Here is a 115,343-nt window from a genome sequence, read left to right on the forward strand (position 1 = left end):
ATCGTCTGGAGGTCCGCCGGTCCTTCGGCACCATCAGTGCTCGCCCTACTGCGCGACCTCGAAACCGTCGGTTTCGCAGATGCTCCGCGAGTGGTCGGCGATGGCTACGCCCCTGACGGGCAGATGGGGCTCGCCGGTGTCGGGTGGGAAGAATTCGGAGACCTGTTGGCCGCGGGGTCGCGCGAGGACATGAAGGCGCTGGTTGATAAGACCAAGCCCGGCGCCAAGCAGGTGCAGTGCGCGCAGTGCACGTCAAGGTTTGGGCGTTACGAAACGTCGCGATTCGCCCTGACCTGCGAAAACGGGTTCTCACGAAGGGTGGGGCCCTACGGGCAGTGGGCCTGCACCCGTCGGTGCACCCGTCGAGGACCTGCATGAACACACGTTCGCAAGTACCCCGCCGATTCGCCCACTACCTAGCCTACGGGCCCCAACTGACCTCGGTGGGCGCTCAAATTGCCACATCTTGCATTTTGCTGGCACCGTTTGCAGATTGTCTGCGCCGCGGCATCACCCTCGTGGTGGCGGGCGGTTCTGCACATCTGGGGACAGTCCTGTGGACGAACTACACGCGTGTAGTTATCCCCAGAACTCTCCACACCTGTGCACTCGCGCCGGGCGACCGAGGCGCGGGCTCGACGAGGTGGGTGAGGTTCAGCGGGGCGCCGCTGAAGGTCACGCCGCGCCGCTGCACCTGCACCTGCACCTGCACCTGCACCTGCACCGGGGGACCGTGAGGTTCAGCGGGGCGCCGCTGAACCTTCCGGCGGTCCGACGGCCCGGGCGGACCTCAGGCGACGGCGAGCCGCAGCAGTATCGTCACGACCAGGACGAGCCCGACGAGCACGAGCCCACCGACCTGGTACGCCGTGCGGCGCTTGCCCCGGGGGGCGTAGACCAGCAGCGCGGCGACCACGAGGCCGCCGGCGAAGCCGCCGAGGTGGCCCTGCCAGGAGATGTTGGGGAAGGCGAAGGTGATGAAGAGGTTCACCGCGAGCAGCGCGCCGATCTGGCGCAGGTCGCCACCGACCTTGCGCACGCAGACGGCGAAGGCCGCGAAGAGCCCGTAGATCGCACCCGAGGCACCGAGCGTGAGCTGGTAGTCGGGGCTGAGCCACAGCACCGCGACCGACCCGGCCAGCAGCGAGAGCAGGTAGAGCGCGAGGAAGCGCGCGCGGCCGAAGAGGTGCTCCAGCTGGGGGCCCAGCAGGTAGAGGGCCAGCATGTTGAAGCCGATGTGGAGCAGGTCGATGTGGGCGAAGCCCGAGGTGAGGACCTGCCAGTAGGCCCCGTCGACGAAGCCGGGCAGCCAGGTGCCGCCGCGCTGGCAGAGGTCTTCCGACAGCCGCAGGTCGTAGAGGCCGCCGATCGCGCAGAGCCCGTCGGGGCGCAGCCCGAGCAGCTCCACGAGCCGGCTGGCACCGCCGCCGGTGAGCGCGATGGCGAGCCACACGCCGACGTTGACCGCGATCAGCCCGATGGAGGTCGCGCTGGCGTCGGTGGGCCGCATGCCGCCGTACGTCGTGCGGCCCGAGCGGGTCTGCTTGGCACCCTGGGCCACGCAGTCCGGGCACTGGAATCCCACCGCGGCGTCGCGCATGCAGTCGGGGCAGATGGGCCGCTCGCAGCGCTGGCAGCGGATGTGGGACTCCCGACCGGGGTGCCGGTAGCAGACAGGCACCCCGGTCTCGGGAGTCGGAGGCTGGGTCACGCCTCCTTGATCTCCACGGACTCGATGACCACGGGGTCGACCGGACGGTCGCCGGGGCCGGTCTTGGTCGCGGCGATCGCGTCGACGACGTCGCGCGAGGCCTGGTCGGCGACCTCGCCGAAGATGGTGTGCTTGAAGTTCAGCCAGGTGGTCGCGCCGACGGTGATGAAGAACTGCGAGCCGTTGGTGCCCGGGCCGGCGTTGGCCATCGCGAGCAGGTAGGGCTTGTCGAAGGTGAGCTCGGGGTGCGGCTCGTCCTTGAAGGTGTAGCCCGGGCCGCCGGTGCCGGTGCCCAGCGGGCAGCCGCCCTGGATCATGAAGCCCGCGATGACGCGGTGGAAGCCCAGGCCGTCGTAGAACGGGCCGCTGCGGCCGTTGCCGGCGTCGTAGGACTTCTCGCCGGTCGCGAGCCCGGTGAAGTTGGCGACCGTCTCGGGCGCGTGGTTGGGGAAGAGGTTGAGGGTGATGTCGCCTCGGTTGGTCTTGAGGACTGCCTGCGGGTCAGCCATGACTGCCTTTCGCGCGTTCGGGGTACACCGGGGTGTACGACGGGGACCCGTCGTACGCGACGATCCTCGCACGCGCGACAACCATCCCTCCGGGGACCCGGGTGGGGACCGCGTGGTCAGATGGACCGGAACGGCACGAACCGAGGAGAGGAAGTGACGCGGATGCGTCTGCGCAGGAAGAAGTCCTTCATCGAGCAGGCCGGGGACTACGTGGAGTCGGTGGTCGACACCGTCCGTCCCCAGGTGGAGGCTGCCCTGTCCGAGGCTCGGGAGAAGGCCGGTCCCGCGATCGCCGACGCCCGCACCAAGGCGACCCCCTACCTCCTCGAGGCCCGTGACAAGGCCGTCGAGCTCGGCACCGAGGCCCGCGAGAAGGCCGGCCCCGCGCTGGCCGACGCCCGCCGCAAGGCCGCGCCGTACGTCGCCTCCGGCACCGCCTTCGCCGCCGCGAAGGGCCACGAGCTCGGCGACCGCGCGAGCGTCACCCTCGACGACGCGCGCTCCGCGGTCTCGGAGAAGGTGTCCGGCAAGGTCGCCGACCTCAAGGGCGAGCAGCCCAAGAAGGGCTCGAAGCTGAAGAAGCTGGTCCTCATCGGCGGCATCGCCGGTGTCGTGGCCGTCGTGGCCCGCAAGCTCCAGGGCGGCCAGGACTCCTCCGCGTGGCAGTCGTCCTATGTGCCCTCCCCGCCGCCGAAGGCGCCGGCGCCGGTGAAGCCCGACGTCGACGCCGCCGTCGTCGCCGGCGACGACCCCGGCGGCTCCTCGCCCGACGAGGCGCTGGCCGACAGCGCCGAGGGCGCGCACGAGGTCACCACCCCCGACGACCCCGCGACCACCGTCGACCTCGACGGTGGCGCGCACAAGAAGTAGCGCCTCCGCACCACCAGCCTCACCGAGCCGGCAGGTCCCCCACCCGGGGGCCTGCCGGTTCGTCGTTCCCGGGGCCGGGCCGTGGGGACGGCCGAACGGGCAGGACCTGCCGAGAAGTTCTGCCCGCTCGACCTCCCTGCGTGGACGGGTCAGGTACGACGGCGCCGGGACGGCTCGAGGTCCTCGGGCCGGTGCTGCTCGACCCAGTCGTCGATGCGGGCCCACCAGTCGTAGAGCCACTCGATCCGGGCCTCGCGGTCGGTGGGGATCTCCGCGCGCGGCACCTGCCACCACTTCATCGTGATCCGCTTGTCCATGGGCAGCTCGCGCCACATGTCGCCGACGGTCATCACGTGGTCGAGCCCGGTGTGGGCGACCAGCACGACATCGGCCTCGGGTGCCGCGTCGAGGGCGGCCAGCAGCCCCCCGGGCCGGGGCGCCAGCACGTGCACCATCTCCTCGGCGCGGCGCGCCATCGCGTGCAGCCCGAGCCTGTCCAGCCGCTCGATCGCCCGGCTGCGGCGGGCGTCGGTGAAGTTGCCGCCCTCGGGGAAGATCACGAACGCGTCGTCCTCGTCCAGGCCGGTGGCCAGCGCGGCGATCTCGGCCTCGAGGTCCGTGCCGCGGCCCGGGGTGATGAACCGCGCGGGGATCCTGTGCAGCAGCGTGTCGATCACCGGGTCCCAGGCCAGCGTCGCCTTGAGCACCACGCGGGGCTCGCGGCTGTACCACGCCATGAGCGTGTGGATCAGGGTGAAGGAGTCACCGGGGCCCGCGTGCCGGCAGCAGACCAGGATCGGCACGCCGGGGTGCGCGTCCGGGGCCGAGCCCTGGCTCACGACCTCCAGGTGCAGCACCCGCCGCGCCTCGGAGAAGAGCAGGGCCATCACGCCCTGCACCAGGTCGTAGTGGATGCCCTCGAAGTACGGCGTGCGGATCCGCCGCCCGAAGCCCGAGGCCAGCCACAGGCCCAGGAGGACGAGCAGCAGCACCGCCTCCATGGTCAGGTACAGCACGACCATCCACAGCAACCGCGGCGCACGCCAGCGACCGGGCAGGAAGGGCGAGGCCGCCGCGGCCCCCAGCACCCACAGGGGCAGCGTGGTCCACACGAGCACGGTGAGGGCCAGCACCAGCGGCACGCTCACCGCCCGCCGCAGCACCCTCACCTGGACCTCACAGCCCCATCACACCACCTGCGGCGCCCCGCGACCCGCACCCGCGACCACCGCGGGGTGCCAGCCCGGTCGACCCGGCGCGTCCTTCCGGAGACGTGCGCCGGCTCGCCGAGGCACGGTCGGACCCGGCGTACGGCGCGGCGTCACAGCCCGTGGGCGTCGAGGTACGCAGCCCCCGCCTCCCGGCTGAGCCGGATCTTGTCGGCCACGGCACGGAAGTCGCGCCCGGCGAAGACCGAGTCGTCGCGCTCGGAGGTGCCGCCCGCGGGCAGGACGTGGGCCTCGACGTCCTCGGGCAGCTCGTCGAGCTCACGGTGCAGCCGGTGCCTGCGCGCGACCTCGAAGGAGACCCGCGCGACGTCCCACGGTCGGCGCGGCGGGCGCAGCGGCCGGTCGATCCGCCCGACCTGCAGCACGAAGATCCGGGTGGCGCCGAGCTGGTGGGCCCGGGCGACGGGCACGGAGTTGACGATGCCGCCGTCGAGGTAGTGCTCGCCGTCGATCCGCTTCGGAGGCAGCAGCCCAGGCACGGCGGCGCTGGCGACCACCGCGTCGACGACGTCGCCGGAGTCGAACCAGTGCTCGGCCGCCCGCTCGATGTGGGCCGCGCAGACCTGGAGCGGCACCGCGAGGTCGGCGAAGGTCACCTCCCCGAGCTCCTCCCGCAGCCGGGTGGCCAGCGGCCGCGCCGACCACACGTGGGTGCCGGTCACGACGGCCCGCCGGACCGCGCGCAGCGGGTTGTCGCCGTACACCTCCTTGGAGGAGGCCGCGACGCCCTGCCACAGGTCGGTGAGCCGGTCCACGACGCCGGGGTGCGGGTCCTGGGCGACGAAGGCGCCGTTGAGCGCACCGACGCTGGTGCCGAGGACCAGGTCGGGGGTGATGCCGCGGTCGAGCAGGGCGCCGAGCATGCCGACCTCGACGGCCCCGAGCGCGCCTCCGCCCCCGAGGACGAAGGCGGTGCGGGGCGTGGTCACGGGCGGGGTCCGGGCAAGGCGGTCCGTGGACGGCTCAGCCGGCGGCGGGCGCGGTCGGCCCGGTCGACCCGGCGTCGGCCCAGGCCTCGGCGCGCACGCGGCGGGTGGCGCGGTGCTCGGCCCAGAAGCTCAGCAGGGGCACGGTGCCGCTGACCAGCGTGACGGCGGTGAACGGGATGTCCCAGTCGGCCCGGCGCGAGAGCCAGAAGGCGCTGAACAGGAAGATCATGTAGAGCCAGCCGTGGGCGACCCCGAGGTACGCGGAGATGTTGGAGCCCAGCTCCCAGCCGGCACCGGTGTCCTTGGCCAGCCAGGGTGCGTCGGAGACGAGGTAGCCGTAGTGCAGCGGCAGGCCGACCAGGCACAGCACCACCAGCAGGACGCCGACGATCGCGGCCATGGTGCGGTAGGCCCGCAGCGGGGTGCGGAGGTCGTCGGGGAGCTCGTGCGTCACGTGCCCGACGGTACCGGGGTGTCGGACGCCGGCTCCGCGGCCGCGTCCTCCTCGTCGCGGCGGCGGGTGACGTCGCGCACGTAGCGCCACCACACGAAGGCCGCGAAGGCTGCGAAGACCACCCACTCCAGGGCGTAGAGCAGGTTGCGCAGGCCGGTGCCGCCCGCCGGCGGGGGCAGCTCCTCGAGGTCGGCGGGCGCCAGGGTGGCGGCCGCCTCGAGCGGCTCGGTGCGCTCCTGGTCGAGGACGGCGTAGGCGCCGTAGAGGTCCTGGTCGACGTGCTGGATCAGGTCGGCGGTGCGGACCTGCGGGACGACGTCGTCGGTGCGGTCGGTGTCGACCTCGCCCGTGCCGTCGGTCGGCTGCAGCCAGGCGGTGACCGCGCCCGGGCCGGTCGGCGCCGCCGGGGCCTCCTCGACACTGGGCGACCAGCCGAGCACCACGGGGAGCGCGGGGTCGGTGGCGGCACCCACGGCCAGCGGGGTCACCACCCAGAACCCGTCGCGCCCCTCGTGCTCGCGCCCGGAGACGTAGACGGTGCCCTCGGGGAGCCAGCTGCCCTCCACGAGCACCGGCTGGCCGACGTACTCACCCGGGAAGGGGTCGTCGGGGCCCATCGCCTCGGCGAGCGGGATCGGCTCGACCTGCGTCAGGTCGACGGCCTCGGCGTCGCGCCGCGCCTGGTAGGAGTCCCACTGCCACCAGCCCAGCCCGCTCGCCGCGGCCACCATGAGCAGCGCGAGCAGGTGCGCGCCCCAGTAGCGCGGGGCGAGGACGGAGGGCACGACTCCAGGGTACGAGCGCGGCCGAAGCCGTCTCGCGGCGGTGCCATCACCACTACTGGTCTGACCACTTGACCTCTGGCACCTGCCCGCCTACGGTCGTCCCGTGCCCCTGACCCCCGTGACCCGCCGCTCGGTGCCCGACGAGGTCTTCGACCAGGTCCTCGCCGAGGTCGTCGACGGCGGCCTCGCCCCCGGCGAGCAGCTGCCCAGCGAGCGCCGGCTGGCCGAGGTCCTCGGCGTCTCGCGCCCCGCCGTGCGCGAAGCCCTGCAGCGGATGGCCGACACCCGGCTGGTCGAGGTCCGCCAGGGCGAGGCCACGACCGTCCGCGACTTCAAGAGGTACGCCGGCCTCGACCTGCTCCCCCGCCTGCTGGTCCGTGCCGGTGGCCTGGACACCGCGGTGGCCCGCAGCGTCCTGGAGGCGCGGCTGGCCGTGGGCCCGGCGGTCGCCGCGATGGCCGCCGAACGGGGTGGCCCCACGCTGGCCGCGATGCTGGACGAGGTCGTGGACCGGCTCGGTGCCACCGACGACGACGTCGAGCGCCAGGTGCACGCCCTCGAGCTGTGGGACCAGGTCGTCGACGCGGCCGACTCGATGGTCTTCCGACTGATGTTCAACAGCCTGCGCGCGGCGTACGAGCCCGCGCTGGAGGCGCTCGCCCCCGTGATGGCGCTGGAGGTCGGTCAGGTCGAGGCCTACCGGTTGCTCGTCGCGGCCATCGCCAGCGGCGACCCGGAGGTCGCCCGCGCTGCCGCCGACCGGGTCCTGCGACCCGCCACCGACACCATCCTCGGCGCGCTCGGCACCCTCGACCCGACAGGAGCCGTCCGATGACCCGTGTCGATCCCCGCATCGAGCGTGAGGCGGAGGCCCAGGTGGCCGCCGACGAGGCCCGGATCACCGGCCAGGCGCGCCGCCGCCAGTCCCTCCCGCTCTCCGGCGCCTTCCGCCAGTTCTGGCGCCACCCCAGCCCGCCGGTCATCACCGCCGCACTGGTCGTCGCGGTCACCGGCCGGGTCCTCGCGGGCCCGGGCACCTGGTGGGAGCTGCTGGTGCCCGCGGTCCTGCTGGCGATCTTCCCGCTCCTGGAGTGGACCGTGCACGTGGTGGTCCTGCACTGGAAGCCGCGCAGCATCGGCCGCCTGGTCATCGACCCGCACCTGGCCCGCGAGCACCGCGCCCACCACGCGGACCCGCGCGACCTGCCGCTGGTCTTCATCCCGTTCCGCTCGCTCGTCGGGATGATCGTCTCGCTGGCGCTGCTGTCGTGGTGGCTCGCGCCGAGCGCCACCTGGGGCTGGACGGTCCTGGTGACGACGTACGCCGTCGCGCTCGGCTACGAGTGGACCCACTACCTCGTGCACAGCGACTACAAGCCGCGGACCCGCGTCTACCGCGCGATCTGGCGCAACCACCGGCTACACCACTACAAGAACGAGCACTACTGGTTCGCCGTCGTCACCGCGGGCACCGCCGACCGGCTGCTCGGCACCTACCCCGACCCGGGCACCGTCCGCTCCTCGCCGACCGTCAAGGCGCTGCACTCCCAGGACGCCTGAGCCCGCCCGGTCGCTCGCTGAGTCGGCACGGATTCGAGCGTGACTCGGCGCTGGTTCGAGTCCGAGTCGGCACGGATTCGAGGGTGGGTCGGCGCGCGCCGACTCACCCTCGAATCGGCGCCGAGTGACGCTCGAACCGGTGCCGAGTCACCCTTGAAACAGCGCCGAGTCACCCTCGAACGGGTGCCGAGTGAGCGGGGGTCAGTCGGCGCAGGCGGCGAACGGGAGCCCGCGGCGCAGGGTGAGCTCGGCGGCGGCGACGGGGTCGACGAGGCGGTAGCCGATCCTGCCGGAGCCGGGGTCGGCGACGCCGCCCTCGAAGGCCCGCGCCACCTCGGGCGACTCCTCGGCGAGGGCGACCCGCGCGAACAGGTCGCCGCGGTCCTCGCCGAGCCGGATGGTGGCCAGCGTCCCCTCCAGGTTCACGGCGTACGCCGTCAGCGGCTCGAGCCCGGCAGCACCGGCCGGTGCGGGGACGCAGCCGCGCTCGACGTAGGTGCCGACTGCCGTGCCGGTGACGAGCATCCCCGTGGCGTCCTCGGACGCCCAGGACTCGCCCACCTCCACGTCGACCGCAGCGCCGGAGAGCACCAGGCCGCTGTCCACGTCGACGACCGCGTCTGCCAGCGGGCCGACCCCGGCCTCGACGGCCTCCTCGACGGCCCGGGGGTCGATGATCGGGTGCAGGCCCAGGATCCAGCCCACCTCCTGGCCCTCGGCGTCGAAGAGGCGGGCCTCCCAGCCGACGTCCTCCTGGGTGAAGCTGTGGTCGCGCAGCAGCTGCGGGCCGACCGGGCGCAGGAGGCCGTCGGAGAGGATCGCGGTCTCGCGCTGGGCGCGGTCCCAGAAGTCGGCGCGCTCGCCGGCGGGCAGGTCGCTGGACAGCTCGAGCAGCCCCAGCTGCGTCGCGGCGCGGTCGAAGTCGGTGACAGTCAGGGCGGTGACGTCCAGGGGGACGTGCGGGAGCGCGCGCTGGGCCGGGGTCACCGAGTCGGCACTCACCGTCTGGGTCGCGACGGGACCCGGGGGCTCGACGCCGCGCGGGGGCGCGTCTTCCCCGCTGCACCCGGTCAGGGCGGCGCCCAGGGCGAGCACGACGGCGCCGGCGGCCACCCGGCCGCCGACCCTCCCGGGACGAGTCGCACGCACGGGCAGAGTGTGCCACCCCGGGGACCTCCGGACCGTGACTTCGGCCCGACCGAGACGGGGACCACGCCGCGGGGCGTGGCCGGCGTCCACCCGCTCAGGGACGGTTGCGCCCGAGGTCGTCGTGCGCCTGCACCCACTCCTCGGCCACGACGGCCGAGCCGAGCGACAGCTCGCCGGCCAGGACGGTCGCGGCGATGATCTCGGCCAGCTTCAGGACCCCGCCGCTGCCGTAGCAGCCGAGCAGCTCCAGGCACTCCCGCTGGGTGGCCAGGCCCGTGCCGCCGCCGTACGTCGCCACGATGAGCGAGGGCAGGGTGACCGAGGCGTAGAAGTCCCCGTTGGGCAGCAGCTCGGAGAAGCCGTAGAGCGCCGAGGACTCCGCCACGTTGGCGACGTCCTGGCCGGTGGCGATGAAGATCGCGGTGATCCCGTTGGCCGAGTGGTTCCCGTTGTTGTTGGTCACCGACATGATCGAGCCGAGCTGCCCGCGCATGCGTGCCGCGTAGAGCTTGTCGGTGGAGACGTGCATCTGCTCCTCGACCAGCGCCGCGGGCAGGGTGATCTCGGCGACGACCCGCTTGCCGCGGGTGTGGAGCATGTTGACCACCGAGGTCTTCTTGTCGGTGGCGAACTGCCCCTCGAGGAGGAAGTGCAGCTCCCCGGGGTAGTGCTGCTTGATCCACGCGCACGCCGCGAAGGTCGCCTTGCCGGTGAGGTTCTGCCCCGCCGCGTCACCGGTGGAGTAGTTGAACCGGGTGTAGAGCAGCTTCGAGGCGCCGAAGGTCTGGATGTCGAGCAGCTTGCCGGTGCCGGTCGTGGCCTCGGCCGCGGCGGCGACCTCCGGCACGTGCGCGTCCAGCCACACCTTGAAGTCACGTGCCTCGCGGGCGCTGGCGAAGCTGAAGACGGGGGCGCGCTGCATCCGGTCGTCGAGCACCGTCGTGGTGATCCCGCCGGCGGCGCGGCACAGCTTCATCCCCCGGCTGTACGACGCCACGAGGGTGCCCTCGGTGGTGGCGAGCGGCACGAGGAACTCACCGTGGGCGTGCTCGCCGTTGACCAGCAGCGGCCCGGCCAGCCCGATCGGCACCTGGGCGACGCCGAGGAAGTTCTCGATGTTGCCCGGCAGCGTGCTCGGCTCGAGCGAGTACGACGACACGTGCTCGAGCCGGGCACCGGTCTGCTCCTCGGCGTAGGTCCGGCGCGCCGCGATGGCCTGCGCCCCGTAGTCGTCGTCGCGGTCGCGGGGGATCGTGGGCAGCGTCACGAGCAGCGAGCCTAGTGACGCGGTCCCGCTCCGGCGTCACCTCGACGCGCGGTTCCTACGATGGGTCCGTGCCCACCCCCGACGACGGCCTCGGCGGCCCGGACGGTCCTGACCAGCCCGGCGACTCCGACGAGGTGCTGCGGCAGTTCGCCGCGATGGTCGCCGCACCCGACGTGGCCGGGCTGCGAAGCCTCGGGAGCGCGACGGGCGCCGACCCGTTCGCCCGGCGCACCACCAACCCGCACCTGCGCCGGGCGCGGCGAGCGACCCCGGTGCTCCTGCGGGTCCGGGTCGACCTGGTCGGCGCGGCCCCGCCGATCTGGCGACGTCTCGCGCTGCGCTCGGACCTGACGCTCGCGGCCGTCCACGACGTGCTGCAGGCGGCGTACGGCTGGGCAGGCGGGCACCTGCACCGCTTCGCGATCGGAGGCGACTGCTTCGACCCTCGGGCCGAGTGGTTCCTGTGCCCCTTCGACGCCGTGGAGGGGGACGACCTGGGGACGCCCGACTCCGAGGTCACCCTCGACGAGGTGCTGGTCGAGCCGGGGGACGTCCTGCACTACGTCTACGACTACGGCGACGAGTGGGACCTGGTGCTGGTGCTCGAGGAGGTCGCGCCCGTCGGGACGACGACGCCCCCCGCGGCGTGCCTCGACGGCGAGCGCGCCGCCCCGCCCGAGGACTGCGGCGGGGTGCGGGACGTCGCCGACCTCGTCGGCCTGCTCGAGGACCCGAACGCCTTCGACACTGCCGGGGTCGACCGGCTGGTCGCCGCGAGCACCGCGCTGCTGGCGTTGAGGCCGGATCTCGCCGAGCTGCTCGGCCGGCTGCGTGCCACGCCGGTCGGACCGGAGCTGCTCGCCCGCGTCGCCGAGGTCGCAGGCGTCACCGGACCACCGTCACGCGGCGAGGTCCCCGATGAGGCCATCCTGCTCTCACACCTGGCCGGCCACCGGTGGTTCCTGCAGCGCGCGCAGGACGGGGGGCTGCCGCTCACACCCGCCGGCTACCTCAGGCCGGTCGACGTGGCGGCCGCCGCGGCAGTCCTGCCCTCGTGCTCCCACTGGCTGGGCAGGGCCAACCGGGAGGACCTCACCTGGCCCGTGCGCGAGCTGCGCGCCGAGCTCCAGCGCATGCGGCTGCTGCGCAAGCACCAGGGCCGCCTCGTGCTCACCCCCGCCGGTCGCCGCGCCGTCGCCGACCCCTCGGCCCTGTGGGAGCACCTGCGGCTGCACCTGGTGTCGGGGTCCGTGGACGCCTTCGAGGTCCAGGCCCGCCTGCTCGCCCTGCTGTACGTCGCTTCGGAGCCGCGCGGCCACCACGAGCACCGCCTGGCCGACGCCCTCACGTGGCTGGGCTGGCGCGAACGCGGCACGCACCCCATCAGCCCGGACACCGCCGCCTGGGCGATCTCCGAGGTCACGAGCGCGCTGACGGAGGTGGCGGTGCGGGACGACGACCCGTCGCGGGCGGGACGGTCGTCGCGCCGGCTCTCGTCCGTGGCCGTCGAGCTGGCCCGCGCGGCGCTGGCGCCCTGGTGAGGCCGGGTGTCACCGAGTCGGTGAGTCGGTGAGTCGGTGGAGCCTAGGGGACTCGAACCCCTAACCCCCTGCTTGCGCAGCCCAGGATGACCGAGCCGCTACCAATTGCACCCCCGTCGCCGAGGGCGAGAGAACTTCGGTGGAGCCTAGGGGACTCGAACCCCTAACCCCCTGCTTGCAAAGCAGGTGCGCTACCAATTGCGCCAAGGCCCCGGGTGCACGGCGGCGTACGCCGTGCGAGTGGTGCTGAGAAGCGTGAGGTCAGCTGTTGACCGGGTCGGTGGCCTGGGCCCACAGGGCCTGCTCGGCCTTGGACTCCTCGAGCTTGCGTCGGGCGACGAGCGCGCCGCCGACGGCGAGCAGGACCATGACGATCTTCTTCACGGGGGTCTCCTCGGTGTCTCTCCGGGACCCGACCCGTGGGGGCCGAGGCCCGGGGGTGGAGTGGGCCTAACAGGACTTGAACCTGTGACCTCTTCCTTATCAGGGAAGCGCTCTAACCGTCTGAGCTATAGGCCCGCTGCCGGCGGACCGGCGGCAGCCCGACGCGATCGCCGGACCGAGGGGGACACTACAACAGCGCCGCTCACCCTCCCAAAACGGGTGGGCGCCGCCGAGCCGCCCCGGGGCGGCGCAGGTCAGTTGTCCTCGGCGAGGGTGACTTCAACGCCACCGAGGAGTGCGGCGGACATGTTGTAGAGGAACGCCGTCAGCGTGGCGACCGCGGTGAGGATGATGACGTCGATCGCGGCCACGAGCATGGTGAAGCCGAGGACGCGCGAGGTGCCGATGTAGTTCTCGATGTCGAACTCCGAGGCGGAGTCCTCGCCGACGATGTCGGTGACGGTGGCGTTGATCGACTCCCAGACGCCGGCCCGGTCGAGCACGGTCCACACCATGAGCACCGAGACCACGGTGACGATGCCGAAGGCGATCGACAGCAGGAACGAGGTCTTCATGACCGACCAGGGGTCGACCCTGGTCAGGCGCAGCCGCGCCCGGCGGGGGGCACGGCCCGCGGCGGCGGCCGGCGTCGCTGCGGCCGGGGCGGCGTCCTTGTTGGCCTGGTGCTCGTCACCGGCGCGGGCCAGCCGCTCCTTGACCCGGTCGGCGAGCGCCGGCCGGGTCACGGTGTCCTCCGGTCCGCGGGCGGGCACCGGACGCGTGGTCCGCTGCTCGGTGGATCGGTCCGTCATCACTCGTCCTCAGTGTCGGATGCCTCGGGCTCGGATGCCTCGGTGCCGGGGGCGTCGGCCTCGATTGTTGCACTGGCGTCCGCAGGAGCCTCCCCCTGCGAGGACAGCTCCACACCCTCGGCGCCCGGCTCGGCGCCCGACTCGGCGCCCTCGTCGGACTCCTCGTCCTCGGCCGCCTCGACCGAACGAGCGACGACCGCGACGGTGTCCTTCTTCTTGGGCGTCACGAACTTCACGCCCTGGGTCGAGCGGCCGGTCGGGCGGAAGGCCTCGTCGATGGGGCTGCGCACGACCTGGCCGGAGGCGGTGATCGAGAGGACCTCGTCGCCGTCCTCGACGATGAAGGCACCCACGAGACCGCCGCGGTCGGCGTTGGTCAGCGCCATCGCCTTGATCCCCAGACCGCCGCGGGACTGCAGGCGGTACTCCGAGATCCGGGTGCGCTTGGCGTAGCCGCCGTCGGTGATGGTGAAGACGTACTGCGGCTTCACCTCGGCCACCTGCTCCGCGGTCGCCTCGACCGCCGCGGACTCCTCGTCGTGCTCGGCGAGACCGGCGGCCTCCTCGGCCGCGACCTGGGTGGCGCGGATGACCGACATCGACAGCAGCGAGTCGCCCTCGCGGAACTTCATGCCGGTCACACCCGACGTGGCCCGGCCCATCGGGCGCAGCTGGGTGTCGTCGGCGCGGAACCGGATCGCCTGGCCCATCCGCGAGACGAGCAGGACGTCGTCCTCGCCGTGCACCAGCTCGGCGCCGATCAGCTCGTCGTCCTCCTCGCGGAAGTTGATCGCGATGACGCCGGCCTGGCGCGGGGAGTTGTAGTCGGCCAGGCGGGTCTTCTTGACCAGGCCGTTGCGGGTGGCGAGCAGGAGGTACGGCGCCTGGTCGTAGTCGCGGATCGCCAGGACCTGCGCGATCGACTCGTCGGGCTGGAAGGAGAGCAACCCGGCCACGTGCCCGCCCTTGGCGTCGCGGGCCGCCTCCGGGAGGTTGTAGGCCTTCGTGCGGTAGACCCGCCCGGCGGTGGTGAAGAAGAGCAGCCAGTGGTGGTTGGTCGTGGCGATGAAGTGCTCGACCACGTCGTCGCCGCGCAGGGTCGCGCCGCGCACGCCCTTCCCGCCGCGCTTCTGGGTGCGGTACTGCGCGCGCTGGGTGCGCTTGGCGTACCCGCCGCGGGTGATCGAGACGACCAGCTCCTCGTCGGGGATGAGGTCCTCCATCGAGAGGTCCCCGTCGGCGGCGATGATCTGGGTGCGGCGCTCGTTGCCGTACTTCTCCACGACCTCGCCGAGCTCGTCGACGATGATCTGCCGCTGCCGCTCGGGGCTGGCCAGGATGTCCTCGTAGTCGGCGATCTCGGCCTCGATCTTGGCCAGCTCGTCGACGATCTTCTGCCGCTCCAGGGCCGCGAGGCGGCGCAGCTGCATGTCGAGGATGGCGGTGGCCTGGACCTCGTCGATGTCGAGCAGGTCCATCAGGCCCTGGCGCGCGTCGTCGACGTCGGGGGAGCGGCGGATCAGCGCGATGACCTCGTCGAGGGCATCGAGCGCCTTGACCAGGCCGCGGTAGATGTGGGCGCGCTTCTCGGCCTCGCGCAGCAGGAACTGGGTACGCCGGACGATGACGTCGACCTGGTGGGTGACCCAGTTGCTGATGAACTGGTCGATGGTCAGGGTGCGCGGCACCCCGTCGACCAGGGCCAGCATGTTGGCACTGAAGTTGGTCTGCAGCTCGGTGTGCTTGAGCAGGTTGTTGAGCACGACCCGGGCCACCGCGTCACGCTTGAGCACGACCACGAGGCGCTGGCCGGTGCGGTCGGAGGTGTCGTCGCGGACGTCGCGGATGCCCTGCACACGACCGGAGTCGGCGAGCTCGGCGATCTTCAGCGCCAGGTTGTCCGGGTTGACCATGTAGGGCAGCTCGGTGATGACCAGGCAGGTGTTGCCGCGGGCGTCCTCGTCGACCTCGATGACCGCGCGCTGGGTGATCGAGCCGCGTCCGGTGCGGTAGGCCTGCTCGGTGCCGGCGTTGCCCACGATGAGCGCGCCGTTGGGGAAGTCGGGGCCCTTGATCCGCTCGACGAGTGCGTCCTGCAGCTCCTCGCGGGTGGCGTCGGGGTGCTGGAGCGCCCAGGTGGCGCCGGCGGCGATCTCGCGCAGGTTGTGCGGCGGGATGTTCGTGGCCATGCCGACCGCGATGCCGGCCGAGCCGTTGACCAGCAGGTTGGGGAAGCGCGAGGGGAGCACGACGGGCTCGGCGGAGCGACCGTCGTAGTTGGGCTGGAAGTCGACGGTCTCCTTCTCGATGTCGCGGACCATCTCCATGGCCAGCGGCGCCATCCGGCACTCGGTGTACCGCATGGCCGCGGCCGAGTCGTTGCCGGGCGAGCCGAAGTTGCCCTGCCCCTGGACCAGGGGAGCGCGCATGACCCACGGCTGGGCGAGACGCACGAGGGTGTCGTAGATCGCGGTGTCGCCGTGGGGGTGGTACTGACCCATGACGTCGCCCACGACGCGGCTGCACTTGGAGAAGCCGCGGTCGGGACGGTAGCCGCCGTCGTACATCGCGTAGAGCACGCGCCGGTGCACCGGCTTGAGCCCGTCACGCACGTCGGGCAGGGCCCGGCCGACGATGACGGCCATCGCGTAGTCGATGTAGGCGCGCTGCATGGAGGTCTGCAGCTCGACCGGCTCGATCCGGCCGCCGGTGGGAGCGCCGCCGTCGGTGGGGGTCTGCGTCACGTGTCTGTGGCTTTCTGCTCGGTTCTACGGATGTCTAGGGCTGGCGCTAGAGACTGCTAGCGGCCTAGATATCCAAGAAGCGGACGTCCTTGGCGTTGCGCTGGATGAAGGAGCGGCGCTGCTCGACGTCCTCGCCCATGAGGATCGAGAAGATCTCGTCGGCGTGCGCGGCGTCGTCGAGGGTGACCTGGAGCATGAGCCGGTTGTCGGGGTCCATGGTGGTCTCCCACAGCTCCTTGGCGTTCATCTCGCCCAGACCCTTGTAGCGCTGGACCGGGTTCTCCTTGGGCAGCTTCTTGCCCTCGGCCTGGCCCTCGCGCAGCAGCGCGTCGCGCTCGGAGTCGGAGTAGACGAACTCGTGCTCGTGCGGCTTGTTCCAGCGCAGCCGGTAGAGCGGCGGCTGGGCCATGAAGACGTGGCCGTGCTCGATCAGCGGCTTCATGAACCGGAAGAGCAGCGTCAGCAGCAGGGTGTTGATGTGGTGGCCGTCGACGTCGGCGTCGGCCATCAGCACGACCTTGTGGTAGCGCAGCTTGTCGAGATCGAACTCGTCGGTGATGCCGGTGCCGAGCGCGGAGATGATCGACTGGACCTCGGTGTTGGCCAGGACCTTGTCGATGCGGGCCTTCTCGACGTTGAGGATCTTGCCGCGGATCGGGAGGATCGCCTGGATCCTCGGGTCGCGGCCCTGACGGGCCGAGCCACCGGCCGAGTCGCCCTCGACGATGAAGACCTCGCACTCGGCGGGGTTGGTCGACTGGCAGTCCGAGAGCTTGCCGGGCAGGCCGGCGCGACCGAGCAGGCCCTTGCGGTCGCGGGCGAGGTCGCGGGCCTTGCGGGCGGCGTTGCGCGCCTGCGCCGCGGCCTGGGCCTTGCGGATGATCTCCTTGGCCTCGGCCGGGTTCTCCTCGAACCACGCACCGAGCTGGTCGCCGACGATGCGCTGGGTGAAGCCCTTGGCCTCGGTGTTGCCGAGCTTGCCCTTGGTCTGGCCCTCGAACTGCGGCTCGGCGAGCTTGATCGAGATGATCGCGGTGAGGCCCTCGCGGATGTCCTCGCCCTTGACCTTGTCCTCGGGCTTCTTCATCAGGCCCCAGTCCTCGCCGCGGCTGTTGACCAGGCTGGTCAGCGCGGCGCGGAAGCCCTCCTCGTGGGTGCCGCCCTCGGCGGTGTTGATCGCGTTGGCGAAGGTGTGGACCGACTCGGTGTAGGTGTCGGTCCACTGCATGGCCACCTCGAGGCTCATGTGGTTCTCGACGTCGTCGGGCGACTCGGCCTCGAAGGAGATCACTGTGGGGTTCGCGGCGTGCTTGGTGCGATTGAGGTGGTTGACGAAGTCGACCAGGCCGTTGTCGTAGCGGAAGACCTGCTCCAGGGCACCCGCCGAGCGCTGCGGCGCGGCGGCACCCTCCTCGCTGGAGTCGACGGTGTCGTCCTCGACGGCCTCGGCCACCGCCTCCGCGCCCTCGCGCTCGTCGCGCACGACGATCTCCAGCCCCTTGTTGAGGAAGGCCATCTCGCGGATGCGGTGGGTGATGGTCTCGAGGTTGTACGTCGTGGTCTCGAAGATCTCCGGGCTGGCCCACCACGTGATGGTGGTGCCGGTGCGCTCGCCGTCCTCCATCGGCCGCACCTGCTCCAGCGGGCCGTCGGGGACGCCGAGGCTGAAGGTCTGGCGCCACAGGTGGCCGCGGTTCTTGACCTCGGCGACGACCCTGGTCGACAGCGCGTTGACGACCGAGACACCCACGCCGTGCAGACCGCCGGAGACCTTGTAGCCGCCGCCGCCGAACTTGCCGCCTGCGTGGAGCACGGTCAGTGCCAGCGTCAGGGCGGGCAGCTCCTGGCCGGGGGCGGTGTCGGTGGGGATGCCGCGACCGTTGTCCTCGACCTTCATCGCGCCGTCGGCGCACAGGGTCACGACGATCCGGTCGCAGTAACCGGCCATCCGCTCGTCGACGGCGTTGTCGACGATCTCCCAGATGAGGTGGTGCAGGCCGCGCTCGCCGGTGGAGCCGATGTACATGCCCGGGCGCTTGCGGACCGCCTCGAGACCCTCGAGGACCTGGATCGCCGAGGCGTCGTACTCCACGCCGTTGGGGGGCTGCGGGGTGCTCGCCGCAGGGGTCTCGACCTGGCTGTCCTCGGACACACGCGCTCCATCTCTGCGGGCTCTGCGACGAGCCGTGGCACACAACAGGTCGCCCGAGGCGACCTGCATCCCATACTAGCCCGTCAGTGGCCTCCACGCGCCCCCGCGACCCGCCGGGCGGGGTCGTGCCACGCCCCGGATGGCCCCTCAGCGGCTCGTGGAGGCCTCCAGGAGGGCCTGGGAGGGGGCCCGACAGGGGCGGGTACGTCGGAGGGCGTCCCAGATCGGCTCCTGCGCGCTCGTGCGCTCGGACCGGGCTCGTCCTGGCCACCCGGCCGGGTCTCGCTACCCGTAGGTGTCGCGAGGCCCGCGGCCGTCGCGCACCGACCGGGGCCCCTTGCGCCAGGTGGGCAGGTGCGGCCCGAGGACCTCGATGACGGTGACCGTGCCCGCGCCCAGGTCCTCGTTGAGCCGGCGCACCAGCTGCGGGGCCAGGAGCGTGAGCTGGGTGGCCCAGGCGGTGGAGTCGGTGCGCACGACCAGCCGACCGTCGGCGAACGTCTCGGGGGTGCAGTGCCCCGCGACCTCCTCACCGACCAGCTCCGGCCAGCGCGCGAACACGCCGCGGACCCGGAGGTCCAGGGCCCAGCCGTGGTCGGCGACGAGGCGCGCCAGCGTGCTGTCGAGCAGCTGCGGGTCCCGGTCGTCACCCGGCGCGGGGCGAGGGCCGTCGCCGCCGGTGCGCCGCTTCCGCCTGGGCCGCCGGACGCCGCCCGCGGTCGCCCCGGCCACCGCCTTCGCCGTGCGGCGAGCCAGGTCCAGCCCGTCGTCGGAGTGCGGGAGGTCGGTGGCCGGCAGGTCGTCCAGGTCCGGGCCGTGGTCGCGCTCGCGGGGCAGGGCGGACCGGCCCGAGTGGCCCTCGGGCGGCCCGTGGTCCGGGTCCGGCGTCGCGGGGTGCTCAGTCGTCACGGGTGACCTGGCCTCCCGCGACGAGGAACCGGACGCCCCGGAGCGCGGCCGGCACGTCCTCGGGGACCGCGGCGGTGACGAGCACCTGCTCCGCGCCGGCCACCAGGGCCGCCAGCTGCTCGCGCCGCTGCGAGTCCAGCTCGGCGAAGACGTCGTCGAGCACGAGGATCGGGTCGTCGCCCTCGGAGCGCAGCAGGTCGTACGACGCCAGCCGTAGGGCGAGCGCGAAGGACCACGACTCGCCGTGCGAGGCGTAGCCCTTCACCGGCAGCCGGACCGCGACCGGCGCGGTCTGGGGCTCGCCGGTCTGCTCGCCGGTCTGCTCGCCGGTGCCACCGTCCCCGTCCTCCGGCCCGGGCGGCTCCGGGGCAGCGACCGCCGCGGGTCCGAGGGTGAGCAGCAGCTCGTCGCGGTGCGGCCCGACCAGGGACAGCCCCCGGTCGAGCTCGTCGCGGCGCCGCGCCTCGACCTCGACCAGCAGGCGCTCGGCGAGGTCGTCCACGCCCAGCTCCCAGGCGCGGTCGGGCAGCTCCAGGCTCGGGCGGTACTCCACGTCGGCAGCGTCGCGTCCGGCCCCCTGGGCCACGGCGGCGTACGCCGCGACGACGTACGGGCGCAGCGCCTCGACCAGCCGCAGCCGCTCGGAGAGCAGCTCCGCGCCGGTGCGGGCCAGGTGGGAGTCCCAGACCGACAGGGTCGCGAGCGCCCCCTCGGCGGACGTGCTGCCGCGGCGCGCGGCGCCGGCGGTCTTCAGCAGCGTGTTGCGCTGGCGCAGGATCCGGTCGTAGTCGGACCGGACGCCCGCCAGGCGCGGGGCGCGCAGCACGAGGAGGTCGTCGAGGAACTTCCGTCGGTCCGAGGGGTCGCCCTTGACCAGGGTGAGGTCGTCGGGGGCGAAGACGACGGTGCGCACGAGGCCGACCAGCTCTCGCGCCCGCGGGAGCGGGGAGCGGTTGACCTTGGCCCGGTTGCTGCGACCGGGGTTGATCTCCACCTCGAGGACCGCGGTGCGGCCGTCGCGCACCACGGCGGCCCGCACGACGGCCCGCTCGGCCCCGGCGCGCACCAGCGGCGCGTCGCTGGCGACCCGGTGCGAGCTGAGCCGGGAGAGGTAGTCGATCGCCTCGACCAGGTTGGTCTTGCCCTGGCCGTTGCGACCCACGAAGGCGGTGACGCCCGGCTCGAGCGGGACCTCCGCGGTGGGGTAGGAGCGGAAGTCGTGCAGCGTCAGGTGCGAGACGTGCACGTCACGCCAGGTCGGGTTCCGGGCCGGGCTCCCCGCCGGAGGCGGCCTGGGTCGCGTGCCCACCGAACTGGTTGCGCATCGCCGCGACCGCCTTCATCGCGGGGGAGTCGTCCTGGCGGGAGACGAACCGGGCGTAGAGCGCAGCCGTGATGGCGGGGGTCGCGACGGCGTTCTCGATGCCGGCCTCGACGGTCCAGCGTCCCTCGCCGGAGTCGTCGGCGTAGCCGCGGATCGATGCCAGGCCCGGGTCCTCGTCGAGCGCGGCCACCAGCAGGTCGAGCAGCCAGGAGCGGATGACGGTCCCCTCGCGCCAGGAGCGGAAGACCTCGGTGGTGTTGTCGACGACGTCGACGGCCTGGAGCAGCTCCCAGCCCTCGGCGTAGGACTGCATGACGGCGTACTCGATGCCGTTGTGGACCATCTTGGAGAAGTGGCCGGCGCCCACCTTGCCGGCGTGCACGGCGCCGAGCTCGCCCTCGGGCTTGAGCGCGTCGAAGGCCGGCTGCACCTTCGCGACGTCCTCGGCGGTGCCGCCGTACATCAGGGCGTAGCCGTTCTCCAGGCCCCAGACCCCGCCCGAGACGCCGCAGTCGACGAAGCCGATGCCCTTCTCGGCGAGCATCGCCGCGTGCGCCTGGTCGTCGGTCCAGCGCGAGTTGCCGCCGTCGACGACGAGGTCGCCCTCGCCCAGCAGGTCGCCGAGCCGCTCGATGGTCTCGTGGGTGGGGGCGCCGGAGGGCACCATCACCCACACGACCTTGGGGGAGGGCAGCGCCTCGACCAGCGCCTCGAGGGAGTCGACATCCCGCTTGTCGGGGTCGTGGTCGAAGCCCACGACCGTGTGTCCGGCGTTGCGCAGGCGGGTGCGCATGTTGCCGCCCATCTTCCCGAGTCCGACGAGTCCGATATCCATACCGAGCAGCCTAGGACCCGAGGCGGTGGGAGCGGCCCGTCAGGCGGGTGAGGCGCTCAGGAGAGCAGGCGGCGGGGCATGAGGAGGTAGCGGAACCCCGGGTCGCTGTCGTCGTCGGTCACGCCCGAGATGACCACGGGCTTGGAGGCCTGGGTGAAGGCGAGCTGGACCGTCGGCTGGTCGATGGCGGTGAGGCCGTCGAGGAGGAACTGGGGGTTGAAGCCGGTGGTCAGGTCGTCACCGGTCACGACCGCCTCGACCGACTCCGAGGCCTGGGCCTCGTCGCCGGATCCCGCGTCGAGGGTGAGCACACCGTCGGAGAAGGCGAGCTGGACGGCGGTGTTGCGCTCGGCCACGAGCGAGACGCGCTTGACCGACTCCACCAGCGCGGCCTTGTCGACCGTGGCAAGCGTGAGGTGCTCGGAGGGGAAGAGGCTGCGGACCTTGGGGAACTCCCCGTCGAGCAGCCGGGTCGTCGTACGACGCATGCCGCCGGGTCCGGCGCCCTCGAAGCCGATCAGGCCGTCGCCCGCGCCGCTCGCGCTGAGGGCGATAGCGATCTCGGCGCCGGCGGTGAGGGACTTGGCCGTGTCGGCGAGGACCTTGGCGGGCACGAGCGCGGCGAGGGTCTCGTCGGGGGTGCGCGGCTCCCAGCTGAGCTCTCGCTGCGAGAGGCGGAAGCGGTCGGTGGCCAGCAGGGAGATCGTCGAGCCGTCGATCTCCAGGCGCACGCCGGTCAGCACCGGCAGCATGTCGTCGCGTCCCGCGGCGGTGACCGCCTGCGCGACGGCGTGGCTGAAGAGCTCGCTGGGGACGGTGCCGGTGGCCTGGGGCATGGCGGGGAGCGTGGGGTACTCCTCGACCGGCATGGTCTGGAGGCTGAAACGGGCCGAGCCGCAGGTGAGCTGGACCCGGGCGCCGTCGAGCGTCATCTCGACCGGCTTGGCGGGGAGGCTGCGGCAGATGTCGGCGAGCAGCCGGCCGCTGACCAGGGCACGGCCCGGGTCGTGGACGTCAGCCTGCAGGGTCGCGCGTGCGGAGGTCTCGTAGTCGAAGCTGGACAGGACCAGCCCCTGGTCGTCGGCCTCGATGAGCAGGCCGGCGAGGACGGGGACGCTCGGTCGCACGGGCAGGTTGCGTGCCGCCCAGGCGACGGCATCGGCCAGCACGTCTCGTTCGACGCGGAACTTCACGGTGTCAGTCCTTCGGCAGGAGGGGCGCGGGGCCGGGCAGGGGGACCGGGCGCGGGGCACGGCGGTGGACCCGGGGTGACGGGGAGTCGCATCCTGCCACGCGCCGCCCACCGGAGGGGAGCGCTGGTGGGTTTTCCCCAGGGAGGGGCCCGGGAGGAGTTCCACGGGGAATCGGGATGGTCAGGGTTCCAGAGGAGTCATAGGAGCTGTGGACTCTGTGGACGAGCTGCGTTCCTGCAGGTGGTGCGGAGGAATGCGAGTGCACAGGGGGTGGGGAGGAGTGGTGTGGTTCCGCGGCGGCGCCTGTGCAGCCAGGACGGGCCCGTGGACCCGACGCGATCTGGTCCACAGATCCTCCCCGTGTAGTTCCGGGTGGATCTGCCCGTCGTCCACAGGCGCGAACGACACGTTCCGGACCCGGGGGAGCCGGCCGGTCAGGCCTGGCGTGCCTGCATCTTCACGCGGTTCGTGAGCTCGGAGACCTGGTTGAACACGGCTCGGCGCTCGGCGAGCAGCTGGTTGATCTTGCGATCGGCGTACATCACGGTCGTGTGGTCGCGGTTGCCGAACTGTGCGCCGATCTTGGGCAGGGAGAGGTCGGTGAGCTCGCGGCACAGGTACATCGCGATCTGGCGCGCCATCACGAGGTGCCGGCCGCGGCTGGGGCCGGTCAGCTCGTCGATGGTCAGCCCGAAGTAGGCCGCCGTCTGGGCGATGATCAACCCGGCGGTGATCTCGGGCTCGCCACCCTCGGGGATCAGGTCCTTCAGCACGATCTCGGCCAGGGTCATGTCGACCTCCTGGCGGTTGAGGTTGGCGAAGGCGGTGACGCGGATCAGCGCCCCCTCGAGCTCGCGGATGTTGGTCTGGATCTTGGAGGCGATGAACTCCAGGACGTCCGGCGGCGCGGTCAGCCGGTCCATCGCGGCCTTCTTGCGCAGGATGGCGATGCGGGTCTCGAGGTCGGGCGGCTGGACGTCGGTGATGAGGCCCCACTCGAAGCGGTTGCGCAGCCGGTCCTCCAGCGCCTCCAGCCTCTTCGGCGCGCGGTCGGAGGTCAGGACGATCTGCTTGTTGGCGTTGTGGAGGGTGTTGAAGGTGTGGAAGAACTCCTCCTGGGTCTGGGTCTTCCCCTCCAGGAACTGGATGTCGTCGATGAGGAGCACGTCGACGTCGCGGTAGCGGCGCTTGAAGCGGTCCTGCCGGTCGTCGCGGATCGCGTTGATGAACTCGTTGGTGAACTCCTCGCTCGAGACGTAGCGCACCTTGGCTCCGTTGTAGAGCGAGCGGACGTAGTGGCCGATGGCGTGGAGCAGGTGGGTCTTGCCCAGCCCGGAGTCGCCGTAGACGAGCAGGGGGTTGTAGGCCTTGCCCGGTGCCTCGGCCACCGCCACGGCGGCCGCGTGCGGGAAGCGGTTGGACGAGCCGATGACGAAGGTCTCGAAGGTGTACTTCGGGTTGAGTCGCGTCTCCAGGGCGTTCGGGCGTACGCCGCTGTCGACCGGGGCGGGGGGCTCGGGCGTGCTCGGGGTCATCTCGCGCCGGGGTGCGGGGGGCACGGGGCCGAGGTCGGGTGCCGGGGCAGCGGCGAGCGGGGTCGTTGACTCGTCACTGCCGATCGTCGAGTCGACAGGACTATAAGTCGACATATCGCTTGGCGGGTCGGTGTCCTCCAGCGCGGGGTTGACCGTGACGGCGATCCGGATCTCCTGGCCGAAGCGCACCGACAACGCGTCCTCGAGCTGCGCGCGCAGCCGGCCCTCCAGCTGGTGGCGGGTGAAGTCGTTGGGGACGGCGATGATCGCCGTGTGCCCGTGCAGGGTGATCGGCTCGCTGGCGCGCAGCCACGCGCGCTGGTTGGGCTGGAGGTCCGCGACCACGCCGTGCCAGGCGGAGGCGAGGTCCGAGAGGTTGTCGTCCACGGTGGGGGTGCTCCGCCCTGCCCCGGTCGGAGGGGTCCCTCACGGGTCCGGGGAGCTGCTCGTCTGGTGGGTGTTCGGTCGGTCTCGCGCCACGGCCGCGGTCGGCGTCTCCACCGTCCGCGCTGCTGTGACCTGCTCATGTTCCACAAGTTGATCCACAGGCTGTGAACCCGGGTCGGGGGATGTGGACCCTCGGTGTCCCGGTGCTCGCGCCGGACCGGGCTCCATCACAGTCGTCGCAGGTCAGACCCGGTGGATCGACCTGGGCGGGCCCGTCGGCACTGACGGAGCGGTGGTGCCCGAGCGTGGCGCGGAGGCGGGACCTCGAGAGTGGAACCTAACCCGGCACCCGGGGGGGCGCAAGGAGTTCTCCACAGGCCGGGGCGCCGCGAGCACGACGGCGCGGGTGGGGGGTCGGCGAGGGTTTGACCCCCCGTCGCGCGCCCGCGTACCGTTGGCCGGTCATCCGAGGAGATCTGTGTGTCGACGGGTGCCGCATGTCCATGACCGTCCCCGGCTGCCGCCGGGCCGGCGTGGGTGGGCGGTGCCGGCCGAAGGTCGCGTACCGGTGGTGCCTCCGGGCGCCCCGGTCGGCACAGCCGATCACAGGGTGGGAGGTCCGGCACCGCCGGGCCCGACGCAGACGTCCAGCAGAACCCTCCGCGAGAGAGAGCAGTCGTGAGCAAGCGCACGTACCAGCCCAACAACCGCCGCCGTCACAAGGTGCACGGTTTCCGTCTCCGCATGCGTACGCGTGCGGGCCGCGCGATCCTCAACCAGCGGCGCCGCAAGGGCCGCAAGTCGATCGCGGTCTGACCCGACCGCCGGTCGCGCCCGCCCCGTGCTCCCCGCTGAGCACCGGCTCGACGACGCCGGGCTGTTCCGGCTCGCGACCCGTCGCGGGACGCGTCGCTCCTCGCCCACGCTGGTGACCCACCTGCTGCAGCGCGAGGGCGACGCTCCTCCGCTCGTCGGGTTCGTCGTCAGCAGGGCGGTGGGCAACGCCGTCGTCCGCAACCGCGTGAAGCGCCGTCTTCGCCACCTGGCCCGGGAGCACGTGTCCTCGCTCCCGGGCTCTTGCGTGCTCGTGGTGCGTGCGCTCCCGGCCTCGGCGTCGGCTTCCAGCGCCGCGCTCGGGGCGGACCTGTCCGGTTGCCTCGCGAGGGTCCCGGCGTGAGGGACCCCCTGCGGCTGGTGCTCATCGGCTTCCTGCGCGTCTACCGGAAGCTGGTCAGCCCGCTCTACGGCCAGGTCTGCCGCTACCACCCCAGCTGCTCGGCCTACGCCCTGGAGGCCGTGACCGTCCACGGCAGCCTGCGGGGCAGCTGGCTGGCGGTGCGGCGCCTCGGTCGCTGCCACCCGTGGTCCGACGGCGGCTACGACCCCGTGCCCCCTCGCCACCCGGAGGGCACCATGGACGCCGACACCCCGTCCGGCCCCACCCCATCCCCGCACGTCCGCCCCACACAAGGAGTCTGATCCGTGGGAACCATCGGTGACATCTTCGGCTTCCTGGCCGCACCGCTCTACTACGCCATCTCCGGCGTCATGCTCCTCTGGCACGAGCTGTTCACGCTGCTCGGCCTCGACGAGGACGGGGGCCTCGGGTGGGCCCTGTCGATCATCGGCCTGACGCTGGTCATCCGCGCAGCCCTGATCCCGCTCTTCGTGCGCCAGATCAAGGCCAGCCGCAACATGCAGCTGATCCAGCCCAAGGTCCGGGAGCTGCAGAAGAAGTACGGCCACGACCGGGAGCGTCTCGCGCAGGAGACGATGAAGCTCTACAAGGACTCGGGCACCAACCCGTTCGCGTCCTGCCTGCCGATCCTGCTGCAGATGCCGATCTTCTTCACGCTGTTCAGCCTGCTGAACAACGCCTCGAAGGAGGTGGGCCGGGGGTTCCTGACCGACGAGCGCGCGCGCAACTTCGGGGAGTCGGAGCTCTTCGGCCGGATCCCGATCGCGGACAGCTTCTGGGGCTCGGGCATCTGGCGCGAGGGCGGCGGTGACGCCGCCGTCATGGTGCTCGCGCTGTTCCTCGTGCTCGCCATGACCGCCACGACGTTCTTCACGCAGCGCCAGCTGATGAGCAAGAACATGCCGGCCGATGCGCTGTCCGGCCCGTACGCGCAGCAGCAGAAGCTGCTCCTCTACGTCCTCCCGGTGGCCTTCGGCCTCGGTGGCGTGGCCTTCCCCATCGGTGTCCTCCTGTACTGGACGACGTCGAACCTGTGGACGATGGGCCAGCAGTTCTACGTGATCCGCAACAACCCCGCTCCGGGCACCCCGGCCGCCAAGGCGAAGGAGGAGCGCGACCGCGCCAAGGCGCTCAAGCGTGGCGAGGCCGTCGCCGAGGTCGAGGCGCCCGTCGTGGAGGAGCGCCGCCCCGCCCGCCGTGAGCAGCCCCAGCGGCAGCCGCGGGCCGCCCGGAAGAAGGCCGCTCCCGCGAAGGGTGCGCCGGCCCGGAACCAGACCCAGAAGAACCAGAAGAAGGGAGGCGGCTCGTGAGCGAGTCGACCCAGACCTCCGACGCCGTGGAGTCCGCGGACGTCGAGCAGGACCAGCCCGTGGTGAGCAGCCGGATCCAGGCCCTCGAGAACGAGGGGGAGATCGCTGCCGACTACCTCGAGGAGCTGCTCGACATCGCCGACCTCGACGGTGACCTCGACATGGACGTGGAGGGCGACCGGGCCGCGGTGTCCATCGTCGGTGCGGACCTCTCCCAGCTCGTCGGTCGCGACGGGCAGGTGCTGGAGGCGCTGCAGGAGCTGACCCGGCTGGCCGTCTACCGCGAGACCGGGGAGCGATCCCGGCTCATGCTCGACATCTCCGGCTTCCGCGCCCAGCGGCGTACGGAGCTCGAGCAGGTGGCTGCCGACGCCGTCGCCCAGGTGCGGGAGCGTGGCGAGCGGGTCTCGCTGGAGCCGATGTCGCCGTTCGAGCGCAAGGTCGTGCACGACGCGGTGGCCCAGGCCGGGCTCGTGTCGGAGTCCGAGGGCGTCGAGCCCCGGCGGTTCGTGGTGATCCTCCCTGAGTGACGCGCTGCCCGATCCGGGCGCTGTTTCACGTGAAACACCCCCCACGCCCGCAGTGGCGCGGGGGGTGTTCCCGCATGAGCGGCTGGCACTGGCCGAGCGGTACGTCGGGTGGCTGGCCGGCGCGGGGACGGAGCGCGGCCTCATCGGCCCGCGGGAGGTGCCGCGGCTGTGGGACCGGCACGTCCTGAACTCGGCCGTCCTCGGTGAGTGGGTCCCCGACGGGGTCCGGGTCGCCGACATCGGGAGCGGGGCCGGCCTCCCGGGTCTGGTGCTCGCGCTCGCGCGACCAGACCTGGACGTGACCCTGGTCGAGCCGCTGCTGCGGCGTGCCACCTTCCTGCAGGAGGTCGTCTCCGACCTCGACCTCCCCGTGCGCGTCGTAAGGGCCAGGGCGGAGGAGCTCCACGGGGTCGAGTCCTTCGACGTCGTCACCTCCCGTGCCGTGGCGCCCCTCGACCGCCTGGCCGGCTGGTGCATGCCGCTGGTCGCGGCTGACGGCGCCATGGTGGCGCTCAAGGGCTCCAGCGTCACCGACGAGGTGGAGCAGCACCGCGAGGAGCTGCGGCGGCGCGGGACCGGGGATCCGGAGGTGCGTGCCCTGGGGGCGGGTGTCCTGGAGTCCCCTACCTGGGCGGTCCGGGTTTCCTGGGCCGGCGAGCCGCAGGTATCTTGGCGCATCGCCCGGGACGCTCGTCCTCGTGGGCAGCGAGCACAGCGTCGTCCCGGCCCCGGCGGACGTCGACGCGGGAAGGGCACCCGGTGACCGGAGAGGCTCCTGTGCCGAGCGGGGACACGGATCCTCGTGACGAGTTTTCCACCGGTCGTCCCACGCTCAACCAGCCGAGTTCTCCACAGATCGAGGAAAGTTCTCCACAGGTGTCTGTTTCACGTGAAACATCCGGCGGAGCCGGCAACAGCGGCGGGGCGTTCGTGGTCCGCACGGCAGCAGAGCTCGCCGAGATGGAGCCGACCGAGAGCGACGACCTGACGCCCCTGGCTCGGGCGACCGAGTTCTCCCTGTCGCTGCGCAGCAGGGCTGCCCGGCGCTCCCCCTCGCCCCGGCCCGCGGCGACCCGTGTCTTCGTGGTCGCCAACCAGAAGGGCGGGGTCGGCAAGACCACCTCGACCGTCAACGTGGCGGCAGGACTGGCCTCGCTCGGGCAGCGCGTCCTGGTGATCGACCTGGACCCGCAGGGCAACGCCTCCACGGCGCTGAACGTCGAGCACCGGCGGGGCGTCCCCTCGACGTACGACGCCCTGGTCGACGGCGTGCCCCTCACCGACGTCGTGGCGCCGTGCCCGGACGTCGACGGCCTGTGGGTGGTCCCGGCGACCATCGACCTGGCCGGCGCCGAGATCGAGCTGGTCTCGGTGGTCGCCCGCGAGGGCCGTCTGCGCAAGGCGATCCAGGGCCACCCGTGGGTCGGGACCGCCGAGGCCGTGGGCGAGGACCGCTTCGACTACGTGCTCATCGACTGCCCGCCGTCGCTGGGCCTGCTCACGCTCAACGCGCTCGTGGCCGGTGAGGAGATGCTCATCCCCATCCAGGCCGAGTACTACGCGCTCGAGGGCCTGGGACAGCTGCTCGAGACCGTCGACATGGTCCGGGCGCACCTCAACCCGTCGCTGGCGGTCTCCACCATCCTGCTGACGATGTACGACGCCCGCACCCGGCTCGCCGCCGGTGTCGCCGAGGAGGTCCGCGACCACTTCGGGGGCCAAGTGCTCCGCACGGCCATCCCCCGCTCGGTGCGGGTGTCCGAGGCGCCGTCGTACGCCCAGACGGTCATGACCTACGACCCGGGGTCCGCGGGCGCGCTGTCCTACCTCGAGGCCGCGCGGGAGATTGCCGAGCGAGGAGCCCCCCAGTGAACGCACGTCCGGCTGCGCGCCGTGGCCTGGGCCGTGGCCTCGGCTCGCTGATCCCCACCGCTCCGCCCGAGGAGACCGCGGGAGCCTCAGCCCAGGTCTCCGCCGCCGACGGCGACGCCGGCGCAGGCGCTCCGGGTGCGGAGGCCCCACGAGCCGACTCGAACGGCTCCGGCGTCCCGTCGGGCACCGACAGGGTGCCGGCCGCCGACGCCGGGGACCTGGCGCCCGTGGACGGTGCCTACTTCGCCGAGGTCCCGATCGGCCAGATCGTCCCCAACGCCGTCCAGCCGCGCCACGTCTTCGACGAGGAGGCGATGGCCGAGCTGGTGCACTCGATCCGCGAGGTCGGGCTGCTCCAGCCGATCGTCGTGCGGCGTACCGGTCCGGAGTCCTACGAGCTGGTCATGGGCGAGCGCCGCTGGCGGGCCTCCCAGCAGGCGGGCCTGGAGGTCATCCCGGCCATCGTGCGCCAGACCGAGGACGACGACATGCTCCGGGACGCGCTCCTGGAGAACCTCCACCGCTCCCAGCTCAACCCGCTGGAGGAGGCCTCGGCGTACGCCCAGCTGCTGGAGGACTTCGGCTGCACCCACGAGGAGCTCGCGACCCGCATCGGTCGCTCCCGCCCGCAGATCTCCAACACCCTGCGGCTGCTCAAGCTGAGCCCGGCCGTCCAGCGGCGTGTGGCTGCCGGCGTGCTCTCGGCCGGGCACGCGCGCTCGCTGCTCGCCGTGGACGACCCCGCAGTGCAGGACCGGCTGGCGTCGCGGGTCGTCGCCGAGGGGATCAGCGTGCGTGGTCTGGAGGAGATCGTGGCCGTGGGCGACCACGGCGACGAGGGCGCCGGGCGTGTGGTGCGCCGCAAGCCCACCGCACCGGGGCTGGCCGAGATCGCCGACCGGCTCTCGGACCGCCTCGAGACCCGGGTCAAGGTGGACCTGGGTCGGAGCAAGGGCAAGGTGCAGATCGAGTTCGCCTCGCTGGAGGACCTGCGGCGGATCATCGACATCATCGACCCGCGCAACCGGTCCGACCGGCCGATCTGACGCCTGTCGATCTGACAATAGATCGCTTTGTCGACTTATCGATGAAGTGATCTAGGCAGGTCCCGGCTGGCGCCAGCTGAACCTCTCGGCGTACGGGCGAACGGGCCTCAGGCCCCAGTGGCCTTGGCCCGTCGGGCCTCGGCACGGCGACGCTGCTCCTCGGCGTCGAGCCGGGCGGCCTCCTCCGGGGTGGGGGCCGAGCCGCCGAAGCGGGCCGGCAGCCACCACGAACCCGGGGGCTGCTCGTCGGCGGGGTACGCCGCGATCGTCTCCTCGAGCATCGTGCTCATCCGGGCGCGCAGCTCGGCGGTCTCCGCGACGGGGTCCGCACCCGTCGGGCGCATCGGCTCGCCGACCCGGATGGCGATGGTCTTCCCGCGGGAGAAGTCCCTGTCGTGGTCCTTGGTGAAGATCCGCTGGGTCCCCCAGAGGATGACCGGGACCAGCGGCACGTCGGCCTCGGCCGCGATCCGCACCGCGCCGGTCTTGATGTCCTTGATCTCGAACGACCGCGAGATGGTGGCCTCGGGGAAGATCCCGACCGCCTCGCCCCGCTTGAGGTAGTCCACCGCGGTGCGGAAGGAGGCCAACCCCTCGCCACGGTCGACCTCGATGTGGTGCATCGAGCGCATGACCGGACCGCCCACCGCGTTCTGGAAGATCTCCCGCTTCGCCATGAACCGCACCTTGCGTCCCGAAGGGTTCGCCGCGAGACCGCCGTAGATGAAGTCGAGGTACCCCACGTGGTTGACCGCCAGGAGCACGCCCCCCTTGCGCGGCACGTGCTCGGTGCCGGTCAGGTCGAAGCGCTGACCCAGCAGCCGGAAACCGGTCTTGGCGGCGAGGATGATCGGGGGGTACGTCAGGTCCAGCACGCCCCGATCCTGCCACGTGGGCCCAGCGCGCCGGCCAGCCGCCGGCGGGCGGGAAACGACGGGCAGGGTCGAGGAAGGGGTGGCCCGAGCGTCAGTTGACGTCCGTGCCGGGAGCGTCGTACCCCGCGGCGAGCCCGCGCTCGGAGATCTCGTGCTCCAGCGACGCGCCGAAGGTCGCCCGCAGCTCGATCTCGTCCTCGAGCACACCGGCCAGGCGGCGTACGCCCTCACGGATGCGCTCGGGGGTGGGGTAGCAGAAGGACAGCCGCATGGCCCCCGAGCCGTAGCCGTCGGCGAAGAAGGCGGTGCCCGGCACGTAGGCGACGCGGGCGGTCACGGCGCGCGGCAGCATCGCCTTCGCGTCGATGCCCGGCGGGAGGGTCAGCCAGACGTAGAAGCCGCCGTCGGGGACGTTCCAGCGGCAGCCGGCGGGCATCAGGTCGTCGAGGGCGGAGACCATCGCGTCGCGGCGCTCGCGGTACATCTCCCGGAACTGCTTGATCTGCCCCTGCCAGTCATGGGCGGAGAGGTACGCCGAGATCGCCATCTGCGAGAACTGCGGCGGGCAGAGGGTCGCGGACTCCTGGGCCAGCACGAGCTTCTCGCGCACGGGGTGCGGTGCGAGCGCCCAGCCGACCCGGAAGCCGGGGGCGAAGGTCTTGGAGAAGGACCCGAGGTAGATGACGTTGTCGGCGTCGTCGGCACGCATCGCGCGCAGCGGCTCCTGGTCGAACCCGAGCAGGCCGTAGGGGTTGTCCTCGAGGACCAGCACGCCCTCGCGCCGACAGATCTCCAGGACCCGCGAGCGTCGCTCCAGCGACATCGTCACGCCGGCGGGGTTGTGGAAGTTCGGGATCGTGTAGAGGAACTTGATCCGGCGCCCGGCGCGCTTGGTGGCGGCGATCGCCTGCTCGAGCGCCTCAGGGACCAGCCCGTGGGCGTCCATCTCGGCGTGCACGACCTCGGCCTGGTAGGCGCGGAAGACGCCCAGCGCACCGACGTACGACGGCGCCTCGCAGATCACGACGTCGCCGGGGTCGCAGAAGATCCGCGTCACCAGGTCCACCGCCTGCTGGGAGCCGACCGTCACGACCACGTCGTCGGGATGGGCCTCGATGCCCTCCAGCCGCATCACCTCGGCGATCTGCTCGCGCAGCTCCGGCACGCCCTGGCCCGAGCCGTACTGCATCGCCACCGGCCCGTGTTGCAGCACCAGGTCGTTGATGGCGTGCCCGACCACGTCCAGCGGCAGCCCGGTGATGTTGGGCATCCCGCCCGCCAGCGAGACCACCTCCGGCCGGGAGGCGACCGCGAAGAGGGCCCGGATCTCCGAGGCCGTCATGCCTGCCGTGCGCGCGGCGTACCGGTCGACGAAGGAGTCGAGACGGGCGTGCGAGCGCGCAGGGGTGCTGTCCATGATCCCTCTAGCATGAACGATGAGGCACCCGCACGCACGCGCTGGCCGGGTGCTGGGCGGGTCGTGGGGGTGTGGCGGTCCTCACCTCCGCCCCGGATGGAGCAGAGGCTGCGGAGGTGCACCGTGGGACGTCGGGTCGTGCCGCTCACGCTGGACCTGCTCGACCGGCTGTCGCCGGACGAGGCCCCGTGCCGGGCGTGCCTGTGCTGGGCCGTCGACGCCGTACGCCGGGAACGGCTCGGCCCCGACCTGGGGTCCCGCGTGGAGGCCAAGGACGCCTGGGTGTCCGAGCTGCTCCGGGAGTGGGGCTCGTGCGGGCGGGCGGTCGTCCTGGACGCCGAGCCGGTGGGGCTGGTGCTCTACGCCCCGCCTGCGTTCCTGCCCGGGGCAGCGGCCGTGCCGACCACACCGGCCTCGCCCGATGCGGTGCTGGTCGCGGACATCTGGGTGCGGCCGGACCTGCGCCGCCACGGCCTGGGCCGGTTGCTGGTGCAGGCGACGGCCCGGGACCTCGTGGCGCGCGGCGGGGTCCGGGCGATCGAGGCCTTCGGTCGCCGCGGCCCGGGCGCGCCCGCCTGCACCGCGCCGGTCGACTTCTGGCTGCGCACCGGGTTCCGCACGCACCGGGCCCACCCGGTGGTGCCCCGGGTGCGGATGGACCTGCGGAGCACGGTCACGTGGATGGACGAGGTGGAGGCCGCCCTGGAGCGGCTGGTCGGGGTAGTGCGACCCTCACCCGCCCCGGAAGCAGCAGTCCCCGTCGTCCGGAGGGACGACGGGGACGTGCGGTGATGCTTCGGAGATCAGGCGGGGGTCTCGACACGCGGGTCACGGCTTCGCAAGCTCAGCCGTGCCACTTGCTCGACCACCGATCGAGGAGTCCGCTGGCGCGTCCCCCTCAGGCCGTGTAGTCGGCCAGCTCGTTGAGCAGGGTCGCCTTGGGGCGGGCGCCGACGATCGACTTCACGACCTCGCCGCCCTGGTAGACGTTGATCGTCGGGATGCCGGTGACGCGGTAGGAGCTCGGCGTCACGGGGTTCTCGTCGACGTTCATCTTCAGGAAGGTGATCTTGTCGCCGTGCGCGGCGGCGATCTCCTCCAGGATCGGGGCGACCTGGCGGCACGGGCCGCACCACTCGGCCCAGAAGTCCACGAGGACCGGCTTGTCGGACTTGAGCACCTGCGCCTCGAACTCGGCGTCGGTGACGGCGGCGATGTTGCCCACGACTGGGCTCCCTTCGTCAGTACTGCTGGGTGGGTCGTGCGGGGTGAACACCGCACTCGGCGGCGGTGTTCCCAGGGGCTGCTCAGGCGTTGATCTCGGCCTGGGCGCGCTCGGCGGCCTCGGTGGTGCTGGAGGTGACGTGCTCGAGCTCGCCGAGGTAGCGCTCGGCGTCGAGGGCGGCCGCGCAGCCGGTGCCGGCGGCGGTGATGGCCTGGCGGTAGTGGTGGTCGACCAGGTCGCCGCAGGCGAAGACGCCCGGCAGGTTGGTCATGGTCGAGGGGTGGTCGACCAGCACGTAGCCTCCTGCGTCGAGGTCGACCTGGCCGTGCAGCAATTCCGAGCGCGGGTCGTGGCCGATCGCGATGAACAGGCCCGTGGCCGGGAGGTCGGAGCGCTCGCCGGTGACGGTGTCCTCGAGCACGACCTTCTCGAGGCGGTCCTCGCCGACGATCTCGGCGACCTTGGAGTTCCAGATGATCTCCAGCTTGGGGTCGGCGAAGGCGCGCTCCTGCATGATCTTGGAGGCGCGCAGCTCGTCGCGGCGCACGATGAGGGACACCTTGGACCCGAAACGAGTCAGGAAGGTCGCCTCCTCGACCGCGGAGTCGCCGCCGCCGACCACGGCGATGTGCTGCTCGCGGAAGAAGAAGCCGTCGCAGGTGGCGCACCACGAGACGCCGCGGCCCGACAGCGCGTCCTCGTTGGGCAGGTCGAGCTTGCGGTAGCCCGAGCCCGTCGCCAGGATCACCGAGCGCGCACGGAACTCACCGGTGGCGGTGCGCACGACCTTCACGTCGCTGGTCAGCTCGACCTCGACGACGTCGTCGGCGACCAGCTCGGCGCCGAAGCGCTCGGCCTGCGCGCGCATCTCGTCCATGAGGGCCGGGCCCATGATGCCGTCGCGGAAGCCGGGGAAGTTCTCGACCTCCGTGGTGTTCATCAGCGCACCTCCCGCGGTGACCGACCCCTCGAAGACCAGCGGGTGGAGGCTGGCCCGGGCGGCGTAGACGGCAGCGGTGTACCCGGAGGGGCCAGAGCCGATGATGATCACGTTGCGGATGTCGTCGGACATGCGAGTCCTTCCCCGCCTCGAGGGCGGACGATGACGGTCGGTCGGTGCGCGGCGCCGGACGGCCCGCACAGAGGTGGAACCGATCGTAGGCGAGCGGCATTCCAGCGCCCGGGGACGCCCGCGGGCGCACCGTGGTCGGGGGTTCGGAAGTGCCGGTTCGGGGGTCAGGGCACGGGCAGGGTGACCGAGCGCAGGACCTCGCCGGTGCCGCACTGCAGGAGCGCGGCCACCTGGGTGGCGCCCTCGACCGGGCGCAGCACCAGGACGGCCGGCGACCCGTCGTACACCACGGCGACGGGGGTGCCGGGGCCGACCTCGGGCGGGGTGCAGCCCTGCCACTCGCGCTGCACGCGAGGAGCGGCGTCCCGCAGGAGCTCGGGTCCCTGCGTCCGGGCGGCGGTGCGACCCGCACCGTCGAGGCGTCGCTGCAACCGCTCGGCGACGTCGGCGAAGCTGCGCTCGTCGACCTCCACGAGGCGACCGCCCAGGGCCAGGAGGCCGTCCGCGAAGGCCGACATCGAGCCGGCTGCCGCGCCGCCGTCGGTCGCCGCCTCGGGGGAGGCGTCCAGCGCGTACGCCTCGGCCTGCTCCTCCGCCTCCATCTCGGCCAGGTCCTCGTCGCTGGCCCGGCCCTCGCTCGGGTCGGCGAGCTCGCCGTCGGCGGCCACCTCCGAGGTCGCCGCCGCGTCCCCTCCGCTCTCGGTGCGGTCGACGACCGCGTCCACGCCCACTCCCGCCACGACCACCGCGGCGGCGGCGACGAGCAGGGTCAGGCCGCGGCGCGGTCGGCGCGCTGGCGCGGCCGGGCGGGGCGCGCCGGCAGCGCGCGCTGCTGCGGCGTAGCCGTCCAGGTCGTCGTGCAGGTCGTGCGGGGACGCCTCGCCGTCGAGTCGGGCGAGGACGTCGTCGAGCCGCGCGGCGACGTCCTCGGGGACCGGCTCGTCGTGGCGCGCACGGCCCAGCAGCCGTCGTAGGCGCGCCTCGTCGGCCGGGCTCAGCTCCTCGCTCACGGCGGGTGCTCCTCTGGTCAGGGTGCGGGGGATGGGTGGTGCTGGTGCTGCGGTGGTGCCCCGCCTGCGGCGGGTGGTGCTGCCCCGGGGCGGACCCCGACGGCGTACGTCGGTCGGGGGCGGTCCCCTCGGGTGTGCATCGAGCGGGTGCGGATCGCCTCAGGGCACCGGTGGTGCCCGGGCTTCCGAGGGTCCGACGTGCGGGCCGGCGACGGGGTTCCCGGTCGTGGGGTGGTCCACCTCACCCGGCTCGGTGTCGCGCAGCAGCGGGGCCAGGACGACCGCGAGCCGGGCCCGCGCGCGGGAGCAGCGGGACTTCACGGTGCCGACCGGGCAGTCGAGGATCCGCGCCGCCTCCGCGACGGGGTAGCCCTCCATGTCGACCAGCACCACCGCGGCGCGCTGCTCGGCCGGCAGCGCGGCCAGGGCGGCGAGCACGGCGCGTCGCTCCTCGGACCGGACCGAGGCCGCGTCCGGCTGCTCGGGGGCGTCCCCGGGGGCGCGACCGGCGACGGGGTGGTCGTCGACGTCGTCGGGCAGGGGGTGCGTGCGACGCACCTTGGCCGCGCGGAGCCGGTCGAGGCAGGCGTTGACGACGACGCGGTGCAGCCAGGTGGTGACGGCGGAGTCGCCGCGGAAGGAGGCCGCCCGGCGGTAGGCCGAGACCATGGCGTCCTGGAGGCCGTCGGCGGCGTCCTCGGGGTTGCCGGTGGTGCGCAGCGCGACGGCCCAGAGCCGGTCGCGGTGCCGTCCGAAGAGCTCCCCGAAGGCCCCGGACTCGCCGGCGACGTGGGCGGCCAGCAGCTCGCGGTCCTCGCGGGTCGACCAGTCGGTGGGGCCGGGCCCGTGGGTGCCGTCCGCCGGAGCGGGGTCCGCGTCCTCGGCCCCGGGCAGCGGGGCGCCCTCGGGCTGGACCGGGACGCTCATCCGCGCACCGTGATCTCGGCGACCTCGGCCCGCCAGCCGTCGGGGACCTGGGGCAGGCCGGTGAACCAGACGGTCACGTAGCGACCCTGGGTCGGCCCGTCGAGCTCCACGGTCTCCTCGGGTCCGCCGGCGACCTGGGCGACCGGCTCGAGCCCGCCGGCGACGGGGTCGCCCACGGGCGCCTGCTCGGTGAGGAAGAGCGAGACCTCGGTCGGCGCGCCGACCAGCTGGAGGTCCACGGCGCGCACCTCCTGGCTGTTCCCGAGGTCCAGCACCAGGCCGACGCCGGTCTTCAGGCCGGCCGGCCCGAAGTCCTGCAGGTAGGTCGCGGTGCGCCAGGTCGTGGCGTCGTCCCCGTCGACGACCAGCGGCAGGCTCTCGGGGTTCTCCTCGCCGTCCTCGCCCTGGGGGTCGAGGTCGGCGACCCCGGCGACGTCGAGGGGTCGGGCCGGAGCCGCGGAGGCGCGGTCGGTGGGGGAGGCCGAGCGCCGCTCCTCCGGGACGGTGCCGAGCGGGGTCCGACCCCGACCGAGGTTGAAGGCCACGACGACCGCCACCAGGACCACCATCGCGGCGAGCAGCACGGCGGCGAGCCGGAAGGTGTTGCGCCCGGGCACCTCGTCCTCGACCACGGGGCCGGTGCCGGTGGGCCAGCCGGTGTCCACCAAGCCGTGCGCGCCGGTCGGGTAGCCCGAGTGGCCCGGGTGACCCGTGTGGTGTCCGGCGTCGGTGTCCCACGGCCAGTACGACGCCGAGCCGGTGCTCGGCGCGGGGACCCGGCTGCGGCGTACCGGGGCGCCCTCGGGCGGGTCGGGCGCGAAGAGCGGACGAGCCGGGGGCTCCTCGAACGGCGGCGGCGGGCTGGCCGGGCGGGCCTCGGGGTCGGCGAGGAACCCCGGCAGCTCGGCCTGGGTGACCTCGCCGGTCGCCTCAGCGGGCGGGCCGTCGTCGGTCCTCCCGTCGGGGGCCCGGTCGGGGGCCGGGTCGGGCGCCTCGTCGGACGCCGTGCTCGCCGCGACCGGCGACGGGGGTGCGGTGGTGTCGGCGTGCGGGTCGCGCACGGCGAACTCCGGGACCTGCGGCAGCACGACGGTCTCGTGGCCGCGGCTGACCAGCCGGGAGACCATCGACTCCTGGATGCCGACCGGGTCGCCGACGAACTCCTCCAGCGCCTCGCGGAGCCGGGAGGCCGGCACGTCGCCGCCGGGACGCGGGTGGAGGACCTCATCGCAGAGGGTGTCCAGCTCGCGGGGGATGCCGGCGCGCACCTGCCGGGGCCGTAGGACCCGGTCGTGGTCCGTGGGGGCCGGCGGCACCGCGGAGCCGGAGCGACCGGCCCAGCGACCTGTGAGCGCGGCGTACAGCAGGCCGGCGAGGTCGACGACGTCGCCCTCGGCGCTGCCCTCGGAGCACCCGTGCAGGGCAGCGTCGACCGACCAGCCGATGACCCGGACGGCCCCGGAGGTGTCGACGAGGAGGTTCTCGGGGTTGAGCCGACCGTGGGGGACGCCTGCGGCGTGGGCGACGGAGCACGCTGCGGCGACCTCGCCCACCAGCCAGGCGGCCCGTCGCGGCGCGAGCGGCCCGCCGGTGGCGAGCATGATGTCGAGCGACGTGCCCGAGCCCCACTCGTTGACGACGTAGCAGAGACCGGCGCTGCGCTCGGCGTCGAGCACCCGCAGGATGTGCGGGTCGAGCACCGTCGCCGAGCGACGCGCCGCGGCGAGCAGCCCCTCGGCCCGCGGGTCGTCGGCGCTGATGACGTGGAGCGCCACGTGCCGCTCCAGCACCCGGTCGTGGGCTCGCCAGAACCGGCCGTCCCCGCTCTCGCTCAGCAGGTCGACCAGGCGGTACCGGTCCGCGAGGACGTCTCCGGGCCGGATCGAGGCGGGCACGCGGCTCCCTGGGGCGGCTGGTTCGGGTGGGTCAGGTCGGTCAGGTGGCTCGGGGGCCATCGTAGGGCGGTCGCGTCCGCCGTGTGGCGGGACGGGTCGGCCGGTCCCCGGTCACCGGAGCGGACGGGGCGGACGGGGCGCTCACGAGCGTCGGGTGACCAGCGACAGGACGGCGGTGACCTCACGCACCCGGAACGCCCGGGCCAGCGCGAGGAAGGCGAGCACGTCCACCCCGCCCACGACCGCGACCACCACGGCCGACCACGCCCGCCCGGGCAACGGGGGCTCCTCGCCCGCCACGGCGTCCAGGCCCAGGTGGACCGCCCAGGCCAGCGCCGTCGAGAGCGCCACCACCAGGACGATGCGCACCGCGAACCGCAGCAGCCGGGCGCCGTCGAGGCCGCCGAGCCGGCGCGAGAGCACGCGGTAGGACAGCACCGCGCCGACGAGGTACGCCGCGGCGTACGCCACCACCAGGCCCGGCGAGGTCCACGCCGGACCGGTGGTCGTCACCACCGCGACCGCGACAGCGACGTTGGTGGCCGCGACCGCGCACTGGTTGAGGAAGACCGTGCGGGTCTGCTCCAGGGCGTAGAACCCGCGCAGCACGAGGTAGTGGACCGTGAAGAAGAGGATGGCGGGACCGAAGAGCGCCAGCGTCGGGACGTAGTTGTCGACCGTGGCGGCCGCGGCGCCGTAGCCCAGCAGCAGTCGAGCCAGCTCCGGAGCCAGGAGCGGCAGCAGGGCGGCGAACGGGACCATCACCACCAGGGCGGTGCGCATGGTCGAGGACAGCGTCGAGCCGAGCCGGGCCAGGTCGCCGTCGGCCGCGGCCCGGGAGAGCCGCGGCAGGATCGCGGTCGCCAGCGAGACGGTGATGACCGAGTGCGGCACCATCACGATGAGGAACGCCGAGGAGTAGACGGTGTAGCCGGTGCCGTCGGCCTCCTCGGCCCCGGTGCCGGTCGAGGCCAGCCGCACGACCACCGTGTAGGCCAGCTGGTTGACCACGACGAACAGCACCGTCCAGGTGCCGAGTCGCAGCGTGTGGCCGAGCCCGGTGTCGCGGAAGTCGAAGCGGGGGCGGTAGCGGAAGCCGGCGGCGCGCAGGTAGGGCAGCAGCACGAGCAGCTGCACGGCGATGCCGAGCGTGGAGCCGATGCCGAGCAGCAGCTCCTGGCCGGTGGTGAAGCCGCCGCGCTGCTCGGCCTGCGTGGCCGCCCCGAACACCACGAGGTAGACCACGAGGGTCGTCACCGAGATGACGTTGTTGGCGATCGGCGCCCACATCATCGGCCCGAAGCGCTGGCGGCTGTTGAGGATCTGCCCGACCAGCACGAACATCCCGTAGAAGAAGACCTGCGGCAGGCACAGCCGGGCGAAGGCCACGGTGGAGCCCAGCGCGTCCGGCGGCCAGGTGTCGGAGGTGTAGAGGTCGACGACCCAGGGTGCGGCGGCGACGAGCACCAGGGTCACAGCCGCCAGGAAGAGTGCGGCGAGGGTGACGACCCGGTTGGTGTAGGCCTCGCCCCCATCGGGGTCGTGCGACATCGCCCGCACCAGCTGCGGCACGAGCACGGCGTTGAAGACGCCGCCGGCCAGCAGGATGTAGAGCATGTTCGGGATCGTGTTGGCGATCGTGAACACGTCGGCGTGCACCAGGTTGCCCAGGGCCGCGGCCAGCAGGATCGAGCGGATGAAGCCCGAGAGCCGGGAGAAGGTCGTGCCCGCGGCCATCACTGCGGAGCTGGAGAGGATCGAGCGCTGCTCCTCGCCCGGGTCCTCCGCCGGGGGCGCCTGACCGCTCACCGTCGCGGCCTCACGGGCCCGCCGTGCGGCGGGCCTCGCGCACGCGTCGCACCAGGCGCAGGCCGATCATCCCGAAGAGCAGGACCGCGCCGCTGCCCATGATCAGCCAGATGACGTTGCTGACCTGCGCCGAGCGGATCGGCAGCTCGGCGCGCGCGCCGAGGGGCTCGCCGGAGGGCGAGGTGACCAGCAGCGACACGTTGTGGACGGCCTGACGGCTGGTGCTCGCCTCGAGCAGCACCGACGCCCGGCCACCGGCACCGACCTCGATCTCGTCGGGCACGGTGAGCGACATCGGCAGGTCGGACTGCGCGTCGAGACGCACCGTCACCGGCTGGTCGAGGTCGTTGACGACGGTGACGGGGAGCCGACCGCTGAGGCTGGAGAGGGTCACCCCGGGCGGGGTGCTCACGCCGACCTGCTCCAGCAGCCCGCGCACGTGCGCGGTCGCCGCCTCGACCGAAGCGCGGGCGGTCCTGCGCACGGGACGGGTGGTGTACGACGCCGCGGCGAGCGCCTCGCCGGCCAGCACGTCGCCGACCTGGTCGTTGAGGGTGAGCACCTCCTCCAGCACCTCGCCGGCGGCGATCTGGTCCTCGACGGCCCGGACCATCGCGGGGCTCAGCTCGGCGACCTCCTGGGAGCCGGGGTAGTTCAGGGTCGCGGGGTCGACCTCGGTCGGCTCCTCGCCCGCGACCGCGTCGGAGACGGTGTCGAGGTCGACCCAGGTGGTGTCCAGGGGCGGCAGCAGCGCCTCGGGGTCGTCGGGCGACCAGCCGGGGGGCAGCACCACGACCAGCGGCTCGGGCTCGTCCTGGAGGAACCGCACGGCCGCCTCGCTCAGGATGCGCTGGCGCACCGAGACGGTGCTCAGGCGCCGACCCGGACCCGGTCCGCCCTGGGCGGCCCCGGAGGAGGCGACCACGACCGTGCGCCCGTCGACGGAGGCCAGCGCCGGGGCGGTCCCGTCGGCACCGATGCCGACCTCGAGGTCGGTGAGGAGCAGCGTCTCGTCGGAGGAGGCCATCGCGACCGCGTCGGCGTCGAGGTAGCCCAGCGGTGAGGAGATGCCCGGCTCGGTGGCGACCTCCGCCTCGGGTAGCCCGGGCAGGGTGGCGCCACCCAGCTGGCGGGCTCGGGCGTACAGCTCGGGGGCGCGCTCGGCGGCGCCGGAGACGTCGAGGTCGCCGAAGGGCAGGGCCAGCACCTGCTGGGTGCCGCTCAGCGCTGCCGTGAGGTCGTCCAGCCAGTCGGTGGCGACCCGGGCGGCGGCCCGGGCCTCGGGGTCGAGGTCCTCGGGGTCCACCGGCTCGGGCACCAGGCTCGTCGAGGGGCTGGGCGACCCCGAGTCGTCCGAGTCGTCCGCGCCGGCCGAGCCGTCCGGGCTCCCGGAGCCGTCGCCGCTCCCGGTGGTGTCCTCGGACGCATCGGTGCTCGTGCTGCCGCTCGGGGAGCCGTCGGTCCCGGTGGGCTCGGGCGGCTCCTCCTCGCCGGTCGCCGGGTCGACGGTCGGCTCGATCGAGCGGGGCGGGTTGCCGGCGGCCAGCTGGGCCGCGGCCGTGGTGAGGGCGGGATCGACCAGCCAGGTCAGCGGCGACCCGCCGGCGGCCGCTGCGGAGTCCACGAGCCGCCCGAGGGTGCCGCCCGGTCCGAGATCCTCGATCCACTCCTGGGTCTCGGCGAGGCTGCCGTCGGCGCGGTGCAGCACCCGGCGGCGGATCGGCACGACGACCGCGACGGGCACCGGCTCGACCACGGTCGCGCCGTCGGGGCGCCGGCCCTGCGCGGGCGGCTGGTCGACCAGCGGCAGGAACGTGCGGGCGCGGCCGTCGGCGGTCGAGTCGCGACCCGCGGTGTCCTGGCCGAGCACGTGCACGGCGAACCAGTACACCCCGCGCTCGGTCACGCCGAGGCGCGAGCGGGCCACGGTGAAGGAGTACGACGCGGTGGCGCCGGGTTCGAGGCGGTCGACGACGGCGTACGGACCCGGGTCGGTGACGCGCTCGCCGACGAAGCCGAGCGGGTCGCTGCGTCGGGCCGCGCGGAGCTCGGCGGCCGTGGTCATGGGGGCGTCGCCGATGACGGGATAGAGGTTGAGCGTCGTCCAGGTCTCGTCGTCGACGTTGGTGACCGTCCCACTGACCTCGACCGTGCCGACGCCCGGGATCTCGCCGGGGGTCAGCTCCTCGATGGTCACGTGGAGGGGCTCCAGCGGCTCGCGGTCGATGGTGCGCCGGGTGGTGGCCAGGGCGTTCGCGGGCGCTGTCGTCGCCGGGGCGGCAGCTGCGGCGCGCAGCCCGCCGTCGGTCGACGGACCGCTGCCCGACGTGGTCGCGCCGACGGCTCCGGGCAGCGTCGAGAGCGCCAGGACGCCGGCACCCACGAGGGTCGCGAGCCCGCGCAGGACAGGCGTCGACGACCGGGGGACCACCCGCCGAGGATAGTTGCTGCGCCCATCCGCCCCTGCGCGCCGGGCCGCGGCCGTGTCCCTGGTCACGCCCGGTGCCCCGCGCTCCTCCGGCCGTCGCCCTGCACGTGGCCCGGCCCGTCGCCCGGACTCTCCTGGCCGGTCGCCGGCATTCGTCGGGACCCCCGACCGACGCCCTAGACTGCTCGCCCGTGTCCCCCGCAGATCCGGCTCCCCTCAGCATCGTCGAGGTGCAGCGCGCGGTGGCCGAGGAGCTCGACCGGCTGGCCCCCGTGATCGACGAGCTCGGGCGCCGCTTCGCCGACGCCGGCCACGAGCTGGCCCTGGTCGGCGGCCCGGTCCGCGACGCGATGCTCGGGCGCCACCACCACGACCTGGACTTCACCACCTCCGCGCGCCCCGAGCAGACCGAGCGGCTGCTCCACGGCTGGGCCGACGCGCTGTGGGACGTCGGGCGCGACTTCGGCACCATCGGCTGCCGCCACGGGGACTGGCAGGTCGAGATCACCACCTACCGCGCCGAGGCCTACGACCCGACGTCGCGCAAGCCCGAGGTGTCCTACGGCGACGACCTGGTCGGCGACCTGGGCCGGCGCGACTTCACCGTCAACGCCATGGCCGTGCGGCTGCCCTCCCGCGAGATCGAGGACCCGTACGGCGGTGTCGTCGACCTGGCCCACCGGGTGATCCGCACGCCCGGCACCCCCGAGGACTCCTTCTCCGACGACCCGCTGCGGATGATGCGCGCGGCCCGGTTCGCCGCGCAGCTCGGCTTCGAGGTGGATCCCGGCGTGGTTGCGGCGATGACCGCCATGGCCGAGCGGATCGACATCATCTCCGCCGAGCGGGTGCGCGACGAGCTGGTCAAGCTGGTGTGTGCACCGTGGCCGCGCCGCGGGCTGGCGCTGCTCGTCGAGACCGGCCTCGCGCAGCGGGTGCTGCCCGAGCTGCCGGCGCTGGCCCTGGAGCGCGACGAGCACCACCGGCACAAGGACGTCTACGAGCACACCCTCACCGTGCTCGAGCAGGCGATCGACCTGGAGGACCGGCTCGGTGGCGGACCCGACTTCGTGTCCCGCTTCGCCGCGCTCATGCACGACGTCGGCAAGCCGCGCACCCGGCGCTTCCTCGACGACGGCACCGTGACCTTCCACCACCACGACGTGGTGGGCGCCAAGCTGACCCGCAAGCGGATGAAGGCGCTGCGCTTCTCCAACGACGAGATCGACGCCGTGTCCTCCTTGGTCGAGCTGCACCTGCGCTTCCACGGCTACGGCAGCGGGGAGTGGACCGACTCGGCGGTACGACGCTACGTCCGCGACGCGGGGGACCAGCTCGAACGGCTGCACGTCCTCACCCGGGCCGACTGCACCACGCGCAACAAGCGCAAGGCCGACCGGCTGCGGCGCACCTACGACGACCTCGAGGCCCGGATCGCCGTCCTCGCCGAGCAGGAGGAGCTGGCCGCCATGCGGCCCGACCTCGACGGCAACCAGATCATGGAGGTCCTCGGGCTCGGTCCGGGTCGCGAGGTCGGCGAGGCGTACCGCCACCTGCTCGAGCTGCGGATGGACCACGGGCCGCTGGGCGAGGAGCGCGCCACGGAGGAGCTGCGCTCCTGGTGGGCCGCCCGGGGCTGAGCCTCGCTCGCCGCGAGACCCTGACCACGCGTCGGGCCACCCTGCCGCGGACGGCGTACCGGCGGTACGGTCCCGCGCATGACGACTCCCGACGAGCTCAGCGCCTCCCTCGAGATCGATGCCGCACCGGCCCAGGTGTGGGCCCTCATCGCCGACCTGCCGCGGATGCGGGAGTGGAGCGACCAGGTCGTGTCCACCAAGGTCATCGGCGGCGAGGTCAAGGTGGGCGCGCGGATGGTCAACCTCAACCAGCAGGGCTGGAAGCGCTGGCCCACGACCGCCAAGGTGGTGCGCTGCACCCCCCACTCCGACCTGGCGTTCCGGGTCGCGGAGAACAAGACCGTGTGGTCCTACCAGCTCGAGCCCCTCGACGGCGGCGCCCGCACGAAGGTCACCCACCGGCGCGAGACCCCCGAGGGCATCTCGGCGCTCTCCAAGGGCCTGACCAAGGTGGTCCTGGGCGGCATGGACGGTTTCACCGCCGAGATGCGCTCGGGCATGCAGACCACGCTGGAGCGGATCAAGGCCGCCGCGGAGCGCTGAGGCTCCCGCGCCCTCGCCGTACGACGAACCGCCCGGTCCTCCTGCGAGGACGGGGCGGTTCGCTGTCAGCGGCAGAGGTCAGTAGCCGTAGTCGTAGCGGCCGCAGCCCTTGCCGAGGGTGAAGGCGACGGTGCCGGTGAGGTCACCGTCCGACCTCGAGGGGCCCTCGGAGTCGCCCGTCATCGACAGCACCTTGAACGACAGGCAGCGGTAGTCGAAGAGCCAGTCGGTCGTGGCCTCCGCGTCCTTGGCCTGCCGGCTCGGGTCGGAGTAGTTGTCGACCCACCCCTTGCCGAAGTCGGAGAAGGTGCTGCGCCCCCCGCCGGCCTTGAACGCCGCATCGGCGAGGTTCGGGGTGTCGTTGCCCGGCTCGGGCACCGAGTCGAGCACGTGCTGGGCCGGCGGGTTGTCGGTGCCCGCGTTGCCGTAGCCGTGCGCCTCGTCGGTGTAGGTCAGCGACAGGCCCGGCTCGAACGTGATCGGGTCACGGTCGATCTGTCCCTTGCCGTCCAGGTCGAAGCCCGACCGGTCGCGCATCTCCAGGTAGTAGGCGTGGTCGAAGTCGGCCTCCTGGCCGGCCTTCACGTAGTTCCACGCCAGCGTGCACGAGCCGGGACCGTCGCTCTTGCAGCCACCGGGGAAGACCTGCGGGTCGTCGGGACCACCGGTCTTCTCGAAGCTGCTGGCGAACAGCTTCCGCTTCGTGCCGTCGGGCAGGGTCGCGGTGACCTCGAGGTCGTCGATGAACCAGCCCGGCCGGGCCAGGCCCGGGTCGGTGGAGTAGCTGAACCGCAGGACCGGCGTCGTGGCGCCGACCAGGTCGGAGACGTCGTAGCTGTCGGCGAGGAAGACCGGGCTGGGGGTGTTGCCCGCCTTGCGGTCCACGATCTCGGTGCCGGCCTGGTAGGAGCCGGAGGTACCCGTGATGCCGTTGTCGTACGCCGCCTGGCAGCCGTTCTGGTTGGGGTTGCCCTGCGTGGGGTCGAGGTTGGACGTCGTGTAGCCGTTCTCCGAGGGGTGCGAGACGAAGTCCTTGCCGTCGGTGGAGGTCAGCACGAAGCCGTAGTCGTAGTCCCACTCGATGTCCCAGAAGGACTTGAACCGGGCGTTGATCGTCGTGCCCGCAGGGAGCTTGGAGGCTCCCGGCAGCGAGATGTCGAGGTTCTTGCCGCCCCCGTCGGTGGCGCAGCCGAAGTCGTTGCCGGACCCGGAAAACCACGCGGAGCGCTTGCTCGCGCCGTCACCGGAGTCGAAGACCGACTCCTCGATCAGCGTGCGACCGGGCAGCTTGGCGACGTACATCTCGGAGTTGCGCACGATGCCGTCGCGGCCGTGCACCAGGGTGTAGGGCTTGCCCGCCGGGGTGCGCCAGGTGATGCGACCGGTGTCCTGCTTGGAGTCCTTGAAGCCGCGGACGGTCCGCTTGCTGCCCGGCTGGAGCACCTCGGGCACGACCCAGCCGAGCTCCTGGCGGCTGAAGGCGTCCATGTTCTGGCTCTTGTCGGTGGCCATGAGGTTCCAGTCGCCGTAGGTCTCGCGCCCGCCGAGGGAGTAGAAGTCCGGCAGGCCCAGGGAGTGGCCGTACTCGTGGGAGATCACCGAGGCGGCGTCGATGGCGGTCTCGGGGTTGACGTTGTAGGGACCGACGCGCACGAAGACCTTGAGGTCCTTGCCGGTGTTGCGCGTGGTCATCTGCTTGCGCGCCTTCGTGGTGTACCAGAGCGGCCGGCCCTCGAGGTCCTTCAGCTGGTCGTCGGTGGTGATGCCGGTCAGGCCGGTCTCGGGGTCGGTGAAGTAGGACTCCAGCGAGGAGGAGTGCGGCCAGATGTTGTCGTACGGCGCGGCGTCGGACGGCGCCTCCGAGCAGGCGCCGAGCTGGCTGGCGCCGTTGCCGCCGCAGCCGGCGAAGACGGCCATGAAGAAGTCGACCAGGCCGTCCTTGTCGGTGTCGAAGTCGGAGTAGTCGATCTCCGGGTCGGCCAGCACGACCGCGTCCGCGACGAGCTTGCCGGTGGGGCCGCAGCCGCTGTCGATCTGCTGCAGGGCGGCGACGCCGCCGAGCGCGCCGATGACCGCCGAGCCGTTGGCGTCGGCGCCGTAGTACTGCGTGGTGCCGGGCAGGTTGTAGACCCCGTTGGTGATCCGCTCGGGGTAGAGCGGGGTGCCCAGGGCCGCCTCGCCGAGGTCGCCGAAGGTGACGCCGGTGCAGGTGTTCAGGCTGCCGGGGTCGGTCCGGTAGAGCGGGAAGCCGGGCTCGTAGTCGAAGTCCGCGGTCGCGATGCCGGCGGACGGGACGGTGCCGTTGGGGAAGAGCTGTCCCAGCGACATCTCCTGGAAGAGGTTGAAGGTCGAGCCCGCGAGCCGCGGGGAGTTGATCACCTTCTCCAGCTGCTCGCCGGTGTGTCCCTCGACGTAGGTGCGGTCGACGTACTGCACCGGGACGACGGGGAAGGGCCGGTCGCCGTAGCGGGCGGTGTCGAAGCGCTCGGCCGGCGGGATCACCTTGGGGCCGTGGCTGGTGGAGGTGGAGGTGCGACCCCCGGAGGTGAGGGTGGCGCGCGTGGACAGGTCGCGCCACACCACGGTCGGCAGCTCGCGGGTGGTGGCCGCGCGGGACTCCACGACCAGGCGGGCCTCGGCGCCCTTGCGCAGGCTCGGGACCGACCAGCGGATGGTGCGGGCGCTGGTGCTGTGGGTGCCGGGCCCGCGGCTGGTCAGGAACCTGGTGCCCTGCGGTGCCGAGACGGTCACGGTGCCGCCGGGCAGCGTCTTGCCGGTGGGGTTGGTGACGGTGACGGTCGAGGGGTAGCGCTCGCCGGGCTTGACCCAGCCGACGGAGGAGACGAAGGAGTTCTCCAGGCGCAGCCCCGTCGCGCGGGAGGCGACCGTGACGGCGCGGGCGCCGGCGTCCTCGGCCGCGAACCCGGCGTACGACGCGTCGACGGCGCGCACGGCCAGCGAGACGGCCCCGTCGGTGGCGTCCACGCGCTCGAGCAGCCCGGCCGGGACCGTGGTGCCGAACGAGCCGTCGGGCCCGGCCACGACGTCCTGGTCCGCGAGCACCCGGCCCTGCGCGTCGACGAGCTGCAGGGTGAAGGAGGCCGGGACGCCGGTGTCGGGCAGGCCGAGCCGGGACCGGGTCACGGTCGAGACCGTCCCGGTGACCTCGAGGTCCTGGCCGGGCACGACCTCGTCGAGGTCGTCGAAGGCGACTGTCAGCAGCCGGTCGTCGAGGGTGGAGAGCAGCGAGCCCTCGTCCCGGGCCTGCTCGGCGGCGGCCGGGGAGAGGGCGAGCGGGGCGGCGGCCCCGGAGAGCACGGCCAGCGCGAGGCCGGCGGTGAGCCCGCGGCGTACGACGCGGGCGCGGAGGGAGGTGGGCATGTCGGCCTTCGGGTGGGTGCGGCCGCCGTGGGTCGGGCGGCCTGGGAGCGGGACCCGCGGATCCCGCAGGCCCCGATGGCCAACGACGGGTGCCCGTGAGGCGTTACGCGTCCACCTTGACCAGCGGTGTGCCCGGACGCACACCGCCCCGCCAGGAGCGGGTCCTGGCGGGGCGGTGGGTGGATCAGGTGGTGCTCAGACGGGGAGGGAGGTCACTCCTCGCCGGCGATGAAGGCCTCCACGCGGCGGCGGCCCTCGTCGTCGGGCAGCTGCACCGGCGGCGACTTCATGAGGTACGACGACGCCGAGATGATCGGCCCGCCGATGCCGCGGTCCTTGGCGATCTTGCAGGCGCGCAGGGCGTCGATGATGATGCCGGCGCTGTTGGGGGAGTCCCAGACCTCGAGCTTGTACTCCAGGTTCAGCGGGACGTCACCGAAGGCGCGGCCCTCGAGGCGGACGTAGGCCCACTTGCGGTCGTCGAGCCAGGCGACGTAGTCGGAGGGACCGATGTGCACGTTCTTGTCGTAGACCTTGCCGGCGAGCTCGCCGGAGAGGTTGGACGTCACGGCCTGGGTCTTGGAGACCTTCTTGGACTCCAGGCGCTCGCGCTCGAGCATGTTCTTGAAGTCCATGTTGCCGCCGACGTTGAGCTGGTAGGTGCGGTCCAGCGTCACGCCGCGGTCCTCGAACAGCCTGGCCATCACGCGGTGGGTGATGGTCGCGCCGACCTGGGACTTGATGTCGTCGCCGACGATCGGGACGCCAGCGTCCTCGAACTTCTTGGCCCACTCGGGGTCGGAGGCGATGAAGACGGGCAGGGCGTTGACGAAGCCGACGCCGGCGTCGATCGCGCACTGGGCGTAGAACTTGTCGGCCTCCTCCGAGCCCACGGGGAGGTAGGACACCATCACGTCGACCTCGGCGTCCTTGAGCGCCTGGACGACGTCGACCGGGTCGGCGCCGGACTCCTCGATGGTCTGGAGGTAGTACTTGCCCAGGCCGTCGAGCGTCGGGCCGCGCTGGACCTCGACGCCGAGGGTCGGGACGTCGGCGATCTTGATGGTGTTGTTCTCGGAGGCGTTGATGGCCTCGGAGAGGTCCTTGCCGACCTTCTTGTCGTCGACGTCGAAGGCGGCGACGAACTCCACGTCCTTGACGTGGTAGTCACCGAACGAGACGTGCATCAGACCCGGGACGGTGCCCTGGGGGTCGGCGTCCTTGTAGTACTCGACACCCTGGACGAGGGAGCTGGCGCAGTTGCCGACTCCGACGATTGCTACTCGAACCGAACCCATCGGGTCGTTCCTTCCGTGATTGCCTTGCATGGTTGTGACGGTGGTGGATCCGGGCGTGCGGACCGGCTCAGGCCGGCCGCGACCCCGACTCGCTCGTGGTGCTGGTGCCGCTGCCGGACTCGTGGTCCTGGTGCCGGGTGGCACCGTCGCGCTCGGCGTTGATGAGGTCCGAGAGCCACCGGACCTCGCGCTCGACGGACTCCACGCCGTGGCGCTGGAGCTCGGCCGCGTAGCGGTCGACCTCCTTCTGCGTCATGGCGAGCTGCTGCTGGACGCGGTCGAGCCGCTCCTGCAGCCGGGTGCGCCGGCCTTCGAGCACCCGCAGCCGGATCTCCATGTCGGTGCGCCCGAAGAAGGCGAACCGGATGTCGAAGTTGTCGTCCTCCCAGGCGGCGGGGCCGACCTCCGACATCAGCCGCTCGAACTCCTGGTGACCGGCCTCGGTCACCTGGTAGACGATCCGCGGCCGCTTGGTCACCGGGGTCGAGGAGACCGTGGTCTCCTCGATGAGGTTGCTGCGCAGCATCTTCTTCAGCGCCGGGTAGAGCGATCCGTAGGACAGCACGCGCCCCCAGCCGAGCATGAGGTTCAGGCGCTTGCGCAGCTCGTAGCCGTGCATGGGTCCCTCGTGCAGCAGTCCGAGGACTGCCAGCTCGATGGTCTCTCCACGACGTGCCACGGGATGCATCGTAGCGATATATCCACCAGACGCGAACACCCGTGATATCGAGATGCGCGTCACGGTGGCCGCTCCGTGACGAACGGGTACTCCGGAGCAGGGTGCGTACCCTCTAGGGCGGCACCCGACGTGCCCGACCGACCCCGGCAGGACGGAACGACCTCAGTGACTGGCAAGCGCAGGGCCCCAGGGCCGGCCGTGAAGAAGACCGCGGCGTCCGGCAAGGGCGCGACGAGCGGCAAGGGTGCCGGCACGGCGCCGCGCACCTGGAAGCAGCGCGGGCTCTCGGTGCTCAAGTGGGGCACCGTGGTGGGGCTCGTGATGGCGCTGCTCGCCGGCGGTGCCTTCTTCTACCTCTACCAGGCCGTCGAGATCCCCGATCCCAACGAGGACTTCGAGACCCAGACCTCACTGATCTTCTACGCCGACGGCGAGACCGAGCTGGGCAGCTTCGCCCGCCAGGACCGCACGATCATCTCCTACGACGAGATGCCGGAGTCGATCAAGGACGCGGTGGTCGCCGCGGAGAACCAGACCTTCTGGACCGACTCGGGCATCGACGTGCGCGGCATCCTGCGCGCCGCGGTCAACAACGCCGCCGGCAACGACACCCAGGGCGCCTCGACCATCACCCAGCAGTACGTCAAGGTCCTCTACCTCAGCCAGGAGCAGTCCTACAGCCGCAAGCTCAAGGAGGCGATCCTCGCCCTGAAGCTGCAGCGGCAGATCTCCAAGACCGAGCTGCTGGCCAACTACCTCAACACCATCTACTACGGCCGCGGTGCCTACGGCGTCGAGGCGGCCGCCCAGGCCTACTTCGACAAGCCGGCCAAGAAGCTGGACCTGCGCGAGTCCGCGGTCCTGGCCACCGTCATCAACAACCCCGCGCGCTTCGACCCCGCCAACGGCCGCGAGGCCAGGGACGCCCTCAAGGGTCGCTACTCCTACGTCCTGAACTCGATGGCCGAGCTCGGCTCGATCAGCGCCGAGGAGCGGGACAAGGCGCTCAAGCGCCTGCCGACCTTCCCCGAGATCGAGGCCGAGTCGGCGTACGGCGGCCAGCGCGGCCACATGCTCACCCTGGTGCGCAACGAGCTGCTGCGCCTGGGCTACAGCGAGGACCAGATCGACGGCGGCGGCCTGCGGGTCACCACGACCCTCAGCGAGGAGGCGATGACCGCGGCTCAGGAGGCCGTGGTGGAGGCCCGTCCCGAGGGGTTCGGCGACAAGCAGCTGCACGTCGGGACGGCCAGCGTCGAGGTCGGCACCGGGCGGCTGCTCGGCTTCTACGCCGGCCAGGACTACCTCGACTCCCAGATCAACTGGGCGGTCTCGGGCGGCATGGTCGGCTCGACGATGAAGCCGGTCACGCTCGCCGCCGCCCTCAAGGAGGGCTTCTCCCTGCGCGACACCTTCTCCGGCACCTCCCCCTACGTCTTCCCCGACGGCCTGGAGGTCACCAACCCCTCGGGCTCCTACGCCCCGCGCGTGGACGCGATCACCGCGACCGAGCAGTCGATCAACACCGCTTACGTCGACATGTCCGAGGCGCTTGGCGGACCCGACAAGATCCACAAGATGGCCCTCGAGCTCGGCATCCCGCCGATGAAGCGCGACCAGCGCTACCCCGGCATCCCCGCCACGAGCCGTGACCTCGACCCCCAGGACACGCTCTTCACCCTCGGCCGGGCCCGGATCAGCCCCATCAACATGGCCAACGCCTACGCCACGATCGCCGCGGGCGGTCGCCGCTCGCAGGTCCACGTCATCGAGAAGGTGGAGCTGGCCGACGGCACCGTCGACTACGAGTTCGACGAGGAGAGCGAGCGGGTCCTCGACGAGGACATCGCCGCCGACGTCTCCTACGCGATGCAGCAGACGGTCGCCAACGGCTCGGGCCAGACGGTGCTGCCGCTGGGCCGTCCCGCCGCGGGCAAGACCGGCACCGCGACCAACAGCGACGACGACGTCTCCTCGGCCTGGTTCGTGGGCTACACCCCGCAGGTCGCCACCGCGGTGATGTACGTCCGCGGTGACGGCGACGACCAGCTCGACACCTGGCTGCCGTCCTACTTCGGCTCGGGCTTCCCCGCGCAGACCTGGCTGGCGCTGATGACCCGGATGATGGAGGGCGTGGAGGTCGAGGACTTCCCGGACCCGGTCTTCGTCGACGGCGACGCCCCCGAGGGTTACGAGCCCACGACGGCCCCGCCGAGCCCGACCCGGCGGCCCTCGCCGACCCGGGCCCCCCAGCCGACCGAGTCCGCGGAGCCGACCGAGGAGCCCACCGAGTCGGCCGAGCCGACCCAGGAGCCCACCGACGGCGGTCCGTGCGAGGGGCTGCTGTGCCCCTCGGACTCCTCCGAGCCGTCGCCGAGCGGGGGGCCGACGCAGTCCTCCTCGCCCAGCCCCAGCGGCAACGCCGGGGGCGGCGCCTCGAGCAGCGCGCAGCCGGAGTCCCGCCGCGAAGACGTCCCGTGACCGCGGCCCGGGCCTGCCAGCCATGAGCGAGCCGGACGGTTCGCCGCCGATGGCGGGGACGTCACGTCGTACGCCGGTGGGAGCCGCGGAGGACGGGGTGGTCCGGGTCCTCAGCGAGGTCGCCGGGGGGCCGGCCGGCGCGCACTCGCGCGGGCACCGGTGGTGGACCCCGGTGCGGGTCCTGCTGGCGCTGACCGCGGTCGTCTTCGCCCTGGGCATGGTGCAGAAGGCCAGCTGCTTCGAGGACGGGTGGACCGACGGAGAGCAGCGTTTCACGCACATGTGCTACTCCGACCTGCCCTACCTCTACACGGGTCGGGGCCTCGCGGAGCTGGCCTGGCCCTACTCCGACGACCCGGCGGTGCGCGAGCGCTACCCCGAGGTCATGGAGTACCCCGTCGGCATCTCTTACTGGGCGTGGGGCTCCGCCTGGGTCGTCCAGGTCGTGACCGGGGGTGCGGACCTGGACGAGCGGCGGCTGCAGCCGACCGACTCCCTCTTCGGCGACCCGGAGGTGCAGGAGGAGATCCGGGCGTTCGTGGTCGTCAACGCCCTCGGCTTCGCGGTGCTCGCGCTGCTCTCGACCTGGCTGCTGGCCCGCGTCGACCCGCGCCGGCCGTGGGACGCGGCCGCCTTCGCGGCCGCCCCGGTGCTGGCGCTGACGGCGCTGGTCAACTGGGACCTCCCGGCCGTGGTGCTGGTCGCCGGGGCGCTGTGGGCGTGGTCGCGCGACCGGCCGGTGCTCACCGGCGTGCTGATCGGTCTGGGCACCGCGACCAAGCTCTACCCGCTCTTCCTGCTCGGAGGGGTGCTCGTGCTGGCCTGGCGGCGGCGCGACCTGAAGCCCTTCGGGTTGGCCGTCGTCGCGGCGGCGGTGAGCTGGCTGCTGGTGGACCTCCCGGCGATGCTCACGGGCTTCGCGCAGTGGAAGGTCTTCTGGAGCTTCAACTCCGACCGTGGCGCGGACCTGGGCTCCGTGTGGCTCGTGGCCGCGCAGGCCTTCGACCTCGACATCTCGCCCGACACCATCAACACCGTCTCCCTCGTGCTGTTCGGTGCCTGGTGCCTGGGCGTGGCCGTGATCGGGGTGCTCGCGCCGCGCACCCCCACCCTGGCCCAGCTCGGGCTGCTGGTGGTCGCCGGGTTCCTGCTGGTCAACAAGGTCTACTCGCCGCAGTACGTCCTGTGGCTCCTGCCGCTCGCCGTCCTCGCCGTGCCCCGCTGGCGCGACCAGCTGGTCTGGCAGGGCACCGAGGTCCTCTACTTCGCCTCCGTCTGGTGGTACCTCGGCGGGGAGCTGGCTCCCGGGGGCGGCGAGGACGCCGGGTTCTACTGGCTGGCGATCCTGGTCCGGGTGGCCGGGGAGCTCTACCTCTGCGCGCTGGTCGTGCGGGACCTGTGGCGGCGGGAGGGGGAGGGGTCCGGGGGTGAACCGGGATACTCCGAATCAGAATTGATGCCCAGCTCGCGCTGAGCATCAGAAATGATTCGGACTACCCCGATCGGCGGCCTCAGACCACGTCGACGCGGTCGAAGCTGGTGATCGTGTAGCGCACCCGGACGTCGAGCTGCTCGCCGACGACCGGCACGCGCGACCCGCTGGGCACGAAGAGCATCGAGGCCTGCATGTGCGGCGGCTCGGCGAAGAGCCGCTGCTTGCCGTCGAGGGAGAACGGCGAGCGGACGAAGCCGAGTGCGTCGAGGCCACCGCGGGCCAGGGTGCCGGCGCGGCCCTTGAGCCCGAGGTCGCCCGAGGGTGCCTCCAGGCCGATGCCGTGGGCGGTGCCGCCGGAGACGACCAGCAGGTGCCCGGACTTCGGCGCGGTGCGGCCGCGGTAGCCGAAGGCGTCGCCGCGCTCGACCGGGTGGACGTCGAGCACGGTGGAGGTCACCCGCAGCGCCCCGCGGTCGCCGAGCCACAGGCCGGTGCCGATGCGGGGGCGGAAGGTGAAGTCGGGCCAGCGGTGCCGCAGCGTCGCCAGCTCCTCCTCGCTCAGGTGGGAGACCCAGATGGTGTGGGCGCCCAGCACCCCGGTGGGGCCCGTCTCGGGCGGCCCGGCTCCGACCACGTCGTTGAGCAGCCGGTCGACCTCGGTGACGTGGGTGCCCTGGCCCAGGGGCAGGTGCAGGGCCACGCCCTCGAGCCGGGCGCCGCGGCCCTGGAGGTGCTCGGCGGCGGTCCACAGCTCGCGGGCGCTCAGCCCGTGGCGCTGCATCGAGGTCGAGCGCTCCAGGACGAACCGGGCGTCGGGGCGGCGCGCGAGCAGGTCGCCGAGGTCCTCGAGCCGGGAGACGGTGTGGACCAGCCGGCGCGCGAGCCGGTCGTCGGCGAGGGCGTCCACGGCCGGGCCGAAGGGTCGCCACGGCGTCAGGACGAGCAGGCTGCCGTCGTACCGGCTGGAGACCTCGGGGAGCTCGGCGTAGGTGCCGACGGCGATCGTGTCGGCGGTGGTCGGGGCGAGGTCCTGGTCGAGCAGCCACTGGGTACGCCGGGCAAGCCGGCCGAGCGTGAAGCCGTAGCCGTTGCCCTTGCAGACCGGCACCAGCCCGGGGTGCGCCTCGGCGGTGGCGCGCAGGTGGGAGCGCCAGCGCTCGCCGTCGACGGTCAGGGTCAGGCTCATCGGTGGGCCACCCCGCTCATCGTCCCGCTCATCGCCCCGCTCATCGTCGGGCCATGTAGAGCTCGAAGGCCTTGTAGAGCGGCCGGTTGAGCGGGAGGTCCCACTCGCCGGCGTACTCCACGGCCTGGCCGCCGGTGCCGACCTTGAACTGGATCAGCCCGACGTGGGAGTCCTCGGCGTCGAGGGTGTCGGTGATGCCGCGCAGGTCGTAGACGTGGGCGCCGGCCGCGAGGGCGTCGCGGACCATGGCCCACTGCACCGCGTTGGACCCGCGGACCTCGCGCTTGTCGGTGGACGAGGCGCCGTAGGAGTACCAGGAGTGGGTGCCGACGCGGATCGCGATGGTCGCGGCGACCAGGTCGCCCTCGTGCCGGGCCTCGTAGAGCCGGATCCGGTCGGCCTGGCCGACCGCCTCGCCGTCGGCGGCCAGGGCCTCGACCATCGTGCGGAAGTAGGGCAGCGGGCGCGGCGTGAAGTGGTCGCGCTGCGCGGTGTGGACGTAGAGCGCGTGGAAGTCCTCGAGCCGGGCCAGGGCGTCCTCGCGGCCCTGGCTGGCAGTGACCTCGACGCCCTCCTTGGCCGCCTTCTTGATGTTGCGCCGCCACAGCTGGTTCATGCCCTTGAGGACGTCGTCCTCGGTCTTGGGCGTGCCGTCCGCGTCGACGAGCGGCACCTGGAAGACGAACTGGGGCTGACCGGCGGCGAACCCGCCCTCGGCGACCTGCTGGCGCCAGCCGAGCTCGCGCAGCTGGGTGAGCACACGGGCTCCTGCGGGGTCGCGCTCGAGCGGGGCGAGGTCGCCCAGGCGGCGTACGCCGTCGTCGGCGATGCCGTCCTTGACCTGCTGCGCGCTCCAGCGGGCCGTGACCACCGGCGGGCCGATCCGCAGGCCGAAGGCGCCGCGGGCCTTCACGTGCGCGGCGAGCGGGACGAGCGCGTCGGCGAGGTCGAGGTCGGCCCAGTCGAGGACCGGGCCCTCGGGGACGTAGGCGAGGTAGCGCTTGACCTTCGGCAGCTGGCGGTAGAGGACCAGCGCGGCGCCGACCAGGGTGTCACCGTCGAAGAAACCGACCGATTCGCGGCGCCACTCGGCCTTGACCCGACCCCAGCCGGGGGTCTGGAGGAAGCTGGCGCTGGGCCGGCTCGCGACGTGGTCGCGGTGGGTCGCCTCGTCGATCTCGCGGACCTGCAGGGGGGCGCGGGGGGAGTCGGCTGGCACGGGTCGGACGTTACCGCGGTGCGACACCCGGCCGGCGGTCGGCAGGGTGGGCGGGGTGGGCGGTCAGAGCCGGGCGCGCAGCCAGGCGAAGTCCGCCACGTGCGCCTCGGCGGGGCCGGGGGTCTCGCAGACGACGGGTGCGCCGGCGTCGCGGACCACGGCGGCCAGCAGGTCGGGGTCGATCTCGCCGGCGCCGAAGCTGGCGTGCCGGTCGGCCCCGGAGTCGAAGGCGTCGCGGCTGTCGTTGGCGTGGACCAGGTCGATGCGGCCGGTGATGGCGCGCACCTTCTCCACGACCGTCTCGAGCTCGTTGCCGCCGGCGTGCGCGTGGCAGGTGTCGAGGCAGAAGCCGACCATGTCGGCGCCCTCGGCCCCGGAGATGGCGTCCCAGACCCGGCCGATCCGCTCCAGGTGGCGGGTCATGGCGTTGTCGCCGCCGGCGGTGTTCTCGATCAGCAGCGGGATGGTGATCTCGGTGGCCTCGATCGCCTTGCGCCAGTTGTCGAAGCCCTTCTCGGGGTCGTCGGCCTTGTTGACGTGCCCGCCGTGGACGATGAGCCCCTTGGCGCCGATCTCGGTGGCGGCGGTCATGTGCTGCTGCAGCAGCTTGCGGCTGGGGATGCGGATCCGGTTGTTGGTGGTGGCGACGTTGACGATGTACGGCGCGTGGACGTAGAGGTCCACCCCTGCTGCCTCGGCGTCCGCACGGAGCTTCTCCGCCCCGCCCGGGTAGCGGACCTCGGGACCCTGGTAGCCCTGCGGGTCGCCGAGGAAGAACTGCACCAGGGGCGCCTGGCGGGCCGCGGCCTCGGCCAGCGGGTCGTCCTGCTCCACGTGGGCGCCGATCTTCAGCTCGCTCATGGCGCCAGCGTAGGAGGGGGCGCCGACGGCTCCGAGGCGGTGTCCGGGTGGGATCGCGTCGAGGCCGAGGTGCGGGGGTAGTCCGCGTGTGGCGTGCTCCCCGGGGTCAGGCGAGCAGGAGGGCCGCGACCAGGAGGACCAGGGCGAGCAGGAGCAGCAGCGCCGGGAGGGCCAGCGGGGCTGTGCCCGGGCGGGTCGACACGGAGGCGGCCATCCGGTCGCGCACGTCGGGGGTCGGGCGCTCGCGGCTCCAGGGCGGCCCGGGCGGGAGGTCGAGCGCGCGGAGGCCCGCGAGGGCCGCGGCCGCGTCGGCGGGGCGCCGGGCCGGGTCGGGGTCGCGCAGCGCTGCCAGGAGGGGGGCGAGGGGGCCAGGTGGCACGGGGGCGTCAGGTCCGGCCGCGGTGAGCAGCTGGGTGCCGACGACGCCGACGGCGTACAGGTCCTGCGCGGGGGTGGGCGGGCCGCCCGCGCCGAGCTCGGGGGCGAGGTAGCCGTCGGTGCCGACCGGCCCCGGCACCCGGGTCAGCCGCGGGTCGCCGGCGACGACGGCTACCCCGAAGTCGGCCAGCAGCAGCCGCGGACGACCCGCGCCGGTCGGGTCGAGCAGCAGGTTGGCCGGCTTCACGTCGCGGTGGACGACCCCGGCAGCGTGCACCGCCCCGAGCGCGTCGAGCAGCTGGTCGAGCAGCGCGGCGGCGTACGTCGTGGGGAGGGGGCCGTGCTCGAGCAGCAGGTCCTCGACCGTGCCGCCGCGGACCAGGCGGGTGGCCAGCGCGACCCGCTCGTCCTCGGCGACCCAGCCGCTCGGGGACAGCACGTGCGGGTGCTCGATGCGCACCGACTGCTCGCGCACGAAGCGCAGCAGCGCTGCCGAGCCCGGGTCGTGGTGGCCGCCGCGGAGCAGCTTGAGCGCGACCTCCTCGCCGGTGCGTCGGTCCGTGGCCCGAAACACGGTGCCCATCCCGCCGGTGCCGAGGTGGGCGTGCAGGACGTATCGGCCGGCGACGTCGCGCCCGCCGGACGGCGCGCCCGGTGCTCGGCGCGGTGCTCGCTGGGGGGCGCGGCCCGGTGCCCGTTCCGGGCGGCCGGGGGTGCGGGGTCGGGTCGGTGGCATCCTGGCCGCGCTCCTACCCCGGCACCGCCACGCCCACGCCCGGGCGGAGCGGGGCTGTGGACGCACCGCCCTCCCGCCGTCGCGGAATGGGCGGGGTCCCGCCGCCGCTGGTAACCTGCACCGTCCCTCTCCGTGGGCCACCGATGGCCACCGGGCGGGGACACCGCCGGCGTCGCCGGCGGGACGCAAGCCCTCCTGCCACGGAGATGCCGTGGCCGCTCTAGTCCAGAGGAGGTGGAGACCGCTTTGCGTGCTTACGAAGTCATGGTCATCCTCGACCCCAGCCTCGAGGAGCGCACCATCGCTCCCTCGCTCGAGAAGTACCTCGGTGTCGTGACCAAGGACGGCGGCTCTGTCGAGTCCGTCGACGTCTGGGGTCGCCGTCGCCTGGCGTACGAGATCAAGAAGAACGCCGAGGCCATCTACGCCGTCATCTCGCTGAAGGCGGAGCCGGCCACGGTCAAGGAGCTCGACCGCCAGCTGACCCTCAACGAGGCGATCCTGCGCACCAAGGTCATCCGGCCCGACGCCCGCTGATCCCCTCGGGGACGCGGTCGTCTGTGGATGACCCCTGTCGGTTGTCGGTCGGTCGCGGCAAGATCGCGACCTGACCGTACGGATCGGCACACCCGTCGGCCCCTCCGGGGTCGCACACCAACACGTTGGGAGACACCCATGGCAGGCGAGACCGTCATCACGGTGGTCGGCAACCTCACCGACGATCCTGAGCTGCGCTTCACCCCGTCCGGGGCGGCCGTGGCGAACTTCAGGATCGCGTCGACGCCGCGCAACCTCAACCGCCAGACCAACGAGTGGGAGGACGGCGAGGCGCTGTTCCTCTCCTGCTCGATCTGGCGGCAGGCCGCGGAGAACGTCGCGGAGTCCCTGCAGAAGGGGATGCGCGTGGTCGTGCAGGGCCGGCTCAAGAGCCGCTCCTACGAGACCCGCGAGGGCGAGAAGCGCACCGTCATGGAGCTCGACGTGGAGGAGATCGGTCCGTCGCTGAAGTACGCGACGGCCAAGGTCACCCGCACCACCCGACAGGGCGGCGGCGGGGGCGGTGGCTACGGCGGCGGTGGCGGCTACTCCGGTGGCGGCAACGCCCCGGCGGCCGGCAACGACCCGTGGGCGACCGCGGGCCCGCAGGGAGGCGGTCGTCCCCAGGGCGGCGGCTCCGGCGGCGGCCAGGGCGGACAGGACCCGTGGGGGGCGCCCGGCGTCTCCGACGAGCCCCCGTTCTGATCCGGCACCCGCGACCTGACCGATCGCGACACCCGCGTCGGGGACGACGCACCACCATCGCAATCCGCTCAACCATTCCGACCCGGTAGCCACTCCGGGACGGGCTTCTAGGAAGGAAGCACCACAATGGCCAAGCCAGTTTTGCGCAAGCCCAAGAAGAAGGTTTGCCAGTTCTGCAAGGAGAAGGCGACCGGTGTCGACTACAAGGACACCACCCTGCTCCGCAAGTTCATCTCCGACCGCGGCAAGATCCGCGCGCGTCGGGTCACCGGCAACTGCGTCCAGCACCAGCGCGACGTGGCCATCGCCGTCAAGAACGCCCGTGAGGTGGCCCTGCTGCCCTACACCTCCACCGGTCGCTGAGAGGGGCTGAGAAGACAATGAAGCTCATCCTCACGCAGGAGGTCACCGGTCTCGGTGGCCCTGGCGACGTCGTCGAGGTCAAGGACGGCTACGGCCGCAACTACCTCGTCCCGCAGGGCGTCGCGATCCGCTGGACCCGCGGTGGCGAGAAGACCGTCGAGTCCATCAAGGCCGCGCGCTCCGCACGCTCGGTCCGCGACCTCGGCCACGCCCAGGAGGTCAAGGCCAAGCTCGAGGCCCAGACGGTCAACGTGTCGGTCAAGGCCGGCGAGAGCGGTCGCCTCTTCGGCGCCGTGACCGTCGCCGAGATCGCCTCGGCCCTCTCCGCCACCACCGGCGAGTCGGTCGACAAGCGCACGATCGCCGTCGACAACCCCGTCCGCAGCCTCGGTGCCCACCAGGTCACCGTCCGCCTGCACGACGAGGTCGTCGCCACCGTGTCGCTCAACGTGGTCAAGGCCTGAGGCCGCACCACCAGCAACGCACCACGCACAGAGCCCCCGCCCGGTGATCCGGGCGGGGGCTCTGTGCTGTCACGGCGTGGATGTCACCGGCATCGACCGGGTCTCGACACGCGGGTCGCGACCTCGTTCCTCGGTCGCGCCGCTCGCTCGACCACCATCATCGAGTCCGCTGACGCGTCCTCGATCAACGCAGCATGATCGCGTCGACCTCGATGAGCTTGCCGCGCGACATGGTCTTGAACTTCATGGTGCCGGTGAAGGACTTGCTGCTGGGGTTGCGCAGCACGATCACGGCGCCGCGCTCGATCCGCGAGGAGTTGAGCTTGGCCTTCGCCCAGTTGGGGTTGCCGGGCACCTTGTAGCGCAGGATGCCGGCCTCGGGCCGCTTGGTCGCGATCAGGCGCACCTCGCGGACGTTGGTCCCCTCGACGGCGAACTTCGCGCCGAAGGCGGTGGTCTCGATGTAGGAGCCGCCGAACGCGCGGGGGGAGGCGGTCTCGCGCCACTTGCCACCGCTCGGCAGCTCGATGTCGGCCGGGACGGTGAAGGTGGTGGTGGCCGGGTCGGGGTCGACGTTGCCCGCCGGGTCGGTCGCGCTGACGCTCAGCACCTTGGTGCCGGCACCGAGGCGACGGAAGGTCGAGTTGCCGTCCTGGCAGGGGACCTGGCGCCCGTCGATGTCGCAGCGGTAGACGACGTTGCCCTCGGAGGAGGCGAGCCGGAAGGTCGGGCTGTCGGTGGTGAGCATCGGCAGGCTCGGGGTCTCGGCGTCGAACGGCGTGTTGAAGATGAACGCCTGCGGCGCGCGGGTGTCGATCCTGACGACCTGCTTGACCGGGGTCTGCTGGGTGTCCTCCAGGTCGGTCTCGGCCGGCGAGCCCGGGATGAGCGGGTTGGTGCTCGGGTCCGAGGTCGCGTCGATGGCGCGGTCGGCAGCGTCGTACGCGCGGACCTCGAAGGTGTAGGGGACGGCGGTGGTGTCGGCGAGGCCGTCGTAGGTGACCGAGAGCGGACCTTCGCCCTTCGTGCCGCACTGCGTCCACTCCGCCGGGGCGGCAGCCGTGTTGTAGAACTTGCACTCGAAGCGGATGACGTCGGAGTCGGCGTCGCTGTGCGCACCGTCGTAGGTGAAGGTCAGCGACCGGCTGCTGACGAAGCCAGCGTCGTTGGGTGCGGGGGTGACCGACACGAGGGTGGCCGTCGGCGGCACCTGGTCGTCGCAGCGACCGCCGGGCTGCAGGAACGGGATCGGCCCGGCCCCGGTCTCGACCTCGGAGAGGCAGCCGTTGGCGGCCTGCGCGGGGGCGGCGACGAGCGTGACCGGGAGCAGGGCACCCAGCAGCGCGGCGGCGGACGCGGCGGCCACGAGGGAGGCCGGTCGGCGCGAGCGAGGGGTACGGGTCATGGTGGGGGGTCCTCGGGGTCGGGTGCGTTCGTGCGGCGACCGGGCGGGGCCCGGGACGCCACCGCGGTGGTCGGACGAGGGGTCCAACGCGCGGGGAGGGCCCCAGGCTACGAAGACTCGCCGGTTTTCGGGCGGGAATGGCGGTCCGGTCCACCCGCTGGGCCGCCCGAACCGTCGTCCGACCCGTCCCGGGGCAGGCCGGGCAGCGGCCGGGGGTGGCCGCCGAGCCACGGTGCGCGCGCGGTGACCAGGGCCAGCACGGTGAGGAGGACGAGCGCGAGCGTGGCGGCGAGCACGGCGGTGCCGGCCAGGGCGTCGACCCCCGCGCCCAGCACCAGCACCGGGAGCACGGCCGCCGCGACGGCGAGGATCCCGGCGACGGCGAACCACGCGGCCCGCCCCGGGGCACCCGCCTGGCGGGCGGCGTACCGGGCCGCGTCCGCGAGCAGGGCGAGGTAGGCGAGCTGGGGCAGGCTCAGGGCCCACGCGACGGAGTCGTCGGTCGCGCTGACCTGCTCGGCCACCGCGGGCGGCCAGACCACGGCGGAGACGACCAGGGCGAGGGCCGCGCTGGCGAGCAGGGCGCCGCGGTGGCGCAGGGTGGCAGGCAGGGCCCGGGTGCCGACGAGCACCAGGAGCCAGCCCAGCGGGTCGGGGAGGAGGTCCCAGCCGCGGCCGTCGACGACCAGCGCGATGATCACCAGCCCGAGGGCGACGGGGTGGAGCGGGACCATGCGCGCAGACTACGAGGTGCTGTCCCGCGGCGGGTCAGGCCGGACCGCGGCCGACCTGTGCTCCGGTGACCATCCACCGCCCACCCCGGGCACGCAGCAGCAGCACGAGGGCCCGGCTGCCGATGAACCCGGCGCCGAAGACCGCCCAGACGACCACCAGGTCGGCGCCGTCGACGAGCAGGAGCAGCGGCGCGTAGGCGAGCAGCACCACGCCCCCGGCCCAGGCCAGGTAGCGGCCGTCGCCGGCGCCGATGAGGACCCCGTCGAGGACGAAGACGACCCCGGCCACCGGCTGGAAGCAGGCGGCGACCAGCAGCACCGGCACGAGCAGCTCGTGGACACGGGGGTCGGCGGTGAAGAGCGGGCCGAGGAGCGGCGAGAGCGCGGCCAGGCCGAGGCCGGTGACGACACCGGTCCACAGTCCCCACCAGGTCATCCGCCGGGTCAGGCGGCGGGTGCCGTCGCGGTCGCCCGCGCCCAGGGAGCGGCCGGTCAGGGCCTGGGCGGCGATCGCGATGGCGTCCAGCACGAACGCGAGGAACGTCCAGATCGTCATCGCGAGCTGGTGGGTGGCGATCCGGGCCGCCTCCTCCGCGGCGAGGCGGCCACCGGGGTCGGCGCCGGCAGCCGTGCCCGTGGCGGTCCCCGGGTCGGTGGCGGCCGAGGCGACGGCGTACGCCGTGAGGACGATCGCGGCGCGCAGGGTGAGGGTGCGCACCACGAGGGGGACACCGGTGCGGGCCGCGCGCCGGACCCCAGCGACGTCGGGGCGCAGCGGGCTCCCGTGGCGCCGGGCGGCGCGCACCAGGACCGCGAGCAGCCAGCCGGCCATGCCGAGCTGGGCCAGGACCGTGCCCACGGCGGCGCCGGCGACCCCCCAGCCGACCCCGTGGACGAGCAGGACGTTGAGCGCGAGGTTCGCGGCGTTGCCGACGACGGCGACGCGCAGCGGGGTGCGGGTGTCCTGGAGTCCACGCAGCACCCCGGTGACCGCGAGCACCACCAGCAGGGGCGCGGTGCCCAGGAAGGAGAGGCGCAGGTAGTCCACCGCGTGCCGCTCGACCTCCGCGGAGACGTCGAAGAGGCCGACGAGCCAGGAGGAGGCGAGGACGCCGGCGACCGTGACCACCGCGCCGATGAGGGTGGCGAGCCACGCACCGTCGACGCCCAGCGCGACCGCGCCCCGGAGGTCGTCGGCGCCGAGGCGGCGCGCGACGCCGGCGGTGGTGCCGTAGGCGAGGAAGATGCACAGCCCGACCACGCTCTGGAGGACCACCGCGGCGACGCCGACCCCGGCGAGCTCGGGCGTGCCGAGGCGACCCACGACCACCGCGTCGCCGAGGAGGAAGAGCGGCTCGGCGACGAGGGCGAGCAGGGCCGGGACGGCCAGCCGGAGGATCTCGCGGTCGGTGGCGCGGGCGGTCGCGGGGGCAGAGGTCGACACCGATCCCACGACCTCCTCCCGAGCAGCAATAGTCCGTTCGGACCAGATGTCCCGGCACCGGTGGATAACTCACCGGAACGGTGGAAAACGTACTGTCCCGGTCCTTTGTCGACATACCGACCGGCAACGAGCGCATGACGGGAATGTGAACCAGCTCACCAGGCAGATTTCTTTCCTGCACAGCTGTGCAACCACGTCTTGCCAGGTCAGCGGCTGTTTTGCAGGCACGACCGGTCACTTGTCCACAGCCTCCTCCCCATCCTGTGCACACGTGGACGGGGGTCCTCCACGGGTCCTACCCGGTTATCCCCAGGCCCTGTGGACAGGCTCCTTCCGGAGGGGCTCCACCGGCACGTACGGTCACGCGGTCGCCGGGGGTCACCCGCGCGCGCCGAGCCGGCCTCCCCACCGTCGTGGAGGCCCGGTCGAGCACCGGAGTGTCGGTGCTCGGTCCTAGCGTCGGGGCGACGCAGGCCCCCGCCCCGGGGACCGCACCAGAGCAGCCAGCACCGCCGCCGCAGCCGTCATCAGGGAGCACCCGTGAGCATCACCGAGCAGCCGCCGGGCCACCTCTCCGAGCCGCCGTACGAGGACTGGGGCGACGGCCCGGTCTCCTACGCCCCCGGCGAGCGCCCGACCAAGCCCGGCGACCGCACCCCGCCGCAGGACATGGCCGCCGAGCAGTCCGTGCTCGGCTCGATGCTGATCAGCAAGGACGCCTGCGCCGAGGTCTCCGAGGTGCTGCGCGGCACCGACTACTACCGCCCCACCCACGAGACGATCCACGACGCGATCATCGACCTCTACGGCCGCAGCGAGCCGGTGGACATGATCACCGTCGCCGCCGAGCTCCAGCGCCGCGGCGAGCTCGAGCGGATCGGCGGCGCGCCGTACCTCCACACGCTCTCGGCCAACGTCCCGATCGCGGCCAACGCCGCCTACTACGCCGAGATCGTCCGGGAGAAGGCGATCCTGCGCCGGCTGGTCGACGCGGGCACGCGCATCGTCCAGATCGGGTACGCCGGCGAGGGCGAGGTCGACGACATCGTCGACCAGGCCCAGGCCGAGGTCTACAAGATCGCCGACAAGCGCGGGGGCGAGGACTACGCCCCGCTCTCCGACATCATGGACGGCGTCCTCGACGAGATCGAGGCCATCGGCAACCGGGAGGCCGGGCTCTACGGCGTGCCCACCGGCTTCGCCGACCTCGACGAGCTGACCAACGGCCTGCACTCGGGACAGATGATCATCGTCGCGGCGCGCCCCGCCATGGGGAAGGCGCTGGCGCTCGACACCCCGCTGCCGACCCCTACCGGGTGGACGACGATGGGGGAGGTCCAGGTCGGTGACCACCTCGTCGACGCCGACGGTCGACCCACCCGGGTCGTCGCGGCCACAGAGGTGATGCTGGGTCGGCCTTGCTACGAGGTGACCTTCTCGGACGGGTCCACCATCGTGGCCGACGAGCAGCACCAGTGGCTGACCGAGAGCACTGAGGGCCGGGCCATCCGGACGACAGGAACGATCGCGTCTTCGGTGGGTGACGGACACGCCATCGCGATGCCTGACGGATCTTCGGTGAAGGTCGAGTCGCTTCGGCCGATCGAGAGCGTCCCGGTCAGGTGCGTGCAGGTGGACAACCAGGACCACCTCTACCTCGCCGGCCGCTCCATGATCCCCACGCACAACTCCACACTCGCCCTGGACTTCTGCCGAGCGGCCTCGATCCACAACAACCTGGCGAGCGTCTTCTTCAGCCTGGAGATGACGCGCTCGGAGATCACCATGCGCCTGCTCTCGGCCGAGGCGAAGGTCCCGCTCAACCACATCCGCAACGGCAACATGGGCGACGAGGACTGGACCAAGCTCGCCCGGAAGATGGGTGAGGTCTCGAGCGCGCCCATGTTCATTGACGACAGCCCCAACATGACGATGATGGAGATCCGCGCGAAGGCGCGGCGGCTCAAGCAGCGTCACGACCTCAAACTGATCGTCATCGACTACCTCCAGCTGATGACCTCGGGAAAGAAGGTCGAGTCGCGCCAGCTCGAGGTCTCGGAGTTCTCCCGGCAGATCAAGCTGTTGGCCAAGGAGCTCGAGGTCCCGATCATCGCGCTCTCCCAGCTCAACCGTGGTCCCGAGCAGCGCGGCGACAAGCGCCCGATGATGAGCGACCTGCGTGAGTCGGGCTGCCTCACAGCCGAGACCCGGCTGCTGCGCGCCGACACCAACGCCGAGGTCAGCCTGGGCGAGCTGATGGAGTCGGGTGCGACCGACGTCCCGGTGTGGGCGCTCGACGATCGGCTCAAGCTCGTGCCGCGGACGCTCACCCACGCGTTCCCCTCCGGCACCAAGCAGGTCTTCGAGGTCACCCTCGCCTCGGGGCGGAGGGTGCAGGCGACCGGCAACCACCCCTTCCTCACCTACGACGGCTGGGTGCCGCTCGCCGAGCTGACGGTCGGGTCGCGCGTCGGCTCCGTGCGGCACGTGCCCCCGCCCCTGCAGATCACGCCACGTGATGAGGACGAGATCGTCCTGCTCGCCCACCTGCTGGGGGACGGCTCGTTCGTCAAGCGGCAGCCGATCCGCTACGCCAGCATCGACGAAGCGAACCTGACCGCCGTCGCAGAGGCGGCCGCGCGTCGCTTCGGGATCACGGCGATCCGCGACGAGTACGCCGCCGCCCGCGTGACCACGCTCCGGCTCCCCGCCCCCTTCCGCCTCGCCCGCGGGCGGCGCAACCCGATCGCAGCCTGGTTGGACGAGGACGGCCTCTTCGGGCTGCGCAGCCACGAGAAATTCGTCCCCGACTGGGTCTTCGGGCTGCCCAAGGAGCAGGTCGGTCTCTTCCTGCGGCACCTCTGGGCGACCGACGGCTGCGTGCACCTCGACGAGAAGCGCAACATGGGCCGCGTCTACTACGCGAGCACCAGCCGACGGTTGGCCGACGACGTCGCGCGTCTGCTGGCCCGGTGGAACGTCTTCACCCGGATCAAGCGGGTGCGCAAGAAGGGGTACCGCGACGGCTTCCACGTCCATGTCGTGGGCAGCGAGAACCAGCTCCGCTTCCTCGACGAGATCGGAGTCCACGGTGCGCGAGGCGAGCAGGTGACACGGCTCGCGACCGCCATCCGTGACGTGCGACCCAACACCAATCTCGACACGGTGCCCCAGGAGGTCTGGGGGCGGGTGCGAGAGGTGCTGGCCGAGCAGGGCATCACCCACCGCGAGTTCGCGACGTCGATGGGCACCGCCTTCGGCGGATCCACCATGTGGAAGCCCGCTCCCAGCCGACAGCGGATGGCGCGCGTCGCCGAGGTGCTGGATGACGCCGAGCTCGAGGTGCTCGCCACTAACGACATCTACTGGGACAGCGTCGCCTCGGTGGAGCCGATCGGTGAGCAGGAGGTCTACGACGCCACGGTCCTGGGGGTGCACAACTTCGTCGCCAACGGGATCGCCCTCCACAACTCGATCGAGCAGGACGCCGACATGGTGATCCTCCTGCACCGTGACGACGTCTACGAGAAGGAGTCGACCCGCCCCGGCGAGGCCGACCTGATCGTGGCCAAGCACCGTAACGGCCCGACCCGGGACCTCACCGTCGCTTTCCAGGGTCACTACAGCCGCTTCGTCGACATGGCTCACTGAGTCGTTGCTCCCTCTCCCCTCTGGCCGGGGCCGGCCCAGACCGGCCGGGTCGAAGCGGCGATTTGCCACCAGTCGGCCCAGGGGCGGCCGATGGGAGGGCAACGACCTCTCGCCGTACGCGGCGACCACCCCGTCGAGGACCGCTATGCCCCACCCCGAGGACCAGGACCCGCGCCCGAGCCAGGCCGGCGCGCCGCTGCAGCGCGACGCGATGGACCTGCCGTCGCCGGAGTGCGTCGCGCTGGACCGACGGCGCGCGATCGACACCCAGCAGGCCACCGGCCTCCTGGTCGGGACCCTGGCCCTGGTGACCGCGGCGCTGCTGGGGCTCAACGCCGTGCTGCCGACCTGGAGCCGGGGGTTCCTGCTGCTGCTCGGCCCGGGGCTGGTCGCCGCGGTGCTCGTGCGGTACCGGCTGCCCGTGGGTGCTCGGGCGGCGCTGGCAGCGCTGGCGGCGACGTACGCCGTGGTGCTGCTGCTCGTGATCGGCTGATCGCGTCGAGCTCGGCCCGGGGTCTCGTGGCTCGCTGCGCTCGCACCTCGACCAGCTGGGCGACTGCTCCTCGACCAGCGGTGGGCGACTGCATCTCGACCAGCGGCGGGACTGCTCCTCGACCCGCGGGGCGCATCGTCCCGAAGGGCGGGCGGCCGATGCCGGGAGGCGACACAGTGTCACCTGTGAGCAGGTTCAACCGCCGTGCCGACGAGCACCCCGCGCACTCCGGGCCCGGTCGGCTGGCCGACATCAACGACCCGTCCGTGCCGGAGTCGCTGCGACGCGTGGTGAAGAGCGCCGGCGGGCGGTCCCACCCGCACGTGCTGCGCATCGTCGGCGGCCGACCGCGGGTGCTGGTCGCGGCCCGGCCCGAGGCGCTGGTGCACGTCAGCTTCGCGGGCGAGGACGACGCGGAGGCAACGGCGGCGTTCTCGGTGGCCTTCGTGCCGTGGGCGCAGGTCGAGGAGGTGCGGGTGACCGGGGTGTCGATCGCCTTCAAGTGGTCCGGGCACAGCGTGTCCGTCGAGATGGACACCCACGAGGACGCGCTGCAGAAGGTGCTGTTCTTCCTCGACGTCGCCGCCGGCGGGAGCTGACCACCGGAGCGGGATCAGGAGCGGTTGCGGACACCGTGCCGCAGCACGGTCAGCAGCCCCCCGAGCAGGTGGTTGGTGAACTCCGGCAGGTAGTACATCCCGATCTCGTGGCCGAGCGCGGTGTACCAGGAGCGACCCCGCCCGACCCGGTGCGTCCAGGCCATCGGGTGGTCGCCCATCACCCCGGAGACGCCGGGGTAGGTGGGGAGCGGGTTCTCCGGCCCGGTGGGGAGGTTGGAGGTGTTGGGGTCCTGCAGGTAGGTCGACTCGTCGATCGACAGCAGCACCCGCGACCGCCCGCGCACCGAGCTGGTGAAGGAGTAGAACTCCTCGAAGGGCACCAGCCAGGACTCCCCGAGGTGCCTCGTGGAGCGGTGCCGCTCGTCCTCGCGGACGATGAGGCCCGGCTGCTGGAGCGGGTGCGCGAGGAACCGCCCGCCCGCGAGCAGCTCGGTGTAGAAGTCGTTGGAGTACTCCGTGTCGGCGGCCGAGTGCACCCCGGCCCAGCCGCCGCCGCCGCGGACGAAGCGTTCGAGCGCGGTCCGCTGGCTGCCGTCGAGGACGTCACCGGTGGTGTTGACGAACGCCACGGCGTCGTACGCCGCCAGCGAGCGTCGCGTGAAGACCGTCGGGTCCTCGGTGGCGTCGACGCCGATCCCCCGCGCTGCGAGCATGCCCTGGATGGTCGAGACGGCCGTCTCGATCGAGGCGTGCCGGAAGCCGGTGGTGCGCGTGAAGACCAGCAGGCGCGGGAGCGACGCGGCCTGCGTCCCAGCGGCTCGGGCGACCGCCGCTGGGGCGAGGAGCGCGGCCGGGGTGGCGAGGGCGGCGCCGAGCAGGGCGCGCCGGCCCAGCCCGGTGCCGGCGCTTCCGCCGGTGGTGCAGGACGTCTCGGTGCACATGCGTCTCTCTCCTGGGTACGCCGTCGGGTCGCTCAGACCGCGGAGCCGTCGGCGATGCCGCGGGCGATGCGGAGCGCGTTGGCCATGACGGTCAGGGTCGGGTTGAAGCCGGGGAACGTCGGGAAGGTCGAGGCGTCGGCGACGAAGACGTTGTCGACGTCGTGGAGCCGGCCCGACGCGGTGGTCACCGAGGTGCGCGGGTCGGTGCCCATCCGGGCCGTGCCGGCGAGGTGGGCGGTGTAGGTGATGCCGTCGCTGAGGATCGGGAACGGCAGCGCGATCGCCGCCAGCGACTGCGGCGCCGCCTGGTGGGCCAGCAGCATCCGCGCGCCCAGCAGCGCGGCCGCGGCCTGCTCGTGGCGGTGCGGGGAGTAGGTGATGCGCGCCGCGGGGTTGCCGAGGAAGTCGCGCACGTCGGGGTCCAGGTCGACCCGGTTGTCGGCCTGGGGGAGGTCCTGGTGCACCAGCTGGGAGCCGGCGACGCCCGAGTGGGGCCCGACCCGCATCGCCGCCTTGTGGGCCAGGCCGTAGCCGGCGAAGCCCGCCAGCAGCTGGGCGCCGTTGATCGGCGGCCCGCCGGAGCCCAGCTGGATGATCCCGCCGGTGACGTAGGGGACACCGAGCGCCTGCACCTCGGGGCCGGTGAACGGTCCCACCAGGTCGTCGATCTGCAGGGTCGTGGACTGCGCGCGCAGCGGGTGGACGTCGTAGGGGAAGGCTGCGGCCACGATCGTGAAGTTGTGGAACATCATGTTGCGCCCGACCTGGTCCGAGCGGTTGCCGAGGCCGCCGGGGTGCGCGCGGCTGGCCGACATCAGCAGCAGCCGGGCGGTGTTGATCGGGCTGCCGGCCAGCACGACGGTCTGCGCCGGGACGCGGTGGACCTTGCCGCGCACGTCGCGGTAGCGCACGGCCCGCGCCCGCCGCCCGTCGCGGGTCGTCTCGACCCGGTCGACGAACGCGCGGTCGACGACCCGCACGCGCCCGGTCCGGACGGCGGGGTTGAGGAAGGAGACCAGCGCGTCGCCGCGCGCGTTGGTGGGGCAGCCGAAGCCCGAGCACAGACCACACGAGTTGCAGGCCGGTCGGCCGTCGCGCTCCACGGAGTTGACGGCGGCGGGGTAGGGGTAGGGCTCCATCCCGACCAGCCGGGCGCCCTCGGCGAGCAGGCTGGCGGCGTACCCCGTCGGGTTGGGGGGCATCGGGAAGTCGCGCCGGCGCGGCGACTGCTCGAGCGTGCGCGCGGGCATCGCCGAGCGGTCGCCCTGCACGCCGAGCCGCTGCTCGACGGTGTCGTAGAACGGGCTGAGGTCGTCGTAGCCGATCGGCCAGTCCGCGACCTGGGCGCCGTCGATCGGACCCATGTCGGAGAGCAGGCTGAAGTCCTGCTTCCAGAAGCGCGGGGTCTTGGCGTTGTAGTGCAGCGTCGTGCCGCCGACGGCCGCGCCGAGCTGGCCGAGGGCTCCCTGCGCGGAGCGGGCCACGCCGGAGGCCGCCTCGGCCCGGGTGCGCGTCGTGTAGGGCTCGAGGTCGCCGTCGGGGAAGCCGAAGCCGCGGTAGCCCTTGACCTCGTCGGAGCCGTACGTCGTCCCGAGGTCAGCGCTCTCGCGCCGACCGAAGCCCGGGCGCAGGTTGCGGCCCCGCTCCAGCACGGTCACGTCCCAGCCCTGCCGAGCCAGCTCCCACGCCGCCACGGACCCGGCCGCGCCGGACCCGACGACCACCGCCTCGCGGCTCATCGCCGGGCCTGCTTCCCGCCCAGGACCCCGCCGAGGAGCTCCTGCAGCGCGCCGCCCGGGTCGCCGTCGCGCACGCCTGCGGCGACGTCGTCCAGGACACCGGCGGCACCCCCCAGCAGGGCCTGCACGCGGTCGGCGAGCACCCGCGCGTCGCCGTCGGCCGGCGCCAGCAGCCCCATCGAGGCCTCGGAGGTCGCCAGCGCCAGCGCGGGCCCGTACGCCGCTAGCGCCCCCGTCACGTCGAGGACCGGCAGCGGCTCCAACGGCGGGTTGAGCACCTCGTCCTCGGTGTAGCCGCGGGGCTGGCGGTCGCCCTCGAAGCCGATCGCCTGCCAGCCCAGGGTGTCGCGGTTGCCGCCGTACTCCGGCGCCCCCCAGGTGCCCTCGAAGGCGTGGGTGACCGCGAGACCCGTCATGGCCGTGACCGCGGGGTCCTGGCTCGTCTGCAGCACCAGGTCGCGGGCGGGGCCGGGCAGCGTGGCGAAGCCCGGAGTCGAGGCGGCCAGGGCGTCGAGGCCGGCGGTGTAGACGCGCTGGAAGCGCCGGACCTTGCCCCGCCACGCCCTCTGCTCGTAGGCGTCGAGCGGCAGGAACCGCTCGAAGTGGTTGACCCGCGAGCCGGCCCGGTCGGAGAAGGGGCCGCCTGCGTAGATGCGCGGAGGGTCGGTGCGGAAGGCGCCGAGCAGGGCGTCGATGCTCTCGTGCGCCCCGGCCTCGAGCGCACCCGGCGTGCCGTCCTCGCCCGGGACGACGCGGTCCACCACGGCGGCGAGGGTCGCCAGCTGCTCCTCGGACAGGAAGCGGTTGCGGTCACGACCGACCGGGACGGCCACGGTCGGCAGGCCAGGCAGGGCGACCAGCGTCACCGCGCCCAGGGCGGCGCCGGCGAGCAGCCCGCGGCGGCTGGGCCAGGGCAGGTCGGTGCGTGGCGTGGTGGGGGTCACACGATCTCAACGCGCTGAACTGGAACGAGTTACACCTCGAGGTCCGACCCGTCCCGTCGGCTGCACCCCGCCGGTGCCGGTCGGGGCGGGTGGAGCGTGGGTAGCCTGCCGGCGTGGCAGAGGATCGTGGTGCGGGACGCACCTTCCTCAGTGACGCGGCCGGTGACCTGGGTGGGGACCTGAAGGCCTTCCTGGTCGCGGCGGTGCTGGTGCTCACCGGCGCCGGGGTGGGCTACCTGGTGGCCGAGGGGGAGGGCGTCGTGCTCGGCGGTCTCGCCGGCGGCGGCGTGTTCCTCCTCGTCGTCGCGTGGTGGGCGCTCAGCTGGGCCTGGCAGGCGGGTCGCAGTCTGCGCGAGCGCACCCGCCGCTGACCTCCCGCCGACCATCGCACGGCCCTGGCTCACGGCGCTGGCTCACGGCGCTGGCTCACGGCCATGGGACTGCAGCCCCGCTCAGCGCGTGAGTCCTGGGACCTGTGGTGGTTCCTCGCCGTAGTTGTAGTGCACGTTGGCCAGCTCGTAGGCCGGGACCTTCCAGTTGCCGTCGAGCCCGGTCAGGTGCCGGACGATCGGCTTCTCGACGGCCGCGCGGAAGACGAATCGCTTCTTGAAGTCAAGGCGCTCACCCCCTCGAGCTGCCCGGCGATGTCGTCGATCTGGGTCGCCAGGTCGGCGGCTGCCGCGCCGAAGGGGTCATGGGCTAGGCCCGCCCACGTGGCATGGGTCGACGCAGCTGATTCGCGGGCGCCTGCGGCAACCTGACGCAGGTCGTCGGCCATGTCTCTCCACCGGTCGGCCGTGGCATGGACCGAGGCGTCGTCACCAGTGACGGAGTCCCACTTCTCCACCAGCGGATCGACCAGCGGCCGCATCAGGGAGTAGACACCGTCGATCAGACCCGACATCGATCGCTCGGCCTCTGCCCAGACGTCGGCCACCTCAACCACGCATCCTGTCCAGGCCCTCGGCGATGATCTGGTCGGTGGCCACGAAGAGGTCGCGGCACAGCTGGAGGCGCTCGGCCATCCCCTCCAGGGAGTCCATCAGGTCGACGAGGTTCTCCTCGGTGGCCTGGGTGGCCTCGTCGAACTCGGCGTAGATCTCCTCGGCAGGGAGGATCTTCCCCAGCGCACCACGCTCGAGGGGCGAGGCCTGCCTGGCGTGCTCGACGGCCCGCACGTCGTCTCGCAGCACGCGCGGGCCATTGCCACGCTCAGGCCTCGTCGGTCTCCTCGACGGTGTCCGGCTCGGGCTCGGCGGCCACGGCCGAGGTCGAGCCGTCCAGGACCTCGGCGAGGTGGACGACCGCGTCGCCGGAGCTGACCAGGGGCGCCTCGGTGCGGCCGACGACGATGCCGTCGCGGTCGGCGTGCACCAGCCGCACCCGCTTGCCGAAGGAGTCGAAGAGGCCGCCGAGCCGCTGGCCGCGGGTCACCCGCTGGCCGAGCTCGGCCTCCAGGTGCAGCATCCCGGTGCCGCGGGCGCGGACCCAGCCCGAGCGCCACGACTCCAGCGTCACGGGGGGTGAGTCGTCCTCGAGCGGGTCGATCATCCCGAGGTGGGCCAGCACCCGGCGTACGCCGAGGACACCGGCGTCGACCGCCCAGCCGTCCATCCGCCACGCCTCGCCGGCCTCGTAGAGCAGCACCTTCGCGCCGGCCTCCCGCGCCGCCGCGCGGAGCGAGCCGTCGCGCAGGCGGGCGTGCAGCATCACCGGGGCGCCGAACGCCAGGGACAGCTCGCGGGTGCGCTCGTCCTCGAGGTCGGCGCGGATCTGCGGGAGGTTGGTGCGGCGGTCCGAGCCGGTGTGCAGGTCGATGCCGACCTCGCACTTGGCGACCACCTCGGTCATCACGAGGTGGGCGATCCGGGCGGCCAGCGACCCGCGCCTGGAGCCGGGGAAGGAGCGGTTGAGGTCGCGGCGGTCCGGCAGGTAGCGGTCGCCGTTCATGAAGCCGAGCACGTTGACGATGGGCACCGCGATCACCGTGCCGCGCAGCTTCTTGGCGTCCAGGTCGGCCAGCACCTGCCGGATGACCTCCACCCCCACGGCCTCGTCGCCGTGGATGGCCGCGTCGATCCAGACCGTCGGGCCCTCCTGCCGCCCGTGCACGACGCGGACCGGGAGGTCGACGTCGGCGCCGGTCACGAGCCGGGTGATGGGCAGGGCCAGCGCCTGCTTGCGGCCCGCACGGACCCGCACGGGACCGATCTCGAAGGAGTCGCGGGGCACGGGGGCAGCCTAGGGCGACCGGCCGGGTGGTCTGGCCGGGTCGACCAGGCCGGGTCGTCCGGGCAGGTGCGGCTCAGCGCCCGCGGTTGCGGCGTCGTACGGCGACGGGCGGGCGCGGCCCGAGGTAGGACCGTCCCGGGTCGACGGCGTACCCCTGCCGCAGCGCCTCGCGCCCCACGAGCATCCGGAAGCCCATCTCGTCACGCCGCGACAGCGTCATCTCGCAGGAGATGGTGCGGCCCATCAGCGTGACGTCCATCGGCACGACCAGCCGCTCCTCGGCGTGGCCGGAGGAGGAGCGCACCTCGCGCACGTCGATCACCGGGCACCGCGCGGCGACGGCGTCCTCGTCGGTGGCCTGCCAGGGGTGGACGGAGAAGGAGACCCAGCGCTCGCCGCCGACCCGCTCCTCGCTCAGGTCGAAGGCGTGGATCGCCGAGCTGCGGGCGCCGGTGTCGAGCTTGGCCTTGATCCACGGGACTCCCACGCCGGGCAGGCTCACCCACTCACGCCACCCCGCGAGGGTGTAGGAAGGGTCGGGGGCGGGCAGGTCGTCAGGCACGTCCTCGACTCTCCTTCCTCCAGACTCGGGTGGTCATGAAGCTAGCGATCCTCTCCCGCGCACCCCGCTCGTACAGTACGCAGCGCCTGCGCACCGCCGCGCTGGACCGTGGGCACACGGTCAAGGTGCTCAACACCCTGCGCTTCGGCATCGACCTGTCGGGTGACGAGCCGGACCTGCAGTTCCGCGGCAAGCAGCTCTCGCACTACGACGCGATCCTGCCGAGGATCGGCAACTCCATCACCTACTTCGGCACCGCGGTGGTGCGGCAGTTCGAGCAGATGGACGTCTACACGCCCAACACCTCGTGGGGCATCGCCAACAGCCGCGACAAGCTCCGCGCGACCCAGATCCTGTCCCGCCACCAGATCGGGATGCCGGCCACGACCTTCGTGCAGGGCCGCGGCGACGTGATCCCCGCGATCGAGCGGGTCGGCGGGGCGCCGGTGGTCATCAAGCTGCTCGAGGGCACCCAGGGCATCGGCGTCATCCTGGCCCCCGACATCAAGGTCGCCGAGGCGATCATCGAGACGCTGCAGTCGACCCGGCAGAACGTGCTGATCCAGCGCTTCGTCAAGGAGTCCAAGGGCCGCGACATCCGCGCCCTGGTCGTCGGAGACCGGGTCGTGGCGGCGATGCGCCGGGTCGCGCAGGGCGACGAGTTCCGCTCCAACGTGCACCGCGGCGGGTCCGTGGAGCCGGTCGACCTCGACCCGGCCTTCGAGCGCGCGGCCGTGCGGTCGGCCCAGATCATGGGCCTGCGGGTCGCGGGCGTCGACATGCTCGAGGGCAACGACGGTCCGCTGGTGATGGAGGTCAACTCCTCCCCGGGCCTGGAGGGGATCGAGACCGCCACCAAGCTCGATGTCGCCGGCGCGATCATCGACTACATCGACAACCAGGTCGCCTTCCCCGAGATCGACGTGCGGCAGCGGCTGACCGTCTCGACGGGGTACGGCGTCGCCGAGATCCAGGTCGGTGAGGCCTCCGACCTCGTGGGCAAGACGCTCGGGCAGTCGAGCCTGCGGGAGAAGGACATCAGTGCGCTGACCCTGCACCGCGGCACCCAGGTCATCCCCAACCCCAACGCCCAGCACGTCCTCGAGGCCGGCGACCGGCTGCTCTGCTTCGGCAAGCTCGAGGAGATGCGCTCGATGATCCCCAGCCGGCGCAAGCGCAGCCGGAAGCTGAAGAAGCTGCCCAAGGAGCCGATCCACGACGTGCCACCGGCTGGCTGAGCCCGTCACCCGTACTCGCCTGGTTGACCGGTCCACCTCCGGCTGGCTAGCCTCCCGCTCGTTGTGAGCCGGGTCACAGACCCCGGCTCGTCCCCACACTTCTCGGGAGGAATCCATGGGTCACACCCCTGCCCGGACGCGGCGCTCGCTCGCCGCCTCCGCGGTCGGCGCCCTCACGCTGGGCGCCCTGACCTTCGCCGGGCCGGCCACCGCCCCGGCCCGGGCCGACGACGGCGCCGGACCGACCGCCACGCCGGCGGCCGCCAAGCCCGGCCGTCCGGGCAAGGGCGTGCGGTCCCTCGCCGACCACGCGCTGCGCCCCGCGGGCGCCGACCAGAACTTCTACTTCGTCATGGGCGACCGCTTCGCCAACGGCGACCCCGCCAACGACACCGGCGGGATCGAGGGCGGCCGGCTCGAGCACGGCTTCGACCCGAGTGCCAAGGGCTTCTACCACGGCGGCGACCTCGCCGGCCTGACCGAGAAGCTCGACTACGTCCAGGGCCTGGGCACCGACGCCATCTGGCTCACGCCGATCTTCAAGAACAAGGCGGTCCAGCTCGAGGACGGTCCCTCGGCCGGCTACCACGGCTACTGGATCACCGACTTCACGCAGGTCGACCCGCACCTGGGCACCAACGAGGAGCTCGCCGCCCTCGTCGACGCCGCCCACGCGCGGGGGATGAAGGTCTACTTCGACATCATCACCAACCACACCGCCGACGTGATCGGCTACGAGGAGGGGGCGCGCACGGCGTACGTCGACAAGGACGTCGAGCCCTACCGCACCGCCGCCGGGGACCCCTTCGACGACCGCGACTTCGCCGGCACCGACGACTTCCCGCTGATGGACCCGGCGACGTCCTTCCCCTACACCCCCGTGCTGGAGGAGGGCGAGGAGGACCTGAAGGTCCCGGCCTGGCTCAACGACCCGAGCCTCTACCACAACCGCGGCAACACGACCTTCGTCGGCGAGGACAGCCAGTACGGCGACTTCTTCGGTCTCGACGACCTCTTCACCGAGCACCCGACCGTGCGCGACGGGATGATCGACATCTACCGCACCTGGGTCGGCGAGTTCGGCATCGACGGCTTCCGCATCGACACCATGAAGCACGTCGACGACGAGTTCTGGAAGGCCTTCGGACCGGGGCTGCTCGACTACGCCCGCGCCAACGGCAAGCCGGACTTCTTCATGTTCGGTGAGGTCGCCCTCGACGGCAGCGACGCCGAGGCGACCTCCTTCACCTCGCACTACACGACCCACCTCGGCATGCAGGCGATCCTGGACTTCCCGTTCCAGTGGGCCGCGCGCGACTTCATCTCCCGCCAGGGCAGCGCCGCCGCGCTGCGTGACTTCTTCCTCGCCGACGACTGGTACACCGACGCCGACTCCAACGCCTCGGTGCTGCCGACCTTCCTGGGCAACCACGACATGGGCCGGATCGGCCACTTCCTGGGCGCCGACGACCCGGACGCCACCGCGGAGGTGAAGCTGGCCCGGTCGCGGCTCGCCCACGACCTGCTCTACCTCTCGCGTGGCAACCCGGTCGTCTTCTACGGCGACGAGCAGGGCTTCACCGGCACCGGCGGCGACCAGCTGGCGCGCCAGGACATGTTCCCCAGCACCACCCCGGAGTACGTCGACGACGAGCAGCTCGGCTCCTCCTCGACGCCCGCCGAGGACAACTTCGACACCGACCACCCGCTCTACCAGCACATCTCCGGACTGGCCGCGCTGCGCGAGGAGCACCCGGCCCTGAGCACCGGTGCCATGCAGGTGCGCACCGCCGAGGGCGGCGCGCTGGTCTTCTCCCGCATCGACGCCGAGGAGCAGGTCGAGTACGTCGTGGCCGTCAACAACAGCGAGGAGCCCGCGCGCGTCACGACCTCGACCTTCGCCGGCGGCCAGCGGCTCGAGCGCATCTACGGTGAGGGACCGGACCGGCTGCGCACCGACCGGCGGGGCGAGGTCAGCCTCGAGGTCCCCGCGACCGGCTCGGTCGTCTACCGCGCGACCGCCCCGCTGCCCGCGTCGCGCACGGCACCGAAGATCACGCTGCGTGCCCCGGCTCCGTCGCAGGAGGCGCACAGCCGCTACCTCGTGCAGGCCGACCTGCGCGACTACTCATCCTTCGCCGAGGTCACCTTCCTGGCCCGCGAGCCCGGCGAGGAGTGGACGCCCATCGGCACCGACGACTCCGCGCCGTACCGCGTCTTCCACGACCTGTACGACGCCGAGCCCGGCACCCGCGTGCAGTACCGCGCCGTGGTGCTGGACAACGCCGGTCACACCCGGGCCTCGGAGGTCCGGCGCGCCACCGTGGCACCGCCGCGCCTGGAGGTGACCACCTCCGGCTCCGACGGCTCCGTGACCGCCATCGACCCCGTGCGGGTCTCGACCGTGCCCGACCCGGAGCACCCCGACCAGGTCGTGACCTTCGAGCGCCGCGTCGGCGACGGGTCCTGGACCGAGATCGGCACCGACTCCTCCTCGCCGGTCTACACCGTCGACGACGACGTGAGCGAGCTCGACCTGGGCACCTCGGTGTCCTACCGGGCCTCGATGGTCGTGGGCGACCGGGTCGTGCGTTCCCGCCCGGTCACCGTCGTGACCGCCGCGCCCACGCCGGCCCGGGAGTCGGTCACCGTCGCGGGCAGCCTGCAGTCGGAGATCGGCTGCCCGGACGACTGGCAGCCCGGCTGCACCGAGAGCCGGCTGGAGTTCGACGAGACCGACGGGCTGTGGCGGGCCACCTTCACGCTGCCGGAGGGCGAGTACGAGTGGAAGGTCGCCGTCGACGGCTCGTGGGACGAGAACTACGGCGCCGGGGGCGCGGCCGGTGGCGACAACCTGTCGCTGTCGGTGCCGGCCGGTGGTGGCGACTACACCTTCACCTGGGACCAGGTGAGCAAGGTGCCGGCGGTCGCGCCGGCCGGTTGAGCGCTGCGACGTCATACGGACGGGACCGATGGACGTCCCGTCCGTATGACGTCGGCTGACGTGTGACCCGGGGCCTCAGGCCTTGCCGGCGGAGAGGCGGTACTGCCGGACCGAGAGCGGCACGAAGACCAGCAGGATGATCGCGACCCAGATGAGGGTGTAGAGCTCGGCGTTCTGCTGGGGCCAGGCCTCGGGTGCGGGGATGCTCGGGTCGATGTTGCCGAAGAGCTCGCGGCTGGCTTGCGTGAGCGCGGAGACCGGGTTCCACTCCACCAGCGTGCGCAGGAACCCGCTGAAGGACTCCAGCGGCACGAAGGCGTTGGAGACGAACGTCAGCGGCATGATCACGATGAACGAGGCGTTGTTGATGACCTCGACGCTCGGGACCATCAGCCCGACCCAGGCCATGACCCAGCTGACGGCGTAGGCGAAGAGCAGCAGCAGCCCGAAGCCGAGGATCGCGTCGAGGACGCCCTCGCGGATCCGCCAGCCGACCAGCAGGCCGGTCAGCGCCATGATGATCAGGCTCAGCACGTTGTAGACGACGTCGGAGGTCGTGCGGCCGACGAGCACCGCGGCCGGCGACATCGGCAGCGACCGGAAGCGGTCTATGATGCCCTTCTGCATGTCCTCGGCCAGGCCCGCGCCGGTGAACGTGGCGCCGAAGACGACGGTCTGGGCGAAGATCCCGGCGATGAGGAACTCGCGGTAGGCGACCTCACCGCCCGGGTCGATCGCCCCGCCGAAGACGAAGGCGAACAGCAGCACGAACATGATCGGGCTGATCAGGACGAAGACGAGGACCTCGGGCACCCGCTTGATCTTGATCAGGTTGCGCTTGGCGACGACCCAGCCGTCGGTGAGGGCGCGCACGACGCCGTTGGGACGGGCCTGCTCGAGCGGGCTGGGAGGCGAGGAGGGGGCGGGCGTGGTCATCGGGTCACCTCGGCGGTCGGGTCGGTCGTGGCGTCGGCAGCGGCGTCCTCGCTGGCGTGGCCGGTGAGGGTCAGGAAGACGTCGTCGAGGGTGGGTCGGCGCAGGCCGATGTCGAGGACCTCGACCCGCTCGCGCTCCAGGCCCTCGAGCAGCCGGCGCAGCGACCCGACGCCACCGTCGACGGCGGCGGTGAGCTCGCGGCCGTTCTCGGCGACCCCGATCTCGCCGGTCGCGACCTCGGCCATGAGCCGCTGCACCCGGTCGCGGTCGGCGGGGTGGGCCAGCACGACCTCCACCCGCTCGCCGCCGGTCTGGGCCTTGAGCTGGTCGGCGGTGCCGCGCGCGATCGCGCGTCCGTGGTCGATCACGAGGATGTCGTCGGCGAGCCGGTCGGCCTCCTCGAGGTACTGCGTGGTCAGCAGCAGCGTCGCGCCCGAGGCCACCAGCTCGCGGATGACGTCCCACATCCCCACGCGGCTGCGCGGGTCCAGACCCGTGGTCGGCTCGTCGAGCACCAGCACCGGCGGGGCCGCCACGAGCGCACCGGCCAGGTCGAGGCGCCGGCGCATGCCGCCCGAGAAGGTCTTGGACGGGCGGTCCCCGGCGTCGGCCAGGTCGAAGCGCTCCAGCAGCTCCCGGGCGCGGGCCCGGGCCGCGGTGCGGGACATGCCGTAGAGGCGGCCGACCATCTCGAGGTTCTCGAAGCCGGTCAGGTGCTCGTCGACCGCGGCGTACTGGCCCGACAGGCCGATGCGCGAGCGCACCCCGTCGGGGTCGGCGAGCACGTCGACGCCGGCGACGACGGCGGAGCCGGCGTCGGGCTTGAGCAGCGTGGTGAGCACGCGCACGGCGGTGGTCTTGCCGGCGCCGTTGGGTCCGAGGAGCGCGAGCACCTTGCCCTCGGGCACGTCGAGGTCGAGCCCGGCGAGCGCCTCGACGTCCTTGTACCTCTTCACCAGGCCGGTGGCCCTGATCATGTCGGTCATCGCGTCCTCGGGGGTGTGCGGGGGACGGGCTGGGTGGCGAGCGGGTGCCGGCGCGCTGCCGGCGGGGTGCCGGACGACAGCTGACGATGCCGTGCGAAGGCTATGGACCGCCACCGACATTCGGACTCATCGGTGCGCGCCACCCTGGACACCGGCACTCGCGTGGTCCAGCGTGTGCCGCGTGGATGGACGGGCGGACACACGGTCGGTGACGTTCCGGCAACGCGGGGGCGAGGACTGGGCGGACCCCTGGGCGGAGTACGCCGCGCTGCGCGACCACGACCCCGTGCACCACGTGGTGCCGTCCGGTCGTCCCGACCACGACTTCTACGTGCTGTCGCGGCACGCCGACGTCCTCGCCGCCGCGGTCGACACCGCCACCTTCTCCTCCGCGCAGGGGCTGACGACGGCGTACGGCGAGCTGGAGGCGATCGGCCTGGCCGAGCCGCCGCTGGTGATGCAGGACCCACCGGCGCACACGGCGTTCCGCAAGCTCGTCGCCCGGGGGTTTACGCCGCGCCAGGTGGGTGACCTCGAGCCGGTCGTGCGCGACTTCGTGCGCGAGCGGCTGCCCGCGGTGGCCGACGGCGGGGACGTCGTGGAGGCGCTCTTCAAGCCGCTGCCGAGCATGGTGGTGGCGCACTACCTCGGGGTGCCCGAGGCCGATCGGGCGTCCTTCGACGGCTGGACCGAGGCGATCGTGGCCGCCGGTGGGTCGGGCGACGCACTGCAGGCTGCCGAGGCGGCCGGGGAGATGCTGACCTACTTCGCCGCGCTCGTGGAGCGGCGTCGGCGCGAGCTGCGCGAGCGGCCCGGCGCCGACCCCGGTCCGGACACCGTCTCCCACCTCGTGGCGGCCGGTCGTGCCGACGACCCCGACGGGCTGGTGGCGGTCCTGGGCTACGTCTTCACGATGGTCACCGGCGGCAACGACACCACCACCGGACTGCTCGGCGGCGCGGTGCAGCTCCTGGCCGAGGCGCCCGCCGAGCGTGCCCGGTTGGTGTCGGCGCAGGTGCCGATCGGGGTCGCCGTCGAGGAGCTGCTCCGGCTCACCTCGCCCGTGCAGGGGTTGGCGCGCACCACCACCCGCGACGTCGAGCTGCACGGCGTACGCATCCCCGAGGGCCGCAAGGTCCTGCTGCTGTACGCCGCCGGCAACCGCGACCCGCGGCGCTACGGCCCCGACGCCGAGCGGCTCGACGTGGGGCGTCGGCCGAGCCAGGTCCTCAGCTTCTCCCAGGGCAGCCACCACTGCCTCGGAGCGGCCGTCGCCCGGCTGCAGGCGCGGGTGGCGCTGGAGGAGCTGCTGGCGGCGTACCCGGACTTCGAGGTCGACACCTCGGCCGTCACCTGGGCGCCGGGGCCCTACGTCCGGCGGCCGGTCGCGGTGCCGTTCGTGGGCCGCCCGTGAGCCCCGTCGGTCCCGTCGGCCCTGTCGTCGTGGTCGGCGGCGTCAACGCCGACCTCAAGGCCCGTACCAGCGCCCCGCTCGTGCCCGGCACCTCCAACCCCGGCACCGCCACGCTCACCCCGGGCGGGGTGGGGCGCAACATCGCGGAGAACCTCGCGCGCCTCGGCACGTCCGTCGCGCTCGTCGGTGTCGTGGGCGAGGACACGATGGGGACCCTCGTGCTCGAGGCGACCGCGGCGGCCGGCGTCGACGTCGCGGCCGTGCGGCGCCGCCCCGGGGCGACCGGGTCCTACACCGCGCTGCTGGACCACCGCGGCGAGCTGGTCGCCGGGGTCGCCGACATGTCGGCGACCGACGACCTGGCCCCCGGCGACGTGCCGGCCGACCTGGTCGCGGCCGCCGCGATGCTCGTGCTCGACGGCAACCTGCGCGTCGACACCTTCGCCGCGGCCCGGGAGCTCGCGCGCGCGGCGGGCGTGCCCGTGGTCGTCGACCCCGTGAGCGTGCCGAAGGCGACCCGGCTCGCACCCGAGCTGCGCGACCTGCGCTGCGTCACCCCCAACGCCGAGGAGCTGGTCGCGCTCGGCGGGGCCGCGGCGCTGCACGCGCGGGGGTGCGCGCTGGTGTGGGAGCGGCTGGGCGCTGCCGGCTCCCGCCTGCACGTGGCCGGGTCACCGCCGCTGGAGGTCGCCGTGGGGGTGCTGGAGGCGGAGGTCGTGGACGTCACCGGTGCGGGCGACGCGATGCTCGCGGCGTGGTGCCACGCGGTGCTCGCGGGTGCGGGGGACGCCGAGGCGGCGGCGTACGCCCAGGAGGCCGCGGCGCTCACCGTCGCCTCCCCGCTCACCGTCCGCCCCGACCTGCGGGAGATGCTGGCCCGATGAGCCGTCCGACGCCGCACCCGATGCTGACCCTCACCGACGAGGTCGCCACGGCCCTCCGCGAGGGGCGACCGGTCGTGGCGCTGGAGTCGACGATCATCAGCCACGGCATGCCCTACCCCGACAACGTCGCCATGGCGCTGGAGGTCGAGGGGATCGTCCGCTCGTGCGGAGCCGTGCCGGCGACCATCGCGGTGCTCGACGGACGCCCGCGCGTCGGGCTGACCGGCGAGGACCTGGAGCTGCTCGCCTCGCACCCCGACGTGGTGAAGGCCAGCGTGCGGGACCTGCCGTACGTCGCCGCGCGCGGCCTGCACGGGGCCACCACCGTCGCCGCCACGATGCGGCTCGCGGCGATGGCCGGCATCGAGGTCTTCGTGACCGGCGGCCTCGGCGGGGTGCACCAGGGGGCCGCGACCTCGATGGACGTCTCCGCCGACCTCACCGAGCTCGCGCGCACCCGGGTCGCGGTCGTCTCCGCCGGGGTGAAGTCGATCCTCGACATCGGGCTGACCCTCGAGGTGCTCGAGACCCTGGGCGTCCCGGTGCTGGTCGAGGGGGCCGAGGAGTTCCCGTCGTTCTACTCCCGCGCCAGCGGCTTCGCCGCCCCGATGCGGGTCGACGGCGCCGACGAGGCGGCCGCCGTCGTACGCGCCACATGGGACCTGGGGCTCGACTGCGGAGTCGTCATCGCCCACCCCGTCCCCGCCGAGGACGAGATCCCCGCCGAGGAGATCGGCGTGGTCATCGACCGGGCGCTGGGCGACATGGCCGCCCTCGGCATCACGGGCAAGGCCACCACGCCCTACCTGCTCGGCCGCATCGTCGAGCTCACCGACGGCTCCTCCCTGGCCACCAACATCGCCCTCGTCCGGGCCAACGCGGCGTACGGCTCCGCGGTCGCGGTCGCCCTCGCCGGCTGATCCTCGCTCCTCCGTGCTGCTCCCGGGGTCTCCGTTGACCCGCCCCGTCTTCGGGGGTGACCTGCCCTGTTTTCGGGGGTGACCTGCCCTGTTTTCGGGGGTGACCCGCCCCGTTTTCGAGAGTGACCCGTCGCGTCCTCGGGAGGATCGAAGATGCGGCGGGTCAGCACCGAGGTTGCGACGGGTCAGCACCGAAGACGCGGCGGGTCGGCCCCAAAGTTGCGGCGGGTCAGCACCGAAGTTGCGACGGGTCAGCGGGGGGTGGGGGCGGTGGTGACGCGGTAGCGGACGAACGAGGGGACCAGGACCGCGGCGGCGACGACGCCGACCACGACGAGCACCCCGCCACCGGCTGCGGCGGCGCCGGCCCCGACGGCTGCGGCGATGGCGCCGTGCGCGACGTCGGCGACCCGGGGCCCGCCGGCGACGACGACGGTGAAGACCCCCTGCAGGCGGCCGCGGACCGCGTCGGCCGCCGCGCTCTGCAGCATCGAGGACCGGAACGCCGCGGAGGCCATGTCGGCCGCACCGCCGACGATGAGCATGAGCAGCGCCGTCACCAGCATCAGCCGCTGCCAGGACTCCCCGAACGCCCCGGCCAGGAGCACCGCGACGCCGAAGCCGGCCATCGCCAGGCCCCACACCACGATGCACACGACGACGGCCAGCCCCTGGCGCGAGACCCGCGACACCCACCCGCTGAGCACGCCGCCCACCACGGCGCCGGCGGGGATGCCGGCGAAGAGCAGCGCGAAGACCAGCCCGCCCTCGGCCGGTCCGCCGAAGTCACGGTTCGCGATCTCGGGGAAGAGCGCCCGCGGCATCCCGAAGACCATCGCGATGATGTCGACGACGAAGGACATCAGCAGCACCGGCTGGTGGCGCAGGTAGGCGAAGCCGTCGACCACCGCGCGCACCCCGGGCACCCCGCCGACGACCCCGTCGACGGCGAGCGGCGGCAGCCGCAGCACGGCGTAGATCGTCGCGAGCAGGCAGAGCGTGTCGGCGGCGTACAACCAGGCGAAGCCGGTGAACGGGATGAGGATCCCGGCGACCAGAGGCCCGGCGATGGCGCCGGCCTGGAAGACGGTCATGTTGAGCGAGTTCGCCGCGGGCAGCAGCTCGTCGGGCAGCAGCTTGGGCAGCAGCGCGGCGCGCGTGGGCTGGTTGACGGCGAAGAAGGCCTGCTGCACCGAGAACAGCGACAGCAGCAGCCACACGTTCGTCGAGCCCGCGAAGGCCTGCGCCGCGAAGAGCCCGCTGGTCACGATGAGCCCCAGCGTCGTGACGAGCAGGATCGAGCGGCGGTCGAAGACGTCGGCCAGCGCCCCGCCGTACAGGCCGAAGACCACGAGCGGGACGAGCCCGAACACCCCCGTGAGCCCGACGTACGCCGAGGAGCCGGTGTCGGCGTAGATCTGGGCCGGCACCGCGACGACCGTGAGCTGGGCACCGATGACGGTGATGATGTTGGCGGTCCACAGGCGACGGAAGTCCGGGACCCGCAGCGGTCGGGTGTCCGCGGTCAGCCCCCGCAGCCGCCCGCCTCGCCCTGCCGCCCCGCCTGCCACGGCTGGGAACCTACGCCGGGTCACGAGCGCGCAACGAACCGGCGCCCCGCGTTGCGACCGCGGCAGGCATTGCTGTCTGCTGGCCCCCGGACAGGAGGTCATCTGGTGACGGTCGTCGATGCCGACGTCGATTTCGGGGAGCTGGACAGGCGGGGCGGGCTGGGCGTGCGGTGCCTGGGCGTCGTGCACCTGTACCGCACCTTCGAGGGCCACGACGTCGTCGCGCTCCAGGGCGTCGACCTCTCCGTCCGACCGGGCGAGCGGGTCGCCTTCCTGGGGCCCTCCGGCTCGGGCAAGTCGACGCTGCTGACCCTGCTCGGCGGCATCCAGCGTCCCAGCGCCGGCCGGATCTTCCTGGGCGAGCACGAGATCTCGCGGCTGCCCGAGACCGAGCTGGCGCGCCTGCGCAGCCGCCGGGTCAGCACGATGCTGCAGGGCGCCACGCGCAACCTGCTGCCCTACGCCACGGCCCGGCAGAACATCGCCTTCGCGCGCCTGGCCCTCACCTCCGCCGAGCGCAAGGAGGTCGCCCCCGACCGCGAGCTGCTCGCCCGCGTCGGCCTTGAGGGCGTCGCCGACCAGGTCGTCAGCACGATGTCCGGCGGCCAGCGCCAGCGGCTCGCGCTGGCCTGCGCGGTCTCGACCGGGCCGCAGCTGCTGCTCGCCGACGAGCCGACCAGCCAGCTCTCCCACGAGGACCGCGACGCCGTCATCGGCCTGGTCCACGACCTCGGCGACGAGCTCGGGACGACCATCGTCGTGGTCACCCACCAGCCCGAGGTAGCCGCGACCTTCCCGCGCACGATCACGATGAAGGGCGGCCGGGTCGGCCTGGAGGGCCGCGACGGCGCGGAGTACGTCGTCATCGGCGCCGAGGGCGTCGTCCACCTGCCGACACACCTGGCCGAGCAGTGGCCCCAGGGCACGCTGGTGCGGATCGAGCCCGAGGCCGCCGACCGGCTCGTCGTCTCGCGCTCCGCCGAGGAGGACGCGCCCCAGTGAGCGACCTGCACCTGACGGGTGTGCGCTACGAGCTCACCCGCACCCTGCTGCACGACCTCGACCTCACCTTCCGCGCCGGCCGGATGACCGCCCTCTCCGGCCCGTCGGGCTCCGGCAAGACCACGCTGCTCTCGATCGCCGGCGGGCTCCTGCAGCCCTCCCTCGGCGAGGCGACGTACGCCGGGGAGCCGATGTGGCGCGGCACCGGCGACCCGCGGCCGGAGGTCGCTTTCGTGCTGCAGGTCTACGGCCTGGTGCCGATCCTGTCCGCGCGCGAGAACGTCTCGGTGGCCCTGCGCGCCCGCGGCACCGACCCCGACGAGGCCGACGAGCGTGCCACCGCTGCGTTGGCCCGCTTCCACATCGGCGACCTCGGCGACCGCCAGGTCGAGGAGCTCTCCGGCGGTCAGATGCAGCGCGTCGCCCTGGCGCGCGGGCTCTGCGTCGGTGCCCCCGTCCTGCTCGCCGACGAGCCCACCAGCGAGCTCGACGAGGGCAACCGCGGGCTGGTCCTCGCCGAGCTGTGCCGCGAGGCTGACCGCGGTGCCGTCGTCGTCGTGGCCACCCACGACCCCGCCGTCGTCGACGCCTGCGACGACCACCACGCGCTGGACGAGGGACGGCTGGTCGACCACACCGAGCCGGTCCACCTGGGGGCCGGCCGGCACCGTGGGGCCGGAGGGGCCTCCGGGGCCGGGACGTCCCCCGCTGGTCGAGGTGCGAGCGCGGCGGGCCACGGGACCCCGCCGCAACCGATCCAGCCCGTCGCCCCGGTCCCGGCGGCGGGTCCCGCACCGGCCGCGCCCCCGGCACCCACGCCGCCCGCCCCCGCGACACCTCCCGACCCCGACGACGACCCGCACCGCATTTACCGCCGCCCGGGGAGCGCGTGAGCGCCTCCGCGCCCCGGATCCGCTCCCGCACCCTCCAGGGCGCGTGGTCGCGCCGGGGCACGCTGCTGCCCCTGCTGCTCCTGACGGCGGTGGTCGTGGCGGGCGTGGTGGCGGTGGTCGGGTTCGCCGCGGCGGCCGGCACCTCCCGCCTGCTGGCGGTGCCGCTGCTGCTCATCGGTGCGGTCGCGGTGCCCGCCACCGGGCGGGAGCTCGCCTCGGCCCGGCGTACCGAGATCGCGCTCGCGCGGCTGCGCGGCCTCGAGGGCGCGGAGCTGGTCACGCTGCTGGCGCTCGAGCCGCTCCTGGTGCTGCTCGCGGGTGCCGGCCTCGGCACCGGGGCGGGGGTCGGCGTGACGGCCCTGGCGACCCGCGCCTGGCTCGACGCACCCGTGACGGTGCCCGGCTGGGACGTCCTGTCGGCCGTGCTGGTGGTGCTCCTCGTCGCGCTCGCGGGGGTGGTCGTCGGGATGGCCGCCGCGCTGCGCGAGCCGCTGGTCGCCCAGGTCCGCGGGTCCGCGCGACCGCGCACCTCCACCAGCGCGGCGGTCTTCGGACAGGTGCTGGTCGTGGTGGGCGCGGCGGTGGCGATCTACCGCGCGCGGGTCGTGGACGGGACCCAGTCCGACCTGCTGGTGCTCGCCGGTCCCGCGCTGGTCGGCCTCGCGGCCGGGCACGCGAGCCTGTGGCTGATGGCGCGCTCCGCGCGCCTGGCCGTACGACGCACGCGCCGCCGCGCCCTGCCGACGTACCTCGCCTCCCGGCGCCTCGCGCGCTCGGCCGACGCCGCGGCCCCGCTGCGGGTCCTCGTGGCGGCAGGGGTGGTGGCGGGACTGGCGGTCACCGGTGCGGCCCAGGTCTCGGCCTGGGCGGATGAGACGGCGCGGCTGCGCGCGGGTGCCCCGCTGCGGATCGACCTGGAGCGCGGTGCGGGCGGCGACGCCGCGAGCGTGCTCGCGCTGACCCAGCGGCTCGACCCCGAGGGGCAGTGGCTGATGGGCGCGGTCGTGGTGCCGGGCGAGGGCTCGGTGCCGGCCCGGCGGGCCTTCGTGGACGTGGCCCGGGCCGACCGCGTGGTGGGCGACTTCTTCGCGGGCACCAGTGCCGCCCGGATCGGCGGGCTCGCCGACCGGCTGACCGATGCCTCGTCGGCATGGGCGGTGCCGTCGACGGGCACGAGCATCCAGGTCGAGGTGGCCGGTGTCTCCGCGCGTGCGGACGGGACGCTGCGGCCGCGGGTCGACGTGGAGATCGCCGACCCCGCCGGGCAGGTGCTGGTGGCGGGCATCCGGCTGGAGCTCCCGACGTCCGGCGCCCCGGTCGGCTCGAGCATCCCGGTCGACTGCGTCGCGGGCTGCACGGTCCGCTCGGTCACCCTGTCGCGCACCCCGGGCGACCGCGACCTGCCCTTCGTCCTGACCCGGCTGCAGATCGGCACCACCGACCTCACCGAGCGCAGCTGGGAGCCGGCGGAACCGGCCACCGACGCCGGGCCCGGCGGTCCGGTGGAGGTCACCGACGGTCTGCTCGCCCCGGCCTCGCCGGGCCGGCTGACCGCGCTCCCCGCGCGCGGCGAGGGCCCGGTGCCGGTGCTGATCACCCGCACCGCCACGTGGGAGGGCGACCCCGTGCTGGAGTCGCCCGGTGGCGAGGACCTCCCGGCCCGGGTGGTCGCCCGCTTCCCCGCGCTGCCGCTCGTCGAGGCCGACGGGGTCTACGCCGACCTCCCGCGCGCCGCGGCAGGCGCCCCGCCGACCGTGCCCGCGGCCGAGGTGATGGTCCTGGCCCGCGCCGACACCCCGGCGGCGCTGCTCGCCGAGCTGCGCGAGGAGACCGGGGCCGAGGCGCGGGCGCTCGAGGTCGTCACCGCCGACGTACGCGAGGCCACGGGCGCCGCCCAGGCGCAGGCCTACCTGCTGATGGCCGCGTTCTGCCTCCTGGTGGCGCTGCTGGCGCTGCTGACCGCCGTCGCCCGGCAGCGCCCGACCTGGGTGCGCGACGTCGCGGCGCTGCGCGCCGTCGGCGTCACCCCCGCCACCCTGCGCCGCAGCACCCTGGTCGAGGCCGGGCTGCTGCTCGTGGTCACCGGTGTCGCCGTGGCGCTCGGCACCTGGGCCTCGGTCGGGCTGCTGCTCGGCCGGCTCGGCCTGGTCACGGTGCCGGAGCACGCCGTGGACCTGCGCACCGCCGTGGCCCCGCTGCCGCTGGCCGTCGCGGCGGTGGTGTGCGCGGTGCTGGTCGTCGTCGTGGTGGTGCGGGGCCGGGCCGTCGACCCGGCCCGGTCCAGCCCCGGCCGGCTGCGGGAGGAAGTGCGGTGACCACCCTGCTCCCCACCGTCCTGCGCGGCCTCCGCTCCCGGCTGCTGCTCTCCCTCGGCTCGGTCGTGCTCACCGCGCTGGCGGTCGGCTCGGCCGTCCTCGGCCCGGCCTTCCAGGGCGCCGTCACCAGCTCCTTCCTCGTCACCCGCCTGGCCGAGGCACCGCAGAACCTCACCGGCCTGTCCTGGGTCTGGACCCCCGACCCCGCCGACACGGGCTTCGACGTCGACGCCACCCTGCTGCGTGCCGGGGCCGCCGCCGAGCAGGCCACCGAGGAGGGTGACGAGGCCGGCGAGGGCGCCGAGCGCTACCTGCCCCCGCAGTTCTTCGTGCGCACGTTCCCGACGGAGGGCCTGGGCGGCGAGGCGCAGCTGGGCTGGGCGCCCGGCTACTGCGCCCACCTCGTCATCGAGGGCGCCTGCCCCGAGGAGCCCGACGAGGTGCTGCTCCTGGCGCTGGACTCCACGATCACCGGGCTCGGCATCGGTGACACGACGCCGGTCGAGGGCCTGGGCGAGGTGCGGGTCGTGGGCACCTACGCCACCCCGGGGCCGGAGGAGGAGGACTACTGGTTCGAGTACGGCCGGCTCGCCAGCCGTCCGCCGACGCCCGCCCCGGCCAACCAGCCCTACCAGCCCGCGCCGATGCTCGGCACGAAGCAGGCCGTGGCGGAGGCGGCCGACACGGTGGGCTACGAGGTCCTCGTCGACCGTCGGCTCGACGTCCCGGCCGACCTCGCGGTGGAGGACCTCGACGAGGTCGTCGCCGTCGCCCGGGCCCAGGACGACCTGGTGCTCGAGGGCGACCGGGGCACGCTCACGGAGTTCTCCATCAACGACATCGGCGGCGTCGTGGAGGAGGTCCGCGACCAGCAGGCCACCGCCCGCGCGTCGGTGTCGCCGGCGGTGATCAGCCTCGTCCTGGTCGCGCTCGCGCTGCTGCTGCGCCTGCTCACCGCGGCCGCCGACCTGCGGATGCCCGAGCTGGCGCTCGCCTCGCTCCGCGGCCTGCCGCGCCGGCGCATGTGGTCGCTCGGCATGTCCGAGCCGCTCGCGCTGCTGGCGCTCTCGCTCCCGGTGGGCGGCGCCCTCGGCGTCGGCGCCGTCGCGCTGCTCATCGAGTCGTGGCTGGTCCCCGGGCTGCCGCTGCGGGTGCCGTGGACCTCGGTCCTCGCAGGCGGGCTGGTCGGCCTGGGCGCTGCCGTCGTGGCGCTGGTCGCGGTCGGCCTGGTCGTCCGGATCCCGCTCGAGGCCCAGCTCGGCGGCGTACGTCGACCGCGGCGCGCCCGGCGGGCGGCCGTCGTCGCGCAGCTGGCGCTGGTGGCCGCGGCGGCCGCGGTGCTGCTCAGCAAGCTCAGCTCGACCGAGCGCGGCCGGCCCGACGTCACCGACCTCGTGCTCCCCGTGCTGCTCGCCGTCGTGGCGGGCCTGGCCGCGAGCCGGGCCACCTCCTCCCTGGCCGGCTGGTGGACCCGGGCCGTGCCGCACACCCGCTCGCTCGGGTCCTACGTCGCGGTCCGCGCCCTCTCGCGGCGCCACGAGGGGACCCTGGTGATCCTGCCGGTCACCGCCGCGATCGCCATCTGCGTCTTCGGGGCCGGGGTCTACGACTCCTCCTCGGCCTGGCGCGGCTCCGTGGCCGCCACCCGGGCGCCCGCGGCCACCGTGTGGACCTCCTCGCAGACCCTCGAGGACACCGTCGGCCTCACCCGTCGCCTCGACCCCGAGGGGCAGTGGCTGATGGCCGGCAGCACGGTCATCACCCCGCAGCCCGGCCCCGTCTTCGCGGTCCTCGACACCTCCCGGCTGGAGCGCGTGGGGCTCTGGAACGAGCAGTGGACCCCCGGCACCTCCGCCGGCGAGGTCGCCGAGCTCCTCGCCACCGGCCCGGTGCCCGTGGTGACCGGGCGGCGGATCGGCATCGAGGTCGAGAACGCGCTGGAGACCAGCGACGAGCTGGTCGTCCGGCTGCGGCTCGTCCCGCCCGAGGGCCGCCCGCGCTCGATCTTCCTCGGCCCGGTCGCGCCCGGGGTGTCCGAGCTCGACGAGCCAGCGGCGTACTGCCAGCAGGGCTGCCGGGTCGAGGAGATCACCCTCGGCGGCCCGGCCGCCCAGCAGGTCGACATGGAGGGCTCGCTCGCGGTGCGCGCCCTGCTGGTCGACGGCGAGCCGGACCGCGCGGCGATCACGGAGGGCGGCTGGACGCTGGTGCCCGGCGCGACCGGCAACGACGCGGTCGACGACGTCTCGCTGGGCGCCGAGGGCCTCGAGGTGCTCGTCGCCTCGAGCTCCCCGGTGATCGTCCAGCTGGGCGCCGGCGACCCGCCCGCGGCCCTCCCGGTCGTCGCGGGGGACACCGCCCGCACCAACACCTCCTCCGCGACGTACGGCGGCGGCTCGGCGTTGGACTTCGAGGTCGACCCGGTGCTCACCGCGGGGAGCGTGCCGCTGCTCGGGCCGCGCGGGCTGCTCATCGACTACGACACCTTCGCGGTCGGCCGCGCGGTCTACGACCAGGACACCGACGTCTACGTGCTGGCCCGCGACGACCTCCCGGACAGCCTGGTGACGCAGATGCGCGACGCCGGGCTCGTGGAGGACACGTCGTACGCCGAGGTGAAGGGCGAGCTCGACGGCACCGCGTACGCCCTGGCGCTGCGGCTCTACGCCGTGGTGGCCGCCCTCGTCCTGCTCATGGCCGTCGCGTCGCTGGCCGTCAGCACCGCGGTGCAGCTGCCGGCCCGACGCCGCGACGCTGCGGCGCTGCGGGTCGTCGGCGTGCCGCGGCGCCAGGTGATGGGCTCGGTGCTGCGGGAGCTGGTGCTGGTGCTGGGCGGCACGGCCGTGGCCGGGCTCGCCGCCGGGTCGCTGGCGCAGTACGTCGTGCTGCGCACCGTCACGCTCGGCTTCTCCGAGACGCTGTCGACCCCGGCCCTCGTCGCCGCCATCGACCCCTGGCGGCTCGCGCTGCTGGCGCTCGTCACCGCGCTGCTCTTCGGGACCGTGGCGCTGGTGTCCGCGGTCCTCACCGTCCGGGGGGCGCGGGGGTCGACGCTGCGGGAGTCGGCGCGGTAGGGCGGCCTGGCGGGTGTGAGGTTCAGCGGGGCCCCGATGAATCTCACGGTCCCCCGACGCACCTGCATCGGTGCGCCGCAAGCTTCAGCGGTGCCCCGCTGAACCTCACGAGCGCCGGGCTCACCCGTCGTGCGCGTGCCGCCCCACGTGCCAGCCACCCGGAGGCAGCTCGAGCGCGGCGTCCGGACCCCAGGACCCCTGCTCGTAGGGCTGGACCTCCGGCGGGGAGTCGAGCAGCGGCTGGCAGACCTGCCAGATCCGGTCGACCTCGTCGGCGCGGGTGAAGAGCGTCTGGTCGCCGCGCAGGACGTCGAGGACCAGCCGCTCGTAGGCCTCGAGCGGGTCGGCGTCGGGCACGGCATCGCCGAGGTCGAGGCACATGGTGGCCGCGGCGAGCTCCATCTCCGGACCGGGCTTCTTGCCCTGGAGGTCGACGCGGACCTGCGGGGAGTCGGTGAGCTCGAGGACCAGCTCGTTGCAGCCGGCGGTCTCCCCGAAGAGCGCGGAGGTGGGGGTGCGGAACCGGACGGTGACGGTACGCCGGGTGGCGGCGAGCGCCTTGCCGGTGCGCAGCAGGAACGGCACGTCGCGCCAGCGGTCGCAGTCCAGCCGGACCTCCAGCGCCACGAAGGTCTCCACGTCGGAGTCGTCGTCGACGTCCTCGTCGTCGCGGTAGCCCTCGAACTGGCCGAAGACCGCGCGCTCCGGGTCCAGCGGCAGGACCTTCTCGAAGACCGCCGACTTGGCGTCGCGCAGCGACTCGGCGTCCCCGGCGCCGGGGTCCTCGAGCGCCACGAAGCCCAGGATCTGCATGAGGTGGGTGGAGATCATGTCGCGCAGGCAGCCGGTCGACTCGTAGAACGAGCCGCGGCCCTCCAGCCCGAGCTCCTCGGGCACGTCGATCTGCACCGACTCCACGTGCCGGGCGTTCCAGGACGGCTCGAACAGGCCGTTGGCGAAGCGCAGCGCCAGGATGTTCTGCACCGCCTCCTTGCCCAGGAAGTGGTCGATCCGGAAGACCTGGTCCTCGTCGACGACCTCCTTCAGCGCGGCGTCGAGGGAGCGCGAGGACTCCAGGTCCAGCCCGAACGGCTTCTCCACGACCAGCCGCGCCCGCTCGGTCAGGCCCTCCTTGCCGAGCATCGCGATCATCGGCTCCATGGCCGCCGGGGGGATCGAGAGGTAGACCAGGCGGCGTACGTCGTCGGCGTCCGCGCCCATCGACGACTCGGCCTCGCGGACCGCCGCGGCTAGCTCGCCGCCGTCGTCGGCGTCGGAGGTGCAGAAGGTGACCCGGGAGAGCAGCTGCTCAGCGACGTCCTCGTCGAGGTCCTCGACGGTGTCGGCCAGGCCCTCGCGCAGGCGGTCGCGGAACTCCTCGTCGGAGCCGGGGGAGTGCCGACCGCTGCCGATCACGGCGTACTCCTCCGGCAGCCGCCCGGCGGCGGCCAGCCGGTAGAGGCCCGGGAAGAGCTTGCGGGCGGCGAGGTCGCCGGTGGCGCCGAAGAGGACCAGGACGTGTGGCGGGACGGTGTCGGTGCTGTCGGTGCTGGGCTCGCGGGAGTCGGGGGAGGTCACCGCTCGAGCGTCCCCCGAGGCCCCGGGCCGGACACCACCCGACCGGGCCCGCCTCGCCGCCCGAGGCGACGGCCGAAGGGGTGGGCCCGGCGTGGCCCGGGCCACGTTCGACCCGGTGTGGGGTTATGACCTGGCATAATGGTGACATGAGTCTCGACAACGACACCGCGACGCAGGCCATCGAGGCCTACTTCGGGAGCAGTGTCCTCACCGACGAGCCGACGTGGACCAGCGTGGTGCTGGCCGAGGCGACGAAGTCCTTCGACTCCGCCGACGAGCTCGTGGCGGCCCTGGACCTGATGAACCTGCGCGCGGAGACCGGCCCCGCCGCCTGACCCGACGGCCGGCCCGCCGCTGGTCGTCCTGCGAGGCGCGCCGGCGCCGAGCCACGAGACCGCACCCGGCCCGCACCCCCTGCTCGGGATCAGCGGAAGGTGAACCGCTCCGGCCCCGCGGCCGAGGCCGCCCAGAACCGGTCCTTGCGGCTCTCCACCGACACCCGCAGCGCCGCCCCGCGCAGGTCCGCGCGCCACGGCAGCACCGCCGAGACCTCGCCCCCGCGAGGGGTGTCGCACGCCGAGCGCGACAACGGCCGCCAGCCCGCGCTCGTGCGCCGCTCGACCAGGATCCGCACGCACTCCGGCCGGCCCTTGACCGCCACCTCGATCGTGGCCGCTCGCCCGGCGACGTACGCCGGCACCCGGCCCGCCCGCGCGCCGGGGAACCCGAGCGTCAGCCGCGGGCTCACCATCAGCCGCGCCCGGGTGACGACCGACTCGGAGGTGTCGACGGCGTCGTAGGCGACGAAGACGGTGGTGCTCTGCTTGAGCCGCAGCGGGACCCGCCCGCTGCCGTCGACCGGCAGCGTCACGCCGGGCTGCTCGACGAGACCGGCGGCGACGCCAGCGGTCCACACCCGCAGTGACCGTTCGGCGGATCGCGCGTCGAGCTGCACCGGCAGCTTCACCCGCGCGCCGTAGGGGTACGCCGCGGCCGGCTCGGCCAGCGTGAGCGTCGCGTCCGGACCGGGATCGAGGACGTCGAGGCGGTAGCCGTCCCGCGCCTGGCTCACGACGTAGGTGTCGACCGCGCCGACGGCGAGCGCCGCGGGGAAGCGCCACGCGTCGATCCCGGAACCCTCCTGGGGCTCGCGCCGCAGGTCGTAGGTGCGCCCGGGCTCGAGAGACCCGGCCGGGACGGTCCACACCGGCTCGACCGGTGCGAAGTCGTTGCTGGTGAAGACCGCCCGGCCGTCGGGCCCGAACGCCACGTCCAGGCCGTGGAAGGGCTCGTCGTACCGGTCGCGCGGCAGGTCGTACGCCGCCAGGGGCTCCAGCGTCAGCGCGTCCCAGCGCTCACCGCGCGCGCCCACGAGCGTCGAGCCGTCGGGCGTGAGGGCCAGCTGCTGCGGGAAGTCGGTCTCCAGGCTCGCGCCCAGCGTGACGTCGCCGGTCTCGACATCCACCTCCCAGCGCAGCAGCCCGTTGCCGCCCCGCCCGAGGGTCCACAGCGAGCGGGCCTGCACCGAGTCCGGTGCGGTGCCCGCAGGCGCGCCGACCAGGCCTCGGGCCGAGTCGTACTCATCGCCGACGACGACTCCTGTCACGGGGTCCAGCAGCCGCACGTGCTCCCCGCCGGAGGTGTACTCGCAGCTGCTGGAGAACGCGACGAAGCGGCCCACCGGCACGGTGGCGCTCGGGCAGGAGTCGTAGTCCTCGGCACCCTCACGGGCGTCGAAGGTGCGCACGACCTCGAGCGTCTCCACGTCGACGGCCGTGAGCGTGTGCCGCTCGGCCTGGGCGACCCAGTACCACCCGCGGGCCTGGTCGAGGGCGACGTCGACGGCGTCGGCGACCGGCACGCGACCGGTCGGCGTGCCGGCCAGGTCGGTGACGAGCAGCTCGGCGGAGCCGCGACCCTGGGCGATCAGCAGCCGGCCGCGGCCCTCGTCGAGAGCCAGGTCGACCGCGCCGGTGACCGGCAGGTCCGTGCGCTCACCCGCGAGCGCGGGCGTGGGGACGGCGGCCAGGCCGAGACCCAGCCCGAGGGCCGCCAGGACGGACAGGGCGCGCGCAGGGGCGCGGTGAGGAGCAGGCACGCGGGACCTCCCGAGACGGCGTGACAGCGCGGATCGTACGACCAGCGGCTGCGTAGGCTCGCATCCGTGAGGCCCCGCCCCGAGAAGCCCGGTCCCGGCCAGGAGTCCGTCTGGGACTACCCCCGACCGCCCGCGCTCGTGCCGAGCAGCCAGCTGGTCGAGGTGGTCCTCGGCGGCGTCGTCATCGCCCGCACCACCACCTCGTGGCGGGTGCTGGAGACCAGCCACCCGCCGACCTACTACCTGCCCCGCGAGGCCTTCGTCGACGGTGCGCTCGTCCCGACCTCGGGCAGCTCGGCGTGCGAGTGGAAGGGGTTGGCGGCGTACGCCGACCTGCACGGCGGCGGGGTCGTGGCCCCGCGCGCGGCTTGGAGCTACCCCGACCCGACGCCGGCGTTCGCCGCCATCAGCGACGCGTGGGCGGTGATGCCGGGCGCCGTCGACGAGTGCCGGGTCGACGGCGAGGTCGTCCGTCCGCAGGAGGGCGGGTTCTACGGGGGCTGGATCACCGACGCGGTGGTCGGGCCGTTCAAGGGAGTCCCGGGCTCCTGGGGCTGGTAGCGAGGACGCGCCAGCGGACTCGCTGACAGTGGTCGAGCGAGCGGCGCGACCGAGGAACGAGGTCGCGACCCGCGTGTCGAGACCGGGTGAGGTGCCTGTGGTCGGCGACCACAGGCAGGTCACGCGGTCTCGACGACGGCTCGCTGGCGCTCGCCTGCTCGACCATCAGCAGCCGGGTCCCGGTTCCTTCTTGCCCAGCAGCCGGTCGGCCAGCAGGTCGCACCACTGCCCCGAGGACGGGCCGCCGTTGACGGTGCCGTCGGACTCCCCGGGGTGCTTGACCCACAGCGTGCCGTCGAAGGCTCCGTCGAACCGCAGCCGCGGGGCCCGGCCCAGCCGCGCCCAGGTGGGGTTGATGACGTCGGCGTCGACGGGGTCCTTCGCACCGTTGCGGGAGGTGTCGACGACGTACTTGGTGCCCTTGACCCCGAGGCCCCTGAGCTCGCGCACCATCCAGCGCGCGTAGTGGTGCTCGGTCTTGGTGCGGCGGAAGTTGGACACGTTGGTGCTGAAGCCGCGCGCGTCGGCGACGCCGGCCTTCTTCAGCAGCTCGGCCCGGCCGTCCCACGGCGTGTCGTCGGTGGTGGGGTCCCCGGTGGTCCAGCCGGAGTGGCCGACGTCGATGTAGACCCACGCCCCGGCGTCGGCGAGGTGGCGGGTGGCCCAGCGCAGCAGCCTGACGCGGTTGTCGGCGTTGCCGCACTCCCCACCGTGGTAGAAGGGCAGCGCGTCCGGCTCGAGCACCAGCAGCGGGCTGGAGCCCTCGAGGCCCTCGGCGACCTCGGCGACCCACTTCTTGTAGGCCTCGACGCCGGGCAGCCCGCCCGAGGAGTACTGGCCGCAGTCGCGGTCGGGGATGGAGTAGACGACCAGCATCGGCGTCTTGTCGGCGGCCTCGGCCAGCCCGACGTACTCCGCGACGACGTCGGCGACCCGGTCGGTCGGGTAGTACTCCGAGCCCAGCCACAGCGCCTGGGCCTTCTTCGCGATCGGCTCGTACGCCGGGCCCTGGGCGTGCACGGGCATCCGGCTGTCCACGTAGAGGCCCCGCACGGTGCGCGGGTCGGGAGCGCGCCGCGCGGTCGCCGGCTCCTGGGGTCCCGTGTCCGCAGCGGCGAGCCGCGCCGGTGCGGCCGGGGCCACCGGCGACGGCCCGAGCACGCCGAGCACGCCGAGCGCGACGGCGGCGGCCAGCGGGAGCACGGGCAGGCGGGCAGGACGCAGGAGCACCCGTCCAGGGTGCGGCACGCGAGGGGCGTGTGTCCGCACTATCCGCGGACCCGCCCCCCGGCACCGGGCGGCGGCGCGGGCCGACCGCGCGACGGCGTACGGGCTCAGCGTCCGGCGCGCCGCTCGTACTCCGCCCGCGCCTCGAGGTCGACCTTCGACAGCGAGGTGTCGGCGCCCATGGCGTGGCTGACGGCGTCGCGGGCGCGGCGGGGCAGGGTGTTGGAGGAGTAGAAGATGCCCTTGGCGTAGGCCGGGACCCAGGTCTCGAAGCGGGGGCGCCGGGCCACGGACAGGATCGCGTCGGCGACCTCCTCGGGCTTGCACGGGCGCATGCCGCGGGTGGCCTGCACGCCGGCGCCGAGCTCGGTGGCCACGACGGTGGGCAGCACGACCGAGACGTCGACGCCGCCGGGGGCCAGCTCGGCCGCCATCGCCTCGGAGAAGCCGACCACGCCGAACTTGCTGGCGGAGTAGACGGCGCCGCCGGCCATGCCGATCCGGCCGACCGCGGAGGCGACGTTGACCACGTGGCCGTGGCCGCGCTCGAGCATGGTGCGGGCGGCGAGCCGGGTGCCGGTGATGACGGCGCGGAGGTTGACCTCGAGGATCTTGTCGATCGACTCGTCGGTCTGCTCGACCAGCGGGGAGAGCGGCATGATCCCGGCGTTGTTGACCAGTACCTCGACCGGGCCGAGGGCCTCGGCCCGGGCCAGGAACGCGGCGAACGACGCGCGGTCGGCGACGTCGACGACGTACCCCTCGGCGCCTCCACCGACCTGGGCGGCGGCCTTGGCGGCGACGTCGTCGTCGAGGTCGCCGATGACCACGCGGGCCCCGGCGTCGGCGAAGCGGCCGGCGGTGGCCAGGCCGATGCCGCGACCGGCGCCGGTGATGGCGACGACCTTCCCGCGCAGGTCGCGGTCGGGGGTGCGGGCGAGGCGGGAGGAGCGGCTCATCGGTGGTCTCCGAGGGGGTAGAGGTCGACGGGCTGTCCGTCGACCGGGAAGGGGAGGGAGTGGTTGTCGAGGGGGGCGGTGTAGTCGGGGTCCACCCGCCACTCGAAGCGGCGCAGCAGGTGGTGCATGACGGCCTTGACCTCGGCGCCGGCGAAGAACATGCCCAGGCACTTGTGCACGCCGCCGCCGAAGGGGTCCCAGGCGTGGCGGTGCCGCTTGTCCTCACGGCGCTCGGGCCCGAAGCGCTCGGGGTCGAAGCGGTGCGGGTCGTCCCACAGCTCGGGCTGCAGGTGCGTGAACTGCGGGGAGACCATGAGGAAGGTTCCCTCGGGGATGCGGTGGCCGAGCACGACGGTCTCCCGCACGGCCTTGCGCACCACGACCGGCACCGGGGCCCGCAGCCTCAGGCACTCGCGCATCACCAGGTCCAGCGAGGTGAGGGAGTCCAGCTCGGCCAGGGACGGCTGCTCGCCGAGGGCCCGGGACTCCGCCCGGCAGCGCTCCTGCCAGTCGGGGTGCTTGCCGAGCAGCTCCAGCATCGTGGAGAGCGTGATGGTCGAGGTGTCGTGCGCGGCCATCATGAGGAAGACCATGTGGTCGACGACCTGGTCGTCGGTGAGGCCCTCGCCCTCCTCGCTGCGCACGTGGCACAGCTGGCTGAGCAGGTCCGGGGTCTCGGTCGCACGTCGCTCGGGCAGGTAGGAGCGCAGGAACTCCTCCAGCAGCCGGCGGCCGCGGTGGCCCCGCCACCAGCGTCCCGGCGGGACCGGCAGCCGCACCACGGAGGTCGCCGCCTGCACGCAGTCGATAAACGCGCGGTTGACCCGGTCCATCTCCTCGGGCGAGGTGTGCTCGGCCCCGCCCATGAAGAGGTCCGCGGCGATGTCGAGGGTCAGCGCCTTGAGCGCGGGGTAGGCGCGGAAGTCGCGCCCGGGCTCCCAGGAGGCGACCCCGCGGGCGACGGCCGGGTGCACGCGCGTGGTGTAGCCCTCGAGCCGGTCGCGGGTGAAGGCCTGCTGGAGGATCCGTCGGTGCAGGTGGTGCTCCTCGAAGTCGAGCAGCATCAGTCCGCCGTGGAAGAACGGGCCGACCAGGTACGACCACGCGGGCTGGTTGGCGAAGGCCTTGTCCCGGTTGGCGAAGACGGCCTCGAGCGCGTCGGCGCCCAGCAGCATCGCCCACCGGTGCCGGCCAGCGACGCGGAGCGGCGAGACCGCGCCGTACGTCGTCCACTGGCGCTCGAACAGGGCCTGCGGGTCCCGGGCGTAGTCGAGCAGCTGTCCCAGGACGGGCAGTCCGTGGGCCCCACGCACGGGGCTCGGGATCTCGCGCACACGCTCGGCCGTGGTCTGGGTCACGCCGTGATCGTATTCTGACAGGACGCCCTGTCAAGAGGCTCCGGGTGACCGGTAAGGACCGGCGCGCAGTCCCCCTGGGAGGGGACGGGCGTGCCGGGTGCCCGCTGCCGGGGCCACGTGGCAGCCTGGGGGCCGTGGCAAGGAAGAAGGGCGTCTACCGGGGTCTCACGGCGCAGGAGCGCGCCGCCGAGCGGCGCGCGCGGCTGCTCGAGGCGACCCTCGAGGTGTGGGGCCGCGAGGGTGGCCCGCCGGTCACGATGACCCGCATCTGCCAGCAGGCCCAGCTCACCGAGCGCTACTTCTACGAGCAGTTCGCCAACCTCGAGGAGGCCCTCGAAGAGGTGCTCAAGTCGATCTACGACGAGATCGTCGAGGTCACCGCCGCCGCCCTGGAGCAGACCAGCGGCGACCCCGCCGACCGGGCGCGGACCGGCATCGCGACCTTCCTCGACGTCTTCGTCCAGGACCCGCGCAAGGGGCGGGTCGCGATGATCCTCGCACCCGGCCGGGCCGAGCTGCGAGCGCGGCGCCAGGAGCTGCTGCGCTCGATGAGCTCGTTCGCGGCGATGGAGGCCGGTGAGCTGTACGGCGAGGAGGCCGAGCCCGGCCCGCGTGGCGAGCTCGCCGGCATCCTCTTCGTGGGTGGGCTCTCCGAGCTGGTCGCCGGCTGGATCGAGGGGACGCTCGAGACCGACCCCGCCGAGCTCGTCGAGGCCGCCACGCGCGCGTTCACCCGGCTCGCCCACCGCTGAGGCATCGCTTTTCGGGACCGGACTCGAACTGACGAGCGTGGCGGCGCAGGCGATCGGGCGGTGGTTCCGACACCGACCGCTACGCCGCAGGACCTGTAGGAGCAGGCGTTGAAGGAGAACCAGGCGGTGGTCGCGAGCGAGTTGCTCGCTCGCGCACTGGCGGGTTCTGAGGGCCGAAACTGTCGGTGCTCGCTGCTGTACTGAGGTATGGCGGATCTCGGGCAGCACCCTCTCGACCGGGTGGTCGAAGCGCTGTCCGATGCCCTCGACCAGGGTCACGACCTCTCTCTCATAGGGCTCGATCAGGCCGCCACTGCGGCCGCGATCCGCCGACTCGGGGCGATGTCCGCCCGGTTGGCCGAGCTGACCGCCACCGTCCTGCGCCACGGCGCGGACGTGCAGGTGCAGGACACCCGCTGTGCGACCTCCATGACCGCGTGGTTGGCCGCGGAGACCCGGACGTCCCACACCGGCGCCCACCGTGATCTGAAGCTGGCCGAGGGGCTGGGGCGCTGGCACCGCGTGGCGGAGGTGCTGTCCACGGGGGCGGCCAACGTCGAGCAGGCCGCCGTCCTCATCCACGCCCTCGACGCCCTGCCCGACGACCTCGACCCGGCTCTCGTCGAGAAGTGCGAGCTGCACCTGGTGGGGCTCGTCGGTGACTTCGGACCCAGGCAGCTGCGAGTCCTCCGCCGGCACGTCCTCACGGTGGTGTCACCCGAGATCGGCGAGGCCCATGACGCCAAGCTGCTGGCGGACGAGGAGCGTCGTGCTGCGGAGAAGGCGCGGATCTCCATGGGTCGCGACGGGCACGGTCGGTCCACGGCCGCTTCACCATCCCGGAGCTGCACGCCGCGATGCTGGAGAAGGCGCTGCTGGCCCTCACCTACAACGAGCACGACCCCGAGCAGCGGGCCAAGCCCACTCCGCAGCGGCAGGGAGAGGCGTTCTGCGAGCTCCTCGAGCGCGTGCGCGACCGGGACGTCCCGACGGTGGGCGGCACCGGTGCGACGGTCGTCGTCACGATGACCCTCGACTCGCTCCTCGGTGGACTCGCCGAGGCGGTCCTCGACAACGGCGACCGCATCAGCGCCGCCACCGCCCGACGTCTGGCCTGCGAGTCCGGCATCGTCCCCGTCGTCCTGGGTGGCAGGAGCGAGGTCCTCGACCTGGGCCGTCGCCGTCGCTACCACTCCAAGGCCCAACGCATCGCCATCGCCACCCGCGACCACCACTGCACCGCCGAGGGGTGTGACGCCCCCGCCGCCCGCTGCCACGTCCACCACGACAATCCGTGGGCCCTGGGTGGCCACACCACCGTGCGCGAAGGCCGGCTGCTCTGCCCGAAGCACCACCGCGCCGTGCACGACCCGGCGCGCAGCGTGCGACTCCGGACGTGAGGCAGTCCTCGAACAGAAGAGACAACCTCTCCAGCGGGCGCCGGACTCGACGCCCCGCGGACCAGCCCCCGAGATCATCGCCCGCGAGATCGTCGAGGACCTGACGGCCGCGCTGGTCGAGTTCGAAGCCGTGGCCGCGGCGCTCGAAGCCTCGTCGTCGGCGTCCGCCGAGGCTGATTAGTTTTCGCTGTCCTGCTGCTCGGGACCGCGTCCCCAGGGCCCCCGGCGGCGGTACGTTGCGCAGCGCCGCCGCCGCGCGGCGATCCCCCGACAGGAGAGCCCCATGACCAGCCGCCCCTTCACCCGCCAGTCCACCGTCGCCGAGCTCGCCACCACGGCCCCCGGCCGGGCGTTCAAGGCGATGATCCTGCGCCAGCTCCCGCCGACGCAGACCGAGAAGGAGCGCCGGGAGCTGGAGGCGATGACCCTCGACTTCCCGCTCGAGACGCTGGTGGAGCTGTCCGAGGGCAAGCTGACCTGGGGCATCGCCGACTCCCTGGTCGACCTCGCCAACCGCCAGCCGCACCGCGTGGCCGGCCGGGCCGCCGGCGCCGGCGTGGGTGCGCTGAAGAAGGTCGCGGGCAAGGTCCGCCGCTGAACCCGGACCTCGATGATCGGAAGGCGGGACAGTTCGCACGCCCGCCGGTCCAGCCCGCCGGCGTCTCGTCGTGGGATTCCCTGCCGTTGACATCGTGTCGCGGTTACTCTCGGGTACGTGACGGACGCACCCGTGCCGAGCTTCGGCCCCTCCCCCGACCACGTCGAGCTGCAGCAGTGGCTGCACACCTTCGCAGCGGATGTCATCCGACCCGCGGCCGCGGAGTGGGACGAGAAGGAGGAGTTCCCCTGGCCCGTGGTCGAGGAGGCCGCGAAGGTCGGGATCTACTCCCTCGACTTCTTCGCCACCCAGTCCTTCGACCCCACCGGTCTCGGCATCCCGATCTTCATGGAGGAGGTGTTCTGGGGTGACGCCGGCATCGGCCTCTCGATCGTCGGTACGGCGCTGGCCGCGGCCGGCCTGGCCAGCAACGGCACCCCCGAGCAGCTCGCGGAGTGGGCGCCGGAGATGTTCGGCACCCCGGGCGACCTGAAGATCGCGGCGTTCTGCTCCTCCGAGCCCGACGCCGGCTCCGACGTCGGCGCGATGCGCACCCGCGCGGTCTACGACGAGGCCACCGACGAGTGGGTCATCAACGGCACCAAGACCTGGGCGACCAACGGCGGTCTCGCCGACGTCCACGTCGTGACGGCGGTCGTCGACCCCGACCTGCGCACCCGCGGCCAGGCCTCCTTCATCGTCCCGCCGGGCACGAAGGGGCTCTCCCAGGGCCAGAAGTTCCACAAGCACGGCATCCGCGCCTCCCACACCGCGGAGGTGGTGCTCGACAACGTGCGCGTGCCCGGCCGCTGCCTGCTCGGCGGCAAGGACAAGCTCGACGCCCGGCTGGCCCGGGCCCGCGAGGGTGCCAGGAGCGGCGGCGGCAACGCCAGCATGGCGACCTTCGAGCGGACCCGTCCCGCCGTCGGCGCCCAGGCGGTGGGCATCGCCCGCGCGGCCTACGAGACCGCGCTGGACTACGCCAAGACCCGTGAGCAGTTCGGCAAGCCGATCATCGAGAACCAGGGCGTGGCCTTCCAGCTCGCCGACATGGCCACCCAGATCGACGCCGCGCGGCTGCTGGTGTGGCGCGCGTCGTGGAAGGCCGCCACCGGCGGCGCCTTCGACAAGGCCGAGGGCTCGATGTCGAAGCTGTTCGCCGGCGAGACCGCCATCAAGGTGACCGGCCAGGCGATGCAGATCCTGGGCGGCAACGGCTTCACGCGGGAGTACCCCGTCGAGCGCTGGGCCCGCGACGCCCGGATCTACACCATCTTCGAGGGCACCTCGGAGATCCAGCGCCTGGTCATCGCCCGGACGATCTCGGGCGCGCCGATCCGCTGAGCCCGGAGCCGGGGGTACTCCGCATCATTTCTGATGCTTGCTGCGAGCTCGGCAGCAGAAATGATGCGGAGTACCCGCCCCCGCCCGTCCCACAGCTCACACCAGCCACGACCCGGCCACGCCCGGACCTCCGGGGGTGAGCCGGGCCGGCCACGGGCAGCGGGAGGGTCGGGTCATGAAGATCCTGATCGGCCTGGCCATCATCGTCGCGCTCGCCTACCTCGGCTACCGCATGTTCTTCGTCAACGCCCACAAGAAGTGACCGAATGAGGATCCCCGCGAGAAGGGACGCAGCGCGGTGCGACAGCGGTTCGAGGGCGCCATCGCCGGGGTCGGGTCGACCTCCGGCGTCCGGGTCGTGGTCGGGCGCTGGGAACACTCGCCCCTGGGCTCCTTCGCCGACGCCATGGTCGCCGAGGCCGACGGCCGCCGGGTCCTGCTCGCACCGAACCAGGACGTCGCGGACTTCGTCGCGGCGACGTACTCCTTCGACGAGGTGCGGATCGAGCCGCTCTCCGTCGAGGGCGCGACCCACTGGCGCGTGCGGTCGTCGTCGCTGCTGCTCGACCTCGAGCTCGGGCACCGCACCACCCTGGGTCGGCTGCTGCGCGCGGTGCCGCGGGCCGTCGGCACCAGCCCGGCGTGGTGCACCGTGACCGACCCCGTCGCGCGCGTGGTGATGCGCGGCGTGCGCACGCGCGGCTCGGCGGGCAACGGCCGGCGCGAGTGGTACGCCGCCACCGACCACCACGTCCTGCGCTCCGCGACCGGCTCGTACGACGGCGCCGACCTCGGCGCGCTCCGGCCGGTCAGCCCGGAGCCGGGGTTCGGGTTCTCCTCGACCCCCGCGCGACCCTCGGTCACCTCGCTCGTGACGACCGTCGAGGTCCCCGGCGGCTAGGTCCTCGCTGCCACGGACCCGGCCCGCTGGAGCCGGCCGAAGCGGAGCATCGCGACCGCGCCCAGCAGCGGCCCGGGGGCCAGCGCGAGCATCACCCAGGTCCAGCCCACCCGGTCGGCGAGCAGCGGGAGCAGCTGGATCGAGGCGACGGTGAGTGTGAACCCGGCCGCCGTCTGCACGGTGAGGGCGGTGCCGACGTACCGCTGGTCGGCGGTCTCGCTCAGCGCGGTCGAGAAGACCCCGGAGTCGGCGATCACCGACGCGCCCCACACCCCCAGGAAGACAGCGAGGACCGCCGTCGGCGCAGCCACGGCCCACGGGGAGAGCAGACAGCACGCGCCGCTGGTGAGCAGGGCGCCGGTGGCCGCCCGCGAGCGGCCCCAGCGGTCCGCGGCCCACCCGCCCGCCAGCGCTCCGGCAAGGCCGGCGAGGCCCACGGTCCCGAAGGTCGCCAGGCTGGTCGCGCTGCCCGGCCCGACGTCGCGCGCGCCGGCCAGCCACAGCGGGAGCCAGGTCCACAGCGCGTAGAGCTCCCACATGTGCCCGAGGTAGCCGAGGTTCGCCAGACGCGGCAACGGGTCGCGGAACCCGACCAGCGCGTGCCGGACCCGGGGCCGGGCCGAGGGCGCCAGCAGCGGCCCGGGACGGACCAGGGCGAGGGAGACGCCCCCCGCCGCCACGGTGAGCCCGGCGGCGGTGAGCATCACCGCCCGCCACGGCAACCCGCCGCTCGCCCCGGCCGCCGCGACCAGGTGCGGGAGCGCCGAGCCCAGGGTCAGGCACCCGATGAGCAGACCGAAGGCGCGTCCCCGGTCGACGGGGCGGGCCCAGGAGGCCGTCAGCTTCATGCCGACCGGGTAGAGACCGGCGAGCAGCGCGCCGGTCAGGAACCGCAGCGGTACGGCGGAGCCGAGCCCGTCCGCGACCAGCGCGAGCGTCGCCGTGCAGGCGGCCGCGCCCAGCGCGCAGGCGGCCATCAGGCGCTCGGGTCGCACTCGGTCGGCCAGGGTCAGCGCCCCCGAGACCACGGCCCCGGTGGCGAAGCCGAGCTGCACCGAGGCGGTCAACCAGACCGAGGCCCCCGTGGACAGGCCCCACTCCGCACGCAGGGTGGGGGCGATCGCGGTCGCGGAGAACCAGACGGCCAGTCCGAGCACCTGCACCAGGGCGACCAGCGCGACCTGGCGACGCCCTCCAGGGAGGGCTGCTGCCGCCGGGGTCGCGACGGGCGGCTCGCGGTGGGAGGGCACCCCGGCAGTCTGCCGCGCGCGGCCGGCTCGTCGGGTCAGAGGTCGATGGCCCGGTTGACCCAGGTCGAGGAGACGACCATGCCGACCTTCTCGTAGAGCCCGAGCGCCCCGGTGCGGGAGTCGGTGGAGAGCGAGCTGGAGGTGGCGCCGTGCTCGCGGGCGACGCGGAAGGCGTCGGCGAGCAGCGCCTGGCCCAGCCCCTTGCCGCGCTGGTCGCCGGCGGTGGCCAGGCGGTCGATGTAGGCCTGGGTGGTGCCGTCCTCCTGGCCGGCCATGATCAGGAAGGCCATGCCGACGACCCGGCCGTCGGGGTCCACGACGACCCGCAGGTGCCAGGGCTCGAAGCCGGGGCGCTGCACGGTGCCGGCGGCCCACTCCTCGAAGGTGTCGCGCGGCCGGTCCGACCACTCCAGGAAGGCGTCCTCCTGGACGGTCCAGGCGCCCTCGTAGTCGGGGCTGCGGGCCGGGCTGCGGTCGGCACCCTCGGCCGGGAGCTCGGCGGCCCGCACCGTGTAGCCCTGCGGCAGCGGCCGGTCAGCGACCTCGGCGCCCTCGGGGAGCTCCAGCACCCACGACTCCCAGCGCGCCCGGTAGCCCAGCGACTCCAGCAGCCGGTCGCCGGCCGAGCCCTGCGGTACGGGCATGCCCACGACGGTGGCACCCGCGGCGCGGGCGGTCTCCTGCATCCAGCCGGCCAGCGCCGTACCGATGCCCTTGCCGCGGTGCTCGGGGTGCACCGCGGCGTCGCCGCGGTCGTTGCGGACGTGCTCGGAGTAGGCGACCAGGGTCTCGCCGGAGAAGACACCGATCCCGTGCTCCTCCACGACGTAGCCGGGTCGCTGCCAGTCGGCCACGATGTCGGCCTCCTCGATCTCCACCGTGCCGACGTCGTGCTTCTCCTGCGCGGCCATCACCTCGAACACCCCGCGGGCATCCTCGGCGGTGAGGGGGCGGGCGGTGTAGCCCGGAGGCAGGGTGAGCGCGACGGATCCGGTGGGTGCGGCCATGAGCGGCATCGTGGCGGCAAATGCGGCGCGGGGCCTCCGATTTTCATCAGAGGCCCCGCGTGCGGGTGCGAGCGGGTGCTCAGGCGTTGCGGATCGCGGAGACGTCGAGGTCGAGCTTGATCTTCTCCGAGACCAGGACGCCGCCGGTCTCGAGCGCGGCGTTCCAGGTCAGGCCCCAGTCCTTGCGGTTGATCGTGGTGGAGCCCTCGAAGCCGATGCGCAGGTTGCCGAAGGGGTCGCGGGCCGAGCCGGTGTGCTCGAACTCGATGGTGACCGGCTTGGCGACACCCTTGATGGTCAGGTCGCCGGTGATGGTCCAGTCGTCACCGCTGCGCGAGACCTCGGTGGAGACGAACGTGATCTCCGGGTTGGTCTCGGCGTCGAAGAAGTCGGCGGAGGCCAGGTGGCCGTCGCGGTCGGCGCTGCCGGTGTCGATCGAGGCGGTCTTGATCGAGAGCTCGACCTTGGAGGCGGCGGGGTTGGCGGCGTCGACGTGGGCGGTGCCGCTCCACTCGCTGAACTGGCCGCGGACCTTGGTCACCATCGCGTGGCGGGCGGTGAAGCCGAGGCGGCTGTGGCTGGCGTCGATCGTGTAGTCGCCCGAGATGTCGTCGAGGGCGGTGGTGGGGGCGTCGAAGTCGGAGGTGGTCATGGTGGCTCCTGGGCGTTCGTGGGTGAATGTTCAACCACCATAACCGGACCCAGGTCCGCTTTCATTCCCTCGGTGGGGTGGATGGTCTGGACCGGACGCACGCGAGCCCCGCTCCCGGCGTGGGGGGAGCGGGGCTCGTGGACTGGGTCCGCCTGTGGGCGGGCGTCAGGCGGCGTGCGTCTCGTGCAGGACGACGGCCTGCTCCGCGGAGGTCCAGCGCGACTCCAAGCGGGAGGACCCGTCGGCGTCGGTCACCGTGATCCACACCTGCGTCAGACCGCCGGTCATCTTCATGTCCTGCATGGGACACCTCCTGTTCACCTTCTGTTCACCAAGGTAGCACGTCCCCACCGTGAGGGCCAGGGAACGGCCGCGGGCGGTCCGCACCCTCCACCTGGAGGGGCCGCGCCGCCTCGGCCACAGGGCAGCCGCTCCACGTCCCGCCTGGGCCGGCAGGCCTGCCGCCGCCCGCCGTCGTACGCCGCGGGGCGGGCGCGTCCCACGCCCGGCGGTCCTGGTGACCGACCCCACCGCTGCGAGGACTCGGGTGCCGGGGGCGCGGCCCACTACCGTGGACGGGTGAGCGAGGCAACAGGCACCCCCGAGGACAGCACCACCACCGACGACCACGGCAGCGCGCAGACCGAGGCGCAGGTGACCTTCCAGGACCTCGGACTCTCCGCGCCCGTGCTCAAGGCGCTGCGCGACGTCGGCTACGAGACGCCGTCCGCGATCCAGGCGGCGACCATCCCGACCCTGCTCGGTGGGCGCGACGTCGTGGGCCTGGCGCAGACCGGCACCGGCAAGACCGCTGCCTTCGCGCTGCCGATCCTCTCCAACCTCGACGTCTCCCAGAAGTCGCCGCAGGCGCTCGTGCTGGCCCCCACCCGTGAGCTCGCGCTCCAGGTGTGCGAGGCGTTCGAGCGCTACGCCGCGCACCTCAGGGGCGTGCACGTGCTGCCGGTCTACGGCGGTCAGGGGTACGGCGTGCAGCTCTCGGCCCTGCGCCGCGGCGTCCACGTGGTCGTCGGCACCCCCGGCCGGATCATGGACCACCTGGAGAAAGGCACCCTCGACCTCAGCGAACTGCGCTTCCTGGTGCTCGACGAGGCCGACGAGATGCTCAACATGGGCTTCGCCGAGGACGTCGAGACGATCCTGGCCGACACCCCCGACACCAAGCAGGTCGCGCTCTTCTCCGCGACCATGCCCGCGCAGATCCGCCGGCTGAGCAAGCAGTACCTCACCGACCCGGCCGAGATCACCGTCAAGAACAAGACGGCCACGGCCAGCAACATCACCCAGCGCTACCTCATCTGCAGCTACCCGCAGAAGGTCGACGCCCTCACCCGCATCCTCGAGGTCGAGAACTTCGAGGGGATGATCGTCTTCGTCCGCACCAAGAGCGAGACCGAGGCGCTGGCCGAGAAGTTGCGCGCCCGCGGGTTCACCGCCGCTGCCATCAACGGCGACGTGCCGCAGAACGTGCGCGAGCGCACCGTGCAGCAGCTCAAGGACGCCAAGCTCGACATCCTGGTGGCCACCGACGTCGCCGCCCGCGGCCTCGACGTCGAGCGGATCAGCCACGTCGTCAACTACGACATCCCCACCGACACCGAGTCCTACGTCCACCGGATCGGCCGCACCGGTCGCGCCGGCCGCAGCGGGGACGCGATCTCCTTCGTCACCCCGCGCGAGCGCTACCTGCTGCGTCACATCGAGAAGGCCACCAAGCAGCCGCTGACCGAGATGTCGCTGCCCAGCGTCGAGGACGTCAACAGCACCCGGCTGACCCGCTTCGACGACCAGATCACCGCGGCGCTGGAGCAGACCGACCGGATCGCGGGCTTCCGCGACATCATCGCCCACTACGTCCGCAACCACGACGTGCCCGAGACCGACGTGGCCGCCGCGCTCGCGGTCGTCGCGCAGGGCGAGACGCCGCTGCTGCTGGACCCGGCCGCCGACAAGGTCCGCACGCCTCGGGTCACGCCCGGCGACCGCGACGACAGGGAGCGTCCGGCGCGTCCGGCGCGCTCGCGCAACGGCGACACCCCGATGGCGATGTACCGCATCAACGTCGGCAAGCGGCACAAGGTCGAGCCCCGCCAGATCGTCGGCGCGCTCGCCAACGAGGGCGGCCTCAACCGCAAGGACTTCGGCAAGATCCTCATCAAGCCGGACTTCTCCCTGGTCGAGCTGCCCGCCGACCTGCCGTCGGCGACGTACGCCGCCCTGGCCGACACCCGGATCTCGGGCAAGCTGATCGAGCTCTCGCCCGACAACGGCCCGCGGCCTCGCAGCAGCTCGGGTCCGCGCGGCGGCTCGGGTCCGCGCCGCAGCCGCGAGGACCGCGGTCCCGAGGTCACCACGTGGGGCGACGACAAGCCCTCGAGGAAGCCCCGCCACAAGGGCTGATCGAGGCCGCGCCAGCGAGGGCGTCCCGCACTGTTGGTCGAGCAGCCCGAGCGCCAGCGAGGGCGTCGTCGAGACCGCCGCACCTGTCTGTGGTCGGCGACCACAGACAGCTCACGCGGTCTCGACGTCGCTCGCCAGCGCTCGCTGCTCGACCATCAGGCGTCAGAGCAGAGCGGCCACCAGCGAGCCGGCCGCCATCGCGCCGGAGGCGGCCGCGCCGACGACCGAGGACATCGGCATCGGCAGGGCCGCGACGTGCGCCATGTCGCCGGCCGCGTGCACTCGCGGCAGCGACGTGCGGCCCATGACGTCGACCTCGACGCAGCCGCTGGGCAGGGTCCGCAGCCCCAGCTGGGCGGCGAAGGGGGTCGTCTGCTCCAGGGTCGTGGAGACGTAGACGCCCGCGACCTCGAGGTCGGGGCCGTCCTCGAAGGTGACGCGCACGCCGCCGCCGGTGGGGTGCAGCCCGGTCACGCGCTCGGTGCGGGTCGTGCCGGCCGCGGTCGGCACGGGAGCAGCGCCGTCGGTGAGCACGGTCGTGTGCGACACGACCGGCGCCAGGATCGCCGGCAGGTGGCCCGCGGGGACCGTGCCCAGGACCGCGACGGGCTGACCCGCGAACTCGTGGCCGTGGCAGAACGGGCAGTGCACCACCCGGTCGCCCCACAGCCCGGCCAGCCCGGGGACCGCCGGCAGCACGTCGCGCACCCCGGTCGCGAGCACCAGGCCCCGCGCGGTCAGGACGGTCGCGTCGGGGTCGGCCAGCTCGACGGCGTACCCCTCACCGTCGGGACGGACCGCCACGACGGTGTCCTCCCAGATCGTGGCGGTGGGGTACGCCGCCACCTGCTCGCGCGCGAGCTTGCGGAAGTCCGCGGGCGGGGTGCCGTCGTGGGTGACGACGTTGTGCATGTGGCCGGCCGGGTCGTTGCGGTAGCGACCCGAGTCCAGCATCAGCACCCGGCGGTGGACCCGGGCGAGGGTGAGGGTGGCCTGGAGGCCGGCGGGGCCGCCGCCGACGACGATTGCGTCGTAGTCGTAGTCGTAGTCGTGGTCGTGGTCGTGGCTGCTGTGCGTCATCTCTGCTCCTGACGAGGTCGGACTTGTGCTGGTCACGAGCCTGTGACTTCATGTCGACATGAAGTCAAGCGAGCGACGCTGGAGCGTCGGTGAACTGGCCGAGCGGTTCGGGCTGGCGACCCACGTGCTGCGGCACTGGGAGGACGTCGGGCTGCTGCACCCGGACCGGGACGGAGCCGGGCGGCGGGTCTACCGCGAGAAGGACGTCTACCGGGTGGCCGTCGTCGTCCGGAGCAAGGCGGCGGGCATGAGCCTGGAGCAGGTCGCGGTGCTGCTGGACGCCGACGCCCCCGACCGGCACCGCGTGCTGGAGGCGCACCTGGCCGAGCTCGACCGGCGTACGGCGGAGATGGCCCTGCACCGGGAGATGACCGAGCACGCGCTGCGCTGCCGGGCGCACGACATCGCGACCTGCCCGCGCTTCGCGGCGGCCGTGGCCGACCTGGTGGACGGGACCGCCCCGGGGCCCTTCGACGGCCGCAGCGCCGAGCCGGCCGGAGTCGCGGAGGCCGTGGAGGGCGCGGAGGTCCCGGGCGACCGGTGAGGGGCATGGCGGTGTCGCCTGGGGCTGGTAGAACCGCGGGCATGCTGCGCTCTCGGACCCTCGCCCTGCCGCTGGCCGCCGCGCTCCTGCTCCTCGCCGGCTGCACCGAGGTCCAGGAGGCCGTCGCCGGACCCGACCCGGAGCCGACCGCGCGGGAGCTGGCGGAGGCGTTGACGGCGCAGGACCTCACCGGCGCCCCGGTCGGCGGGGCCGAGCGCGCCGAGGAGGAGCGGGCCGCGATCGTCGAGGGGATGGGCGGGGTGGCACCGCAGGTCGGGGTGATCGACCTGGAGGAGTCCGGCGACACCGCGACCGCCACCCTGTCGTGGTCCTGGCCCGTGGTGACCGGCGCTGAGGGGGTCGAGTGGACCTACGAGTCCACCGCCCAGCTGGAGCGCGTGGCCGACGACTGGTCGGTGGTGTGGGCGCCGTCGGTCGTCGAGCCCTCCCTGGCCGACGGCGAGCGGCTGGACCTCGTCACCCTGGCTGCGCGTCGCGGCGACGTCCTCGGCGCGGACGGGCTCGCGGTCGTGACCCAGCGGCCCGTCGTGCGCTTCGGCATCGACCGCAGCCAGGTCGGCGAGGCCCGCGCGGTCGAGGGCGCCCGGCGCCTGGCGGCGCTGCTCGACGTCGACGCGAAGGCCTTCGCCGAGCGGGTCGAGGCGGCCGGGGAGGCGCAGTTCGTCGAGGCCATCACCTACCGCCGTGACGACGTGCCGCCGGCCGTCGCGCAGGGCTACGACGAGGTCCCCGGCGCCCTGGCGGTGCCCGGCGAGCTCGCCCTCGCCCCGACGCGCGACTTCGCCGCGCCCATCCTGGGCTCGGTCGGCCCGGTGACCGCCGAGATGGTCGAGGAGTCCCCGGACACCTACCGCCCCGGCGACGTCGCCGGCACCTCCGGGCTCCAGGCCCGCTACGACGACCGGCTTCGCGGCACCCCCGGCGCCAGCGTCGACGTGCTGCCCGCCGAGGAGGGTGGCGAGGCCCGCGAGGTGTTCCGGGCCGAGCCGACCCCGGGCGAGCCGCTGCGCACGAGCCTCGACCTCGACCTGCAGCAGGCCGCCGAGCAGGTGCTCGCCGACGTGGGTCCGCCCAGCGCGCTGGTGGCGATCGACCCCGGGACGGGGGCGATCCTGGCCGCGGCCAACGGCCCCGGCACGGGGGGCACCAACCTGGCGACGTACGGCCAGGCGGCGCCGGGCTCGACCTTCAAGACCGTCTCCTCGCTCGCCCTGCTGCGCGCCGGGCTCTCCCCCGACAGCGCGGTCGAGTGCCCGGCGACGACGACGGTCGACGGGCGGGAGTTCGGCAACTACTCCGACTACCCCGCTTCCGCGGTCGGTCGCATCACCCTGCGCCAGGCGGTCGCGCAGTCGTGCAACACCGCCTTCATCACCGAGCGCGGCGAGCTCGGCGGCACCGAGCTCTTCGACGCCGCCGCCTCCCTTGGGCTCGGGCTCGACCAGGACCTCGGCTTCCCGGCGTACTTCGGCCAGGTGCCGCAGCCGGAGACCGAGACCGAGTCGGCCGCGGAGCTGATCGGGCAGGGCCGCGTGCTGGCCTCGCCGATGGTGATGGCGACGGTGGTCGCCTCCGTGCAGTCCGGTCGCACCGTGGTGCCGTGGCTGCTGCGCGACTACCGCCCCGACCCGCCCGAGGGTGCCGCGCCCCTGACCGGCGCCGAGGCGACCGCGCTGCGCTCGATGCTGCGTGCCGTGGTCACCGACGGCAGCGGCCGCGGGCTGCTCGACGTGCCGGGCCCCGAGCTGATCGCCAAGACGGGCACCGCGGAGTTCGAGCGGGACGGGCAGGTGCTCACCCACGCCTGGATGGTCGCCGCCGGATCCGACCTCGCCGTCGCGGTGTACGTCGACGAGGGGGTCTCCGGGTCACGCACCGCCGGCCCGCTGCTGGAGGAGTTCCTCCGGGCGGCGC

At 73.2% G+C, this 115,343-nt stretch carries 101 protein-coding genes, 2 tRNA genes and 1 pseudogene (1 of these 104 running past the window's edge); 46 read left to right on the top strand and 58 right to left on the bottom strand.

Translation table 11 applies throughout. The annotated features are described in order from the left end of the window. Positions 1 to 790 precede the first annotated feature (790 nt). Positions 791 to 1,711, bottom strand: coding sequence for a rhomboid family intramembrane serine protease (locus ACYVID_RS12080; RefSeq protein ID WP_460737335.1), 921 nt, complete (start codon positions 1,709 to 1,711; stop codon positions 791 to 793). Further along, positions 1,708 to 2,220 carry a peptidylprolyl isomerase gene (locus tag ACYVID_RS12085; protein WP_460737337.1) on the bottom strand — a complete coding sequence of 171 codons (513 nt, stop codon included), beginning with the start codon at positions 2,218 to 2,220 and terminating at the stop codon, positions 1,708 to 1,710. The genes ACYVID_RS12080 and ACYVID_RS12085 overlap by 4 nt, the downstream gene beginning before the upstream one ends. Positions 2,221 to 2,382: 162 nt before the next feature. Between ACYVID_RS12085 and ACYVID_RS12090 the strand changes: the two genes are divergently transcribed. Further along, a complete protein-coding gene (locus ACYVID_RS12090; protein ID WP_460737339.1) occupies positions 2,383 to 3,090 on the top strand; it encodes a hypothetical protein in 708 nt (235 codons plus the stop codon). 149 nt (positions 3,091 to 3,239) lie between these two features. On the opposite strand, the gene ACYVID_RS12095 is transcribed toward ACYVID_RS12090, so the two are convergent. The 4 genes from ACYVID_RS12095 to ACYVID_RS12110 all read right to left on the bottom strand — a co-directional run bounded on the left by ACYVID_RS12095 (position 3,240) and on the right by ACYVID_RS12110 (position 6,487). Further along, on the bottom strand, positions 3,240 to 4,238 hold the full coding sequence (locus tag ACYVID_RS12095; protein WP_460737341.1) for a 1-acyl-sn-glycerol-3-phosphate acyltransferase: 999 nt from the start codon (positions 4,236 to 4,238) through the stop codon (positions 3,240 to 3,242). 173 nt (positions 4,239 to 4,411) lie between these two features. Continuing rightward, positions 4,412 to 5,248, bottom strand: a complete 837-nt coding sequence (locus ACYVID_RS12100) for a patatin-like phospholipase family protein (protein ID WP_460737343.1) — start codon at positions 5,246 to 5,248, stop codon at positions 4,412 to 4,414. A gap of 34 nt (positions 5,249 to 5,282) precedes the next feature. Further along, complete coding sequence (locus ACYVID_RS12105; RefSeq protein WP_460737345.1) at positions 5,283 to 5,702, bottom strand: DUF3817 domain-containing protein; 420 nt, start codon at positions 5,700 to 5,702, stop codon at positions 5,283 to 5,285. After that, a complete protein-coding gene (locus tag ACYVID_RS12110; protein WP_460737346.1) occupies positions 5,699 to 6,487 on the bottom strand; it encodes an SURF1 family protein in 789 nt (262 codons plus the stop codon). Before ACYVID_RS12110 ends, ACYVID_RS12105 begins: the two co-directional genes overlap by 4 nt. A 103-nt stretch (positions 6,488 to 6,590) precedes the next feature. On the opposite strand from ACYVID_RS12110, the gene ACYVID_RS12115 reads away from it, so the two are divergent. Together ACYVID_RS12115 and ACYVID_RS12120 are read left to right on the top strand one after the other, a co-directional pair. Continuing rightward, positions 6,591 to 7,322 (top strand): FadR/GntR family transcriptional regulator, encoded by a 732-nt coding sequence (locus ACYVID_RS12115; RefSeq protein WP_460737348.1) that lies wholly within the window; start codon positions 6,591 to 6,593, stop codon positions 7,320 to 7,322. Further along, positions 7,319 to 8,047, top strand: a complete 729-nt coding sequence (locus ACYVID_RS12120) for a sterol desaturase family protein (protein WP_460737350.1) — start codon at positions 7,319 to 7,321, stop codon at positions 8,045 to 8,047. The genes ACYVID_RS12115 and ACYVID_RS12120 overlap by 4 nt, the downstream gene beginning before the upstream one ends. A gap of 201 nt (positions 8,048 to 8,248) precedes the next feature. Here ACYVID_RS12120 and ACYVID_RS12125 read toward each other — a convergent pair whose 3' ends face one another. Together ACYVID_RS12125 and ACYVID_RS12130 are read right to left on the bottom strand one after the other, a co-directional pair. Next, entirely contained in the window at positions 8,249 to 9,196 is a 948-nt protein-coding gene (locus tag ACYVID_RS12125) for a hypothetical protein (protein WP_460737352.1), read from the bottom strand. Between the two features lie 94 nt (positions 9,197 to 9,290). Then, a complete protein-coding gene (locus tag ACYVID_RS12130; RefSeq protein WP_460737354.1) occupies positions 9,291 to 10,463 on the bottom strand; it encodes a hydroxymethylglutaryl-CoA reductase in 1,173 nt (390 codons plus the stop codon). A gap of 68 nt (positions 10,464 to 10,531) precedes the next feature. On the opposite strand from ACYVID_RS12130, the gene ACYVID_RS12135 reads away from it, so the two are divergent. Continuing rightward, positions 10,532 to 12,004, top strand: coding sequence for a plasmid pRiA4b ORF-3 family protein (locus tag ACYVID_RS12135; RefSeq protein ID WP_460737356.1), 1,473 nt, complete (start codon positions 10,532 to 10,534; stop codon positions 12,002 to 12,004). Positions 12,005 to 12,144: 140 nt separating this feature from the next. Here the strand turns inward: ACYVID_RS12135 and ACYVID_RS12140 are convergent. From ACYVID_RS12140 to dnaA, 11 genes are all read right to left on the bottom strand, one after another. Next, a tRNA-Ala gene (locus ACYVID_RS12140) sits at positions 12,145 to 12,217 on the bottom strand. Positions 12,218 to 12,265: 48 nt separating this feature from the next. Then, the gene (locus ACYVID_RS12145) at positions 12,266 to 12,388 is read right to left on the bottom strand and encodes a DLW-39 family protein (protein WP_300640132.1); all 123 of its coding nucleotides are present in this window, start codon (positions 12,386 to 12,388) and stop codon (positions 12,266 to 12,268) included. A 61-nt stretch (positions 12,389 to 12,449) separates the two neighbouring features. Continuing rightward, a tRNA-Ile gene (locus ACYVID_RS12150) sits at positions 12,450 to 12,523 on the bottom strand. Between the two features lie 119 nt (positions 12,524 to 12,642). Further along, entirely contained in the window at positions 12,643 to 13,200 is a 558-nt protein-coding gene (locus ACYVID_RS12155; protein ID WP_460737358.1) for a DUF3566 domain-containing protein, read from the bottom strand. Beyond that, positions 13,200 to 15,944, bottom strand: coding sequence for a DNA gyrase subunit A (gene gyrA, locus ACYVID_RS12160; protein ID WP_460737360.1), 2,745 nt, complete (start codon positions 15,942 to 15,944; stop codon positions 13,200 to 13,202). Before gyrA ends, ACYVID_RS12155 begins: the two co-directional genes overlap by 1 nt. Before the next feature lie 64 nt (positions 15,945 to 16,008). Then, positions 16,009 to 18,096, bottom strand: a complete 2,088-nt coding sequence (gene gyrB, locus ACYVID_RS12165; RefSeq protein ID WP_460737362.1) for a DNA topoisomerase (ATP-hydrolyzing) subunit B — start codon at positions 18,094 to 18,096, stop codon at positions 16,009 to 16,011. A 285-nt stretch (positions 18,097 to 18,381) separates the two neighbouring features. Further along, positions 18,382 to 19,005 carry a DciA family protein gene (locus ACYVID_RS12170; RefSeq protein ID WP_460737364.1) on the bottom strand — a complete coding sequence of 208 codons (624 nt, stop codon included), beginning with the start codon at positions 19,003 to 19,005 and terminating at the stop codon, positions 18,382 to 18,384. Beyond that, a complete protein-coding gene (recF, locus tag ACYVID_RS12175; RefSeq protein WP_460737366.1) occupies positions 18,995 to 20,251 on the bottom strand; it encodes a DNA replication/repair protein RecF in 1,257 nt (418 codons plus the stop codon). Before recF ends, ACYVID_RS12170 begins: the two co-directional genes overlap by 11 nt. Before the next feature lies 1 nt (position 20,252). After that, complete coding sequence (gene gnd / locus ACYVID_RS12180; RefSeq protein ID WP_460737543.1) at positions 20,253 to 21,173, bottom strand: phosphogluconate dehydrogenase (NAD(+)-dependent, decarboxylating); 921 nt, start codon at positions 21,171 to 21,173, stop codon at positions 20,253 to 20,255. Between the two features lie 47 nt (positions 21,174 to 21,220). After that, positions 21,221 to 22,357, bottom strand: a complete 1,137-nt coding sequence (gene dnaN, locus ACYVID_RS12185; protein ID WP_460737368.1) for a DNA polymerase III subunit beta — start codon at positions 22,355 to 22,357, stop codon at positions 21,221 to 21,223. Positions 22,358 to 22,791: 434 nt separating this feature from the next. Further along, the gene (gene dnaA, locus ACYVID_RS12190; protein ID WP_460737370.1) at positions 22,792 to 24,279 is read right to left on the bottom strand and encodes a chromosomal replication initiator protein DnaA; all 1,488 of its coding nucleotides are present in this window, start codon (positions 24,277 to 24,279) and stop codon (positions 22,792 to 22,794) included. 678 nt (positions 24,280 to 24,957) lie between these two features. Here dnaA and rpmH point away from each other — a divergent pair. From rpmH to ACYVID_RS12230, 8 genes are all read left to right on the top strand, one after another. Further along, on the top strand, positions 24,958 to 25,095 hold the full coding sequence (rpmH, locus tag ACYVID_RS12195) for a 50S ribosomal protein L34 (protein ID WP_300640151.1): 138 nt from the start codon (positions 24,958 to 24,960) through the stop codon (positions 25,093 to 25,095). 25 nt (positions 25,096 to 25,120) lie between these two features. After that, positions 25,121 to 25,456 carry a ribonuclease P protein component gene (gene rnpA, locus ACYVID_RS12200; RefSeq protein WP_460737372.1) on the top strand — a complete coding sequence of 112 codons (336 nt, stop codon included), beginning with the start codon at positions 25,121 to 25,123 and terminating at the stop codon, positions 25,454 to 25,456. Continuing rightward, positions 25,453 to 25,758, top strand: coding sequence for a membrane protein insertion efficiency factor YidD (yidD, locus tag ACYVID_RS12205; protein WP_460737374.1), 306 nt, complete (start codon positions 25,453 to 25,455; stop codon positions 25,756 to 25,758). Before rnpA ends, yidD begins: the two co-directional genes overlap by 4 nt. Positions 25,759 to 25,761: 3 nt before the next feature. After that, entirely contained in the window at positions 25,762 to 26,787 is a 1,026-nt protein-coding gene (yidC, locus tag ACYVID_RS12210; RefSeq protein ID WP_460737376.1) for a membrane protein insertase YidC, read from the top strand. After that, positions 26,784 to 27,317 (top strand): Jag family protein, encoded by a 534-nt coding sequence (locus tag ACYVID_RS12215; protein ID WP_460737378.1) that lies wholly within the window; start codon positions 26,784 to 26,786, stop codon positions 27,315 to 27,317. The genes yidC and ACYVID_RS12215 overlap by 4 nt, the downstream gene beginning before the upstream one ends. A gap of 64 nt (positions 27,318 to 27,381) precedes the next feature. Continuing rightward, entirely contained in the window at positions 27,382 to 28,080 is a 699-nt protein-coding gene (rsmG, locus tag ACYVID_RS12220) for a 16S rRNA (guanine(527)-N(7))-methyltransferase RsmG (protein WP_460737380.1), read from the top strand. A gap of 113 nt (positions 28,081 to 28,193) precedes the next feature. Continuing rightward, positions 28,194 to 29,189 carry a ParA family protein gene (locus ACYVID_RS12225; protein ID WP_460737382.1) on the top strand — a complete coding sequence of 332 codons (996 nt, stop codon included), beginning with the start codon at positions 28,194 to 28,196 and terminating at the stop codon, positions 29,187 to 29,189. Beyond that, positions 29,186 to 30,235, top strand: coding sequence for a ParB/RepB/Spo0J family partition protein (locus tag ACYVID_RS12230; RefSeq protein WP_460737384.1), 1,050 nt, complete (start codon positions 29,186 to 29,188; stop codon positions 30,233 to 30,235). The genes ACYVID_RS12225 and ACYVID_RS12230 overlap by 4 nt, the downstream gene beginning before the upstream one ends. A 107-nt stretch (positions 30,236 to 30,342) precedes the next feature. Here the strand turns inward: ACYVID_RS12230 and ACYVID_RS12235 are convergent, their stop codons facing one another. Together ACYVID_RS12235 and ACYVID_RS12240 are read right to left on the bottom strand one after the other, a co-directional pair. Next, positions 30,343 to 31,110: a lysophospholipid acyltransferase family protein gene (locus ACYVID_RS12235; RefSeq protein ID WP_460737386.1), complete on the bottom strand. Its 768-nt coding sequence runs from the start codon at positions 31,108 to 31,110 to the stop codon at positions 30,343 to 30,345. 91 nt (positions 31,111 to 31,201) lie between these two features. Next, a complete protein-coding gene (locus ACYVID_RS12240; protein ID WP_460737388.1) occupies positions 31,202 to 32,527 on the bottom strand; it encodes an aminotransferase-like domain-containing protein in 1,326 nt (441 codons plus the stop codon). A 123-nt stretch (positions 32,528 to 32,650) separates the two neighbouring features. Here ACYVID_RS12240 and ACYVID_RS12245 point away from each other — a divergent pair, with 123 nt between their 5' ends. Then, positions 32,651 to 33,319: a GNAT family N-acetyltransferase gene (locus tag ACYVID_RS12245; RefSeq protein WP_460737390.1), complete on the top strand. Its 669-nt coding sequence runs from the start codon at positions 32,651 to 32,653 to the stop codon at positions 33,317 to 33,319. A gap of 106 nt (positions 33,320 to 33,425) precedes the next feature. On the opposite strand, the gene trxA is transcribed toward ACYVID_RS12245, so the two are convergent. The 7 genes from trxA to ACYVID_RS12280 form a co-directional block, all read right to left on the bottom strand. Continuing rightward, positions 33,426 to 33,752, bottom strand: a complete 327-nt coding sequence (gene trxA / locus ACYVID_RS12250) for a thioredoxin (protein WP_300640182.1) — start codon at positions 33,750 to 33,752, stop codon at positions 33,426 to 33,428. Positions 33,753 to 33,834: 82 nt separating this feature from the next. Continuing rightward, positions 33,835 to 34,824, bottom strand: coding sequence for a thioredoxin-disulfide reductase (gene trxB, locus ACYVID_RS12255; RefSeq protein ID WP_460737393.1), 990 nt, complete (start codon positions 34,822 to 34,824; stop codon positions 33,835 to 33,837). A gap of 164 nt (positions 34,825 to 34,988) precedes the next feature. Further along, positions 34,989 to 35,834 (bottom strand): hypothetical protein, encoded by an 846-nt coding sequence (locus ACYVID_RS12260; protein WP_460737395.1) that lies wholly within the window; start codon positions 35,832 to 35,834, stop codon positions 34,989 to 34,991. A gap of 159 nt (positions 35,835 to 35,993) precedes the next feature. Next, positions 35,994 to 36,761, bottom strand: coding sequence for an RNA polymerase sigma factor SigM (sigM, locus tag ACYVID_RS12265; RefSeq protein ID WP_460737397.1), 768 nt, complete (start codon positions 36,759 to 36,761; stop codon positions 35,994 to 35,996). Next, complete coding sequence (locus ACYVID_RS12270; protein WP_460737399.1) at positions 36,758 to 38,656, bottom strand: protein kinase family protein; 1,899 nt, start codon at positions 38,654 to 38,656, stop codon at positions 36,758 to 36,760. The genes sigM and ACYVID_RS12270 overlap by 4 nt, the downstream gene beginning before the upstream one ends. Before the next feature lie 141 nt (positions 38,657 to 38,797). Beyond that, complete coding sequence (murJ, locus tag ACYVID_RS12275; RefSeq protein WP_460737401.1) at positions 38,798 to 40,465, bottom strand: murein biosynthesis integral membrane protein MurJ; 1,668 nt, start codon at positions 40,463 to 40,465, stop codon at positions 38,798 to 38,800. A 10-nt stretch (positions 40,466 to 40,475) separates the two neighbouring features. Continuing rightward, positions 40,476 to 42,896: a DUF6049 family protein gene (locus ACYVID_RS12280; protein ID WP_460737403.1), complete on the bottom strand. Its 2,421-nt coding sequence runs from the start codon at positions 42,894 to 42,896 to the stop codon at positions 40,476 to 40,478. 188 nt (positions 42,897 to 43,084) lie between these two features. Here ACYVID_RS12280 and ACYVID_RS12285 point away from each other — a divergent pair, with 188 nt between their 5' ends. Beyond that, positions 43,085 to 44,533 carry a CCA tRNA nucleotidyltransferase gene (locus tag ACYVID_RS12285; protein ID WP_460737405.1) on the top strand — a complete coding sequence of 483 codons (1,449 nt, stop codon included), beginning with the start codon at positions 43,085 to 43,087 and terminating at the stop codon, positions 44,531 to 44,533. Positions 44,534 to 44,611: 78 nt separating this feature from the next. Beyond that, on the top strand, positions 44,612 to 45,076 hold the full coding sequence (locus ACYVID_RS12290; protein WP_460737407.1) for an SRPBCC family protein: 465 nt from the start codon (positions 44,612 to 44,614) through the stop codon (positions 45,074 to 45,076). A gap of 78 nt (positions 45,077 to 45,154) precedes the next feature. Here ACYVID_RS12290 and ACYVID_RS12295 read toward each other — a convergent pair whose 3' ends face one another. The 3 genes from ACYVID_RS12295 to ACYVID_RS12305 form a co-directional block, all read right to left on the bottom strand. Next, positions 45,155 to 48,457 (bottom strand): immune inhibitor A domain-containing protein, encoded by a 3,303-nt coding sequence (locus ACYVID_RS12295; protein ID WP_460737409.1) that lies wholly within the window; start codon positions 48,455 to 48,457, stop codon positions 45,155 to 45,157. A gap of 212 nt (positions 48,458 to 48,669) precedes the next feature. Next, positions 48,670 to 49,755 carry an inositol-3-phosphate synthase gene (locus ACYVID_RS12300; protein ID WP_460737411.1) on the bottom strand — a complete coding sequence of 362 codons (1,086 nt, stop codon included), beginning with the start codon at positions 49,753 to 49,755 and terminating at the stop codon, positions 48,670 to 48,672. Positions 49,756 to 49,822: 67 nt separating this feature from the next. After that, complete coding sequence (locus tag ACYVID_RS12305) at positions 49,823 to 50,434, bottom strand: PadR family transcriptional regulator (protein WP_460737412.1); 612 nt, start codon at positions 50,432 to 50,434, stop codon at positions 49,823 to 49,825. 198 nt (positions 50,435 to 50,632) lie between these two features. Here ACYVID_RS12305 and ACYVID_RS12310 point away from each other — a divergent pair, with 198 nt between their 5' ends. Then, a complete protein-coding gene (locus ACYVID_RS12310) occupies positions 50,633 to 52,915 on the top strand; it encodes a transglycosylase domain-containing protein (protein WP_460737414.1) in 2,283 nt (760 codons plus the stop codon). 22 nt (positions 52,916 to 52,937) lie between these two features. Beyond that, complete coding sequence (locus ACYVID_RS12315) at positions 52,938 to 54,389, top strand: glycosyltransferase family 87 protein (RefSeq protein ID WP_460737416.1); 1,452 nt, start codon at positions 52,938 to 52,940, stop codon at positions 54,387 to 54,389. A gap of 37 nt (positions 54,390 to 54,426) precedes the next feature. Here ACYVID_RS12315 and ACYVID_RS12320 read toward each other — a convergent pair whose 3' ends face one another. From ACYVID_RS12320 to ACYVID_RS12335, 4 genes are all read right to left on the bottom strand, one after another. Then, a complete protein-coding gene (locus ACYVID_RS12320) occupies positions 54,427 to 55,536 on the bottom strand; it encodes an alanine racemase (RefSeq protein WP_460737418.1) in 1,110 nt (369 codons plus the stop codon). Between the two features lie 40 nt (positions 55,537 to 55,576). After that, positions 55,577 to 56,755: a lipid II:glycine glycyltransferase FemX gene (locus ACYVID_RS12325; protein ID WP_460737420.1), complete on the bottom strand. Its 1,179-nt coding sequence runs from the start codon at positions 56,753 to 56,755 to the stop codon at positions 55,577 to 55,579. Positions 56,756 to 56,818: 63 nt separating this feature from the next. Continuing rightward, the gene (locus ACYVID_RS12330; RefSeq protein WP_460737422.1) at positions 56,819 to 57,616 is read right to left on the bottom strand and encodes a deoxyribonuclease IV; all 798 of its coding nucleotides are present in this window, start codon (positions 57,614 to 57,616) and stop codon (positions 56,819 to 56,821) included. A gap of 106 nt (positions 57,617 to 57,722) precedes the next feature. Then, positions 57,723 to 58,730 carry a serine/threonine-protein kinase gene (locus ACYVID_RS12335; RefSeq protein WP_460737424.1) on the bottom strand — a complete coding sequence of 336 codons (1,008 nt, stop codon included), beginning with the start codon at positions 58,728 to 58,730 and terminating at the stop codon, positions 57,723 to 57,725. Between the two features lie 246 nt (positions 58,731 to 58,976). Between ACYVID_RS12335 and rpsF the strand changes: the two genes are divergently transcribed. From rpsF to rplI, 4 genes are all read left to right on the top strand, one after another. Then, complete coding sequence (rpsF, locus tag ACYVID_RS12340; protein WP_300640229.1) at positions 58,977 to 59,267, top strand: 30S ribosomal protein S6; 291 nt, start codon at positions 58,977 to 58,979, stop codon at positions 59,265 to 59,267. 138 nt (positions 59,268 to 59,405) lie between these two features. After that, the gene (locus ACYVID_RS12345; protein WP_460737426.1) at positions 59,406 to 59,972 is read left to right on the top strand and encodes a single-stranded DNA-binding protein; all 567 of its coding nucleotides are present in this window, start codon (positions 59,406 to 59,408) and stop codon (positions 59,970 to 59,972) included. A 126-nt stretch (positions 59,973 to 60,098) separates the two neighbouring features. Further along, positions 60,099 to 60,335, top strand: coding sequence for a 30S ribosomal protein S18 (gene rpsR / locus ACYVID_RS12350; RefSeq protein ID WP_179532621.1), 237 nt, complete (start codon positions 60,099 to 60,101; stop codon positions 60,333 to 60,335). A gap of 17 nt (positions 60,336 to 60,352) precedes the next feature. After that, the gene (gene rplI, locus ACYVID_RS12355) at positions 60,353 to 60,799 is read left to right on the top strand and encodes a 50S ribosomal protein L9 (RefSeq protein ID WP_460737428.1); all 447 of its coding nucleotides are present in this window, start codon (positions 60,353 to 60,355) and stop codon (positions 60,797 to 60,799) included. A gap of 184 nt (positions 60,800 to 60,983) precedes the next feature. Here the strand turns inward: rplI and ACYVID_RS12360 are convergent, their stop codons facing one another. From ACYVID_RS12360 to ACYVID_RS12370, 3 genes are all read right to left on the bottom strand, one after another. Next, complete coding sequence (locus tag ACYVID_RS12360) at positions 60,984 to 62,204, bottom strand: hypothetical protein (protein ID WP_460737430.1); 1,221 nt, start codon at positions 62,202 to 62,204, stop codon at positions 60,984 to 60,986. A gap of 107 nt (positions 62,205 to 62,311) precedes the next feature. Continuing rightward, positions 62,312 to 62,938: a hypothetical protein gene (locus ACYVID_RS12365; protein WP_460737432.1), complete on the bottom strand. Its 627-nt coding sequence runs from the start codon at positions 62,936 to 62,938 to the stop codon at positions 62,312 to 62,314. Positions 62,939 to 62,972: 34 nt separating this feature from the next. Continuing rightward, on the bottom strand, positions 62,973 to 64,382 hold the full coding sequence (locus tag ACYVID_RS12370; RefSeq protein WP_460737434.1) for an MATE family efflux transporter: 1,410 nt from the start codon (positions 64,380 to 64,382) through the stop codon (positions 62,973 to 62,975). A 669-nt stretch (positions 64,383 to 65,051) separates the two neighbouring features. Between ACYVID_RS12370 and ACYVID_RS12375 the strand changes: the two genes are divergently transcribed. The 3 genes from ACYVID_RS12375 (at position 65,052) to ACYVID_RS12385 (ending at position 69,125) form a co-directional block, all read left to right on the top strand. Then, positions 65,052 to 68,033 carry a replicative DNA helicase gene (locus ACYVID_RS12375; protein WP_460737545.1) on the top strand — a complete coding sequence of 994 codons (2,982 nt, stop codon included), beginning with the start codon at positions 65,052 to 65,054 and terminating at the stop codon, positions 68,031 to 68,033. Positions 68,034 to 68,178: 145 nt separating this feature from the next. Next, positions 68,179 to 68,526, top strand: a complete 348-nt coding sequence (locus ACYVID_RS12380) for a hypothetical protein (RefSeq protein WP_460737436.1) — start codon at positions 68,179 to 68,181, stop codon at positions 68,524 to 68,526. Between the two features lie 185 nt (positions 68,527 to 68,711). Next, on the top strand, positions 68,712 to 69,125 hold the full coding sequence (locus ACYVID_RS12385) for a hypothetical protein (RefSeq protein WP_460737438.1): 414 nt from the start codon (positions 68,712 to 68,714) through the stop codon (positions 69,123 to 69,125). Positions 69,126 to 69,139: 14 nt separating this feature from the next. Here the strand turns inward: ACYVID_RS12385 and ACYVID_RS12390 are convergent, their stop codons facing one another. The 3 genes from ACYVID_RS12390 to ACYVID_RS12400 are packed head-to-tail and all read right to left on the bottom strand — an operon-like array spanning position 69,140 to position 72,710. Continuing rightward, positions 69,140 to 70,027: a ThuA domain-containing protein gene (locus ACYVID_RS12390; protein ID WP_460737440.1), complete on the bottom strand. Its 888-nt coding sequence runs from the start codon at positions 70,025 to 70,027 to the stop codon at positions 69,140 to 69,142. 32 nt (positions 70,028 to 70,059) lie between these two features. Further along, positions 70,060 to 71,766 carry a GMC family oxidoreductase gene (locus ACYVID_RS12395; protein ID WP_460737442.1) on the bottom strand — a complete coding sequence of 569 codons (1,707 nt, stop codon included), beginning with the start codon at positions 71,764 to 71,766 and terminating at the stop codon, positions 70,060 to 70,062. Next, complete coding sequence (locus ACYVID_RS12400; RefSeq protein WP_460737444.1) at positions 71,763 to 72,710, bottom strand: gluconate 2-dehydrogenase subunit 3 family protein; 948 nt, start codon at positions 72,708 to 72,710, stop codon at positions 71,763 to 71,765. Before ACYVID_RS12400 ends, ACYVID_RS12395 begins: the two co-directional genes overlap by 4 nt. A 113-nt stretch (positions 72,711 to 72,823) precedes the next feature. Between ACYVID_RS12400 and ACYVID_RS12405 the strand changes: the two genes are divergently transcribed. Next, positions 72,824 to 73,081, top strand: coding sequence for a hypothetical protein (locus ACYVID_RS12405; protein ID WP_460737446.1), 258 nt, complete (start codon positions 72,824 to 72,826; stop codon positions 73,079 to 73,081). Between the two features lie 182 nt (positions 73,082 to 73,263). Here the strand turns inward: ACYVID_RS12405 and ACYVID_RS12410 are convergent, their stop codons facing one another. The 4 genes from ACYVID_RS12410 to ACYVID_RS12425 form a co-directional block, all read right to left on the bottom strand. Further along, positions 73,264 to 73,656 (bottom strand): hypothetical protein, encoded by a 393-nt coding sequence (locus tag ACYVID_RS12410; RefSeq protein WP_460737448.1) that lies wholly within the window; start codon positions 73,654 to 73,656, stop codon positions 73,264 to 73,266. Continuing rightward, on the bottom strand, positions 73,649 to 73,903 hold the full coding sequence (locus ACYVID_RS12415; RefSeq protein ID WP_460737450.1) for a hypothetical protein: 255 nt from the start codon (positions 73,901 to 73,903) through the stop codon (positions 73,649 to 73,651). Before ACYVID_RS12415 ends, ACYVID_RS12410 begins: the two co-directional genes overlap by 8 nt. Positions 73,904 to 73,922: 19 nt before the next feature. Further along, the gene (locus tag ACYVID_RS12420; protein WP_460737452.1) at positions 73,923 to 74,942 is read right to left on the bottom strand and encodes a succinylglutamate desuccinylase/aspartoacylase family protein; all 1,020 of its coding nucleotides are present in this window, start codon (positions 74,940 to 74,942) and stop codon (positions 73,923 to 73,925) included. A 73-nt stretch (positions 74,943 to 75,015) separates the two neighbouring features. Continuing rightward, the gene (locus ACYVID_RS12425; RefSeq protein WP_300645257.1) at positions 75,016 to 75,504 is read right to left on the bottom strand and encodes an ATP-dependent zinc protease family protein; all 489 of its coding nucleotides are present in this window, start codon (positions 75,502 to 75,504) and stop codon (positions 75,016 to 75,018) included. Between the two features lie 35 nt (positions 75,505 to 75,539). Between ACYVID_RS12425 and ACYVID_RS12430 the strand changes: the two genes are divergently transcribed. Both ACYVID_RS12430 and ACYVID_RS12435 read left to right on the top strand, forming a co-directional pair. Continuing rightward, positions 75,540 to 76,742 carry a RimK family alpha-L-glutamate ligase gene (locus ACYVID_RS12430; protein WP_460737455.1) on the top strand — a complete coding sequence of 401 codons (1,203 nt, stop codon included), beginning with the start codon at positions 75,540 to 75,542 and terminating at the stop codon, positions 76,740 to 76,742. 115 nt (positions 76,743 to 76,857) lie between these two features. Continuing rightward, on the top strand, positions 76,858 to 79,686 hold the full coding sequence (locus ACYVID_RS12435; RefSeq protein ID WP_460737457.1) for an alpha-amylase family glycosyl hydrolase: 2,829 nt from the start codon (positions 76,858 to 76,860) through the stop codon (positions 79,684 to 79,686). Positions 79,687 to 79,761: 75 nt separating this feature from the next. On the opposite strand, the gene ACYVID_RS12440 is transcribed toward ACYVID_RS12435, so the two are convergent. Both ACYVID_RS12440 and ACYVID_RS12445 read right to left on the bottom strand, forming a co-directional pair. Continuing rightward, a complete protein-coding gene (locus tag ACYVID_RS12440; protein ID WP_460737459.1) occupies positions 79,762 to 80,622 on the bottom strand; it encodes an ABC transporter permease in 861 nt (286 codons plus the stop codon). Beyond that, positions 80,619 to 81,608: an ATP-binding cassette domain-containing protein gene (locus ACYVID_RS12445; protein WP_460737461.1), complete on the bottom strand. Its 990-nt coding sequence runs from the start codon at positions 81,606 to 81,608 to the stop codon at positions 80,619 to 80,621. The genes ACYVID_RS12440 and ACYVID_RS12445 overlap by 4 nt, the downstream gene beginning before the upstream one ends. A 208-nt stretch (positions 81,609 to 81,816) precedes the next feature. Here ACYVID_RS12445 and ACYVID_RS12450 point away from each other — a divergent pair, with 208 nt between their 5' ends. From ACYVID_RS12450 to ACYVID_RS12460, 3 genes are read left to right on the top strand one after another with little or no spacing between them, the layout of a single operon-like run. Continuing rightward, positions 81,817 to 83,022 (top strand): cytochrome P450, encoded by a 1,206-nt coding sequence (locus ACYVID_RS12450; RefSeq protein ID WP_460737463.1) that lies wholly within the window; start codon positions 81,817 to 81,819, stop codon positions 83,020 to 83,022. Beyond that, the gene (locus tag ACYVID_RS12455) at positions 83,019 to 83,906 is read left to right on the top strand and encodes a PfkB family carbohydrate kinase (protein WP_460737465.1); all 888 of its coding nucleotides are present in this window, start codon (positions 83,019 to 83,021) and stop codon (positions 83,904 to 83,906) included. Before ACYVID_RS12450 ends, ACYVID_RS12455 begins: the two co-directional genes overlap by 4 nt. Then, positions 83,903 to 84,826, top strand: a complete 924-nt coding sequence (locus tag ACYVID_RS12460; RefSeq protein ID WP_460737467.1) for a pseudouridine-5'-phosphate glycosidase — start codon at positions 83,903 to 83,905, stop codon at positions 84,824 to 84,826. The genes ACYVID_RS12455 and ACYVID_RS12460 overlap by 4 nt, the downstream gene beginning before the upstream one ends. Before the next feature lie 251 nt (positions 84,827 to 85,077). Here the strand turns inward: ACYVID_RS12460 and ACYVID_RS12465 are convergent, their stop codons facing one another. Next, on the bottom strand, positions 85,078 to 86,397 hold the full coding sequence (locus ACYVID_RS12465) for an MFS transporter (protein ID WP_460737469.1): 1,320 nt from the start codon (positions 86,395 to 86,397) through the stop codon (positions 85,078 to 85,080). Between the two features lie 105 nt (positions 86,398 to 86,502). Here ACYVID_RS12465 and ACYVID_RS12470 point away from each other — a divergent pair, with 105 nt between their 5' ends. The 4 genes from ACYVID_RS12470 to ACYVID_RS12485 are packed head-to-tail and all read left to right on the top strand — an operon-like array spanning position 86,503 to position 93,681. Beyond that, on the top strand, positions 86,503 to 87,399 hold the full coding sequence (locus tag ACYVID_RS12470; protein ID WP_460737471.1) for an ABC transporter ATP-binding protein: 897 nt from the start codon (positions 86,503 to 86,505) through the stop codon (positions 87,397 to 87,399). Beyond that, positions 87,396 to 88,292, top strand: a complete 897-nt coding sequence (locus tag ACYVID_RS12475; RefSeq protein ID WP_460737473.1) for an ABC transporter ATP-binding protein — start codon at positions 87,396 to 87,398, stop codon at positions 88,290 to 88,292. Before ACYVID_RS12470 ends, ACYVID_RS12475 begins: the two co-directional genes overlap by 4 nt. Then, entirely contained in the window at positions 88,289 to 90,607 is a 2,319-nt protein-coding gene (locus ACYVID_RS12480) for an FtsX-like permease family protein (protein WP_460737475.1), read from the top strand. Before ACYVID_RS12475 ends, ACYVID_RS12480 begins: the two co-directional genes overlap by 4 nt. Further along, positions 90,604 to 93,681: an FtsX-like permease family protein gene (locus tag ACYVID_RS12485; protein ID WP_460737477.1), complete on the top strand. Its 3,078-nt coding sequence runs from the start codon at positions 90,604 to 90,606 to the stop codon at positions 93,679 to 93,681. Before ACYVID_RS12480 ends, ACYVID_RS12485 begins: the two co-directional genes overlap by 4 nt. A gap of 120 nt (positions 93,682 to 93,801) precedes the next feature. Here ACYVID_RS12485 and zwf read toward each other — a convergent pair whose 3' ends face one another. Then, positions 93,802 to 95,259 carry a glucose-6-phosphate dehydrogenase gene (gene zwf / locus ACYVID_RS12490; protein ID WP_460737479.1) on the bottom strand — a complete coding sequence of 486 codons (1,458 nt, stop codon included), beginning with the start codon at positions 95,257 to 95,259 and terminating at the stop codon, positions 93,802 to 93,804. A 146-nt stretch (positions 95,260 to 95,405) separates the two neighbouring features. Here zwf and ACYVID_RS12495 point away from each other — a divergent pair, with 146 nt between their 5' ends. Continuing rightward, the gene (locus tag ACYVID_RS12495; protein WP_460737481.1) at positions 95,406 to 95,594 is read left to right on the top strand and encodes a hypothetical protein; all 189 of its coding nucleotides are present in this window, start codon (positions 95,406 to 95,408) and stop codon (positions 95,592 to 95,594) included. A gap of 89 nt (positions 95,595 to 95,683) precedes the next feature. Here the strand turns inward: ACYVID_RS12495 and ACYVID_RS12500 are convergent, their stop codons facing one another. After that, positions 95,684 to 97,357, bottom strand: coding sequence for a YncE family protein (locus ACYVID_RS12500; protein ID WP_460737483.1), 1,674 nt, complete (start codon positions 97,355 to 97,357; stop codon positions 95,684 to 95,686). 66 nt (positions 97,358 to 97,423) lie between these two features. Between ACYVID_RS12500 and ACYVID_RS12505 the strand changes: the two genes are divergently transcribed. Further along, on the top strand, positions 97,424 to 97,918 hold the full coding sequence (locus ACYVID_RS12505; protein ID WP_460737485.1) for a DUF427 domain-containing protein: 495 nt from the start codon (positions 97,424 to 97,426) through the stop codon (positions 97,916 to 97,918). Positions 97,919 to 98,083: 165 nt separating this feature from the next. Here the strand turns inward: ACYVID_RS12505 and ACYVID_RS12510 are convergent, their stop codons facing one another. The 3 genes from ACYVID_RS12510 to ACYVID_RS12520 form a co-directional block, all read right to left on the bottom strand. Further along, positions 98,084 to 99,148 carry a glycoside hydrolase family 6 protein gene (locus tag ACYVID_RS12510; RefSeq protein WP_460737487.1) on the bottom strand — a complete coding sequence of 355 codons (1,065 nt, stop codon included), beginning with the start codon at positions 99,146 to 99,148 and terminating at the stop codon, positions 98,084 to 98,086. Positions 99,149 to 99,252: 104 nt separating this feature from the next. After that, the gene (locus ACYVID_RS12515) at positions 99,253 to 100,104 is read right to left on the bottom strand and encodes an SDR family oxidoreductase (protein ID WP_460737489.1); all 852 of its coding nucleotides are present in this window, start codon (positions 100,102 to 100,104) and stop codon (positions 99,253 to 99,255) included. Beyond that, positions 100,101 to 101,462, bottom strand: coding sequence for a cytochrome P450 (locus tag ACYVID_RS12520; RefSeq protein ID WP_460737491.1), 1,362 nt, complete (start codon positions 101,460 to 101,462; stop codon positions 100,101 to 100,103). Before ACYVID_RS12520 ends, ACYVID_RS12515 begins: the two co-directional genes overlap by 4 nt. Positions 101,463 to 101,596: 134 nt before the next feature. Between ACYVID_RS12520 and ACYVID_RS12525 the strand changes: the two genes are divergently transcribed. From ACYVID_RS12525 to ACYVID_RS12555, 7 genes and pseudogenes are all read left to right on the top strand, one after another. Then, entirely contained in the window at positions 101,597 to 102,214 is a 618-nt protein-coding gene (locus ACYVID_RS12525; RefSeq protein ID WP_460737493.1) for a TetR/AcrR family transcriptional regulator, read from the top strand. Between the two features lie 342 nt (positions 102,215 to 102,556). Then, a pseudogene (locus ACYVID_RS12530) lies at positions 102,557 to 102,916 on the top strand (DUF222 domain-containing protein); the annotation flags it as partial. 155 nt (positions 102,917 to 103,071) lie between these two features. Continuing rightward, complete coding sequence (locus ACYVID_RS12535; protein WP_460737494.1) at positions 103,072 to 103,614, top strand: HNH endonuclease signature motif containing protein; 543 nt, start codon at positions 103,072 to 103,074, stop codon at positions 103,612 to 103,614. 283 nt (positions 103,615 to 103,897) lie between these two features. After that, positions 103,898 to 104,212 (top strand): hypothetical protein, encoded by a 315-nt coding sequence (locus ACYVID_RS12540; protein WP_460737495.1) that lies wholly within the window; start codon positions 103,898 to 103,900, stop codon positions 104,210 to 104,212. A 117-nt stretch (positions 104,213 to 104,329) separates the two neighbouring features. Then, positions 104,330 to 105,556 (top strand): acyl-CoA dehydrogenase family protein, encoded by a 1,227-nt coding sequence (locus tag ACYVID_RS12545; protein WP_460737497.1) that lies wholly within the window; start codon positions 104,330 to 104,332, stop codon positions 105,554 to 105,556. 136 nt (positions 105,557 to 105,692) lie between these two features. Further along, positions 105,693 to 105,818 carry a hypothetical protein gene (locus ACYVID_RS12550; protein ID WP_460737498.1) on the top strand — a complete coding sequence of 42 codons (126 nt, stop codon included), beginning with the start codon at positions 105,693 to 105,695 and terminating at the stop codon, positions 105,816 to 105,818. 36 nt (positions 105,819 to 105,854) lie between these two features. Further along, positions 105,855 to 106,457, top strand: coding sequence for a hypothetical protein (locus ACYVID_RS12555; RefSeq protein WP_460737500.1), 603 nt, complete (start codon positions 105,855 to 105,857; stop codon positions 106,455 to 106,457). Here the strand turns inward: ACYVID_RS12555 and ACYVID_RS12560 are convergent. From ACYVID_RS12560 to ACYVID_RS12575, 4 genes are all read right to left on the bottom strand, one after another. Continuing rightward, a complete protein-coding gene (locus ACYVID_RS12560; protein ID WP_460737502.1) occupies positions 106,454 to 107,707 on the bottom strand; it encodes an MFS transporter in 1,254 nt (417 codons plus the stop codon). The two genes, ACYVID_RS12555 and ACYVID_RS12560, sit on opposite strands and share 4 nt — an antisense overlap. A gap of 35 nt (positions 107,708 to 107,742) precedes the next feature. After that, complete coding sequence (locus ACYVID_RS12565; RefSeq protein ID WP_460737504.1) at positions 107,743 to 108,714, bottom strand: GNAT family N-acetyltransferase; 972 nt, start codon at positions 108,712 to 108,714, stop codon at positions 107,743 to 107,745. A gap of 79 nt (positions 108,715 to 108,793) precedes the next feature. Then, entirely contained in the window at positions 108,794 to 109,366 is a 573-nt protein-coding gene (locus ACYVID_RS12570) for a YceI family protein (protein ID WP_460737506.1), read from the bottom strand. 165 nt (positions 109,367 to 109,531) lie between these two features. Further along, on the bottom strand, positions 109,532 to 109,669 hold the full coding sequence (locus tag ACYVID_RS12575) for a hypothetical protein (protein ID WP_460737508.1): 138 nt from the start codon (positions 109,667 to 109,669) through the stop codon (positions 109,532 to 109,534). A gap of 276 nt (positions 109,670 to 109,945) precedes the next feature. On the opposite strand from ACYVID_RS12575, the gene ACYVID_RS12580 reads away from it, so the two are divergent. Further along, a complete protein-coding gene (locus ACYVID_RS12580) occupies positions 109,946 to 111,784 on the top strand; it encodes a DEAD/DEAH box helicase (RefSeq protein ID WP_460737510.1) in 1,839 nt (612 codons plus the stop codon). Between the two features lie 162 nt (positions 111,785 to 111,946). On the opposite strand, the gene ACYVID_RS12585 is transcribed toward ACYVID_RS12580, so the two are convergent. Then, on the bottom strand, positions 111,947 to 112,864 hold the full coding sequence (locus ACYVID_RS12585) for an NAD(P)/FAD-dependent oxidoreductase (RefSeq protein ID WP_460737512.1): 918 nt from the start codon (positions 112,862 to 112,864) through the stop codon (positions 111,947 to 111,949). Between the two features lie 58 nt (positions 112,865 to 112,922). Here ACYVID_RS12585 and ACYVID_RS12590 point away from each other — a divergent pair, with 58 nt between their 5' ends. Both ACYVID_RS12590 and ACYVID_RS12595 read left to right on the top strand, forming a co-directional pair. Then, positions 112,923 to 113,408 carry a helix-turn-helix domain-containing protein gene (locus ACYVID_RS12590; RefSeq protein ID WP_460737514.1) on the top strand — a complete coding sequence of 162 codons (486 nt, stop codon included), beginning with the start codon at positions 112,923 to 112,925 and terminating at the stop codon, positions 113,406 to 113,408. Positions 113,409 to 113,449: 41 nt separating this feature from the next. After that, positions 113,450 to 115,343 carry the 5' portion of a penicillin-binding transpeptidase domain-containing protein gene (locus tag ACYVID_RS12595; protein WP_460737516.1) on the top strand. The gene runs 8 nt beyond the window's last position, so the window shows 1,894 of its 1,902 coding nt (coding positions 1-1,894); its start codon is at positions 113,450 to 113,452; its stop codon lies beyond the right edge, outside the window.

Source organism: Nocardioides ginkgobilobae (assembly GCF_054781275.1).

What these genes read in the sequence shown, in the direction of transcription:
- ACYVID_RS12085 (WP_460737337.1), bottom strand. Translation starts at nt 2,220, where the DNA reads ATGGCTGACCCGCAGGCAGTCCTCAAGACCAACCGAGGCGACATCACC.
- ACYVID_RS12090 (WP_460737339.1), top strand. Translation starts at nt 2,383, where the DNA reads ATGCGTCTGCGCAGGAAGAAGTCCTTCATCGAGCAGGCCGGGGACTAC.
- ACYVID_RS12120 (WP_460737350.1), top strand. Translation starts at nt 7,319, where the DNA reads ATGACCCGTGTCGATCCCCGCATCGAGCGTGAGGCGGAGGCCCAGGTG.
- ACYVID_RS12155 (WP_460737358.1), bottom strand. Translation starts at nt 13,200, where the DNA reads ATGACGGACCGATCCACCGAGCAGCGGACCACGCGTCCGGTGCCCGCC.
- ACYVID_RS12240 (WP_460737388.1), bottom strand. Translation starts at nt 32,527, where the DNA reads ATGGACAGCACCCCTGCGCGCTCGCACGCCCGTCTCGACTCCTTCGTC.
- trxB (WP_460737393.1), bottom strand. Translation starts at nt 34,824, where the DNA reads ATGTCCGACGACATCCGCAACGTGATCATCATCGGCTCTGGCCCCTCC.
- sigM (WP_460737397.1), bottom strand. Translation starts at nt 36,761, where the DNA reads ATGAGCGTCCCGGTCCAGCCCGAGGGCGCCCCGCTGCCCGGGGCCGAG.
- ACYVID_RS12290 (WP_460737407.1), top strand. Translation starts at nt 44,612, where the DNA reads ATGACGACTCCCGACGAGCTCAGCGCCTCCCTCGAGATCGATGCCGCA.
- ACYVID_RS12295 (WP_460737409.1), bottom strand. Translation starts at nt 48,457, where the DNA reads ATGCCCACCTCCCTCCGCGCCCGCGTCGTACGCCGCGGGCTCACCGCC.
- ACYVID_RS12300 (WP_460737411.1), bottom strand. Translation starts at nt 49,755, where the DNA reads ATGGGTTCGGTTCGAGTAGCAATCGTCGGAGTCGGCAACTGCGCCAGC.
- ACYVID_RS12315 (WP_460737416.1), top strand. Translation starts at nt 52,938, where the DNA reads ATGAGCGAGCCGGACGGTTCGCCGCCGATGGCGGGGACGTCACGTCGT.
- ACYVID_RS12320 (WP_460737418.1), bottom strand. Translation starts at nt 55,536, where the DNA reads ATGAGCCTGACCCTGACCGTCGACGGCGAGCGCTGGCGCTCCCACCTG.
- ACYVID_RS12330 (WP_460737422.1), bottom strand. Translation starts at nt 57,616, where the DNA reads ATGAGCGAGCTGAAGATCGGCGCCCACGTGGAGCAGGACGACCCGCTG.
- ACYVID_RS12335 (WP_460737424.1), bottom strand. Translation starts at nt 58,730, where the DNA reads ATGCCACCGACCCGACCCCGCACCCCCGGCCGCCCGGAACGGGCACCG.
- ACYVID_RS12345 (WP_460737426.1), top strand. Translation starts at nt 59,406, where the DNA reads ATGGCAGGCGAGACCGTCATCACGGTGGTCGGCAACCTCACCGACGAT.
- rpsR (WP_179532621.1), top strand. Translation starts at nt 60,099, where the DNA reads ATGGCCAAGCCAGTTTTGCGCAAGCCCAAGAAGAAGGTTTGCCAGTTC.
- rplI (WP_460737428.1), top strand. Translation starts at nt 60,353, where the DNA reads ATGAAGCTCATCCTCACGCAGGAGGTCACCGGTCTCGGTGGCCCTGGC.
- ACYVID_RS12360 (WP_460737430.1), bottom strand. Translation starts at nt 62,204, where the DNA reads ATGACCCGTACCCCTCGCTCGCGCCGACCGGCCTCCCTCGTGGCCGCC.
- ACYVID_RS12365 (WP_460737432.1), bottom strand. Translation starts at nt 62,938, where the DNA reads ATGGTCCCGCTCCACCCCGTCGCCCTCGGGCTGGTGATCATCGCGCTG.
- ACYVID_RS12375 (WP_460737545.1), top strand. Translation starts at nt 65,052, where the DNA reads ATGGCCGCCGAGCAGTCCGTGCTCGGCTCGATGCTGATCAGCAAGGAC.
- ACYVID_RS12380 (WP_460737436.1), top strand. Translation starts at nt 68,179, where the DNA reads ATGCCCCACCCCGAGGACCAGGACCCGCGCCCGAGCCAGGCCGGCGCG.
- ACYVID_RS12390 (WP_460737440.1), bottom strand. Translation starts at nt 70,027, where the DNA reads ATGTGCACCGAGACGTCCTGCACCACCGGCGGAAGCGCCGGCACCGGG.
- ACYVID_RS12395 (WP_460737442.1), bottom strand. Translation starts at nt 71,766, where the DNA reads ATGAGCCGCGAGGCGGTGGTCGTCGGGTCCGGCGCGGCCGGGTCCGTG.
- ACYVID_RS12430 (WP_460737455.1), top strand. Translation starts at nt 75,540, where the DNA reads ATGAAGCTAGCGATCCTCTCCCGCGCACCCCGCTCGTACAGTACGCAG.
- ACYVID_RS12435 (WP_460737457.1), top strand. Translation starts at nt 76,858, where the DNA reads ATGGGTCACACCCCTGCCCGGACGCGGCGCTCGCTCGCCGCCTCCGCG.
- ACYVID_RS12440 (WP_460737459.1), bottom strand. Translation starts at nt 80,622, where the DNA reads ATGACCACGCCCGCCCCCTCCTCGCCTCCCAGCCCGCTCGAGCAGGCC.
- ACYVID_RS12445 (WP_460737461.1), bottom strand. Translation starts at nt 81,608, where the DNA reads ATGACCGACATGATCAGGGCCACCGGCCTGGTGAAGAGGTACAAGGAC.
- ACYVID_RS12460 (WP_460737467.1), top strand. Translation starts at nt 83,903, where the DNA reads ATGAGCCGTCCGACGCCGCACCCGATGCTGACCCTCACCGACGAGGTC.
- ACYVID_RS12495 (WP_460737481.1), top strand. Translation starts at nt 95,406, where the DNA reads ATGAGTCTCGACAACGACACCGCGACGCAGGCCATCGAGGCCTACTTC.
- ACYVID_RS12515 (WP_460737489.1), bottom strand. Translation starts at nt 100,104, where the DNA reads ATGAGCCGCTCCTCCCGCCTCGCCCGCACCCCCGACCGCGACCTGCGC.
- ACYVID_RS12535 (WP_460737494.1), top strand. Translation starts at nt 103,072, where the DNA reads ATGCTGGAGAAGGCGCTGCTGGCCCTCACCTACAACGAGCACGACCCC.
- ACYVID_RS12540 (WP_460737495.1), top strand. Translation starts at nt 103,898, where the DNA reads ATGACCAGCCGCCCCTTCACCCGCCAGTCCACCGTCGCCGAGCTCGCC.
- ACYVID_RS12565 (WP_460737504.1), bottom strand. Translation starts at nt 108,714, where the DNA reads ATGGCCGCACCCACCGGATCCGTCGCGCTCACCCTGCCTCCGGGCTAC.
- ACYVID_RS12570 (WP_460737506.1), bottom strand. Translation starts at nt 109,366, where the DNA reads ATGACCACCTCCGACTTCGACGCCCCCACCACCGCCCTCGACGACATC.
- ACYVID_RS12575 (WP_460737508.1), bottom strand. Translation starts at nt 109,669, where the DNA reads ATGCAGGACATGAAGATGACCGGCGGTCTGACGCAGGTGTGGATCACG.
- ACYVID_RS12585 (WP_460737512.1), bottom strand. Translation starts at nt 112,864, where the DNA reads ATGACGCACAGCAGCCACGACCACGACCACGACTACGACTACGACTAC.
- ACYVID_RS12590 (WP_460737514.1), top strand. Translation starts at nt 112,923, where the DNA reads ATGAAGTCAAGCGAGCGACGCTGGAGCGTCGGTGAACTGGCCGAGCGG.